The 85,825-nt window shown below is 61.6% G+C and carries 82 protein-coding genes and 1 pseudogene (1 of these 83 only partly in view); 54 read left to right on the forward strand and 29 right to left on the reverse strand.

The annotated features are described in order from the left end of the window. The 4 genes from EGM97_RS18270 to EGM97_RS18285 all read right to left on the reverse strand — a co-directional run. Nucleotides 1-422, reverse strand: the 5' portion of a protein-coding gene (locus EGM97_RS18270) for an RNA polymerase sigma factor (protein ID WP_238962409.1). The gene continues 85 nt to the left of window position 1, outside the view; 422 of the gene's 507 nt are visible here — the first part of the coding sequence; its start codon is at nucleotides 420-422; the stop codon falls past the left edge of the window. A 71-nt stretch (nucleotides 423-493) separates the two neighbouring features. Next, nucleotides 494-2,431 carry a M10 family metallopeptidase C-terminal domain-containing protein gene (locus EGM97_RS18275; protein ID WP_238962408.1) on the reverse strand — a complete coding sequence of 646 codons (1,938 nt, stop codon included), beginning with the start codon at nucleotides 2,429-2,431 and terminating at the stop codon, nucleotides 494-496. Between the two features lie 366 nt (nucleotides 2,432-2,797). Then, on the reverse strand, nucleotides 2,798-3,265 hold the full coding sequence (locus EGM97_RS18280) for a hypothetical protein (RefSeq protein WP_477788832.1): 468 nt from the start codon (nucleotides 3,263-3,265) through the stop codon (nucleotides 2,798-2,800). Between the two features lie 284 nt (nucleotides 3,266-3,549). Beyond that, complete coding sequence (locus tag EGM97_RS18285; protein ID WP_238962406.1) at nucleotides 3,550-4,188, reverse strand: hypothetical protein; 639 nt, start codon at nucleotides 4,186-4,188, stop codon at nucleotides 3,550-3,552. A gap of 159 nt (nucleotides 4,189-4,347) precedes the next feature. Between EGM97_RS18285 and EGM97_RS18290 the strand changes: the two genes are divergently transcribed. The 3 genes from EGM97_RS18290 to EGM97_RS18300 all read left to right on the forward strand — a co-directional run bounded on the left by EGM97_RS18290 (nucleotide 4,348) and on the right by EGM97_RS18300 (nucleotide 7,124). Next, the gene (locus EGM97_RS18290; RefSeq protein WP_238962405.1) at nucleotides 4,348-5,055 is read left to right on the forward strand and encodes a phytanoyl-CoA dioxygenase family protein; all 708 of its coding nucleotides are present in this window, start codon (nucleotides 4,348-4,350) and stop codon (nucleotides 5,053-5,055) included. A gap of 74 nt (nucleotides 5,056-5,129) precedes the next feature. Beyond that, nucleotides 5,130-5,930: a DUF6630 family protein gene (locus tag EGM97_RS18295; RefSeq protein WP_238962404.1), complete on the forward strand. Its 801-nt coding sequence runs from the start codon at nucleotides 5,130-5,132 to the stop codon at nucleotides 5,928-5,930. A 240-nt stretch (nucleotides 5,931-6,170) separates the two neighbouring features. Further along, nucleotides 6,171-7,124, forward strand: a complete 954-nt coding sequence (locus EGM97_RS18300; protein ID WP_238962403.1) for an alpha/beta fold hydrolase — start codon at nucleotides 6,171-6,173, stop codon at nucleotides 7,122-7,124. 125 nt (nucleotides 7,125-7,249) lie between these two features. Here EGM97_RS18300 and EGM97_RS18305 read toward each other — a convergent pair whose 3' ends face one another. Then, nucleotides 7,250-7,642 carry a GFA family protein gene (locus EGM97_RS18305; protein WP_238962402.1) on the reverse strand — a complete coding sequence of 131 codons (393 nt, stop codon included), beginning with the start codon at nucleotides 7,640-7,642 and terminating at the stop codon, nucleotides 7,250-7,252. An 87-nt stretch (nucleotides 7,643-7,729) separates the two neighbouring features. Beyond that, nucleotides 7,730-8,647 carry a LysR family transcriptional regulator gene (locus tag EGM97_RS18310; RefSeq protein WP_238962401.1) on the reverse strand — a complete coding sequence of 306 codons (918 nt, stop codon included), beginning with the start codon at nucleotides 8,645-8,647 and terminating at the stop codon, nucleotides 7,730-7,732. 141 nt (nucleotides 8,648-8,788) lie between these two features. Here EGM97_RS18310 and EGM97_RS18315 point away from each other — a divergent pair, with 141 nt between their 5' ends. Next, nucleotides 8,789-9,193, forward strand: a complete 405-nt coding sequence (locus tag EGM97_RS18315) for a RidA family protein (protein WP_238962400.1) — start codon at nucleotides 8,789-8,791, stop codon at nucleotides 9,191-9,193. 108 nt (nucleotides 9,194-9,301) lie between these two features. On the opposite strand, the gene EGM97_RS18320 is transcribed toward EGM97_RS18315, so the two are convergent. The 4 genes from EGM97_RS18320 to EGM97_RS18335 all read right to left on the reverse strand — a co-directional run bounded on the left by EGM97_RS18320 (nucleotide 9,302) and on the right by EGM97_RS18335 (nucleotide 12,406). Then, the gene (locus EGM97_RS18320) at nucleotides 9,302-9,781 is read right to left on the reverse strand and encodes a VOC family protein (protein WP_238962399.1); all 480 of its coding nucleotides are present in this window, start codon (nucleotides 9,779-9,781) and stop codon (nucleotides 9,302-9,304) included. A 167-nt stretch (nucleotides 9,782-9,948) separates the two neighbouring features. Next, nucleotides 9,949-11,250: an Nramp family divalent metal transporter gene (locus EGM97_RS18325; protein ID WP_238962398.1), complete on the reverse strand. Its 1,302-nt coding sequence runs from the start codon at nucleotides 11,248-11,250 to the stop codon at nucleotides 9,949-9,951. Nucleotides 11,251-11,397: 147 nt separating this feature from the next. Beyond that, a complete protein-coding gene (locus EGM97_RS18330; protein ID WP_238962397.1) occupies nucleotides 11,398-11,634 on the reverse strand; it encodes a hypothetical protein in 237 nt (78 codons plus the stop codon). Further along, nucleotides 11,627-12,406: an MlaA family lipoprotein gene (locus tag EGM97_RS18335; protein WP_238962396.1), complete on the reverse strand. Its 780-nt coding sequence runs from the start codon at nucleotides 12,404-12,406 to the stop codon at nucleotides 11,627-11,629. Before EGM97_RS18335 ends, EGM97_RS18330 begins: the two co-directional genes overlap by 8 nt. A 27-nt stretch (nucleotides 12,407-12,433) precedes the next feature. Here EGM97_RS18335 and EGM97_RS18340 point away from each other — a divergent pair, with 27 nt between their 5' ends. The 5 genes from EGM97_RS18340 (at nucleotide 12,434) to kefC (ending at nucleotide 17,285) form a co-directional block, all read left to right on the forward strand. Beyond that, nucleotides 12,434-12,601, forward strand: a complete 168-nt coding sequence (locus EGM97_RS18340; protein WP_238962395.1) for a hypothetical protein — start codon at nucleotides 12,434-12,436, stop codon at nucleotides 12,599-12,601. 42 nt (nucleotides 12,602-12,643) lie between these two features. Continuing rightward, nucleotides 12,644-13,354, forward strand: a complete 711-nt coding sequence (locus tag EGM97_RS18345; RefSeq protein WP_238962394.1) for a response regulator — start codon at nucleotides 12,644-12,646, stop codon at nucleotides 13,352-13,354. Beyond that, nucleotides 13,351-14,697, forward strand: coding sequence for an ATP-binding protein (locus tag EGM97_RS18350; RefSeq protein WP_238962393.1), 1,347 nt, complete (start codon nucleotides 13,351-13,353; stop codon nucleotides 14,695-14,697). The genes EGM97_RS18345 and EGM97_RS18350 overlap by 4 nt, the downstream gene beginning before the upstream one ends. A 238-nt stretch (nucleotides 14,698-14,935) precedes the next feature. Then, the gene (kefF, locus tag EGM97_RS18355) at nucleotides 14,936-15,457 is read left to right on the forward strand and encodes a glutathione-regulated potassium-efflux system oxidoreductase KefF (protein ID WP_238965015.1); all 522 of its coding nucleotides are present in this window, start codon (nucleotides 14,936-14,938) and stop codon (nucleotides 15,455-15,457) included. Nucleotide 15,458: 1 nt separating this feature from the next. After that, the gene (kefC, locus tag EGM97_RS18360) at nucleotides 15,459-17,285 is read left to right on the forward strand and encodes a glutathione-regulated potassium-efflux system protein KefC (RefSeq protein WP_238965016.1); all 1,827 of its coding nucleotides are present in this window, start codon (nucleotides 15,459-15,461) and stop codon (nucleotides 17,283-17,285) included. A 14-nt stretch (nucleotides 17,286-17,299) separates the two neighbouring features. On the opposite strand, the gene EGM97_RS18365 is transcribed toward kefC, so the two are convergent. Beyond that, nucleotides 17,300-18,268, reverse strand: a complete 969-nt coding sequence (locus tag EGM97_RS18365; protein WP_238965017.1) for a GlxA family transcriptional regulator — start codon at nucleotides 18,266-18,268, stop codon at nucleotides 17,300-17,302. Between the two features lie 93 nt (nucleotides 18,269-18,361). Here EGM97_RS18365 and EGM97_RS18370 point away from each other — a divergent pair, with 93 nt between their 5' ends. Further along, nucleotides 18,362-19,144 carry an MBL fold metallo-hydrolase gene (locus tag EGM97_RS18370; RefSeq protein WP_238965018.1) on the forward strand — a complete coding sequence of 261 codons (783 nt, stop codon included), beginning with the start codon at nucleotides 18,362-18,364 and terminating at the stop codon, nucleotides 19,142-19,144. 31 nt (nucleotides 19,145-19,175) lie between these two features. Here the strand turns inward: EGM97_RS18370 and EGM97_RS18375 are convergent, their stop codons facing one another. Beyond that, nucleotides 19,176-20,039, reverse strand: coding sequence for an aldo/keto reductase family oxidoreductase (locus EGM97_RS18375; RefSeq protein WP_238965019.1), 864 nt, complete (start codon nucleotides 20,037-20,039; stop codon nucleotides 19,176-19,178). A gap of 100 nt (nucleotides 20,040-20,139) precedes the next feature. On the opposite strand from EGM97_RS18375, the gene EGM97_RS18380 reads away from it, so the two are divergent. The 5 genes from EGM97_RS18380 to EGM97_RS18400 all read left to right on the forward strand — a co-directional run bounded on the left by EGM97_RS18380 (nucleotide 20,140) and on the right by EGM97_RS18400 (nucleotide 25,160). After that, a complete protein-coding gene (locus tag EGM97_RS18380; RefSeq protein ID WP_238965020.1) occupies nucleotides 20,140-21,057 on the forward strand; it encodes a LysR family transcriptional regulator in 918 nt (305 codons plus the stop codon). A gap of 174 nt (nucleotides 21,058-21,231) precedes the next feature. Further along, on the forward strand, nucleotides 21,232-21,906 hold the full coding sequence (locus tag EGM97_RS18385; RefSeq protein WP_238965021.1) for an SOS response-associated peptidase family protein: 675 nt from the start codon (nucleotides 21,232-21,234) through the stop codon (nucleotides 21,904-21,906). Nucleotides 21,907-22,009: 103 nt separating this feature from the next. Further along, nucleotides 22,010-22,390 carry a RidA family protein gene (locus tag EGM97_RS18390; RefSeq protein ID WP_238965022.1) on the forward strand — a complete coding sequence of 127 codons (381 nt, stop codon included), beginning with the start codon at nucleotides 22,010-22,012 and terminating at the stop codon, nucleotides 22,388-22,390. Nucleotides 22,391-22,702: 312 nt separating this feature from the next. After that, nucleotides 22,703-23,260: a thioesterase family protein gene (locus tag EGM97_RS18395; protein ID WP_238965023.1), complete on the forward strand. Its 558-nt coding sequence runs from the start codon at nucleotides 22,703-22,705 to the stop codon at nucleotides 23,258-23,260. A 136-nt stretch (nucleotides 23,261-23,396) separates the two neighbouring features. After that, nucleotides 23,397-25,160, forward strand: a complete 1,764-nt coding sequence (locus EGM97_RS18400) for an L-lactate permease (protein ID WP_238965024.1) — start codon at nucleotides 23,397-23,399, stop codon at nucleotides 25,158-25,160. Between the two features lie 44 nt (nucleotides 25,161-25,204). Here EGM97_RS18400 and EGM97_RS18405 read toward each other — a convergent pair whose 3' ends face one another. After that, nucleotides 25,205-25,540 (reverse strand): hypothetical protein, encoded by a 336-nt coding sequence (locus EGM97_RS18405; protein ID WP_238965025.1) that lies wholly within the window; start codon nucleotides 25,538-25,540, stop codon nucleotides 25,205-25,207. Between the two features lie 244 nt (nucleotides 25,541-25,784). On the opposite strand from EGM97_RS18405, the gene EGM97_RS18410 reads away from it, so the two are divergent. After that, nucleotides 25,785-26,441: a polysaccharide lyase family 7 protein gene (locus tag EGM97_RS18410; protein WP_238965026.1), complete on the forward strand. Its 657-nt coding sequence runs from the start codon at nucleotides 25,785-25,787 to the stop codon at nucleotides 26,439-26,441. Nucleotides 26,442-26,452: 11 nt separating this feature from the next. On the opposite strand, the gene EGM97_RS18415 is transcribed toward EGM97_RS18410, so the two are convergent. The 3 genes from EGM97_RS18415 to EGM97_RS18425 form a co-directional block, all read right to left on the reverse strand. Next, nucleotides 26,453-27,685 (reverse strand): nucleoside permease, encoded by a 1,233-nt coding sequence (locus EGM97_RS18415; RefSeq protein WP_238965027.1) that lies wholly within the window; start codon nucleotides 27,683-27,685, stop codon nucleotides 26,453-26,455. Nucleotides 27,686-27,771: 86 nt separating this feature from the next. Continuing rightward, entirely contained in the window at nucleotides 27,772-28,788 is a 1,017-nt protein-coding gene (locus EGM97_RS18420; protein WP_275300775.1) for a sugar phosphate isomerase/epimerase family protein, read from the reverse strand. Nucleotides 28,789-28,847: 59 nt separating this feature from the next. Next, the gene (locus EGM97_RS18425) at nucleotides 28,848-30,023 is read right to left on the reverse strand and encodes a Gfo/Idh/MocA family protein (RefSeq protein WP_238965029.1); all 1,176 of its coding nucleotides are present in this window, start codon (nucleotides 30,021-30,023) and stop codon (nucleotides 28,848-28,850) included. A gap of 179 nt (nucleotides 30,024-30,202) precedes the next feature. Here EGM97_RS18425 and EGM97_RS18430 point away from each other — a divergent pair, with 179 nt between their 5' ends. Beyond that, complete coding sequence (locus EGM97_RS18430; protein ID WP_238965030.1) at nucleotides 30,203-31,225, forward strand: LacI family DNA-binding transcriptional regulator; 1,023 nt, start codon at nucleotides 30,203-30,205, stop codon at nucleotides 31,223-31,225. A 16-nt stretch (nucleotides 31,226-31,241) separates the two neighbouring features. Here EGM97_RS18430 and EGM97_RS18435 read toward each other — a convergent pair whose 3' ends face one another. Beyond that, the gene (locus EGM97_RS18435; RefSeq protein ID WP_238965031.1) at nucleotides 31,242-32,333 is read right to left on the reverse strand and encodes an SMP-30/gluconolactonase/LRE family protein; all 1,092 of its coding nucleotides are present in this window, start codon (nucleotides 32,331-32,333) and stop codon (nucleotides 31,242-31,244) included. A 279-nt stretch (nucleotides 32,334-32,612) separates the two neighbouring features. Here EGM97_RS18435 and EGM97_RS18440 point away from each other — a divergent pair, with 279 nt between their 5' ends. Together EGM97_RS18440 and EGM97_RS18445 are read left to right on the forward strand one after the other, a co-directional pair. Continuing rightward, nucleotides 32,613-33,578 (forward strand): EamA family transporter, encoded by a 966-nt coding sequence (locus tag EGM97_RS18440; protein WP_275300774.1) that lies wholly within the window; start codon nucleotides 32,613-32,615, stop codon nucleotides 33,576-33,578. A 310-nt stretch (nucleotides 33,579-33,888) separates the two neighbouring features. Next, the gene (locus tag EGM97_RS18445; RefSeq protein ID WP_238965032.1) at nucleotides 33,889-34,749 is read left to right on the forward strand and encodes a CAP domain-containing protein; all 861 of its coding nucleotides are present in this window, start codon (nucleotides 33,889-33,891) and stop codon (nucleotides 34,747-34,749) included. Between the two features lie 28 nt (nucleotides 34,750-34,777). On the opposite strand, the gene EGM97_RS18450 is transcribed toward EGM97_RS18445, so the two are convergent. Beyond that, nucleotides 34,778-35,311, reverse strand: a complete 534-nt coding sequence (locus EGM97_RS18450) for a cysteine hydrolase family protein (protein ID WP_238965033.1) — start codon at nucleotides 35,309-35,311, stop codon at nucleotides 34,778-34,780. A 12-nt stretch (nucleotides 35,312-35,323) separates the two neighbouring features. Beyond that, nucleotides 35,324-37,051: a gamma-glutamyltransferase gene (gene ggt / locus EGM97_RS18455; protein ID WP_238965034.1), complete on the reverse strand. Its 1,728-nt coding sequence runs from the start codon at nucleotides 37,049-37,051 to the stop codon at nucleotides 35,324-35,326. Between the two features lie 164 nt (nucleotides 37,052-37,215). Here ggt and EGM97_RS18460 point away from each other — a divergent pair, with 164 nt between their 5' ends. Next, nucleotides 37,216-37,650, forward strand: coding sequence for a GNAT family N-acetyltransferase (locus EGM97_RS18460; RefSeq protein WP_238965035.1), 435 nt, complete (start codon nucleotides 37,216-37,218; stop codon nucleotides 37,648-37,650). A gap of 192 nt (nucleotides 37,651-37,842) precedes the next feature. Here EGM97_RS18460 and EGM97_RS18465 read toward each other — a convergent pair whose 3' ends face one another. Beyond that, nucleotides 37,843-38,193 carry a hypothetical protein gene (locus tag EGM97_RS18465; protein ID WP_238965036.1) on the reverse strand — a complete coding sequence of 117 codons (351 nt, stop codon included), beginning with the start codon at nucleotides 38,191-38,193 and terminating at the stop codon, nucleotides 37,843-37,845. Between the two features lie 110 nt (nucleotides 38,194-38,303). On the opposite strand from EGM97_RS18465, the gene tusD reads away from it, so the two are divergent. From tusD to EGM97_RS18495, 6 genes are all read left to right on the forward strand, one after another. After that, nucleotides 38,304-38,696 carry a sulfurtransferase complex subunit TusD gene (tusD, locus tag EGM97_RS18470; protein ID WP_238965037.1) on the forward strand — a complete coding sequence of 131 codons (393 nt, stop codon included), beginning with the start codon at nucleotides 38,304-38,306 and terminating at the stop codon, nucleotides 38,694-38,696. Continuing rightward, a complete protein-coding gene (gene tusC / locus EGM97_RS18475; RefSeq protein WP_238965038.1) occupies nucleotides 38,696-39,058 on the forward strand; it encodes a sulfurtransferase complex subunit TusC in 363 nt (120 codons plus the stop codon). Before tusD ends, tusC begins: the two co-directional genes overlap by 1 nt. Next, on the forward strand, nucleotides 39,058-39,351 hold the full coding sequence (tusB, locus tag EGM97_RS18480) for a sulfurtransferase complex subunit TusB (RefSeq protein WP_238965039.1): 294 nt from the start codon (nucleotides 39,058-39,060) through the stop codon (nucleotides 39,349-39,351). Before tusC ends, tusB begins: the two co-directional genes overlap by 1 nt. Then, a complete protein-coding gene (locus EGM97_RS18485) occupies nucleotides 39,348-39,683 on the forward strand; it encodes a TusE/DsrC/DsvC family sulfur relay protein (protein ID WP_053157737.1) in 336 nt (111 codons plus the stop codon). The genes tusB and EGM97_RS18485 overlap by 4 nt, the downstream gene beginning before the upstream one ends. Next, complete coding sequence (locus EGM97_RS18490; protein WP_238965040.1) at nucleotides 39,680-40,681, forward strand: glycosyl transferase family protein; 1,002 nt, start codon at nucleotides 39,680-39,682, stop codon at nucleotides 40,679-40,681. Before EGM97_RS18485 ends, EGM97_RS18490 begins: the two co-directional genes overlap by 4 nt. Before the next feature lie 88 nt (nucleotides 40,682-40,769). Continuing rightward, the gene (locus tag EGM97_RS18495) at nucleotides 40,770-41,774 is read left to right on the forward strand and encodes a glutathione S-transferase family protein (RefSeq protein ID WP_238965041.1); all 1,005 of its coding nucleotides are present in this window, start codon (nucleotides 40,770-40,772) and stop codon (nucleotides 41,772-41,774) included. Nucleotides 41,775-41,912: 138 nt separating this feature from the next. Here EGM97_RS18495 and cysG read toward each other — a convergent pair whose 3' ends face one another. From cysG to ftsK, 6 genes are all read right to left on the reverse strand, one after another. After that, a complete protein-coding gene (gene cysG / locus EGM97_RS18500; protein WP_238965042.1) occupies nucleotides 41,913-43,307 on the reverse strand; it encodes a siroheme synthase CysG in 1,395 nt (464 codons plus the stop codon). After that, nucleotides 43,308-44,588 carry a serine--tRNA ligase gene (gene serS, locus EGM97_RS18505; protein ID WP_238965043.1) on the reverse strand — a complete coding sequence of 427 codons (1,281 nt, stop codon included), beginning with the start codon at nucleotides 44,586-44,588 and terminating at the stop codon, nucleotides 43,308-43,310. Between the two features lie 13 nt (nucleotides 44,589-44,601). Beyond that, nucleotides 44,602-44,979: a fluoride efflux transporter CrcB gene (crcB, locus tag EGM97_RS18510; RefSeq protein ID WP_238965044.1), complete on the reverse strand. Its 378-nt coding sequence runs from the start codon at nucleotides 44,977-44,979 to the stop codon at nucleotides 44,602-44,604. Continuing rightward, nucleotides 44,976-46,301: a replication-associated recombination protein A gene (locus EGM97_RS18515; RefSeq protein ID WP_053157754.1), complete on the reverse strand. Its 1,326-nt coding sequence runs from the start codon at nucleotides 46,299-46,301 to the stop codon at nucleotides 44,976-44,978. The genes crcB and EGM97_RS18515 overlap by 4 nt, the downstream gene beginning before the upstream one ends. A 149-nt stretch (nucleotides 46,302-46,450) precedes the next feature. Then, on the reverse strand, nucleotides 46,451-47,074 hold the full coding sequence (lolA, locus tag EGM97_RS18520) for an outer membrane lipoprotein periplasmic chaperone LolA (RefSeq protein ID WP_053157757.1): 624 nt from the start codon (nucleotides 47,072-47,074) through the stop codon (nucleotides 46,451-46,453). Between the two features lie 57 nt (nucleotides 47,075-47,131). Then, the gene (ftsK, locus tag EGM97_RS18525) at nucleotides 47,132-49,537 is read right to left on the reverse strand and encodes a DNA translocase FtsK (RefSeq protein WP_053157760.1); all 2,406 of its coding nucleotides are present in this window, start codon (nucleotides 49,535-49,537) and stop codon (nucleotides 47,132-47,134) included. A gap of 317 nt (nucleotides 49,538-49,854) precedes the next feature. Here ftsK and trxB point away from each other — a divergent pair. The 4 genes and pseudogenes from trxB (at nucleotide 49,855) to infA (ending at nucleotide 52,828) form a co-directional block, all read left to right on the forward strand. Then, nucleotides 49,855-50,813: pseudogene (gene trxB / locus EGM97_RS18530) on the forward strand (thioredoxin-disulfide reductase). Between the two features lie 184 nt (nucleotides 50,814-50,997). After that, nucleotides 50,998-51,678 carry a leucyl/phenylalanyl-tRNA--protein transferase gene (gene aat / locus EGM97_RS18535; RefSeq protein WP_238965045.1) on the forward strand — a complete coding sequence of 227 codons (681 nt, stop codon included), beginning with the start codon at nucleotides 50,998-51,000 and terminating at the stop codon, nucleotides 51,676-51,678. Nucleotides 51,679-51,734: 56 nt separating this feature from the next. Next, the gene (locus EGM97_RS18540; RefSeq protein WP_238965046.1) at nucleotides 51,735-52,442 is read left to right on the forward strand and encodes an arginyltransferase; all 708 of its coding nucleotides are present in this window, start codon (nucleotides 51,735-51,737) and stop codon (nucleotides 52,440-52,442) included. 167 nt (nucleotides 52,443-52,609) lie between these two features. Then, nucleotides 52,610-52,828 carry a translation initiation factor IF-1 gene (gene infA, locus EGM97_RS18545; protein ID WP_002553999.1) on the forward strand — a complete coding sequence of 73 codons (219 nt, stop codon included), beginning with the start codon at nucleotides 52,610-52,612 and terminating at the stop codon, nucleotides 52,826-52,828. A 268-nt stretch (nucleotides 52,829-53,096) separates the two neighbouring features. Here the strand turns inward: infA and clpA are convergent, their stop codons facing one another. Both clpA and clpS read right to left on the reverse strand, forming a co-directional pair. After that, nucleotides 53,097-55,367 carry an ATP-dependent Clp protease ATP-binding subunit ClpA gene (clpA, locus tag EGM97_RS18550; protein ID WP_053157772.1) on the reverse strand — a complete coding sequence of 757 codons (2,271 nt, stop codon included), beginning with the start codon at nucleotides 55,365-55,367 and terminating at the stop codon, nucleotides 53,097-53,099. A gap of 29 nt (nucleotides 55,368-55,396) precedes the next feature. Then, nucleotides 55,397-55,759, reverse strand: a complete 363-nt coding sequence (clpS, locus tag EGM97_RS18555) for an ATP-dependent Clp protease adapter ClpS (protein WP_053157775.1) — start codon at nucleotides 55,757-55,759, stop codon at nucleotides 55,397-55,399. A 240-nt stretch (nucleotides 55,760-55,999) separates the two neighbouring features. Here clpS and cspD point away from each other — a divergent pair, with 240 nt between their 5' ends. Continuing rightward, nucleotides 56,000-56,251, forward strand: coding sequence for a cold shock domain-containing protein CspD (gene cspD, locus EGM97_RS18560; protein ID WP_238965060.1), 252 nt, complete (start codon nucleotides 56,000-56,002; stop codon nucleotides 56,249-56,251). 71 nt (nucleotides 56,252-56,322) lie between these two features. Here the strand turns inward: cspD and icd are convergent, their stop codons facing one another. Beyond that, complete coding sequence (gene icd / locus EGM97_RS18565) at nucleotides 56,323-57,579, reverse strand: NADP-dependent isocitrate dehydrogenase (protein WP_053157781.1); 1,257 nt, start codon at nucleotides 57,577-57,579, stop codon at nucleotides 56,323-56,325. 468 nt (nucleotides 57,580-58,047) lie between these two features. Between icd and EGM97_RS18570 the strand changes: the two genes are divergently transcribed. The 23 genes from EGM97_RS18570 (at nucleotide 58,048) to EGM97_RS18680 (ending at nucleotide 85,592) form a co-directional block, all read left to right on the forward strand. Next, nucleotides 58,048-60,273 carry an NADP-dependent isocitrate dehydrogenase gene (locus EGM97_RS18570; RefSeq protein ID WP_238965047.1) on the forward strand — a complete coding sequence of 742 codons (2,226 nt, stop codon included), beginning with the start codon at nucleotides 58,048-58,050 and terminating at the stop codon, nucleotides 60,271-60,273. Nucleotides 60,274-60,511: 238 nt separating this feature from the next. Then, on the forward strand, nucleotides 60,512-60,958 hold the full coding sequence (locus tag EGM97_RS18575) for an NUDIX hydrolase (RefSeq protein ID WP_238965048.1): 447 nt from the start codon (nucleotides 60,512-60,514) through the stop codon (nucleotides 60,956-60,958). A 59-nt stretch (nucleotides 60,959-61,017) separates the two neighbouring features. Next, complete coding sequence (mnmA, locus tag EGM97_RS18580; RefSeq protein WP_238965049.1) at nucleotides 61,018-62,142, forward strand: tRNA 2-thiouridine(34) synthase MnmA; 1,125 nt, start codon at nucleotides 61,018-61,020, stop codon at nucleotides 62,140-62,142. Next, entirely contained in the window at nucleotides 62,139-62,762 is a 624-nt protein-coding gene (gene hflD, locus EGM97_RS18585; protein WP_053157794.1) for a high frequency lysogenization protein HflD, read from the forward strand. The genes mnmA and hflD overlap by 4 nt, the downstream gene beginning before the upstream one ends. Nucleotides 62,763-62,885: 123 nt before the next feature. After that, nucleotides 62,886-64,256, forward strand: coding sequence for an adenylosuccinate lyase (purB, locus tag EGM97_RS18590; RefSeq protein WP_238965050.1), 1,371 nt, complete (start codon nucleotides 62,886-62,888; stop codon nucleotides 64,254-64,256). An 84-nt stretch (nucleotides 64,257-64,340) separates the two neighbouring features. Next, complete coding sequence (locus EGM97_RS18595) at nucleotides 64,341-65,507, forward strand: ribosomal protein uL16 3-hydroxylase (protein WP_053157801.1); 1,167 nt, start codon at nucleotides 64,341-64,343, stop codon at nucleotides 65,505-65,507. Beyond that, the gene (locus tag EGM97_RS18600; RefSeq protein ID WP_053157811.1) at nucleotides 65,500-65,925 is read left to right on the forward strand and encodes a GNAT family N-acetyltransferase; all 426 of its coding nucleotides are present in this window, start codon (nucleotides 65,500-65,502) and stop codon (nucleotides 65,923-65,925) included. The genes EGM97_RS18595 and EGM97_RS18600 overlap by 8 nt, the downstream gene beginning before the upstream one ends. 143 nt (nucleotides 65,926-66,068) lie before the next feature. Further along, entirely contained in the window at nucleotides 66,069-66,830 is a 762-nt protein-coding gene (locus EGM97_RS18605; RefSeq protein ID WP_238965051.1) for a secretin N-terminal domain-containing protein, read from the forward strand. A gap of 494 nt (nucleotides 66,831-67,324) precedes the next feature. Continuing rightward, the gene (aceA, locus tag EGM97_RS18610) at nucleotides 67,325-68,650 is read left to right on the forward strand and encodes an isocitrate lyase (protein WP_238965052.1); all 1,326 of its coding nucleotides are present in this window, start codon (nucleotides 67,325-67,327) and stop codon (nucleotides 68,648-68,650) included. A gap of 602 nt (nucleotides 68,651-69,252) precedes the next feature. After that, the gene (locus EGM97_RS18615; protein WP_003180067.1) at nucleotides 69,253-69,666 is read left to right on the forward strand and encodes an NADH-quinone oxidoreductase subunit A; all 414 of its coding nucleotides are present in this window, start codon (nucleotides 69,253-69,255) and stop codon (nucleotides 69,664-69,666) included. Between the two features lie 10 nt (nucleotides 69,667-69,676). After that, on the forward strand, nucleotides 69,677-70,351 hold the full coding sequence (locus tag EGM97_RS18620; RefSeq protein WP_053157820.1) for a NuoB/complex I 20 kDa subunit family protein: 675 nt from the start codon (nucleotides 69,677-69,679) through the stop codon (nucleotides 70,349-70,351). Nucleotides 70,352-70,422: 71 nt separating this feature from the next. Further along, nucleotides 70,423-72,207: an NADH-quinone oxidoreductase subunit C/D gene (gene nuoC / locus EGM97_RS18625; protein ID WP_238965053.1), complete on the forward strand. Its 1,785-nt coding sequence runs from the start codon at nucleotides 70,423-70,425 to the stop codon at nucleotides 72,205-72,207. Nucleotides 72,208-72,209: 2 nt separating this feature from the next. Continuing rightward, on the forward strand, nucleotides 72,210-72,707 hold the full coding sequence (nuoE, locus tag EGM97_RS18630; protein ID WP_053157826.1) for an NADH-quinone oxidoreductase subunit NuoE: 498 nt from the start codon (nucleotides 72,210-72,212) through the stop codon (nucleotides 72,705-72,707). Then, nucleotides 72,704-74,062, forward strand: coding sequence for an NADH-quinone oxidoreductase subunit NuoF (nuoF, locus tag EGM97_RS18635; RefSeq protein WP_053157829.1), 1,359 nt, complete (start codon nucleotides 72,704-72,706; stop codon nucleotides 74,060-74,062). The genes nuoE and nuoF overlap by 4 nt, the downstream gene beginning before the upstream one ends. Nucleotides 74,063-74,200: 138 nt before the next feature. After that, entirely contained in the window at nucleotides 74,201-76,915 is a 2,715-nt protein-coding gene (gene nuoG, locus EGM97_RS18640) for an NADH-quinone oxidoreductase subunit NuoG (RefSeq protein WP_238965054.1), read from the forward strand. Further along, entirely contained in the window at nucleotides 76,912-77,919 is a 1,008-nt protein-coding gene (gene nuoH, locus EGM97_RS18645) for an NADH-quinone oxidoreductase subunit NuoH (RefSeq protein ID WP_053157834.1), read from the forward strand. The genes nuoG and nuoH overlap by 4 nt, the downstream gene beginning before the upstream one ends. A gap of 11 nt (nucleotides 77,920-77,930) precedes the next feature. Continuing rightward, nucleotides 77,931-78,479 (forward strand): NADH-quinone oxidoreductase subunit NuoI, encoded by a 549-nt coding sequence (nuoI, locus tag EGM97_RS18650; RefSeq protein ID WP_024779320.1) that lies wholly within the window; start codon nucleotides 77,931-77,933, stop codon nucleotides 78,477-78,479. Nucleotides 78,480-78,488: 9 nt separating this feature from the next. Next, nucleotides 78,489-78,989, forward strand: a complete 501-nt coding sequence (gene nuoJ, locus EGM97_RS18655; RefSeq protein WP_238965055.1) for an NADH-quinone oxidoreductase subunit J — start codon at nucleotides 78,489-78,491, stop codon at nucleotides 78,987-78,989. A gap of 4 nt (nucleotides 78,990-78,993) precedes the next feature. Then, nucleotides 78,994-79,302, forward strand: a complete 309-nt coding sequence (gene nuoK, locus EGM97_RS18660) for an NADH-quinone oxidoreductase subunit NuoK (RefSeq protein WP_003180046.1) — start codon at nucleotides 78,994-78,996, stop codon at nucleotides 79,300-79,302. Then, entirely contained in the window at nucleotides 79,299-81,152 is a 1,854-nt protein-coding gene (gene nuoL, locus EGM97_RS18665; RefSeq protein WP_238965056.1) for an NADH-quinone oxidoreductase subunit L, read from the forward strand. Before nuoK ends, nuoL begins: the two co-directional genes overlap by 4 nt. A 39-nt stretch (nucleotides 81,153-81,191) precedes the next feature. Next, nucleotides 81,192-82,724 carry an NADH-quinone oxidoreductase subunit M gene (nuoM, locus tag EGM97_RS18670; RefSeq protein ID WP_053157843.1) on the forward strand — a complete coding sequence of 511 codons (1,533 nt, stop codon included), beginning with the start codon at nucleotides 81,192-81,194 and terminating at the stop codon, nucleotides 82,722-82,724. Between the two features lie 7 nt (nucleotides 82,725-82,731). Next, complete coding sequence (gene nuoN / locus EGM97_RS18675) at nucleotides 82,732-84,195, forward strand: NADH-quinone oxidoreductase subunit NuoN (RefSeq protein WP_238965057.1); 1,464 nt, start codon at nucleotides 82,732-82,734, stop codon at nucleotides 84,193-84,195. Between the two features lie 290 nt (nucleotides 84,196-84,485). Next, nucleotides 84,486-85,592 carry an NAD(P)/FAD-dependent oxidoreductase gene (locus EGM97_RS18680; RefSeq protein WP_238965058.1) on the forward strand — a complete coding sequence of 369 codons (1,107 nt, stop codon included), beginning with the start codon at nucleotides 84,486-84,488 and terminating at the stop codon, nucleotides 85,590-85,592. Nucleotides 85,593-85,825: the final 233 nt, after the last annotated feature.

Raw genomic sequence — 85,825 nt, forward strand, 5'->3', positions numbered from 1 at the left:
CGTTCGCCAATTTCACGCTGGGTCAGCCCGTCCAGGCGATTCCACAGCAATGCCTGACGCAGATGCGGTGGCAAGCCCTGGACTACGTGCTGCAGTCGCTCCAGGCGCTGGGCGTCGCTTGCTGCTCGCTCCGGGCCCGGCTGGGCACTGACCAATTCGATGGATATCTCTTCCTCGACGGGGCGCGATTTTTGCTGACGGCGGTAGTCAATGATCAGGTTGCGCGCGATGCGATAGAGGAACGCACGAAGATTGCCGATTTCCTCTGCGGACTCGCGCCGGCGAAAGCGCAGCCAAGTCTCCTGGCGCAGGTCGGCCGCCAGCTCTTCGCACTTCACCTGCCGGGTGAGGAAGCGCAGCAGCTCGCTCGAATGGCTCTCGAACTGGCCGTCGGCGGAATGAGGATCGGATGGCCTGGACACACAAGCGACTCAAGCGAGGAAGAAGCGCGAGAGTATATCAAATGATAATGACTTTCAATTAGTGAGATTCCTTACACCCAAAGGTCAGCCACTCCGATCAATTGAAAGACTTCATCTCCCGCAGGCTCGGCGAAGATGATGTCCAGGTTACGGTACCCCGAGTGGTCCCCTGCCAGGCTCAACTCGAACCGCGCCCCATTGGCGTCGGCTTCGTAGCTCTTCAAGTAGGTCAGGTTCTTGGCTTCATTGACCACCACGTCCAACGTGCCGTTGTAGCCATTTCCCAGCCGGGTAAAGCCTAGGGCGGACAAATCGATGGTGTCTTCACCCACCGTATAGTCAAGCAGCCGATCCGTGTGGTTTTCAGTGGCGGTACGGTAGCTATCGCTCAGTGCGTCGAAGCGGAACACATCGTTGTTACCGCCACCCGCCAGCAGGTCCCGGCCCTCTCCGCCAACCAATACATCATTCCCCAGCGCGCCATAGAGGCGGTCATCTCCCGCGAACCCTTCGATGATTTCGCCTCGGGCATTGCCCTGTAAACGGTCGGCCTCTTCGGTGCCCGTCAACCTGGCTTGCTGGAACAGGATGTTGGTTTCGTTCAGCGTTTGGCTCAAGTCACCGTCGAAGACCAATTCGAAGCGTTCCCCCTCCGCGTTGGCATCGAAACTCTTGAGGTAGGTCCGCGTCCCGCTTTCATCGACTCGTATCGCCAGCGTTCCGTCATGTCCATCGCCCAGCCCGAGGAAGCCCAGGGATGAGAGATCGATCGTATCGGTGTTGGGATCGAAGTCGGTGATTCGGTCGCTATGGGCCGCTGTTGCGGTTCGGTAGCTGTCTGCGACTGACTCGTAGCGGAACGTATCGGCCCCGACGCCGCCCGTCAGCAGGTCGCGACCTTGCTGGCCATCTAGCAGGTCGTCACCGGCCCCGCCAACGATGGCATCGTCGAACGAGGCGGTACCCAGCAAGAAGTCGTCATTGCGGCCACCGTCAAGGTGGTAATAGCCATCGTCGGGATTGCCAAAACTGTGGTCCAGGCTGCCGTCGGGGTTTAACTGAACCAGGGCGGCCAGATAACCGTCTGCGCTCGTACCTTGGCTCCCCCCAATCAACAGCCTGCCGTCGGCCAGCACGACCATGTCGGCTACTGCGAAAGGAGCACTTTGCGAGCCCCAACTCACCTGCCCCTGATGACCGAACCCGGTGTCGAGCGAGCCGTCGACGTTGAGTCGCATGACCGTCGCCACACCGCCCGAGGCACCCGCCAGCAGGATTTTGCCGTCATCCTGAATAACGAGGGCGTTTGCGTGAACGTCCAGGGCCAGGCTGCCACCATTGGCAAAACTGCTATCCAGGCTACCGTCCTGGTTGAGGCGGGTCAGGGTTTCTCGCCCGGTGACCAATACCTTCCCGTCTGCCTGCAGCGAAACGTCGATCGTGCCGCTGGGCTGAATGCCGACGGATGCTGGCAGGTGCAGGATCCCGCCCTCTGCGAAAGACGAGACCAAGGTCCCTGTCACGTCGAAGCGGGCGATGTAAATCTCCCCGGTGGGATACGCAGCGCTCGCGAAAAAGCTGCCGTCGCGCTGCACGGAGAACGATGCTTGCTGGCCTAGAGATTCATTCCAGTAGAACGGCACGGTCGCTGCTCCGCCGTTGCCGAAACTCGTATCGAGGCGGCCGTCAGCCAAGGTACGAGTTACGCCCGACACCCAGGCGTCGCCGACTTTCACGTATTGCGCCACCAGGTAGCCCCCTCCCGGCTGCACCGCGGCATTGCCGCCGTCCTCGATATCGAGCGACACGGGCAGGAGGGATTTACCGTCTGCGCTGTAGTTGCGGTCCAGGCTACCGTCGGCATTGAACCGGACCAGGCTGCCGGTGAAGCCTGAATCCTCTTCGCCGCCCAGGCCCAGGCGGCTGTAGGCGCCAAGCCAGATAGCACCGTCCGGATCGACCGTGATACCGCCGATTTTGTCCGAGCCCCATAAGGCCGTGGCTGCCATGCCCGTGTTCCCCACAGCCGAAGCGGCGGGCGAAGTGCTATGACTCATGTCCATGCCTCCGGTCGCAATTTGTCGCTCAAAACAATAGACACGGCTCGGTCTGGTTGCCAGTTACGGAGCGAAGAGAGGCTCTTGGGTGGCGCCCTACTTCGCTATTGACGCAACGGTTTCCGGCAACGGGGCACGGTGGGGCGAGGATGGCTGAAGTTTTAGACGTCTTGATATCACCACGGCGGATTGGTATCGGCTTGAACGGGGACTGGCACGGGCGGTGTCCGTGTGAATGGTCGCGGTCCTTCCATCAAGGACGGCTTTGGGTCGATATCTGCCGATCACAACCGGCGGCTTTCGACCGATTGCTGCGGCTCACGCAGTCGTTTCCCAAAAGAAATGGATGTACTCATCTTCATACTCCGCAAACAGCGAAACTATGAACTCCGTTTTCATTGAGTACATCAATAGAGCTCCAACAAAACCGGTCGACTCATGCAGTGGTTGTTTGAGTGGAGCGATCAAATCAATCGTCTGATTCGCAACCATCTGGTTGAAAGCAGTTTCCGAGATCTCCTCAAATTTAGCGCCGGAAACGTATGGCGCGAAATAACTTTCTCCTCCAGGCCGCCAATCGATCCATTCCGCAAAAAGCCAGAAGTTTAATCCGTTCTCGTCCTGCCGCTTGGGGACCCTGGTTACCCTGATGCACTCCTCAGATGAGCGCGTTCGAAAAGCGCTTTGCGGATAAACAGTGTAGTAGATACCGGGACAATGATTGTGTGCTGTCCAAAAAGTCAGTTGCTCATTGGAGAGCTGATCAAAGTCGCTTCTGTCGAACATGGAAGAACCTAATGCTGGCGTTGTGCCAAATGTAAGAGCGCCCGATAGTAGCAAATGCAGGAAGATTTTTTCGGGGACCGTCCGCTCTTGGCCGAAAACTGCCAAGAGTACCCAACTGCCTCCGCTCCACAGCAGGAGAGCCAAATTCCTAGGCAGCCTCATGCCAGGGAACGATGCAACCCCACTGCATCCCGCCAGTACAACGTCCTCTCATACTGGAAGGTAAGCAGCAAAAAGGATGGGCAACCTGAGCGATAGACTCAGCGGTTTTCTCCAGTCCATGCCTATTGCACAACTCCGTTATAAACCACCACCTCACCGCCCTCCTTCTTCACCAGCAACTTGTTCCCCTGCGCCTCAACCTCCACCAGTTCCGAGCAACCCTTGACCTCTTGCTTGCCATCGACCTGCTCGGCCTCGGTGTCGAAGCTGAAGACATAGGTGGACGCCGGGCAGGCATTGCCGCCCTCGCCGGTGGACACGACCACCACGTACCGGCTCGGACCAAATGTGTAGGCTCTTTCGATGGTCACATAGCCGGTGTATTCGGCCTGTTCGACGACCGATTCCATGACGTTGATCACACCGGCACGGGATCGGTAGTTCAGCGCGGTTCCCGGGCCCTGGGGCTGGGTCGTGAAGGGACCTGCACGGTCCGTATTGATGGGCAGCGGTTGGTAGGCTACGCCGGGCGGTGCCGACGGTGCGGCTTTAGGGGTGGCGGTGGTTTTTGCCACGGGGCTTTGTTGCGGCTGGGGGAGATCGCACAGGCCGTTCTTGCAGATGAAGTCGCCTTGGCAGTCAATGTCTTCCGTGCACTGGTTGGTTTCTTCGAAGGTGCTTTCTTCGACAATGCTTTCTTCGGCGTTGACATAGCCGGCGACAGCCAGTGCAAGGAGGGTGCAGGCAAACAGACGCTTCATCGATGAAGTCCTTTTCCGGATGGGGGCCTGATGATAACTGTCACACCACGCAATTGTCCTCTGATGCATGCGGTGATGTTGGATTTGCCGTGGCGGGTGGCCCGGCTCGGGTTTGAAGGCTAGCCTTGCCGAAACCCTCACACGGAAGTCGAGAAAACCATGACCGGCCGCGAACAGCTCCACCGCGATGGCTACGTACTGCTTCGTCAGGCGATCCCGAGCGGTTGGCTGGATGAGCTGCGGGCCGTGTTCGAGGCTGGGGTGAGGCCGTCGGAGCAGTGGCCGGTGCCGCGCAACATGGATTGGCGTTATTCGATGCTGGACGATGCGGCGACGGTTCAGGCGGTGTGTCGTTTGCCTCAGGTTCTGGCGGCAGCGGGTGAACTGATCGCGGAGCGATTCTTTCTTGCGCAGGTTGAGGGACGCGAGCCGCTGGCCGGTGGCGGTCACCAACCATTGCACCGGGACTTGTCAGCCCAGCGGCCCGGCGACGTCGCGGCTGCCCTGGCTTTTCTCGACGATTATGGCCCTTGGAACGGCGCGACTCGTCTCGTTCCAGGCAGCCATCGTCCGGGATCTGGCGAACCCGATTTCGACTTCACAGACGAGTCACGCTCCGTACAGCTTACGGGCTGCGCCGGTGACATTCTGGTGTTCAATGTGGACTTGGTGCATGCAGGCAGTCTGAACGCCCTTGGCGCACGCCGGCGCTCCCTGTTGATCAGTTATTTTGCCGAGCCGCTGTACGCCTCACATCTGGAGACCGCGGGCCTGCGAAACGTGCGCATGGACACCCGCGAGCGGTTCGAACCGTCGGACTTTGTCTTCGCAAGCCAGGCATTCAGCAACCCTGGCGCCTTGGTGTAGGATCTGCGCAGATCGGATAACGGCGCGCCTGCCCGGCGCACTATTCCCGCCCTCCTCCAGACGATCCTATCTTTATGAACTCAATCGATCTGCTGTCCTTTCAACGCATTACCACCGCTCACGGCGCGCTCGAAGGTGCGGCGTATTTCGACGCTGAAGAAAGTCTTGTCCACGACGTATTTCCGGACCGCATCCTGTTTCAGACCAACTACCTGGATCACACCAGCTACGAAGTCAGCCTCGCCGACGGCGCGGTACAGGTTCGCAAGACGCGGCTGGATAACTATCAGCGGGGCCATAAGGCGCAGGTGATCGATGATGAGATGGATGAAGAAGACTGGAGCGAGCTGGACAGTCTCTGGCAACGCTTGAGCCAGGACCTGAACACTCAGGATCAAGGGCCGCGCCCCGATCTGACCGATACGCTGGCCGACCTGTTCGATGGCCTGTTCGACGAGGAGCAGGCGCAAAGGCTCATTCAAGCCATCCCGGCCCCGACCGCACAATGGGATTGGGCCTGGACGCAAGTCGAGTCCGCGCTCACCCAGGCCAATCAGTTGGCTGAGTTCGAATGGAAGGAATGGGCATCCTGCGGCGTTCATGCGGTGAATGCCCTGGCGCCGCTACGGCAATTGGGCATCGAGATCGCGGTTCCTGATGCGAAAACCATCGCAGCCGTCAACAGCGCCAACGACTGGGAGCGAGCGCTTCTTCAGTACTTCAACACTCAATTGGACGAACATGACTTGAAACTGCTGGCCATCGGCACGCATTTCGATGAGCACCAGGCGTTTGCCTGCCTGCCCATGAACGGCCTGGGCCTGGTGAACGCGTTGGAGATCATGGGCCGGCTGGGCATCGTCCATAAATACTGAGCGTCTTGATGAAAATCTGCGGATAAACATTGTGTGGCGAGGTGATTTATCCCCTCGCCACAAGGCCGTTATCCGCTCCCCCATTCGCACGCAACCGAAGCGAAACGCAGCTATCCGATTTTCCCATAGTAGCTATCGATACCATGCAGTTCTCGGCGTCCGCCGCTCTCTCTAATCTGCCCACCAACGCGATCGATGACGGTCGCAGCAGATCAAACCACCCTTATGGAGAGAGAATCGATGAACACCTTCAACCGCACCCTGGCTATCGCCACACTCGCCCTCGCCACCCTCGGCGCTGAAGCCGCGACACCTGTCCAGGCCGGCGCGGCCGTGTCCGCCGTTGGCAGCGTGGTCCAGTCCGCCAGCTACATCACCACAAAGGATGGCGTGCAGCTGTATTACAAGGACTGGGGCCCACGCGATGGCCAAGTCGTTACCTTCAGCCACGGTTGGCCGCTGGACTCCGACAGCTGGGAAGCGCAGATGATGTTCCTCGCTTCCAAAGGCTACCGGGTCGTGGCCCACGACCGTCGCGGTCATGGTCGCTCCAGCCAGCCGTGGGAAGGCAACGACATGGATCACTACGCCGACGACCTGGCAGCAGTGATTGAAGCGCTGGATCTCAAGGACGTGACGCTGGTGGGCTTCTCGACGGGAGGCGGTGAAGTGGCTCGCTACATCGGTCGTCACGGGACCGCGCGGGTGAAGAAAGCCGTGCTGGTGTCCTCGGTTCCACCGTTGATGCTCAAGACCGACACCAACCCCGGCGGTCTGCCGATCACGGTGTTCGACGGCCTGCGCAAGGCGTCCCTGGAGAACCGTTCGCAGCTGTACCTGGACATCGCCTCGGGCCCGTTCTATGGCTACAACCGCAAGGGCGCCAAGCCATCCCAAGGTTTGATCCAGTCTTTCTGGGCGCAGGGCATGATGGGCGGCAGCAAGAACACCTATGACTCCATCGCGGCGTTTTCGGCCACCGACTTCCGCGGCGACCTGAAGAAGTTCGACGTGCCGACCCTGGTGATCCATGGCGACGATGATCAGATCGTGCCGATCGATGCCGCCGGACGGGCTTCGGCTGCGCTGATCAAGGGCGCTCGGTTGATCGTCTACCCAGGTGCACCTCATGGCTTGACCGAGACGCACAAGGACCGGTTGAATCAGGACCTGCTGAAGTTCCTCCAGGAATAAGGCAAGTCGTTGTTCGCACGAGCCCTTCACAGGAAGGGCTTTGGGGGGATCGGGCGATAAACGAATCGCCCGATCCCCTCACCCGTATCAGCGTGCGCAACGCGCCGACTGGCTCAAGTCCCTCTCTACTCCTCGACTCTCCCTTCGCCCTCACGATCACCCACGTAATGGCGCGCAAACGGAAACGGCGGCAACCAGGCTTCGCGACGCACCGTCCAGCATTCGTAGGTCGGCATCAACTGGTTGGGCGCATCCAGGATCCCCAGGTTCACCTCGACTTCGTCATCGGTACGGGCGAACACGGAGGAGCCGCATTGCGGGCAAAAATGCCGTCCGGCGTAATTCCGCGTCTCGCCCTCGATTTTCACCGCGTCCTGAGGAAACACCGCAGCCGCAAAGAACAGCGCCCCGTGATGCTTGCGACAGTCGAGGCAGTGACAAAGGCCCACCCGGTAAGGGCGGCCCGAAGCTTCGATGCGGACGTTGCCGCACAGGCAACCGCCAATGAATCGGTCCATGTTGGCTCTCCTCTGTAGCACGCATTTGCGATATCTACCTTCGACTGCCTTGTCCTGCTCTTGGTTTAGTTCACGAGTGCCCCAGCGCTATCGACCAGCAACCGGCGCATGCTGCGCCATCAGCTCGGCAACCCACTCGATGAACACCCTCAACCGCGCACTGATGTGCCGGTTGGGAGGATAGGCGATGTAGAGCGGCATCGGCTCGATGTGCCATGTTTCGAAAAGCGGCACCAACTCGCCTGTCGCTTCGTGGGGCCTGGACATGTACTTGGGGAGCCACAGTACACCCAGCCCCGCCAGCCCCGCCGCCAGGTAAGCGTTGCCGTCGTCGACCGCCAGGGCATAGCGCCCGTTGATGTAGAGACGTTCGTTGTCGTTGTACAGCGCATACGGCACGGGCCTGCCGGTGCGTGCCCAGAGGAACGCGACGATGCGATGCAGCGAGCCTTCGAGTTCGCGCGGATGTGCTGGCATGCCAAGGCGCGCCAGGTAGCTCGGCGCTGCGTAGACACCCAGGGCGAGATCGCCGATACGCCGGGCGATCAGCGATTGGTCGGCCAACTCGCCGCCTCGCACCACGCAGTCGACGTTCTCGTCGATGATGTCGACGATGCGATCGCTGACACCCAGGTCGATCTGGATGTCCGGGTATCGCTCGTAGAACGCCGGCAAGGCCGGTATCAGGATCAACGCCGCCAGCGGGCTCGGGACATCGACTCGCAAACGGCCCCGGGGCAATGCCTGGGCGCCGGACAGGCTGGTCTCGGCATCGTCCATGTCGGCCAGTAGACGAAGCACCCGCTCGTAATAGACAGCCCCCTGTGCGGTGACATTGACTTTGCGTGTGGTGCGGTTGAGCAACTTGACCCGCAACCGCGCCTCCAACTGTTGCACCAGTTGGGTTACGGTGGTCTTGCTCATGTGCAGGGTTTCCGCGGCCTTGGTGAAACTGCCCGCTTCCACCACGCGTGCGAACGCGCGCATCGCATCAAAACGGTCCATGCTGCCCCACGTATCGATCGGATTGTCTGGATTTCACAAACAGTGTTCGCCAAGCTTGCCCGTTTATCGTCCGGACACAAGCCCCTAGAGTGCCTTCATCGTTGATTTCGGGTCAGGTCCGACCTTTTGATGGAGGTATCTATGACACAGCGTGACGTTGTTTTCCCACCGGGACGCCAGGCGCTTTACGAGCGCAACCGCTACTCTCCGGCCGTGCGCTCCAATGGTTTTCTGTTCGTGTCGGGGCAAGTGGGCAGCTTGGAAGATGGTTCGCCGGAAGCCGACCTGCAAGCCCAGGTCCGGCGCGCCTTCAACAACCTGAACGCGATCCTGGCGGCCGCCGGTTGCTCCTTTGACGATGTGGTGGACGTGACCGTTTTCATGGTCGATCCACAGTCGACATTCGAGACGATATGGGAAGTGGTGCCTGAGTTCTGGGGCAGCGCGCCGCACCCGACGGTGACGGCGGTTGGCGTGACCTGGTTGTATGGGTTTCAGTTCGAGATCAAGGTGATCGCCAAAGTGCCTGAAGCCGCTCGGGGGTAAGTGGTTCGGCGCAGGCCAGCGTTGGCGCCATCGCGAGCAGGCTCGCTTCCACAAGGAATCGGCGGCGCCGGTGATATCGGTGGTCCCGTGGAGCCTGCTTCGAACGTGTCAGCCTTTGACCGCCGCCTCGATCGTCGCGATATCGATCCTGGTCATCTGCATCATGGCTTCGAACGCACGCTTGGCGGCGGCCCGGTCGGGGCTGGCGATCGCGTTGCTCAAGACTCGCGGCGTGATCTGCCACGACAGCCCCCATTTATCCTTGCACCAGCCGCAGGCACTTTCCTGGCCGCCGTTGTCGACAATGGCGTTCCACAAACGGTCCGTTTCGGCCTGGTCGTCGGTGGCGACCTGGAACGAAAAGGACTCGTTGTGCTTGAACACCGGGCCGCCGTTGAGCCCGAGACAAGGGATGCCCATCACCGTGAATTCAACCGTCAGCACATCGCCCTCCTTGCCCGACGGATAGTCGCCCGGGGCGTGATGCACGGCGTCGACCGTGCTGTCCGGGAACGTCGCGGCGTAAAACCTGGCAGCGTCCAGCGCGGCGTATTCGTACCAGAGGCAGATCCTGTTCTTGTTATTCATCCGGGTTCTCCAAACGGTCGGGTCCGTGCAGTCCAGCTCGATGCAGTCCAGCTCGATGCAGTCTAGCAGCGCTGTTTTCCTGCCCTCGACGATGTGATGAACGGCCCTCTACATCCGATCACCGCGCCGCCAGGCGGTCGCGATGATCGGGTCAGAACGCTCAGACCTCAGGTAAACAGGTCGACGCCCAGCTGGAACGCAACCCACAACGCCAGACCCGTCGCAAAGGCCAAGGCGATGTTTTCGAACAGGTTGTTGCGATACTCCTTGCCCAGCAGGGATTTCTGGTTGGACATGATCAGCAGACCCAGGGAGATGACCGGCAAGCCGATGATATTCAACGCGTTGACGCCGATGGTCAGCGTGACGAAGTCCGGCATGCCGGGCAACGACCACACCAATGGCGTCACCAGGATGAACAGCATGAACCACTTGTGCATCGGGTCGCGGTGGAACTCTTTGCCATAGCGCTCTCGGCGCTCGGGCCGCACGTGCTGGAAGGCGTCGGTGATGAGCATCGGGAACGCCGTGGTCTTGCCTGAGATGCTGGCGAACAACGTGGCGAACACGCCGACGAAGAACACGTACCAGCCGATCGAGCCGAAGAACATTTCCAGCGCCTTGCCCAAATCGCCCAGGGTGTTCACCTCGATGCCGTTGGGGCGCAGGATTTCCGCGCCGACGATCCAGATCGCCAGGTTGATGACGATCCCGACGAACACTGCAAACAGCAGATCGTTGCGCTGGATGCGCTTGTGTTCAGGCCCTGTCCAGCCCTTCTGGCGCATGACATAGGGGTGCACAAAGTTGGCGATGGAGCCGGCGACCGCACCGATGACCGAGACCGCCACCAGCAGCGCGCCGTGCACGCCCTCATCGGGTGGAATACTGAAGCCGATGGTGCCTTTGACGATCCCGGCGACATCCGGGCCGGACATGACAGCCAGCGCCAGGAACGCCAGTGTCATGATCGCCAGGAGCGCCTTCATCACCCCTTCGATCATCGAATAGATATTGCGCCCGACCAACAACCACACCGCCAGCACCACCGCCACCGAGCAGAGCAGCGGACGGTCGATCTTCAGCAACATGGCCAGGGCCTCGCCGGCGCCCTTGATCATGTAGGCATTCATCAAATGCCCCATCAACAGCGCGTACACCAGCAGAAACCAGGCGAAGAACGGGTTGAGCTGGGCATAGCCCTGCAGGATGGTCATACCCTGGTTATTGCACAGCTGGAAGCGCGCGATGATGTTGACGATCAGGTATCGCAACAACAAGGACACCGCCAGTACCCACATCATCGCGTAGCCGTAGTTGGCCCCGGCCACGGAAGAGGTGATCAGGTCACCTGCACCCAGCCAGGACAATACGGCAATAATGCCGGGCCCCAGAAGCTTGAGGATGCGGACGAAGCGGCTCTGCGTGGACGCTGCGGCCTGACCTTCGACGGTAGGAATGCTCGTCATGGATGGAGTCTCCGTTATTTTTTTTGTAAGAAACGGAGACAGTCGAACACACTACATATGACATCGTACAACTGTTATTGACGGGAAAATGTTTGAAAATGTTTCGAGTCGACTCGAGTACTGGCAAGGTCGGCGCATGGGAGCCGGCTAAGCCCCCACCTGCTCCCCATGCTCCGTCATCCAGCGAATCAGACGGGCCAACGACACCCGGTGATGCCGACTGGCGCATCCCTTGTCCTGATCGGGGCGGTAGCGCTCGACGTAACGGCTGAGCAGTACATGGCGGCCATCCTCCGCCAGTCGCAGCTCGACTTCGCGGCATTGCATCGCCCCTTGGCCGAGCCTCTTGAGGCGTCGCCGCAAAATCAATGCATCATTATTCATCGCCGCCCTCTCCTTCCTGGCACTGCGGGGTGACCGCCCCCAACTTGCCCTGCGCGACGAAATCGGCGCGCTGTTGCGCCACCGCATCGCGCAACGCGGCGTAGTAATCCGGTTGGGTGCGCAACTCGTTTGTCAGCGGGAGCGCCTCTGCCCGACCATCGACGATACCGCCCGCGGTATTGATCGTACCCAGGGTGTCGAGGGTATCGCTGTCACCTGAGAACGGATCGACGACAAAGCTCACCACCTTGCCCGTGGCATCCCTCAGGTTGGCGGTGCCCAGCAACGGCAACTCGACGGTCGGCCCGGCGGCGATGTTCCAGACGCCGAAAGTCTGACCGAAATCAGCCTCGTGGCGCTCGATACCCAGTTTGCTCGACACGTCGATCAGCCCGACGATGCCCGCTGTCGAGTTGATGACGAAACGCCCCAGGGTGTTGACCGAACGTTGCGCGTTACCTTGCAGCACGTCGTTGATGAACACCTTGGGCTCGCCGAAGTTCGCCACGAAGTTGTGCATACCGGTCTGCATGAAGGTCGGAAGCTTGCGATAACCACGGGCAACGGGGGCCAGCGCGTAGTCGTCGACAGTGCGGTTGAACGCGAAGATGCCGCGGTTGACGGGCTCTGCTGGGTCAGCAACGGTATAGCTGGCGCTGGCGCAACTGCCTGGTGTCGCGGCGGGCGTGCTGGCACAGCCACTGGCGAGTGCCGCGAGCACAATGACCAGGGAGGATCGAACACGGGGCAAAGCGGGATCGGTGAGCGACATACAGGCTATCTCGACGAGGAATGGGCGATGCCGATCAGTCAGGGGGATGGAAACCTCCGCACAATGGCTGGTGGCTGCTCAACAGACCGGCGGGGGGCAATCCTGCCGCCGCTTTTTTGCCTGCAGATGTCCGGAATATTGCCGAAAGGCAACTTTATTTCCGGATTGAAATATATGACGCAGGCCGTGGATTGAACCTAGTATCGCTTCCTGTATTCATGACCCGACGTACCCACCGTGAGCCACTTACTACTGGTGGACGATGACCTTGAAGTCCTCGCCCTCTTGCGCAAATTTCTCGAACAACACGGCTACAGCGTTGACGTGGCCGCCGATGGTCCCGCCCTGTGGCAGGCAGTGCAACGCCAGGTGCCGGACCTGATCATCCTGGACGTCATGCTCCCCGGCGACAGTGGCCTGGTGTTGTGCCAGAAGCTGCGGGCCACGCATACGGTCGGCATCATCATGCTGACCGCCATGGGCGAGTTGAGCGACCGGGTCGTTGGGCTGGAGTTGGGGGCAGACGATTACCTGACCAAGCCTTTCGACGCGCGAGAACTCCTGGCCCGAGTACGGGCCGTGCTCAGGCGCACCGGCGAAGCACGAGGCGCGCTGAGCGACTCCTCCAGCCCGGTTCTGGAGTTCGAGAATTGGCGACTGGATATCACCCGCCGCGAGCTACGCTCGCCGGAAAACGTCATGATTCCGCTGTCCACCGGCGAGTTCGAACTGCTGCTGGTCTTTGCCCAACACCCGCGCCGGGTGCTCAGCCGCCAGCAACTGCTGGACATGGCCCGCGGCGAAACTTACGACGCGTTTGACCGCAGCATCGATGTCCAGGTCAGTCGATTGCGACGCAAACTGGAAACCGACGTTACGGGCACGTCCATGATCCGCACCGTTCGCAACAGCGGATACCTCTTCAGCCCTCACGTGGTGAAACGATGAAACCGGGACACCCAGCCACTCGCCGCCCCAGGGACACCCTGGCGCGCTGGATCGCCCTGACCACCCTGGTCGCCATGTTGACGTTGCTGGCCCTTAACGCGCTGTTCAGCCAACTGGCCGGCGCCTGGGCCCGCCCTCCTTTGCTGGAAACCGGCCTGATCGAAAAGATCGCCGCCATCACCCGCATCATCGACTCCGTGGCGCCCGAACAAAGGCCTGCCATCGCCAGAGCGGCCAGCGACCCGATTTTCAAGGCGCAGTGGCTACAGCGCCATGAAGACGCTCGGTTGCCGGTGGTCAATGACCCGGAATACAGCGAAGGCGTGGCTCTGATGCGCCAACAGTTGGGCAGGTCCGACGCAAAAATGGAAGGCTATGAACCCAGTGATTGGCCCCCCGACCGACCTGGCGGCCGCTACGCCGCGATGATCGAGCTGGCCGATCATTCGTGGGTGTTGTTTTCCCTGCCCTCGCGCAGTTGGGGGCTGGATGAATGGGAACGCAACCTGATCACCATCGCCCTTATGCTGCTATCGACGTTGATGGTGGCGCTGGTCGCCACGCGATACCTGGCCACGCCACTGGAGCGTTTCGCCGAAGGTGCCAGGCGTTTTGGCATGGATCACAAGGCGCCGCCCATTCCTGTCATCGGCCCCTATGAAATCCGCCAGGCGATTCTCGCCTTCAACGCCATGCAGGCCCAGCTCAAGCACTTCCTGCAGGATCGCACGCAAATGCTCGCCGCCATTTCCCATGACTTGCGTGCGCCCCTGACCCGTATGCGCCTGCGCGGAGAGTTCATCGAGGATCCCGAGCAACAATCCCGATTGTTCAGGGACGTGGATGAGATGCAGGCCATGGTCAATTCGGCCCTGGAGTTCTTCCGTGATGATGCGCGGCTCGAAAACGCCACCGCGTTCGATCTGGCCGAGTTGCTGCACACCATCGTCGACGACCTCAAGGATGCCGGCACCGAGGTGTCCTTCCAGGGTCCCCACCGCCTCGTCTACGTGGGCCGGCCCATTGGCATCAAGCGCGCCTTGGTCAACCTGATCGACAACGCGATCAAATACGGCGGCGAGGCGTCCATCACACTCGAGACGGACGCTCATCGCGTGGAGATTCGCATCCTGGACCGGGGTCCCGGGATTGCCCCCGAATACATCGATCAGGTCTTCACCCCGTTCTTTCGGATCGAAGGCTCACGTAACAAGCACACCGGCGGTGTCGGGCTCGGGCTGTCCGCGGCGCGGGCGACCGTGCTCGAACACGGAGGGATGTTGACGCTGGGCAATCGCCGCGATGGCGGCCTCGAGGCCAGGGTCTCGTTGCCGTTGAGCTGAGCGCTCCGGGCCAGTTGGCCAACAAAGCCTAGGCTCTGTTTGAAAAGTCTTGAGACGAAGGTCAGGCAAGGCGAAAACCGGCGAGGAAGCGCAGTTTACTGGAGTAAATGAGCATTCCGAGCCGGTTTTCAACGCAGCATGAACGAGTATCAAGGCTTTTCAGACAGAGCCTAAACATCCGGCGCCTTCCTCGGTAGGATGTCCGGCCCTCTGGCCCGGACCCGCCCTGGAATTACCGATGATCCTGATCGTTTACGCCCACCCCTACCCCGACCAGTCGCGGGTCAACCAGCAGATGCTCGAGCGGGTGTCCAGTCGCCCGGACGTGGCCGTGCGGTCCCTCTACGACCTGTACCCGAATTTTGACATTGATGTCGACGCTGAGCAGCGCGCCGTCGAGCAGGCAGAACTGGTCGTGCTCCAGCACCCGATGTACTGGTACAGCATGCCGCCCCTGCTGAAACTCTGGATCGACAAAGTCTTCACCCATGGCTGGGCCTATGGCCGGGGCGCCACGGCCCTCAGCGGCAAAGGGCTGCTGTGGGCCGTCACGACGGGCGGGAATCATGATCATTTCCAGATCGGCGCTCATCCGGGGTTCTCCGTATTGGCCCAGCCCCTTCACGCAACGGCTGTCTATTGCCATATGCGCTGGCTGGACCCGGTCGTCGTCCACGGCGCCTACGCCGCCGACGCCGAAACCCAACACGCGCAAATCGAACACTACTGCGCCCGCCTGGCCTGCTGGAAGGAAGATTGATATGCAGACGCACAGCCTGATTGAACTGCTCATCTACCTGGGCTCGGCAGCGCTGATCGTGCCGATTGCCGTGAGGTTGGGGCTGGGCCCGGTGCTGGGTTACCTGCTGGCCGGGTGCGTCATCGGCCCATGGGGGCTCAAGCTCATCACTGACGTGCAGGCCATTTTGGAGTTCGCCGAAATCGGCGTCGTGCTGATGCTGTTCATCATCGGGCTCGAGCTCGATCCCAAACGGCTGTGGGCATTGCGCCGGATGGTGTTCGGTGGCGGGGCCTTGCAGATGCTGGCCTGCGGCGCTGCCATCGCGGTTTTCTGCATGGTCCTGGACCTGAACTGGACGGCCGCTTTGTTGGTCGGCCTGACCCTGAGCCTTTCCTCCACGGCCATCGCCATGCAGGCGATGAGCGAACGCAACCTGACCGCCACCGCCGTCGGACGCAGCAGCTTTGCCGTCCTGCTGTTCCAGGACATTGCGGCCATTCCCCTGGTCGCCATGATTCCGTTGCTATCGGCCCACGGTGAAACGCCGTCAGGCACAGCCCTGATGCTGTCTATCCTCAAGATTGTCGCCGCCATCGGCATCGTCGTGCTGCTGGGGCGCTACGTGACACGACCGCTGCTGCGCTTCGCCGCACGCTCGGGCCTGCGGGAGATATTCAGTGCCGTCGCGCTGTTCCTGGTGTTCGGCTTCGGTTTTCTCCTGGAGGAAGCCGGCCTGTCCATGGCCATGGGCGCCTTCCTCGCCGGGGTGCTGCTGGCCAGTTCCGAATACCGGCATGCTCTGGAAAGCGACATCGAACCGTTCAAAGGTTTGCTGCTCGGTCTGTTCTTTATCGGCGTAGGCATGTCGATCGATTTCGGCACCCTGATCAACGCGCCGCTGAAAGTCATCACACTGACCCTGGGTTTCATCCTGATCAAGCTGTTGGTGATCAAGGCTGTCAGCCGCTTCCTGAACGTACCCGCCGGCCAGCGTTCCTGGCAGGCGGTATTGCTCGGCCAGGGCAGCGAATTCGCCTTTGTTGTCTTCGGTGCCGCGACGCTGGCCGGCATCCTGACCGATCAGTGGGGCAAGAGCCTGACCCTGGCGGTGGCGCTGTCCATGTGCGTGACGCCTTTGCTGATCTTGCTGCTGGACCGGATAGAGTCCGCCACCGGCAAAGACAGCCGGGAGTCCGACCTCGTCGATCAGCAGAACCCACGCATCATCATTGCCGGGTTCGGGCGTTTCGGACAGATCGCCGGACGCCTGCTGATGTCCTGTGGCGTCGAGGTGGTGGTGCTGGACCACGATCCCGACAACATCGAAACCTTGCGCAAATTCGGCGTGAAGGTGTTCTACGGCGACGCCACGCGCCTCGACCTGCTGCACGCCGCCGGCGCGGCCCAGGCTGCTGTGCTGATCAACGCGATTGACGATCAGCAGGACAACCTGACGCTGACCCGGCTGGTCCAGGAGCACTTCCCCACGCTGAAACTGATCGTACGGGCGCGGGATATGGGGCACCTGATCACCCTGCGCCAGATGGGCGTCGAGGTGGCTGAGCGGGAAACCTTCGAGAGCGCATTGTCGTTGGGCCGGCGAGCACTGGTACAGATGGGCGTCGGGGCGTACGAGGCGCGGGAGCGAGCGGATCAGTTCCGTCGCCTGAACCTGCAGATGCTGGAGGAGATCGTCGCCCAGCCGGAAGACGACCTCAAGTTCCGCCACGACGCTTACCGACGCGCCAACGCCCTGCTCACGGAAATGTTCAACGAAGACCGGACTCACCCCGTCGATGCCTGGCCTGAACATCATCGAAACGAGACGGATGAGGCGCGTAGCTAAGCCATCTACCGGGCTCACACACGACCGAACTGGCGCCGATACTCCACCGGCGTCAGCCCCGTCAATGCCTTGAACATCCGTTGCAGATTGGAACTGCTGCTGAAGCCCAGCTCGGCACCAATACTGGCAAGGGGCAACGACGTCAGCGTCAGGCGCTCGCCGACCTGGTTCAACTTGATGCAACGGGCGTAGGCGGCGACGGTCTGGCCCGTTTCGCCGCCGACCTTGCGAGCAAGGGTGCGCTCGGACATGGCGAGCCGATCCGCCAGCGCCTTGACCGTGATCTGCTCCGCCGGCATTTGCTCGACCAGGCCATGCAGCCGGCGCAGCAAGCCGTCGGGCTGCTGGATCAGGGCGATCCCCTGGAATGCCGCGTGAGGAACCGCCGGACGCGGCAACACCATCAACCGGGTGATGTCGCGCAGCGCATCGCGGCTGACACTTTTTTCAATCAGGTTTTCAGCCAGGGGCAGATAGCCGTTCACCCCCGATGCGGTGGCGTTGCGCTCGTTGAACACGCAGTTGTGTTCGCTTTGCCAACGAACCTTGCGATACCGCGCTTGCATCGCCTGCGCCAGCCACCAGGTCACCGTGGCGTACTGCCCGTCCAGACGGCCGCAGGCAGCCAGCAGGCAAACACCGGTGCAGTAAGCCCAGAGCTGGCGATCCCGGGGACCTTTCGACAGAGCCTTCAGCAACAAGGCCTGCCCGGCAACGACCTCATCCACCTGTTCGGCCGATTCGGCCCAGAAGCCGGGAACCAGGACCGCATCCAGATCGGCCTCGCCCAACGCCGCCTGTGCCTGGAGGCTGATGCCGTGGGCACAGGTCACCGGACCCGCCTTTAGTGCGACATAAGTCGTCTGGAACAGCACCCGGCCCCTGCGACGGTTGGCGGCGTGCAGCAGATCGGCAAACCCGAACAGGCCGGCCGGCATGCAACCGGGGAACAGCAGAAGACCGACATGGATTGTCTTGGGCATGGCGTGAAATGAATCAATGATGTCAGATCCGGCCATTATGCCCATCGTCCCGGATCGGCACCATGAAGCGCTCGCCTGAAAGAGGAACCCTTCATGAAAATCCAACAGATCCGCAACGCCACGATCATCCTGGAATCCGGCCCGTATCGTGTGCTCGTCGACCCCATGCTGGCCGACAAGGGCGCCCTGCCGCCGCTTCGCCTGTTCGGTGCCACCCAACGCAATCCTCTGGTTGAACTGCCGGCCTCTGCCAAGGAAGACCTCAAGAACGTCACTCACTGCCTGATCACCCATTGTCAGAAAGGCCATTTCGATCATCTGGACCGCACGGCGAAACGTTGGCTGAGGGAAAAACAGATCCCGGTCATCTGCACGCCCCACGACGCCGGCTACCTCGCCAAGCGAGGCTTGAATGTCCAGCCGCTGGCCGAGGACCACGAGCGGTCCGTGCCCTTCCTGGGCGGCACTCTTCGCTCGGTCAGATGCACCCACGGTCGTGGCCTGGTGGGCAAATTGATGGAGCACGGCGTCGGTTACCTGATCGAGCTGCCCGGCGAACCCAGTGTGTACCTCGCCGGCGACACCCTGCTCACCCCTACCGTGCGCGAGTTCGTCTTGCGCCATCAACCGCAGGTCAGCGTGATTCCGGCTGGCGGGGCTCGGTTCGATCTAGGCGGCGATATCATCATGGGGATCGAGGAAGCGATCGAGTTCACACGGTTGTCTCGCGCAGCCGTGATCGCCAATCACCTCGAAGCGATCAGCCACTGCCCGACCACGCGAAAGGCACTGCGCGACGCCGCCGCGATGGCTGGGCTCGGAGCGCGGTTGCACATCCCGGAAGATGGCCAGACGCTGGAGTTCCAGCCGGTCTAGTGGGCCTGTAGGGCCACAGCCAAACAGACCATCAGGCCAGGGCGTCCAACTCGGCCAGCATCGGTGCCGGAATTTGCAGCTCGCCCGCCGAGAGGTTCTCCCGCAAGTGCGCCACCGACGACGTACCGGGAATCAGCAGGATGTTCGGCGCACGTTGCAGCAGCCAGGCCAGTGCCACGCACAGTGGTGACGCGTCCAGGCGCGCCGCCACGGCCGAAAGGGTTTCCGATTGCAGCGGCGTGAACCCACCCAACGGGAAGAACGGCACGTAGGCGATACCCTGCCGGCCCAGGTCGGCAATGAGTGACTCGTCACCGCGATGGGTCAGGTTGTAGTGGTTCTGCACGCAGACCACCCTGGCAATGCCCTGGGCCTGCTTGACCTGCGCCGCCGTGACATTGCTCAAGCCCAGATGGCGGATCAGACCCTGACGCTGCAATTCGGCCAATGCGGTGAACGATTCTTCGATGGGCGCCTCGGTGGGCGACTGCATGTCGCCCCAGGCCCGCAGGTTGACCACGTCCAATACGTCCACGCCCAGGTTGCGCAAATTGTCGTGGACGGCCTGGGTCAGCTCGGCCGGGCTCGCGGCAGGATTCCAGGAAGCGTCGGCGCCGCGAACGGCCCCCACCTTGGTGACGATCACCAGATCCTCGGCGTAAGGATGCAGGGCTTCACGGATCAGTCGGTTGGTGACGTGGGGCCCATAGAAATCAGCGGTATCGATATGGTTGACGCCTGATGCCAGCGCCTCACGCAGCACGGCGATGGCCGCTGCCGGGTCTTTCGGCGGTCCGAACACGTGAGGCCCCGCCAGTTGCATGGCGCCGTATCCCATGCGGTTGACCGTACGGTCTCCCAGAAGAAAATGACCTGCCTTGTCTGCCTTGCTCATCACATACCCCTTGGATTGATTGTCTGGAGCCGACTATAGGCGTTGACCACTCCACTGATAATCAGGTGCAATCCGCACGGGTTGTACGGCGGAGAGAACAATGGCGACGGATATTCAGGACTTGCTGGCCTTCGTGGCCGTGGTCAATGCAGGGGGTTTTCGGGAGGGCTCGCGGGCCAGCGGCAAGTCCGCCTCCAGCCTCAGCGATGCCGTACGCCGGATGGAAAGCCGACTCGGTGTGCGTCTGCTCAACCGCACCACTCGCAGCGTGGTGCCGACCGAGGCCGGCGCTCGCTTGATGGAGCGCATCGTGCCGGCGTTGGGCGAGGTCGAGTCCGCCCTGGATGTGGTCAACGATTTTCGCGACCGCCCCTCCGGCACCCTCAGGCTGAACGTACCGGTCAGCGCCGCCCGCCTGGTGCTGCCGTCCATCATCACGCCGTTTCTGAAGAGCTATCCTGACATTCGCCTGGAAGTGATCACCGAAGAAAGCTTCGTCGACATGCTGGCGGCCGGATGCGATGCGGGTATTCGCTACGACGAACGCTTGGAGCAGGACATGATCGCCCTGCCCATTGGCCCACGCTTGCAGCGCTGCGCCACCGCCGCCTCGCCGGCTTATCTCGATGCCAGGGGCCGCCCTGAACACCCGAAGGATTTGCTGAAGCACGCCTGCCTGCGGGGCAAGTTCCCCAGCGGCGCCATGCCGTTGTGGGAGTACGAGCGTGACGGCGAAATCGTCAGCGTCGACCCGAGCGGTCCGTTGATCACACGCATTGGCGGTGCGGTGGATCTGTCGGTGCAGGCGGCGGTAGACGGCCTGGGCATCGTCTATCTGTTCGAAGACTGGCTCCGACCGTACCTGGACAGCGGCGCCCTGGAGCCGGTGCTCGAACCTTGGTGGCAACGCTTTACCGGACCGTTTCTCTACTACCCCGGCCGCCGCTACTTGCCTTCGCCGTTGCGGGCGTTCGTGGATTTCATCAAAGAACCTGGGCCGTTAAGTACTCGCGAATAAAGCCGGGGGCCGCCGCTCGTCTCCCCGACCCGAGGATTTTCGAACCAAGCATGGGCTCACAGCTCGGACTTACATGCCACCGCTGCAAGCAATGACGGCGCGCTTGGGCAATCGGGACTCGAACGGCAGGCACATCGAGGGGTCCTTTGCGTTTCACTCCAGGGAGTTATCGCTATGTGTGAAGGTTTTGTTCAGCACGTCTCCTCAAAGGACTCCCTGACGTATTTTGCCCAGCGAGACACTTCTGGAGGACGTATCGATACCCACCTGACACGCATGGACCTGTTCAGGACGACACCCGTCAGACCACCAGAGCGCCACAGCCTGATCAAACCGAACATGCAGGTCAGTGCCATTCGTCGGCGCGGCGGGCATTTGGAATCCATCAAGGTTCGCTGGGGCTGGTCACCCATTTGGTCAGTGGGAACGATGCCGCCCCTGACGCACCTGCCGCTGCATCTGGTCATGCGTTCCAAGGTCTTCGACGTGATCAAGCGTGAAGGCCGCGTCCTGGTTCCCGTGGAAGGCTGGTACGAATCGCAGGTCCTCTCTTCATCCCAGGCACAGCACCTCAGCTATACGACGTCCCGGCATTCGGCCCCCCTCTTCCTCGCGGCCCTCGCCCAGGCCAGCGAAACCCCCTTGGGTTGTGACGGCCTGACCCTGGTGACCTATGGCGATATCGCCAGCCAACAGCAGTGCGTACTGGCCTTGGGCGCCGAAGACGCGCTCGATTGGTTGGACCCCGAGTTTGGCTGGGAACAGGCACAAGCATTGGCCGAGCGCCTGAATAGCGTGGAACCGCACCTTGAACCGGCGTTGACCGCCCAGGTTCAGGGCAGCCTTTGACCCGGGCCGAAACGGTAGCGGTTCTCCAGATAAAGGAATCCGGGAACGACGCAGCATTGGACGGTAAACTGCGGCGTCTTTTCCTGTTCCCATGAGGCCCTGCATGACCCACCAAGACATCACGTTCACTCCCGACCCGGACGCAGATTCCATCTCTTCCGACGTCGCCGGCTTCGGCGGCCTGCTGGTGTCCACCCAGATTCCGACCCGCGCCGACGGCAGCCTGGAACTGGGGGACATCACGCAGCAGAGCGAATGCACGTTGCAGGCCCTCAAGGCCGCGCTGGAGCGCGCCGGCAGCTCCATGGACCGCGTGCTGCACCTGACCATCTACCTCACCGACATGGCCGACCGCGCGGCTTTCAACGAAGTCTACAAACGCTTCTTCGCCAAGCCATGGCCCGTTCGTGCGGCAGTGGGCGTGGCGGCGCTGGCGGTCGAGGGGATGCGGGTCGAAGTGACGGCGATGGCGGCCAAGGGCTGATTGCAGCCGACTGACAGGGATGTCGGCTGTTCGGACCTCATCGCGGGCAAGCCTTGCTCCCACAATGGGATGGTGGGCAGAACCGAATTTCATGGCGCCCCGAAAACCTGTGGGAGCGGGCTTGCTCGCGAAGACGGCGTTCCGGTCAACATCGCTATTAACTGACCGACCGCTATCGCGAGCTAGCTCGCTCCCACAACGTAATATTCCATGTCCCAAATGCGCGACTTCAGGCAAAACAGTCATTTACACACCTAGCCCAGGCCCCACCGGCTGTTTAAAGTGCGCCGTTTCCTGCCTCGTGGAGTGTCCATGAATCTCTGGTTCCGACTGTTGCTGATGCTGTTCCGTCGCCCGTGGCGCAAGCACACGGCTCCCCTGGGCACCACGGTGGTGCGCATGCGCGTATGGCCGCTGGACCTGGACCTCAATCGCCACGTCACCAACGGCCGTTATTTCACCCTGGCCGATGTGGGACGCATGGATTACGTGCTGCGCAGCGGCGCCTACAAAGTGGCGTTACGCAACCGGGCGGTGCCGATCGTAGGAGATGTCTGGGGCAAGTTCAGGCGGGAGTTGAAGCTGTTCGAGGCATTCGAGGTACACACGCGCATGCTCGGCTGGGACGAAAAATGGACCTTCATGGAGCACCGTTTCATCAGCCGGGGACGTGTGGTCGGGGTGGTGATCATGCGCGGCCTGTTCCGCTCGGCCAAGGGCACCCTTGCACCGACAGAATTCGTCCGCGAGCTGGGCCTGGCCGAACAATCGCCGGCCCTGCCCGACTGGCTGGCCGCCTGGTCACAAAGCTGCGATGACTTGAGCCTCGGGCTTCGCCTGGAAGAAGGCACACGCGCTGATCCGCGCTAGCCAGCACACCCCTTGTGGCGAGGGTCTACCCTACTCCTCGCCATTGCGCCAAATCCCCTCGCCAGATCCCCTTCTATACTCTTCTGCCAATCCCCACGGGGCCTGCACTTCCAACAATAAAAAGCAGAGGTGGAACATGGTCTGGCAACAAGTCTACGATCCCTTCGGTAATGCAGTGCTGTCGACGCTTCTGGCGGCGGTTCCGGTGGTGGTGATGCTGGCCTCCCTGGCGTTCTTTCACATCAAGGCGCATCTGGCGGCGTTGTATGCCCTGGCCTCGGCGTTGCTCATCGCGATCTTTGCCTTCGGCATGCCGGCCGACATGGCCGGTTCGGCGGCGTTGTATGGGGCGGCCAACGGCCTGCTGCCCATTGGCTGGATCGTCCTCAACATCATTTTTCTGCATCGCCTGACCACCGAAAACGGTTCGTTCAAGGTCCTGCAGGATTCCCTGGCGCGCATTACCGACGACCGGCGCCTGCAACTGCTGCTGATCGCCTTTTGCTTCGGCGCGTTCTTCGAGGGCGCGGCGGGCTTCGGTACGCCGGTGGCGGTGACCGGGGCGATCCTGATCGGGCTGGGTTTCTCACCGCTGGCCGCGTCGGGTCTGGCGCTGATCGCCAACACCGCGCCGGTGGCCTTCGGTGCCCTGGGTACACCCATCATCACCCTGGCCAAAGTGACCGGTCTGGATGAAATGGAACTGTCGATGATGGTCGGTCGGCAGTTGCCCTTCTTTTCCGTGATCGTGCCGTTCTGGCTGATCTGGGCCTTTGCCGGATGGCGCAAGATGCTGGAGGTCTGGCCGGCCATCCTGGTGACCGGTATCAGCTTCGCGGTCCCGCAGTTCGTGGTGTCCAACTACCACGGGCCGATGCTGGTGGATGTCATCGCCGCGCTGATTTCCATGGCCTGCCTCACCGGTTTCCTGAAAGTCTGGAAGCCGGCGACGGTGCACACCTCCGCTGCGTTATCCGGCCGGGTCGACAACTCGAAAATCGAAGCGAGCGAGGATGAAAAACCGACCACAAGCAAGGTTTTCTCCAGCGATACCCGCCCCGCCGTGCTGCGGGCCTGGATGCCGTGGATCATCCTGACGGTGTTCGTGTTCGCCTGGGGCACCCAGGGCTTCAAGAACCTGTTCGATACGCGCCCGGCGATAGACCCGCAAACCCAGTCGGTCAAGCTCGATCCCCAGGGCAAACCGATGCGCGAAGCGAACCCGATCTTCTCGCCCCTGGTGACCTTCACGACCTTGCACCAGCAGATCGAGAAGGTGCCGCCCGTGGTCCCTCAGCCTAAAACCGAGGAGGCGGTCTACAAGTTCAACTGGTTCACCGCCACCGGCAGCGGCATCTTCCTGGCAGCCGTTCTCGGCGGGTTGCTGATGGGCTACTCGATCCCGCAACTGGTGCACCACTACCTGCGAACGTTGTGGGTGGTGCGGTATTCGCTGATCACCATCGTGGCGATGCTGGCGCTGGGGTTTCTCACGCGTTATTCGGGCCTGGACGCCACCATGGGCCTGGCCTTCGCCGCGACAGGCATCTTCTACCCGATGTTCGGCACGCTGTTGGGCTGGCTCGGCGTCGCGCTGACCGGCTCGGACACGGCATCGAACGTGCTGTTCGGCGGCTTGCAACGGGTCACGTCCGAGCAGTTGGGGTTAAGCCCCGTGCTGATGGCCGCCGCCAACAGTTCCGGAGGGGTCATGGGCAAGATGGTCGACGCGCAGTCGATCGTGGTCGCCTCCACCGCAACCCGCTGGTACGGGCATGAAGGGGAAATCCTGCGTTATGTGTTTTTCCATTCGGTGGTGCTGGCGATTCTGGTGGGCGGGCTGGTGACGTTGCAGGCGTATGTGGCGCCGTTCAGTCATATGGTGGTGGGAGGACATTGAGCATCGGGCAGTGTGGCGAGGATAGCTCCTCGCCACGGCAGCGCTTACTGAACGTTTTTCAGCTTGACCACGTCGCCGGACACCGAAGTGGTGTAGCCGGTCAGGACCCAGGCCCAGAACCAGTTTTCCTGCACTTGGGTGTTGATCATGGCGTCGCCGCCCTTGGCCTTGATCGCCGCATCCTGGGCGCGCACGAAGCGGTTGTTCTGGCGAATCGGGATGAAACCGAACAACAGCAGGCCGGTGGCCTTGGCTTCACTGTGGCCGACAACGGTGTACTGGCTGCTGTCGTACTGCTGGGTCTTCATCGCTGTACCGGTGCAACCCGCCAGGACCAGGCCGAACAATGCGCCGACGACGATTTTGCTGAAATGCTTCATTGACTACTCCATGGATAAACGCCCGGGATCCGTCTCTCGGGCGGCGCGTACTCTACCCCATCGGCTTCAAATTGACATCATTCGCGCCAACCCGCAAAAACGCCGGCAAGGCTCGATGCAGAGCCATCCGTCAGGTGCCACTCCAGCGAAACAGGCCTGGGTCGATAACATGGACACTGTGCCATGGAAGGCAATTTTGCCATTACGGTCGATACCACGGCCGACTCCATGGGAGTATTCGATCATGATTGACCTGACTGTCTGGAACATCACCCTTCCCGTGCAGACCCCGGCGCAAGTAGTGCACACCAAGGCCATGCCGAGCCTGCAAAACAAATATTTCAACCGCACCGGCGAGCGCATCGTGTTCTGGGCGCCTGTGACCGGTTCCCATACCGGCAAGAGCGAATTCCCACGCTCCGAACTGCGGGAAACCAGCAAGGACGGTAAGCTGCGCAACTGGCGCTACAACAGTGGCGTCAACACGCTCAAGGGCACGCTGGCGGTGAACCAGGTGCCTTCCGAAGGTCGCGTGGTGGTGGCGCAGATCCACGCCAAGGATGCCCCTACGCCGCTTTTGAAACTGGTGTACCGCTACGCCAAGGGCACCGGCAATGTCGATGTGGAATACCGGGTCAAACCCAAGGACAAGAAGAGCCCGGTGCTCTTCAGCGTGCCGAACGTGGCCCTGAACAAAGTTTTCAACTACTCCTTGCAAATGGACAAGCAAGGCAAGCTCACCGTGCTGATCAACAATGTCGGCAAGCAGGTGAAGCTGGATTCGTCCTGGCATGCCTATGACTTTTACTTCAAGGCCGGCGTCTACACGCTGGACAACGTCGGCAACTCCAATGAAGGCGGGAAAGTGACCTACACCAAGCTGGACGTCAGCCACAAATGACTGACGACACCTCAGGCCTTTGAGGTCGCTGCCACCGCTTGACGGCCGCTGAAGGTCAGCAGGAAGAACACCAGCACCACCAGCGCAAAACCGGCCGGGAACAGCCAGATGCTGTTCCAATCGTGGCCGGCCTCCACGACGAAGCGATCGGTCACCTGCCCCGCCACCCAGAAGCCGATCAACATCCCCACCCCATAGGTCGCCAGTGTGATCAACCCCTGGGCCGAGCTGCGCAGGTGCTTGGGCGCCCTGGCGTCGGTGTAGATCTGCCCCGAGACGAAAAAGAAGTCGTAGCAGATGCCGTGCAGCGCAATGCCGGTGAACAGCATGAATGCCAGGTCCCCGTTGTTGCCGTAGGCGAACAACACATAGCGCAACGCCCACGCCAGCATCCCCACCAACAGCGCCAGCTTGATGCCGAAACGCTGGATGAACAGCGGCAACAGCAGCATGAACAGCACTTCGGACACCTGCCCGATGGCCATCTTCGCCGTCGGGTTGGACATGCCGGTTTCGGCCAGGAACGGATTGGCGTTCTGGTAGTAGAACGCCAGGGGGATGCAGATCAGGATCGAGGCGATGAAGAACACCAGGTAGCTGCGGTCCTTCAACAACCCCAGCGCGTCCAGCCCCAGCAGTTGCCTGAAGCTGCCACCGCCGGCCTGCTTCTCCAGAGGCGCCGTGGCCGGTAGCGTGAAGCTGTAGAGTCCAAGGGCAAGCGATGCAACGGCCGCCATCAGGAAAGTGTTGCGCAACCCGCCCGCAGCGATGGACTCACGCGAGTCCCAGGCGAACACAAAGCTGATCACCACCCCCGCGACGATCCAGCCCAGGGTGCCCCAGACCCGGATGCGCGAGAATTCCATCGCCGGGTCGCGCATCTGGCGGAACGCCACGGAATTGACCAGGGCCAGCGTCGGCATGTAGACCACCATGTAAGCCAGCACATACGGATAGAACGCGCTGAACTGCGCCGCCGAATACAGCTGGTACAACAGCACCGCCCCGATCAGGTGCAGCACCGCCAGGATCCGCTCGGCATTGAAATACCGGTCGGCGACCAGCCCGATCACCAACGGCGCGATGATCGCTCCCCAGGACTGGGTGGAAAATGCCATGCCAATCTGCCCACCGTTGGCACCCAGGGTGCTGGACAGAAACGTCCCGAGGGTGACGAACCAGCCCCCCCAGATAAAAAACTGCAGGAACATCATCACGCTCAGGCGTGCACTCATCGTGGTCATGACCGTCACCGTTTTATTTATTGTTTTTGTAAAGGACCGCTTCGCGCGGAAGCGGAGATAGATCCCCTCGCCACACAGGTATCGACCTATTTCAACAGGCCCAGCAGCCGCCGATTGAATGCTTCATCCGCCGTCACACCGGCAAAATCATCGAATGCCTTCTGCGTCTTGCTGATCATGTGCCGCTGGATGAACGCCGCGCCCTCTGCCGCCCCCTGTTGTGAATCCTTCAGGCAGCACTCCCATTCCAGCACCGCCCAACCCTTGAAGTCGTATTGCGTCAACTTGCTGAAGATCGACTTGAAATCGATCTGCCCGTCACCCAGCGAACGGAACCGACCAGGGCGATCCACCCAGCCCTGATACCCGCCATACACGCCAGAACGGGCATCGGGGCGGAACTCGGCGTCCTTGACGTGAAACATGCGGATGCGCGCGTGGTAGCGGTCGATGAATCCCAGATAGTCCATTTGTTGCAGCAATAGGTGACTCGGGTCGTAGAGAATGGCCGCCCGGGGATGATGGTCCACCGCCTCCAGGAAACGTTCGAACGAGGCGCCATCGTGCAGGTCTTCGCCGGGATGGATCTCATAGCACAGGTCGACACCGGCCTCGTCGAAGCAGTCGAGAATCGGCAACCAGCGCCGGGCCAGTTCGGCGAAACCTTGTTCCACCAGCCCTGATGGGCGCTGTGGCCACGGATACATATAAGGCCACAGCAGCGCACCGGAAAAGGTCGCATGGGCCTTGAGCCCCAGGCGTTGGCTGGCGCGAGCGGCCAGCTTCAGTTGCTCGATGGCCCACTCGGTGCGCGCCTGGGGTTGGCCGCGCAAGTGAGCCGGGGCGAAGTCGTCGAACAGCATGTCGAAGGCCGGGTGCACCGCCACCAATTGACCTTGCAAGTGCGTCGACAACTCGCTGATCTCGACGCCGGCCCGGGCGCAGATGGCTTTCAATTCGTCACAGTAATCCTGGCTTTCGGCGGCCCGGGCCAGGTCGATATAACGCGTGCCCAGGGTCGGCAATTGAATGGCCCTGTAGCCTTGCGAGGCGGCCCACCCGGCGATGTTTTCCAGCGTATCGAACGGCGCTTCATCGCACATGAACTGGGCCAGGAAAATCGCCGGCCCGCGCAGGCCTTCTGGGGTTTGATCGACGGTACTCACAACAGCGACTCTCCGGTGTTCAGCGCGGTCCACTTCGCCTCGCCACGATGGTTGATGACGGCGGCCTCGATAAACGCCATTGTGCGCAAACCCGTCTCGATACCGGGTACGCCAGGCACGTCGGGCCCTTCGACATGTGCGCGAATGGCACGGGCGAAGTCGCCGTAGAGGTTGGCCATCGCTTCCAGGTAGCCCTCCGGGTGCCCGGCCGGCAGGCGCATGCGACGGGTCGCCGCTTCGCACAACCAGGACTGGCCGACCCCACTGCGCAGGATGCGCAGGGGTTGGTCGATGGCGCGGTGGATCAGGCTTGTCGGCTCCTCCTGACGCCACTCCAGAGCGCCTTTATCCCCATAGACGCGGATCTTCAGCGGGTTCTCTTCACCCGTGCAGACCTGGCTGGCAAGCAGCACCCCGCTGGCACCGTCCTGCATCCGGAACAGCATGGCGACGTCGTCATCCAGTTGCCGGCCCGGGACATGGGTACCCAGCGTGGCGCAAAGCGCTTGGATCGGCTGGTCCGCAACGAACTCCGCCAGGGAAAACGCGTGGGTGCCAATGTCCCCGATGCATCCGCCCAGCCCGGACCGTGCCGGATCGTCACGCCACTGCGCCTGTTTGTTGCCTTGGGCGGCGAGGTCCTGGCTGAGCCAGCCCTGGGGATACTCGACGAACACTTTGCGCACCTTGCCGATCACGCCCGAGCGCACCATCTCACGGGCCTGCCAGACCATGGGATAGCCAAGGTAGGTGTGGGCCAGACCATAGAGGCAGCGGCTGCCTCGCAGATCATCTTTGAGCGCCAGCAACTCCTTGAGGTCCAGCGCGGCGGGTTTTTCGCTGAAGACATGGAAGCCGGACTTCAATGCCTGGCTGGCAATCGGGGCATGGAGGTGATTGGGCGTGACGATCACCAGCAATTCCATGCGTTGATCCAGGGGCAGCATCGCTTCAGCATCAAGCATCTGTTGCCAGTCGTGATAGCAACGGGACCCGGTCAACCCCAGGGACGCGCCGGTCTGCCGGTTGTTGTGGGGATCGCGGCTGAATGCACCACACACCAGCTCGAAGCCGCCATCCAGGCCCGCGGCCTGCCGATGGGCCTGACCAATGAATGCGCCTTCTCCACCGCCTACAAAGCCCATTCTTATTTTCCGTGCCACAGGGTTCATCGCGACGCGCTCATGTTGAAGTTGATGACAATGTAACCGGTTACATCACGACGGAATCTAGGCCCTGTTCTGCGCACTGTCAAACCCGATGCGTGCATGCACAGGCGTTTGTGAGGCAGGCAACCTGCGGTAAGCTCCTCAGCCGTGTGCCCCATTTGCGGCGCAGTATCGAGGTGCGTTTGTCCAATATTCGTGAAGTGGCGAGGCTGGCCGGCGTTTCAGTGGCCACGGTGTCCAGAACGCTGAAATCCCCCGAACGCGTGCTGCCTGAGACCCGGGAAAAGGTCAATGCGGCGGTGGAACAGGCCGGCTATCGACCGAACCTGATGGCCGTGCAGTTCCGCTCCCGGCGAACCGGAAACCTGGTGATCCTGGTGCCGAAGATCGCCAACACCTTTTTCGCCCGAGTGATCAGCGGTGCCCAACAGGCAGCGCAAGCGTCGGGTTATCGATTGCTGTTGTGCGACACCCAGGGTCGGGAAGACATCGAGCAGGAATTCGCCGCGCTGGTCTATGCACACCAGGCCGATGGGGTGATCCAGTTGCGGGCAAGCGACCCGTTCGTCTCGCTCCCTCCCGGCACCGATGCGCTGCCGCTGGTCAACGCCTGCGAAGTGGTCAAGGACGCCCCCTACCCGACCATCAGCCTGGACAATCGGGCCGCTGCCCGAGCCATGACCGAACACTTGCTCAGCCTGGGTCACCACCGTATCGGCATCATCAAGGGCCCGCGCAGCAGTCCCCTGACCCTGGACCGCGTCGCCGGCTATGAAGACGCCTTGCGTCACGCCGGTATCGCCATCGACCCAGGCCTGATCTGCCACGGCGATTTCACCTTGAGTGCCGGTTACGAAGGCGCCGGGGTGATGCTGGGGCTGGCCGAGCGTCCCAGTGCGTTGTTTTGCGAGAACGACGAGATGGCTATCGGCGCCCTCAAGCGCATCAAGCAAATGGGCCTGCGAGTCCCCGAGGATATTTCGCTGGTGGGCTTCGATGACATCCCGTTCGCGGCCTATTGCGACCCGCCGCTGACCACCATCTCCCAACCGGCCGAGGCTTTTGGTCAAACGGCGGTGGAGATGTTGATTGCGCGGATAGAGAACAAGCCTGTTGCACAACAACATGTGTTGTTGCCGTTTGAATTGACGCTGAGGGGCAGCACGGCGCCGGTGGCGAGCGAGCGAACTCCCACGCCACGGTGATCGGCGCAACCTCCAATCAGGCGAACGTCGCCCCCCGGGTATTCACGAACAGCGAATACAGCGAGTGACTGCCGGCCATGAACAACCGATTGCCCTCTCGCCCACCGAAGCAGACGTTGGGGCAGCGCTCGGGGAGTGAGATGTGCCCGATGGCCTTGCCCTCGGGGTTGAACACCCGCACGCCATCGAGCTTTTCCAGGTCGGCCTTGGGGTCGCCGTTGCCGCCCCAGCCACACCAGAGGTTGCCGCTCTCGTCGCACTTGATCCCGTCGATGGCGGCGTAATCCAGGCCCTCGATGTGTTTGCGCCGCTCTCCCAGCGTGCCGTCGTCCTTGACGGTGATCGCCCAGATCAAACGGTTGGGCTTGGCCCGCCCCTCCACCACATAGAGGGTTTTCTCGTCCGGAGAGAAACACAGGCCGTTCGGTCCCGCGAGGTCGTCGATCACCCGGCTGACCTTGCCGGTTTCGCCGTCGATGCGATACACCGCGTGGGGTTGGACAGGCGTGACCTTGTGCCCTTCGTAATTGTTACCGGTCTGGAACGGCGGGTCGGTGAACCAGACCGAGCCATCCCGCTTGCAGACGATGTCGTTGGGCGAGTTGAAGGGCTTGCCCTCGAAACTGTCCGCCAACACGGTGATGCTGCCGTTGTGCTCGGTGCGGGTAACGCGCCGACCCTCGCTCGACGTCGTGGAGCCCTCGCAGACCAACAGCCGCCCCTGGCGATCGCGGCACATGCCGTTGGAGAAATTGGCATGCTCGCGGTAGACCGACAGGCCGCCGGTGACTTCATCCCAACGCACGATGCGGTTGTTGGGAATATCGCTGACCAGGAGATAGCGACCGTCGCCAATCCACACCGGCCCCTCCGCCCAGCGCAAGCCTGTGGCGAGTTTTTCCACGCTGGCGTTGAAAATGCGCAGGTCCATGAAGCTGGGGTCGAGGATGTTGATCAAGGGATCCGGATAACGCTGGCTCAACGGTTCCGCCTGGGCGAGCCCCGGCAGATTGCCCAGGGTGGCGGCCGCCGCCGAAACCACCAGGGATTTTTTCAGGAACACCCGGCGGCCCTGATCGGCAGCGGTTGCAGTTTGCGAAGCATCCATCGTGGGTTTCTCCGTTAGTTATTATTGGACGGGGATGACAGTTTTACTCCGTGATAAGACATCGTACAAGACCATGCTTCCACTGCGCTTGGAATGAGAACACGCCTAGGGTTATCCCGACCTGCTGGTTAAGAGATATCCGCTGGTTGAGCGCTCCGTCTGACTTGTTCCGCTTCACCGGATACGGTACAAACGCAGACAAGTTGTACGACAACACTATAAAAATATCCGACCGAAGCCACTTTTTGCTCCGGCGACTTGCTTTCGGGAACACCTGCCATGACCCGCTCCACCGCCGTACCTGATACCCCCGCTCCGCTTCCACGCCATCTCGCGGTACTTGTCCTGTTGTGCATGGGTTGCGCCTTTGCCGGTAACCATGTCGCGGCACGGGCCGCATTCGACGATGGGGCCGGCGTATTGCTGGCGATCCTGATGCGCTCGGGCGGAACGCTGTTGGTGCTGGCCATGATGGTGCTGTGGCAGCGGCAGAACCTGCGTTTGCCAGCCGGGACCTGGCGCTGGCAATTGACGCTGGGCCTGTTGATCGGCGCCCAGAGCCTGTGTCTTTATTCGGCGGTGGCGAGGGTGCCGGTGGCGCTGGCGCTGCTGGTGGCGAATGTCTTTCCGATCCTGCTGGCGTTGTTGACCTGGGCGCTGGGCGGGCCACGCCCCACTGCGCGCACCGCCGCGTTGATGGGGATGATCCTCGTAGGCCTGGTCTTTGTGCTGGAAGTGCCGAGCCGGCTATCGTCCGAGCAAAGCGTCGGGCCGCAGTGGCTGCTGGGGGTGTGCCTGGCGTTCTGCGCGGCCTGCGTATTCGCCTGCGCGCTGTGGATCACCGACCACAAGTTGTCCCAGGTACGCGGCTCCGTGCGCAGCCTGCTGACGATTGCCATCGTATTCACCAGCGTCAACCTTGCCGGCCTGACCGGCGCCCTTCCCGGTGGTTTCGACCTGCCGGCCACCCGCACCGGTTGGTTCGCCCTGGCGACTCTGGTGGTGCTCTATGGCACCGGCTTCATCGTGCTGTTCATCTCTGTCCCCCGCCTGGACATGCCGCGCAATGCCCCGGTGATGAACATCGAACCGCTGGCGACCCTGCTGATCGGCTGGCTGGTGCTGGACCAGATGCTCAATCCGGGCCAGGTGCTCGGTGGCGTCATCGTGGTGACCGGTATCGTGCTGTTGACCTATCGCAAGGCCAAGCGTGTTGAGCCCGCGGTGGCTGGTGCCTTGGACTGAAGGCTGAAGCTGAATCCGTAGGAGCAAGGCTTGCCCGCGATGAAGACACCTCGGTCTCCCAGGAAATCCCCTCGTCAGCATCGCGGGCAAGCCTTGCTCCCACAGAGCCTTATTCCAGCAGAGCCTTGCGCTTCCAAGACCTGGTTCTCACAGTACTTTCAGCTCAGCAGCCTCTGCCGCTTTGAAACTTGTGTTCAAACCCAAAGTCCTAGCTCAGCCCTGAAACCTCGCCTGTCGACGGCGATGCGTTTTCCGGTGGATCGGCGCCAGTCCTGGCGCCCAGGCATTTTCCTCCTGAGCCGTTCGCACCATGCGCCACACTGTTCGCTCCTGCCGTTTCGCTTCGCTTTGCCTCATCCCCTTTTTCGCATTGTTCACCAACCCGGCCCATGCCCGAGGCGAAGGGCAACTGGTGGAGGCCATCAATGACTACCGCAGCCAATCCCATCGTTGTGAATGGCGCACCGTGCGTGCGTCCCCGCCATTGACGCTACGGTCACGCCTGGCCTTGCCCATCGGCTTTCGCGGCGGCCTGCGCGAAGCTCTCAAGGACGCCGGCTATCAGGCCCAGACTGTGCGCAGCATCCGCCTGACCGATGCGCGGGATGCCGATGAAGCATTCGAGATGCTGGCGGATGAACATTGCTCGACGCTGCTGGACAGCCAGTACGCGGACATCGGCGTCAATCGGGTCGGCGATGAGTGGCGCGTCGTGCTGGCGCAGCCCATGGGTGGCGCTCCGGTAAGCGATGCCTCCTCGACGGGCCAGTCGTTGCTGGCCCAGGTCAATGCGGCGAGGGCCCAGTCCCGCTTGTGCGGGCGCCAACGCTTCGCTGCCGCCCGGCCCCTGAGTTGGAACGCGGCACTGGGGACCGCAGCCCAGGGACACAGCCGGGCAATGGCCCGCGGCAACTATTTCGCCCACCGCGACCCGGACGGCCGCTCCGTCGCCGACCGGGCCAAGAGTGCCGGTTATCGTGGTCGTAAGTTTGGCGAAAACATCGCCGCCGGCCAGGGCTCACCGAACCAGGCCATGCGGGATTGGCTGGCGAGCCCAGGACATTGCGCCAACCTCATGAACCCGATGTTCACCCAGATGGGCGCCGCCTACGCCACCGACTCAGACAGCGACGCAGGGATCTACTGGACGATGGTGTTTGGCGCGCCGTGAAATGATGTCCTTACAATCCCGGTCTGGATCAAAAGTGAATCTCTCCCGCCGGCACCACATCGACCCGTGACACCGCGCCGCTGAGGCGGCCCAGACGGTTGTTGTGGTTGGCGATGATCTGCTCCGCCGCCAGGCTACCGTTGTCCACGGTGGAGTGGGCATCGGCGGCCAGGACCACGTCGTAACCCAAGGCATGGGCCTGGCGCACCGTCGCGTTGACGCAGTAGTCGGTCTGCAGGCCGCAGATCACCAGGCGGTCGATACTCCGGGCTTGCAGCAACGGTTGCAGGTCGGTCTGGTAGAAGGCATCCGGCGTGGTCTTGCGCACCCTCAGGTCATCCGCCGCGGTCTGCAGGCCGTCGGCCAGTTGCCAGGCGGCGGAGCCATACAGCAGCGAGCCTTGCAGCTCCTCGTGCTGGATCAGGATCACCGGCACGCCGATGGCCCTGGCCTTGGCACTGAGGTCGTTGATGGTCCGGATCACGCGCTGGCTTTCGAAGCATTCTTCTTCGCCGGAGCACAGTGCGCTTTGAACGTCGATGATGAGCAACGCGGAATTCATGGTGCCCCCTCCTCAATACCCCAACGATAACCCAGTGTTGCGGCGTGGATCGTTGGCACCGTAGAAACGGTTCTTGCCCACCGGCTTACCGCCCAGCGACGGGGCGCCCACCAGGATCGCGGCAATGTGGTTCGGATCCTGGGGACCGGCAAACTTGTGGCCCCAGCTCTCAAGGATTTTACGAGTGTCGGGGCTCGCCGCGAAGGTTTCCAGATTGGTCTCCTCGGGCATCCACTGTTGATGGAAACGCGGGGCGTCAACCGCTTCCTGCAAGTTCATGCCGTAGTCGATCACGTTGAGGATAGTCAGCAATGTCGCAGTGATGATGCGGCTGCCGCCCGGCGTTCCCACCACCATCACGGTCTTGCCGTCCTTGGTGACGATGGTCGGGCTCATGGAGGACAACGGTGCCTTGCCCGGAGCGATGGCGTTGGCTTCGCCTTGCACAAGGCCATACATGTTCGGCACGCCGACCTTGGCGGTGAAGTCGTCCATTTCGTCGTTGAGGATCACACCGGTCTTGCTCGCCATCACGCCGGCGCCGAACCAGTCGTTGAGGGTGTAGGTGACCGAAACCGCGTTGCCCCACTGGTCGACGATGGAATAGTGCGTGGTATTGCTGCCCTCATGAGGCGCCACGCCGGGTTTGATCTTCTGCGAATCCCCGGCCTTTTGCGGCTCGATGGCGGCGCGCAGTCTGGCGGCGTATTGCTTGTCCAGCAGATGATCGATGGGGTTCTGCACGAAGTCCGGGTCACCCAGGTAGCTGTTGCGATCCACGTAGGCGTGGCGCATGGCTTCGATCTGGTAGTGCATGGCCTGGGCCGAATGGAAGCCCAGGTCCTTCATCGGATAGCCGTCGAGGATATTCATGATCTGGCACAGTACCACCCCGCCGGAACTGGGAGGCGGTGCCGAAACGATGTGGTAGCCACGATAATCGCATTCCACCGGCGCCAGCTCGCGGGTCTTGTATTTGTCCAGGTCGGCCTGGGTGATGATGCCTTTGTTGGCCTGGCTGGAGGTGACCAGCGCATCGGCGACCCAGCCTTTGTAGAAGCCATCGGCGCCCTTGGCCGAGATCTCCCGAAGGGTCCGGGCGAGGTCCTTTTGCACCAGTTTCTGACCGACCTGCATCGGCTCGCCGTTGTGCAGGAAGATCGCGCCGGAGTCGCGCATGTCTTTCTTGAACACATCGGTGGCGGTTTCCAGCAGGTCCACATCGCCCTGCTCCAGGGTGAAGCCTTCCTCGGCCAGGCGGATGGCCGGGGCGATGAGCTCGGCGCGAGGCTTGCTGCCGTACTTCTTCAACGCCAGCTCCATGCCGGAAACGGTGCCGGGCACCCCGACCGCCAAGTGTCCGCGGGTGCTCAGGTCAGGGATGACATTACCATCCTTGTCCAGGTACATGTCGGCCGTGGCCGCCAGCGGTGCTTTTTCGCGGAAATCCAGGAATGTCTTGCGCCCATCGGCCAGTTGCAGGGTCATGAAACCGCCACCGCCCAGGTTGCCCGCCGCCGGATACACCACTGCCAGGGCATACCCCACCGCCACCGCCGCATCCACGGCATTGCCACCGTTCTTGAGCACGTCGACGCCTACGTGGGTGGCCAGATGCTGAGCCGTGACCACCATGCCGTTCTCGGCGGCGACCGGCGCCTGGGAGGCGGCTTGCACGTAGAAACAGCTGAGGGTCAGGGAGGTGGCCAGGAGGGTTCGGGCAAGGCATTCGAACTTCATGAGTCGGTCTCTTCTTGTTTTTAAAAGGTCGCGGATCGCATCAAGAGCATCAGGCAGTATGGCTTGGTTTGCGTAATCCGCCCGTTTGCTGTCGAGCGCATGACGCCACCGTAACCTTTGGGATAGGCTCTGGCGGATCACTTCCCCGTATAAGGACATCACCGATGACGCTGCGAATCGAACGCACGGACGCCCCCACCGACGAGGAGCGCCAGGCCATCCTCGCCCCGCTACGTGCCTACAACACGGCCAAGACCGGCGGAACGTCGCCGGAACTGGTCGCCTGGCTGGTGCGGGACGAACACAGCAACGACATCGTCGGCGGGCTCTACGGTCGGGTGTTTTTCAGTTGGCTGTATATCGAGCTGTTGGTGGTGCCGGAACAGGCACGCGGCCATGGCACGGGCTCGACCTTGATGCGAATGGCCGAGGAACTGGCCAGGGAGAAAGGCTGCGTGGGTATCTGGCTGGACACCTTCGACTTCCAGGCGCCGGAATTCTACAAAAAGCACGGCTTCACCGAGTGCGGCCGGATCGACGATTACCCGCTGGGCCATCAGCACTTCTTCTTCCAGAAGCGCCTGGCCCCGGCTGATTGAAACCGGCCCCCTTGTGGGAGCGGGCTTGCTCGCGATTGCGGTGGCCCTGTAACAGAGGTTTCGGATGATCCATCGCTATCGCGAGCAGGCTCGCTCCCACCTTGATTCCGGGGTGAACGCAGACCTGGGTTTCCCCCTATCCCCTGTGGGAGCGAGCCCTGCTCGCGATAGCGGACACCGCGGTCTATGCACCTAGAGGCAAGTCGCCAACGCCGCCAACCGACGCTTGGCCACGAAATCATCGTGCCGCGCGTAATAGTTCAGCGTCGTGCCCTGCGCCCCGCTCTCCAGGTCGACAAACGATTCGGCGGAGCGGGTATACACCGTCGAGCCGCCTTTCTTGCCCGGTTGCAGGTAAGCCCCGGCATCCACGCCAAACACCGCTTCGTCCTGCCAGGAAAACTGCACGCACTGAGCCACGACCTGTTCCGGTTTATCCGAGGTCATCGTCTTGTAAGGGGCTTGCGTCCGGGCCTGTTCCATCGCCGAACCCGCGCAGCCGGCCAGCAGGGTGGCGGCCAGGGCCACCGTCAACTTTCGCATTGCGTTCACTCATCGAGAAAAAACGGAATGTAGCACTTTGGCCCCCCCTGCAATCGCCCCTGCGACCATAAAGCTTTATCATGGCCGCAGTTTTGCTGATCGGGTCTGTCATGAAGTTCGCCATCGCGCTGTTTTCCGCCGCCCATGCACCCTCCTCGCGCCGTGCCCTTCTGTTCGCCCAGGCCGCGTTGGCCGGCGGGCATGAAATCGTCCGGCTGTTTTTCTATCAGGACGGCGTCCATAACGCCGACAGCGGCGTCGTCACGCCCCAGGACGAGGCAGACCTGCCCCGGCAATGGCGCACCTTTGTCAGCGACAACCAGCTCGACGGCGTAGTCTGCATCGCGGCAGCCTTGCGACGCGGGGTACTCAACGATGAAGAAGCCCAGCGCTACCGGCGTTCAGCGGTCAGCGTCGAGGCGCCCTGGACACTGTCCGGGCTGGGCCAGTTGCACGATGCAATCCAGGACGCTGACCGTTTGATCTGTTTTGGAGGCGCATGATGGCCAAATCTCTATTGCTGATCAGCCGCCAGGCGCCCTGGTCGGGGCCGGGTGCACGGGAAGCTCTCGACATCGTGCTGGCCGGCGGCGCATTTGACCTGCCCATCGGCCTGCTGTTTCTCGACGACGGGGTGTTCCAACTGCTCACGGGCCAGAACGCCAAGGCTGTCCAGCAAAAAGACCTGAGCGCCAACCTGCAGGCGCTGCCGATGTTCGGTGTCGAAGCGCTGTTCGTCTGCGCCGACAGCGCCGCCCAACGGGGCATCGATACCGAGGCCCTGGCACTGGATGACCTCAACGTGCTGACCGCCCAGGACATCGCCGCCCTCATTGACCGTTACGACCAGGTGATCACTCTCTGATGTCGACTTTGCATGTATTGTCCCATTCGCCCTTTGGCGACCAGCGCTTCACCAGTTGCCTGCGGGTCCTGGGGGCGCAGGATGCACTGCTGCTATGCGGTGACGCGACCTATGCGTTGCAAGCTGGTAGCGCACCGTTCGAAAAGCTGCAAAGCAGCAAGTTGAATCTGTTCGTGCTGGCCGAAGACCTCCAGGCCCGAGGCCTGCATCTTCCAGACTGGGCCGAAGCCGTTGATTACCCAGCCTTCGTCGAACTGTCGATCCGGCATGACAAGGTCAACACGTGGTTATGAATGTACTGAACGTGGGCGACCGCGCCATCACGCTGGACAAGGACGGCTACCTGGCCGACCTGAACGACTGGTCGGCCGATGTCGCCAGTGCGCTGGCTACCGCCGAAGGCATCGAGTTGAGTCCCGAACACTGGGAAATCCTCGAACTGTTGCGCGGCTTCTACGACGAATTCCAGCTCTCCCCCGCGACCCGGCCCCTGATCAAGTACACCGCCCTGAAACTGGGAGCGGACAAAGGCAACAGCCTGCACCTGAACCGATTGTTCAAAGGCACCCCCGCCAAACTCGCCGCCAAACTGGCGGGCCTGCCAAAACCGACGAACTGCCTATGACCGACTTCCCATCGCTGACCCTCCAGACCCCGGCCGAACATCCTTTCGCCCAGTTCGTGCGCATCCTTGGCAAAGGCAAACGCGGCGCCCGCAACCTGACCCGTGAAGAAGCCCGCGAGGCCATGGGCATGGTGCTGGACGAGCAGGTCGAGGACACCCAACTGGGCGCCTTCCTGATGCTGTTGCGGCACAAGGAAGAAAGCGCCGAGGAAATGGCCGGCTTCACCGAAGCCCTGCGCGAGCGCCTGGTCGTCCCGGCACTGACGGTGGACCTCGACTGGCCCACCTATGCCGGCAAGAAGCGCCACTTGCCATGGTACCTGCTGGCCGCCAAGTGCCTTGGGCAAAACGGCGTGCGGATCTTCATGCACGGCGGCGGCGCTCATACGGCGGGCCGTCTTTATACAGAACAGCTGTTGGGGCTTCTGCAAATCCCCCTGTGCCGCGACTGGCAACAGGTGAGCGCCGCCCTGGACCACGGCGGCCTGGCCTTCATGCCCCTGGTGGACTGGGCGCCGCCAATGCAGCGCATGATCGACCTGCGCAACACCCTTGGCCTGCGTTCGCCGATCCATTCCCTGGCGCGGATTCTCAACCCGCTGAAGGCTCGTTGCGGGCTGCAAAGTATTTTCCACCCTGGCTACCAGGCGGTGCATCGCGAGGCCAGCGGCTTGCTCGGCGACACCGCCATCGTCATCAAGGGCGACGGCGGCGAGATCGAAATCAACCCGGACGCCGACAGCCATCTGTACGGCACCACCGGCGGCGTGAGTTGGGACGAAGAATGGCCACGGCTTTCGGAGCAGCGCCACGTCAAGCCGGAAAGCCTTGATCCCGACCATTTGAAAGCGGTCTGGCGTGGTGAGGTTGAAGACAGCTACCCGCAACTGGCACTGATCGCCACGATGGCTTTGGCCCTGCGCGGCCTGGGCCTGACCCGCGAAGAAGCCTTCGACCGCGCCCGCCTGTACTGGGATGCACGCGATAGATCGAGTTAATCGATCATCAACGCCCAACCTTTGCGCTTTTTGTTCGAACCTATCGGAATAGACTCGTCTCCAATGTTTACAGGTCGAGGAGATCGAGATGGGTTTGTTAGTCAAAGGTCGCTGGCAGGACCAGTGGTATGAAAGCAAGGATGGCACTTTCCAGCGCGAACAGGCGCAACGTCGCCACTGGATCACCGCCGATGGCAGCGCCGGCCCTACGGGGGACAGCGGGTTTGCCGCCGAATCGGGACGTTACCACCTGTACGTTTCTCTGGCTTGCCCCTGGGCCCACCGCACGCTGATCTATCGCAAGCTCAAGGGCCTGGAAGACCTGATCGATGTCTCGGTGGTCAGCTACCTGATGCTGGAAAACGGCTGGACCTTCGACAAGGCCCACGGCTCCACCGGCGACAAACTGGACGACCTGAATTTCCTGCACCAGCGCTATACCAGCGACACGCCGGACTACACCGGCCGCGTCACCGTGCCCGCCCTGTGGGACACGCAGCGCAAACGCATCGTCAACAACGAATCGGCGGAAATCATCCGCATGTTCAACAGCGCCTTCGACGGCCTGACCGGCAACGACCTGGATTTCTACCCCGAACACCTGCGCAGCGATATCGATGCCCTGAACGAGCGCATCTACCCCGCCGTGAACAACGGTGTCTATCGCGCCGGGTTCGCCACCACCCAGCAAGCCTATGAAGAAGCCTTCGATCAGTTGTTTACCGAACTGGACCGACTGGACGGGTTATTGGGGTCGAAACGCTATCTGACCGGTGAATACCTTACCGAAGCCGATATCCGCCTGTTCACCACGTTGATCCGCTTCGATGCGGTGTACTTCGGCCATTTCAAATGCAACCTGCGACGCATCGCCGATTACCCGAACCTGTCGAACTGGCTACGGGAGATGTATCAGTGGCCGGGGATTGGCGAAACCGTGGATTTTGTCCATATCCAGCGTCATTACTACGGCAGCCACAAGACCATCAATCCCAATGGGATCGTGCCCAAGGGGCCGTTGCAGGACTTCACGGTTGAGCATGATCGGGAGAGGTTGAATGGGAAAGGGATCTGGCGGGGGGTTGAGGACTGATCCTGAAAATCTGTTGCCGTTGAGGGCCCTTTCGCGAGCAAGCCCGCTCCCACATTGGATCGTGCCAAGCCGAAATATCACGGCCGGCTTCAATCCCCTGTGGGAGCGGGCTTGCTCGCGAAGGGCGCGACGCGGTCTTCAGACTTGCCCCTGCGCCCCCTCAAACCACGCCAGCTTCTCACGCAGTTGCACCACTTCCCCAACGATCACCAAGGTCGGTGCATGGACCTCATGCTCGGCCACCAATTTCGGCAAATCCGCCAGGGTGCCGGTGAACACTCGCTGGTTGGAAGTCGTGCCCTGCTGGATCAGCGCCGCCGGCGTATCGGCCGCGCGACCGTGCCGAATCAGCTCGGTGCAAATGCTCGGCAGCCCCACCAACCCCATGTAGAACACCAGGGTCTGGGCCGGGGACACCAGGTCTGCCCACGGCAAGTTGCTGCTACCGTCCTTGAGATGGCCGGTGATGAAACGCACCGACTGGGCGTAGTCACGATGGGTCAATGGAATCCCGGCATACGCCGCGCAGCCACTGGCGGCGGTAATGCCCGGGACGACCTGGAACGCGATGCCGTGGGCCGCCAGTTCCTCGATCTCTTCGCCGCCGCGCCCGAAGATGAACGGATCGCCGCCTTTGAGCCGTACCACGCGCTTACCCTGCCGGGCCAGGTCCACCAGTTGCTGGTTGATCTGGTCCTGGGGCACCGCGTGCTCGGAGCGGCGCTTGCCGACGTAGATCCGCTCGGCATCACGCCGGCACAGCTCCAGAATCGCCGGCGCCACCAGGCGGTCGTAAAGCACCACGTCCGCCTGTTGCATCAAGCGCAGGGCACGGAAGGTCAGCAGATCAGGGTCACCGGGGCCGGCCCCTACCAGATAGACTTCGCCGCGGGCGTCTGGCGCCTGGCCGTCGATTTTTTCGCGTAACAGGCGCTCGGCCTCGGCGCCCTGCCCGGCCAGTTGCCGGTCGGCAATCGGTCCCTGGAACACGTCCTCCCAGAACGCCCGCCGTTGCTGCACGTCGGGGAACAACCGTTTGACCTGGCTGCGAAAACGCGCCGCCAGCCCGGCCAGTTGCCCGTAGGTCGACGGGATCCAGGTTTCCAGCTTGGCCCGGATCAGCCGTGCCAGCACGGGTGCGTCACCGCCGCTGGAGACAGCGATCACCAGCGGCGAGCGATCGACGATGGCCGGGAAGATCACGCTGCACAGGGCCGGCGCATCCACCACGTTGACCGGCACGCAACGCTGATGGGCATCGGCGGACACCCGGGCGTTGAGCGATTCGTCGTCCGTGGCGGCGATGACCAGGCCGCAGCCGTCCAGGTCAGCTTCCACATAGCCACGCAGGCGGCATTCACCACCGCTGCCACTGACCAGTTCCCGCAGTTGCGGCTCGATGTCGGGTGCGACCACCCGCAACAACGCGCCGGCATCGGCCAGCAGGCGGGATTTGCGCAAGGCAATCTCCCCACCGCCAACCACCAGCACGCGGCCGCCGCGAAGGTTATGGAACAGTGGCAGATAGTCCATTCAACCGATGACCTCGATGCCGCCCATGTAAGGCTTCAACACTTCGGGCACACGGATCGAACCGTCGGCCTGCTGGTAGTTTTCCAACACGGCCACCAAGGTACGACCGACCGCCAGGCCCGAGCCATTGAGGGTATGGACCAGCTCAGGCTTGCCGGTTTCCGGGTTACGGAAGCGCGCCTGCATGCGACGGGCCTGGAAATCCCCACAGTTGGAGCACGAGGAAATCTCGCGGTACTTGTCCTGGCTCGGGATCCAGACTTCCAGGTCATAGGTTTTCACTGCGCTGAAGCCCATGTCGCCAGTGCACAGCGCCAGGGTGCGATACGGCAGTTCCAGCAGTTGCAGGACCTTCTCGGCGTTGGCGGTCAGGCTTTCCAGTGCTTCCATGGACTTCGAAGGCTCGACGATCTGCACCATCTCGACCTTGTCGAACTGGTGCTGGCGGATCATGCCACGGGTATCACGACCCGACGCTCCGGCCTCGCTGCGGAAGCACGGCGTATGGGCGACGAACTTGATCGGCAATTGCTTGGCATCGATGATCTCGCCAGCAACGATGTTGGTCAGCGACACTTCGGCGGTCGGGATCAGGTACAGGTCGGCTTCACCATCGCGACCGATCTTGAACAGGTCTTCTTCGAATTTCGGCAACTGACCAGTGCCTTGCAGGGCCGGCGCCTGGACCAGATAGGGCGTGTACGCCTCTTCGTAGCCATGCTCGGTGACGTGCAGGTTGATCATGAACTGGGCCAGGGCACGATGCAGGCGGGCAATCGGTCCGCGCAGCAACGCGAAACGGGCGCCGGACAGCTTGGCGGCGGTTTCGAAGTCCAGCCAGCCGAACTTCTCGCCCAGGGCCACGTGATCCTGCACCGGGAAATCGAAGGTCTTCGGCGTGCCCCAGCGACGCACTTCGACGTTGCCGTCTTCATCCTCGCCAACCGGCACAGACTCGTGAGGCAGGTTCGGAATGCCCAGCAGGATCGCATCCAGCTCGGTCTGGATCCGATCCAGCTCGATCTTGCCATTGTTGAGTTCGGTGCCCATGTTCTCGACGTTCGCCATCAACGGCGCAATGTCTTCGCCGCGTTGCTTGGCCTGGCCGATGCTCTTGGAGATCGCATTACGCTCGGCTTGCAGCCTTTCGGTCAGGGTCTGGACGCTCTTGCGCTGCTCTTCCAGCGCTTCGATGCGCGCGACGTCGAGGGCGAAGCCACGGGATGCCAGGCGGTCCGCTACGTCCTGAAGGTTGCTACGTAACAGTTTGGAATCGAGCATGTCGGTCTCTCGTTTAGATTAGTTTGGTCAGGGACAGGCCAGCCCAGGTCGCGAGCAGCCCGCCGAATACGCTGGCGGCCGCATAGCCCAGGGCCAGCGGCACCTGCCCGCTTTCCAGCAGGCGCACCGTATCCAGTGAAAAGGACGAAAAGGTCGTCAGGCCGCCAAGGAAGCCGACGATAAGCCCCGCGCGCACTTCGACAGGCACTTCGGGACGAATCAGAAACAGACCGTATAGAACGCCGATCAGCAGACAGCCCACGATATTAACGGTCAGCGTCGCGGTATAGAAGTGCCGTGGCCAATTTGCGTTGACCCAATTACCGGCGGCGAAACGTGCCAGTGTGCCGGCAATACCACCAGCGGAAACTGCAAGTATCAGAGGGATCAAGGCTTTCTCCGCTGCCGTGGGCTCAGGCGATCCAATTGCGCCAGGTGGTTGAGTTTTTCACCAATCTTCAACTCAAGGCCACGGGGCACCGGTTGGTAGAACGACTGGGGTTCGAGTTCTTCGGGGAAATAGTCTTCGCCAGCGGCATAAGCATCCGGCTCGTCGTGGGCGTAACGGTATTCTTCGCCATAGCCCAGCTGCTTCATGAGCTTGGTCGGCGCGTTGCGCAGGTGCAGCGGTACCTCAAGGGAACCATGCTCGGTAGCGCTGCGCATCGCCGCCTTGAAGCCCATGTACACCGCGTTGCTTTTTGGCGCGCAGGCCAGGTAGGTGATGGCCTGGGCCACGGCGAGTTCGCCTTCGGGACTGCCAAGGCGCTCCTGCACGTCCCAGGCTGCCAGACAGAGGCTCAGGGCACGCGGGTCGGCATTGCCGATGTCCTCGCTGGCCATGCGCACCACCCGTCGCGCCAGGTACAACGGATCGCAACCGCCGTCGATCATTCGCGCGAACCAGTACAGCGCCGCGTCGGGATTGGAACCGCGTATGGATTTGTGCAGCGCCGAAATCTGATCGTAGAACGCCTCGCCCCCCTTGTCGAAGCGCCGACGGGTATCGCCCAGCAGGCTTTGCAGCAGCTCGATACCGATCTCGCTGTCGTCTTCGGCCAGGTCCGAAGCGTTCTCCAACAAATTGAGCAACCGCCGGCCATCGCCATCGGCGGCGGACAGCAGCATCTGGAACCCTTCATCGCTCAAGCGCAGCTTGCGCTTGCCCAGGCCCCGCTCCTCGGTCAGCGCTCGCTGCACCAGCTTGCGCATCGCCGCCTCGTCGAGGCTCTTGAGGACATAGACCCGTGCTCGGGACAGCAAGGCGTTATTGAGTTCGAAAGAAGGGTTTTCGGTGGTCGCGCCGATGAAGATCAGCGTGCCATCCTCGACGTATGGCAGGAAGGCATCCTGTTGCGACTTGTTGAAACGGTGTACTTCGTCGACGAACAGAATGGTGCGTTTGCCATACTGCCCGGCCTGTTGCTTGGCCACTTCCACCGCCTGGCGGATTTCCTTGACCCCGGCCAGCACCGCCGACACTGTTTCGAAATGAGCGTCCGAGACTTCCGCCAGCAGCCGTGCCAGCGTGGTCTTGCCCACGCCCGGAGGCCCCCAGAAGATCATCGAGTGCAAGGCTCCCTGCTCCAGCGCTTCGCGCAAGGGCTTGCCGCGAGCGAGCACATGCTCCTGGCCGACATACTCATCCAGATTGGTCGCCCGCAAGCGGGCGGCCAATGGCTGAGCAATCGGGGCGCTACGAAACAGGTCCATCACTGCCTATCAAACCTCCGCTGGACTCTCTTGAACAACTCGATCCATTGTGGGAGCGGGCTTGCTCGCGAAGGCGGAGTATCAGTCAACATTGATGTTGAATGCAGTACCGCCTTCGCGAGCAAGCCCGCTCCCACAGGGGTTGAGTCTTATTCCTGGATCACATCCGCACCCTTGGGGATGTCGAACTTGAACTTGGACGCAGGAATACTCTCGTTGGCCTTCACACCCGTAAACAGGATGTTGGTGCGCTGGCCGACACTGTCGATCAACTGCATGTCATTGACCAGGCCATTGCGGAACGACAGGCGCAGGCTGTCGAACAGGCTGTCCTTGGTCTTGGGCTTGAGGGTGAAGTCAATCACGCCGCCCGCTTCCCTGGCACTGATGTCGAAGCTTTGGCTGATCTTGGAAATGTCGCCCGAAAGCAGCAACGCCGGGGTCTGGGTCAGGCGCTGGTCGAGCGTCTTGATGGTGACCTGCTCCAGGTCCGGGTCCCACAAGGAGACTTTCTGGCCGTCGGACACCATCAGTTGCTCGGCCGGTGCATCGGTGTGCCAGTAGAACAGCCCCGGACGCTGCAGGGCCATGTCACCAGCCGTTTCCTGCAACTGAGTACCGCTGCCGTCGAGGGTCAACTGGGAGAAACGCGCGGTCAGGGTCTTGGAACCTTCCAGTAACTGGGTCAGGCGAGCCACATCCTTTTCAGCGGCATGGGCCGACAAGGTGGTCAGAGCCAGTACGGGCAACAGCAGCATGCGAATCAGGCGCATGGGAGTCCTCATGAAGTCGTGGGGGGCGAGTGGTCTGATGCCAGGCCGCTCAGGTCGTTAGTCGCGCATCGGGCCCGGCGCCAGTACTTCGCGCGAGCCGTTGGTGTTCATGGCCGTCACGACCCCGGCCATTTCCATGGCTTCGATCATGCGCGCGGCGCGGTTGTAGCCGATCTTGAGTTTGCGCTGGACGGCAGAAATCGACGCCCGGCGGCTTTCCAGGACGAACTGCACCGCTTCGTCATAGAGCGCATCGGTTTCCGCATCCTCGTCGCCACCGCCACCACCGCCTTCGAAGCCGCTGCCGGCTTCTTCGACGCCGTTGAGGATGTCGTCGTTGTATTCAGGGGCGCCACGCAGTTTCCACGCTTCTACCACCCGGTGAACTTCATCATCGGACACGAACGCCCCGTGCACCCGGATCGGCAGGCTGGTGCCCGGCGGCATGTAGAGCATGTCACCATGACCCAGCAATTGCTCGGCGCCACCCTGGTCGATGATGGTCCGTGAGTCGATCTTGCTCGACACCTGGAACGCCATGCGGGTCGGGATGTTGGCCTTGATCAGGCCGGTAATCACATCCACCGACGGCCGCTGGGTGGCGAGAATCAGGTGAATACCGGCCGCACGTGCCTTCTGGGCAATACGGGCGATCAGTTCTTCGACCTTCTTGCCGACGATCATCATCATGTCGGCGAATTCGTCCACCACCACCACGATGGTCGGCAGCTTGTGCAACAACGGCGCTTCGTCGTGGATACTTTCGCGGTGGTACAGCGGGTCGGTCAGAGGCGTGCCCGCCTCTTCGGCTTCCTTGACCTTGGCATTGAAGCCCGACAGGTTACGCACGCCCAGCTTCGCCATCAGCTTGTAGCGCCGCTCCATCTCGGCGACGCTCCAGCGCAGGGCATTGGCGGCGTCCTTCATGTCGGTGACCACCGGGCACAGCAGGTGCGGGATACCCTCGTAGATCGACAGCTCGAGCATTTTCGGGTCGATCATGATCAGCTTGGCGTCTTCCGGGCCGGACTTGAACAGGATCGACAGGATCATGGCGTTCACGCCCACCGACTTACCGGAACCGGTAGTACCGGCCACCAGCAGGTGGGGCATCTTCGCCAGGTCGGTGATGACCGGCTTGCCGCCGATGTCGTGGCCCAGGGCCAGGGTGACCGGCGACTTGTGGTTGTCATACTCGGGCGTGGACAGCACTTCGGAGAACCGTACGATCTGGCGGTCTTCGTTGGGGATCTCGATACCGACGGTGGTCTTGCCCGGAATCACTTCCACCACCCGCACGCTGGTCACGGCCAGCGAGCGCGCCAGGTCCTTCGCCAGGTTGGCGATGCGGCTGACCTTCACGCCCGCGGCCGGCTGGATTTCGTAACGAGTGATGACCGGACCCGGATGGATCGAATCCACCGACACCTCGACACCGAACTCCTTGAGCTTGATCTCCAGCAGGTGACCGACGGCGGCCAGGGACTCGGGGGAATAGTTGAGCTGCTTCTTCTCGGCGGGGTCCAGGATCGAAATCGGCGGCAAGGTGCCTTCCACCGCGCTGTCGACGAACAGCGGCACCTGTTTTTCCTTCTGCACGCGCTTGCTCGGTTCCGGGGCCTTGGCCGGCGCTGGGGTGATGACAGGCGGCACCTGTTTCTCGCGCTCGGACATGTGCTTGCTCAGGGCTTGCTCGCGCTCGATCAGGCGCTCCTTGACCTTGGCCTGCTCGCGCTTGTCGGGCACCACTGGCGCCACGACGTCATGGACCCGATCATCCACTTCACGCAGTTGCGCCACCAGTTGCTTGCGCTCGGTGCGCGCCGCCCACCAACGGTTCACGGCTCCCTGGATCAGTTCGATCAGGTCGAGGGTGATCTTGCCGGTCACGTCCATGACCTTGAACCAGGAAAGATCGGTAAACACCGTCAGGCCGAACAGGAACAGGGCGATGAACAGCAGCGTGCTGCCCTGGATATTCAGTGCGTTCCTGGCCAGGTCGCCGAGGCTTTCACCCAGCGCACCGCCCGCCCCGGCTGGCAGGCCGGTAGGGGCATGGAAATGGATATGGGCCAGCGCGGCCCCCGACAGCACCAGGAACACCAGGCCGATCAGGCGCCAGGAGAACAGCCAGCCGCTCCACTGCCATGGCTCGTGACGCTGGCGAAAGATCTGGTAGGCCTTGATCGCCAGCAGCAAGGGAAAGATATAGGCGAAATAGCCCAGCACCATGAACAGGATGTCGGCGCTGTAGGAACCGGCCGGCCCGCCAAAGTTCTGCACGTCCTCGATCTTGCTGTTGTGGCTCCAGCCCGGATCGTCCTTGCCATAGGTCAGCAGGGCCATCATCAGGAACAGGCACAAGGCTCCGATGGCGATCAATGCACCTTCCTTGAGCCGGTAGTGCAACTGCTGGCGCCAGAGCGGAACGACTGTCTTGGGTGCTGCGGTGGATTTTTTCAAAACGCTTCTTTTCCTGCGCCAATGGCGCGTCCATCTGTTGAATGACTGCAATAAACTGCTCGAAACGAGCAGGTAAAAAAGTGAATGTGCACAATTGGTACTATTTTTACCACCGAGACGTGCATCCGGAAAACCGCAGGTGTTGCCGAAGATGTGGACCTTTGGCCCAGCCTGCGTTCAAAACATGTGCATTGTACGGTTTTATCGGTTCCGAGGCATCGCATCGCCTCAGGTACAAGCATAGCCAGAATCAGGGTTAACCGGAGCCAATTTGAGCATGCATTCTCTTTTGTGACAAAGGCTTATGAGGTGTTTTTATGAACGAAGCGAAGCATTCACGCCTGATCATTCTCGGCTCCGGCCCCGCCGGTTACAGCGCAGCCGTATACGCCGCCCGTGCCAACCTCAAACCTGTTGTCATCACTGGCCTGCAGGCCGGAGGCCAGCTCACCACCACCGTCGAAGTCGATAACTGGCCCGGCGATGTCGAAGGCCTGACCGGCCCAGTGCTCATGGAACGCATGCAGCGGCACGCCGAGCGCTTCGACACACAGATTGTCTACGACCATATCCACACCGCCAAGTTGCAGCAGCGTCCGTTCGAGCTCATCGGCGACAGCGGCACCTACACTTGCGATGCCTTGATCATCGCCACCGGCGCCTCGGCCCAATACCTGGGCCTGCCCTCGGAGGAAACCTTCGCCGGCAAGGGCGTTTCCGCCTGCGCCACCTGCGACGGGTTCTTTTACCGTAACCAGGTGGTGGCGGTGGTCGGCGGTGGGAACACGGCCGTGGAGGAAGCCTTGTACCTGTCCAACATCGCCAGGGAAGTGCACTTGATTCATCGCCGGGACAAGCTGCGCTCGGAAAAAATACTCCAGGACAAACTCTTCGAAAAAGCCGCCAACGGCAATATTCGCCTGCACTGGAACCAGAATCTGGACGAAGTGCTGGGCGACGCCAGTGGCGTGACCGGCGCCCGCCTGCGCAACAGCCAGAGTGGCGAGACCAGCACATTGCAACTGGCCGGCGTGTTCATCGCCATCGGCCATAAACCCAATCCGAACTGTTCCAGGGCCAGTTGAGCATGCGCGACGGCTATCTGCTGGTGCGCGGCGGCAGCGAAGGCAATGCCACCGCCACCGATATCGAAGGCGTGTTCGCGGCCGGCGACGTGGCCGATCATGTGTATCGCCAGGCCATTACCTCCGCCGGCGCCGGCTGCATGGCCGCGCTCGATGCGGAAAAGTATCTCGATGACATCCCTGCCGTTTGACGGTTATCTTTGGACAAGCGCTCATGTGTGGCGAGGGATTCCCCGCCGGGCTGCCCGGCAGCCCTAAAAACGGCTACTCGGTGGGCCAGGCAGACCGAATTGACTGCCTTGGGGCCGCTGCGCCGCCCAGCGGGGATAAGTCCCCTCGCCACATTACCCTCCCCTTCCGCAATCCCGGACCACCATGCTGACTTGGTTACAACGCAACACCTTCGATTTTCCTCCCCTGGAAAAAGCCATGCGCGACCCCAACGGTTTGCTGGCCGCTGGCGGCGATCTGTCTGCCGACCGATTGATCCAGGCCTACCGCCATGGGTGCTTCCCATGGTTCTCCGAAGGCCAGCCGATCCTGTGGTGGTCACCTGACCCGCGCACCGTTCTGTTTCCCGACGAGCTGCACATCTCCCGCAGCCTGGGCAAGCTTTTGCGCAAGCAGCGTTACCAAGTGACGTTCGACAAGGACTTCGCAGCCGTCATCAAGGCCTGCGCCGAGCCCCGCGCCTACGCCGACGGCACCTGGATCACCGAAGCCATGCAAACCGCCTACCTGCAGTTGCATCGGCGCGGCTTCGCCCATTCGGTGGAGGTCTGGGACGAGGGCCAGTTGGTGGGCGGCCTGTACGGCCTGGCCATGGGGCAGCTGTTTTTCGGCGAATCCATGTTCAGCCGTGCTGACAATGCCTCGAAATTCGGCTTTGCGACGCTGGTCAACCATCTCAAGACCGCCGGTTTCGTGCTGATAGACTGTCAGATGCCCACCGAGCACCTGCACAGCCTGGGCGCCCGCTCGATTCCGCGGGCAATGTTTGCCGGTTATCTCAGGGCACATCTGGACCGCCCCAACCAGGCCACCTGGGTTTGCTGAGCGACATCGGCGCGCGTGGCTTACACTTAACCAAAGCTTATCCCCGAGGGTTGATCATGACCGAGTTGGCGCGTTTGAAGTTCTATGCCACTCAGCCCCACTCTTGCAGCTATCTGCCCGAGGAGCAGGCCACCACGCTGTTCCTCGACCCTAGCCAGCCCATGGACGTGCATGTCTACGCAGACCTGTCGGAGATGGGCTTTCGTCGCAGCGGCGATCACCTCTACCGGCCTCATTGCCAACATTGCAATGCGTGCGTACCGGCGCGCATCCCCGTGACGCAATTTGCCCCCAATCGCCAGCAAAAACGCATCTTCAAGCGCAACGCCGACATCCAGGTCCGGCCGGCCAAGCCACAGTTCACGGAAGAGTATTTCGATCTGTACCAACGCTATATCGAGCAGCGCCATGCCGACGGCGACATGTACCCGCCCAGCCGCGATCAGTTCTCGACTTTTCTTGTACGCGACCTGCCTTTCTCCCGCTTCTATGAATTCCGCCTCGAAGGACAACTGGTGGCTATTGCCGTGACGGACTTGCTGCCCAACGGATTGTCCGCGGTGTACACCTTTTATGAGCCCAACGAAGAACGGCGCAGCCTGGGGCGTTTCGCCATTCTCTGGCAGATTGCCGAAGCCCGGCGCCTGGGCCTTGAAGCGGTGTACTTGGGCTACTGGATCAAGAACTGCAAAAAGATGAACTACAAGACCCAATATCGGCCCATCGAACTGCTGATTAACCAGCGCTGGGTTGTCCTTAACTAGACTTTGTACGAAAAGTCACCGAGCGCGGCGATCAGGCACTTTTCGTGCAAAGTCCAGGAAACCCAAGAACCCCTTGGCGTGCCCCCCCTTTTTCGGGCACAATGCACGCCGCTTTTGCCTGGCGCAGTTGCACCGGGCCATTCACTGGACACCGAGGGCTTTACTGCATGTCGAAAGAAGACAGCTTCGAAATGGAAGGCACTGTCGTCGACACCCTGCCCAACACCATGTTTCGTGTGGAGTTGGAAAATGGGCACGTCGTTACCGCGCATATCTCCGGCAAGATGCGCAAGAACTACATTCGTATTCTTACCGGTGACAAAGTGCGCGTCGAGCTGACGCCCTATGACTTGAGCAAAGGGCGCATCACCTACCGCGCTCGCTAACAGGTCGACACAAGACGCCCGGCTCATGCCGGGCGTTTTTGTTTGCCTGTGACTAAGCCTCACAAGTGCTGGCAATAACACCCAGTATTGAGGCCAACCCCATACCCTGTGGGAGCGGGCTTGCTCGCGAATGCGGTCGATCAGCTTGTATAGATGCCGAATGTGAAATCGCATTCGCGAGCAAGCCCGCTCCCACAGGGTTCGATGCGCTTCTCGAAAAAAGCAAAAAGGCGCCTTTCGGCGCCTTTTGCATTGTTGCGTATAACGATCAAGCCATTTCGGCCGTGGTTTCGAACTCGAAGGTCAGTTCGCCATCCTTGATGTCGATGTGGACCACACCGCCATGCTCGGCCAGTTCGCCAAAGAGAATCTCCTCCGCCAGCGGACGCTTGATCTTGTCCTGGATCAGGCGAGCCATCGGCCGCGCACCCATGGTCACGTCGTAGCCACCCTCCGCCAGCCAGCTGCGGGCCGCATCGGTAACTTCCAGCAACACACGCTTGTCTTCGAGCTGCGCCTGGAGTTCGGTAAGGAACTTGTCCACCACGCTCTTGATGACCTCATGACTGAGGCGACCAAACTGGATGATGGTGTCCAGGCGGTTGCGGAATTCAGGCGTGAAGCTCTTCTTGATCACTTCCATCGCATCGGACGAATGGTCCTGATGGGTGAAACCGATCGAAGCACGAGCCGCTGTCTCGGCACCGGCGTTCGTGGTCATGATGATGATCACGTTGCGGAAATCCGCCTTGCGCCCGTTGTTGTCGGTCAACGTACCGTGATCCATCACCTGCAGCAGCAGGTTGAAGACTTCCGGATGCGCCTTCTCGATTTCATCGAGCAGCAATACGCAATGAGGCTGCTTGGTGATGGCTTCGGTGAGCAGGCCGCCCTGGTCGAAACCGACATAGCCCGGAGGCGCACCGATCAGACGCGAAACGGTATGGCGCTCCATGTACTCGGACATGTCGAAACGAACCAGTTCGATGCCCATCGCCTTGGCCAGTTGCCGCGCCGCTTCGGTCTTGCCCACACCGGTGGGACCTGCGAACAGGAACGAACCGACCGGCTTGTCCGGCGACTTCAGGCCGGCGCGCGACAGCTTGATGGCGGTGGACAGCGAGTCGATGGCCGCATCCTGGCCAAACACCGTCAGCTTCAGGTCGCGCTCCAGGTTACGCAGCAGCTCCTTGTCGGAACTGGTGACGTGCTTGGGCGGAATCCGTGCGATTTTCGCGACGATGTCCTCGACCTGCGGTACGTCGATGCGTTTGACGCGGCTTTCGGCCGGTTGCAGGCGCTGGTAGGCACCCGCTTCGTCGATAACGTCGATGGCCTTGTCCGGCATATGCCGGTCATTGATGTAGCGTGAAGCCAGCTCAGCGGCGGCGCGCAGCGCTTCATCGCTGTACTCGATGCTGTGGTGCAGCTCGAAACGTCCTTTCAGGCCGCGCAGGATGCCAATGGTGTCTTCCACCGACGGCTCCGACACATCGACCTTCTGGAAACGCCGGGCCAAGGCACGGTCCTTCTCGAAGATCCCGCGGAATTCCTGGAAGGTGGTCGAACCAATGCAGCGGATATCACCCGACGAAAGCAGTGGTTTGAGCAGGTTCGAGGCATCCATGACACCACCGGATGCGGCGCCCGCACCAATGATGGTGTGGATCTCGTCAATGAACAGGATCGCCTGGGGACGCTTTTTCAGCTCGCCGAGCAACGCCTTGAAGCGCTTCTCGAAGTCGCCCCGGTACTTGGTACCGGCCAGCAAGGCACCCAGGTCGAGGGAATAGACCACGCTGTTGGCCAGCAAATCCGGCACCTGGCTGTCGACGATGCGCTTGGCCAGGCCCTCGGCGATGGCTGTTTTACCGACACCCGCCTCACCCACCAGCAGCGGGTTGTTCTTGCGACGCCGGGCCAGGATCTGGGCGACGCGCTCGACTTCGGCCTCGCGCCCCACCAACGGATCGATGCGCCCCTGGCGCGCCAGTTCGTTCAGGTTGCTGGCATAGGCATCCAGTGGATTGCCCGAGGAAGAAGACTCACCGCCCTCGTCGTCCTGCATATCCTGCTCACCTTCGGAATGGTCGCCGTGCCCTGGCACCTTGGAAATGCCATGGGCGATGTAGTTGACGACATCGATACGCGCAACGCTCTGTTGCTTGAGCAGGAAAACCGCCTGGCTTTCCTGTTCGCTGAAAATGGCAACCAGCACATTGGCGCCGGTGACTTCGCGCTTGCCCGAGCTCTGTACATGAAAGACAGCACGCTGCAGCACGCGCTGGAAGCCCAGGGTTGGCTGGGTTTCGCGATCCTCGTCGTGAACGGGGATCAATGGCGTGGTGGAGTCGATGAACTCCTGCAGATCGTGCTTGAGTTTATCGAGGTTCGCGCCGCAGGCACGCAAAACGGTGGCGGCAGCCTCGTTATCCAATAGGGCCAGCAGCAGGTGCTCGACCGTCATGAATTCATGACGCTTCGAACGGGCCTCCTTGAAGGCAAGATTGAGGGTGACTTCGAGCTCGCGGTTTAACATGGCTTCACCTCATACCCAAGTGGTCGGCGTTAACCGTCCTTCTCGATTTCACAGAGTAGCGGATGCTGGCTTTCCCGGGCGTACTGGTTGACCTGCATAGCCTTTGTCTCGGCGATGTCGCGGGTAAACACTCCGCACACTGCCCGTCCCTCTGTATGGACGGCCAGCATGACCTTGGTCGCCAGCTCGCGGTTCAGGTTAAAAAACACCTCGAGCACTTCGACGACGAAATCCATCGGTGTGTAGTCATCGTTGAACAAAACCACCTTGTACATCGGTGGCGCCTGTAACGCGGGCTTTGCTTCCTGGACAGCAATGCCGGCGGAATCGTCGTCATGCTGATCCGGGCGATCCTGATTGAATGTTAGTCGAATCTGGCTGATTGCATGCATGGAAAGAAAGGTTCGTTTAGTTGGCATTTACACTAATGGGGGTGCCGGCTGGCGATTTCAACCACGACCGCCGGGTCACCTTGACTATCGGCAAAACGGTGTTACAACCAATAGAGCCCATCGCGGGTTAAAAGGTCCGCGGCATTGATCCTGACAACAAGATTAGACTGCGGATGAACCGGATGATACTCCAGTGATGGAGTGCGTTGCAGAGGGATATGGTTTATGTCGGTCGTCAAGATGAGCGGCAAGGTGAAATGGTTCAACAATGCCAAAGGCTACGGGTTCATCCTGGCGACTGGCAGGGATGAAGACCTTTTCGCCCACTACTCGGCAATCAATATGGAAGGTTATAAAACCCTGAAAGCCGGGCAGCCTGTGAAATTCGATGTCATCCAGGGGCCCAAAGGCCTGCACGCAGTCAACATTACGCCCATCGAAGTTGAAAACACACCTGCCTCCGTGGAAGTCAAGGTCACCGAAACCCATTGACCTGCAATAGCTTGCGGACATGAAAAAGCCCGGCTCGAGTGATCGAGCCGGGCTTTTTCATGTCGATTGCCTTACATATGGGCGATCAGCGCATCGCCAAAGCCCGAAGACGACACCAGCTTCGCGCCCTCCATCAGGCGTTCGAAGTCATAGGTCACGGTCTTGGCCGAAATCGCGCCATTGGTGCCCTTGATGATCAGATCGGCCGCTTCGGTCCAACCCATGTGGCGCAACATCATTTCAGCCGACAGGATCAGCGAACCCGGGTTGACCTGGTCCTTGCCCGCGTACTTGGGCGCGGTGCCGTGGGTGGCTTCGAACATGGCGACGGTATCCGACAGGTTGGCACCCGGCGCAATACCGATACCGCCCACCTCCGCCGCCAAGGCGTCGGAGAGATAGTCACCGTTGAGGTTCAGGGTCGCGATCACGTCATATTCAGCCGGACGCAGCAGGATCTGTTGAAGCATGGCGTCGGCGATGGCGTCCTTGACCACGACATTCTTGCCGGTCTTCGGATTCTTGAACTGCATCCACGGCCCGCCGTCCAGCAGGGTCGCGCCGAATTCCTCGGCCGCCACTTCATAGGCCCATTCCTTGAAGGCACCTTCGGTGAACTTCATGATGTTGCCTTTATGTACGATGGTCAGCGAATCGCGATCGTTATCGACCACATATTGCAATGCCTTGCGGGCCAGGCGCTTGGTGCCCTGCTTGGACACGGGCTTGACGCCGATACCACAGTCCTCGTCGAAACGGATCTTGGTAACGCCCATTTCCTCCTTGAGGAACTTGATCACCTTGGTGGCTTCGGCCGAACCGGCCTTCCACTCGATGCCGGCATAGATGTCTTCGGAGTTCTCGCGGAAAATCGTCATGTCCACGTCGCCAGGCTTCTTGACCGGGCTCGGCACACCTTCGAACCAGCGCACCGGACGCAGGCAGACATACAGGTCCAGCTGTTGGCGCAGGGCCACGTTCAGCGAACGGATACCGCCGCCGACCGGCGTGGTCAGGGGGCCCTTGATGGAAACCACGTAATCCTTGACGGCATCCAGGGTTTCCTGGGGAAGCCAGGTGTCCTGGTCGTAGACCTGGGTGGCTTTTTCACCGGCATAGACCTCCATCCAGGAAATCTTGCGCTTGCCGCCGTAGGCCTTCTGCACGGCAGCGTCCACGACCTTGATCATGACCGGGCTGATGTCGACACCAATGCCATCCCCTTCGATGAAAGGAATGATCGGATTGTCAGGAACATTAAGAGAATGGTCTGCATTGACGGTGATTTTGTCACCGACGGCCGGAACCTGAATCTTTTGATACCCCATGCTGAACTCCATTGCTTGGATTAAACATCTGGCTGCGTTCGAGCGTACCCCAGTTGAATCGGCGCGCAAACCCTACCAAGACCAAAGAGATACAGTTCGCCGCGTACAACCCTGAAAACCCAGGGAAAAGCGCCAAACATGAGCATAGACGCGTTCCGGCCGCTGCGACGTTTAGACCAATGGACGAGCACTAAAGTCTATGAACCATCGGCAGATCGCCAGCTACCTATGTATAATGCCGCCGCTGACCACAGGGTCACGACGGCTGACTGCTCTGCGACAGGACTTTCCGCCCGTTAAAAGCCGGACCGTTACCACGGCCCGACCGCTTGACGCTCGACTGATGCACCCAACATCACCGCGAAGAAACCTCGACATTCGGCTCACGGATGACTTTGAACGAACGCGCTTACCCGGCGCCCTCGAGTTTCTGCGCATGCTTTAGCAAAGAAGAGAGTTAATCCGAATATGCCCACCCGCTCGAAGATCATCTATACCTTCACCGACGAAGCGCCCGCCCTCGCCACCTATTCGCTGCTGCCGATCGTCGAAGCCTTTACCGCTTCGGCCGATATCGCCGTGGAAACCCGCGATATCTCTCTCGCAGGGCGCATCCTGGCCAGCTTCCCCGAGCAACTGGGTGACAAAGCCGTAGCCGACCACCTCGCCGAACTGGGCGAACTGGCCGTGACTCCTGAAGCCAACATCATCAAGCTGCCGAACATCAGTGCCTCGGTGCCGCAACTGCAGGCCGCGATCAAGGAATTGCAGGCCCAGGGCTACGCACTGCCGGACTACCCGGAAACCGTGACCACCGAGGCCGAGAAAGACGCTCGCGCCCGTTACGACAAGGTCAAGGGCAGCGCCGTGAACCCGGTGCTGCGCGAAGGCAACTCCGACCGCCGCGCACCGCTGTCGGTCAAGAACTATGCCCGCAAGCACCCGCACAAGATGGGCGCCTGGGCTGCGGACTCCAAGTCCCATGTAGCCCACATGAGCTCCGGCGATTTCTACGGCAGCGAGAAAGCTGTCCTGATCGACGCCGCTGACGCCGTGAAAATCGAGTTGGTTGCCCAGGACGGCACCACCACCGTCCTGAAAGAAAAAACCAGCGTCCAGGCCGGCGAGATCCTCGACTGCGCCGTGATGAGCAAGAACGCCCTGCGCGCCTTCATTGCCGCTGAAATCGAAAGCGCCAAGCAACAAGGCGTATTGTTGTCGGTCCACCTCAAGGCCACCATGATGAAGGTCTCCGACCCGATCATGTTCGGCCAGATCGTCGCCGAGTTCTACAAGGACGCCCTCGCCAAGCACGCCGACGTGCTGGCGCAGATCGGCTTCAACCTGAACAACGGCATCGGCGACCTGTACGCCCGCATCAAGACCCTGCCGGCCGAGCAGCAAGCAGCCATCGAAGCGGACATCCAGGCGGTCTACGCCGTTCGTCCTGCGCTGGCGATGGTCAACTCCGACAAGGGCATCACCAACCTGCACGTGCCGAGCGATGTCATCGTCGACGCCTCGATGCCAGCCATGATCCGCGATTCCGGCAAGATGTGGGGCACCGATGGCCAACTGCACGACACCAAGGCCGTGATCCCGGACCGCTGCTACGCCACCATCTACCAGGCCGTGATCGAAGATTGCAAAGCCAATGGTGCGTTCGATCCGACCACCATGGGCAGCGTGCCGAACGTCGGCCTGATGGCCAAGAAAGCCGAAGAGTACGGTTCCCACGACAAGACCTTCCAGATCAAGGCCGACGGCGTGGTTCGCGTCACCGACAGCAAGGGCACCCTGCTGATGGAACAGGCTGTCGAAGCCGGTGACATCTTCCGCATGTGCCAGACCAAGGACGCGCCGATCCAGGATTGGGTCAAGCTGGCCGTCAACCGTGCCCGCGCAAGCAGCACCCCGGCCATTTTCTGGCTGGACCCGATGCGCGCCCACGACGGCGTGGTGATCGAGAAAGTCCAGGCTTACCTGAAGGACCACGACACCAGCGGCCTGGACATCCAGATCATGTCGCCAGTCGACGCGATGAAATACACCCTGGCCCGTACCCGCGAAGGCAAGGACACCATCTCGGTGACCGGCAACGTGCTGCGCGACTACCTGACCGACCTGTTCCCGATCATGGAACTGGGCACCAGCGCCAAGATGCTGTCGATCGTGCCGCTGATGAACGGTGGCGGCCTGTTCGAAACCGGCGCTGGCGGTTCGGCACCCAAGCACGTCCAACAACTGCTGGAAGAAAACTTCCTGCGCTGGGATTCCCTGGGCGAATTCCTGGCCCTGGCCGCGTCCCTCGAACACCTGGGCGTGACCTACAACAATCCGAAGGCACTGGTGCTGTCCAAGACCCTCGACCAGGCCACCGGTGAGTTCCTGGACCGCAACAAATCGCCTTCGCGCAAAGTCGGCGGCATCGACAACCGTGGCAGCCACTTCTACCTGACCCTGTTCTGGGCCCAGGCACTGGCCGCCCAGGATGAAGACGCAGCCCTCAAGGCGCAGTTCACTACCCTGGCCAAGACGCTGACCGACAACGAAGAAAAGATCGTTGCCGAGCTCAACGCTGTTCAAGGCAAGCCCGTGGACATCGGCGGCTACTACTTCGCCAACCCTGAGCTGACCAGCAAGGCCATGCGCCCGAGCGCAACCTTCAACGCAGCGATTGCCGCATTGGTCTAAGGTTGTAAGCAAGTACACGAACCCCGGCCTTGTGCCGGGGTTTGTGTTTTCAGACTTATCACATTCCCCTGTGGCTGGGGTTAGCTGCAGCTTATGTATGCACCGCAAACTCCTGTGGGAGCGGGCTTGCTCGCGAAAGCGGTGTATCAGTCATACATGCGCTGGATGACAATCCGCCTTCGCGAGCAAGCCCGCTCCCACAGGGACTGCATTTCAACATTGAGATTGAGGAACCTTCATGGATTGGAAACCCCACATCACCGTCGCCACCATCGTCGAGGACAACGGCCGCTTCCTGATGGTGGAAGAATCCAAGGGCGGACGCGCGGTGCTCAACCAGCCCGCCGGGCACCTGGACCCGAACGAAACCCTGATCGAAGCCGCCGTGCGCGAAACCCTGGAGGAAACCGGCTGGGACGTCGAACCCACCAGCGTGGTCGGCATCTACCTGTACACCGCTCCCAGCAATGGCGTGACCTACCAGCGGGTCTGCTTCGCCGCCAACGCCCTCAAGCACCACCCCGACTATCAACTGGACGACGGCATCCTGGGCGCCCGCTGGCTGACCCGCGACGAACTGCTCGAACAGCGCGATCATTGGCGCAGCGAACTGATCATCCGCTGCATCGACGATTATCTGGCCGGCCATCGCCACAGCCTGGCACTGATACGCCCTTCCCTTTAGCCTTGCGCGCCCGGGCCTGATAGAATCGCGTCCTTTTTCAAGACACTCATTGAATTCCTATGCGTGATCCAGCTCGTTCCGACACCACCAAACAGCGCGTCATTGTCGGCATGTCCGGCGGCGTGGACTCTTCCGTTTCCGCCCTTCTGCTGATGGAGCAGGGCTACGAGGTGGAAGGCCTGTTCATGAAGAACTGGGAAGAAGACGACGGAACCGAATATTGCACCGCCATGGATGACCTGGCGGACGCCCAGGCCGTGTGCGACAAGATCGGCATCAAGCTGCACACCGCCAACTTCGCCGCCGAGTACTGGGACAACGTGTTCGAGCACTTCCTGGCCGAATACAAGGCCGGCCGCACGCCGAACCCGGACATCCTCTGCAACCGCGAGATCAAGTTCAAGGCGTTCCTCGACTACGCCATGATGCTCGGCGCCGACCTGATCGCCACCGGCCACTACGTGCGTCGCCGCGACATCGACGGTCGCACCGAACTGCTCAAAGGCCTGGACCCGAACAAGGACCAGAGCTACTTCCTGCACGCCGTCGGCGGCGAGCAGATTGCCAAGACCCTGTTCCCGGTCGGTGAACTGGAAAAGCCGGAAGTACGGGCGATTGCCGAGAAACACGACCTTGCCACCGCGAAGAAAAAGGATTCCACCGGCATCTGCTTCATCGGCGAACGGCGCTTCAGCGACTTCCTCAAGCAATACCTGCCGGCCCAGCCAGGCGAGATAAAGACCACCGAAGGCGAGGTCATCGGCCGCCACCATGGCTTGATGTACCACACCATCGGCCAGCGCCAGGGCCTGGGCATCGGCGGCCTGAAAGACGCCGGCGAAGAACCGTGGTACGTGTTGGTCAAGGACCTGGAGCACAACGAACTCATTGTCGGCCAGGGCAACGATCACCCATGGTTGTTCTCCGGCGCCCTGCTCGCCTCGGACATCTATTGGGTCAACCCGATCGACCTCAGCGAGCCACGTCGCCTGACAGCCAAGGTTCGCTATCGCCAGAGCGACCAGCCTTGCACCCTGGAAAAAACCGCCAACGGCTACCGCGCCACCTTCGATGATCCGCAACGCGCGGTGACCCCCGGCCAGTCCGTGGTGTTCTATGACGGCGAAATCTGCCTCGGCGGCGGCGTGATCGAAGTCGCAGAGCCATGGAGCAGCAAGGCATGAGCCCGATCCAGGAGCAACTGACGGCTTTGGGCGGTGTGTTTCTGGCCGCCGTGTTGGTGGACCGCATCGCCAAGACCGGCCAGGCCACCGAAGCGGGCCTGGCCTGCATGCTCGGCAGCCTGCTGGTTCGCGACCCCAAGGACACCCTGGAAGTCTATGGCGGCGATGACCTGAACCTGCGTGAAGGCTACCGGGCGCTGATCGGCGCTCTGGAACGCGACCCCAGCGCCTTGCAACGCGAGCCGCTGCGCTATGCCCTGTCGATGCTGGGTCTGGAACGCCAACTGGCCAAGCGCGACGACTTGCTGGACACCATCGGCAAGCGCCTGCCGCAAATCCAGTCCCAGGTCGAGCACTTCGGCCCATCCCATGAAAACGTGATCGCCGCTTGCGGTGCGCTGTACCAGGACACCCTCAGCACCTTGCGCCAGCGCATCCAGGTGCATGGCGACATGCGCAACCTGCAGCAACCCAGCAACGCCTCGAAGATCCGCGCCCTGCTGTTGGCCGGCATCCGTTCGGCCCGGTTGTGGCGGCAGTTGGGGGGGCATCGCTGGCAACTGGTGATCAGCCGACGCAAATTGCTGAAAGAGCTTTACCCATTGATGCGCCACGAATAAATCGCCTCGACCTGTTTTGTACCTCGTTACGCGTAACACGCCGGTCAGTTGGCGACGGACCGGCGCTGGTTTTCATGTATGATACGCGCCCCATTTCGTTGCCCGACTGTCCGAGAACACCCCATGCAGCTCTCTTCGCTCACTGCGGTTTCCCCTGTTGACGGCCGCTACGCCGGCAAAACCCAGGCCCTGCGCCCGATTTTCAGCGAGTACGGCCTGATCCGTGCCCGCGTCCTGGTTGAAGTGCGCTGGCTTCAGCGCCTGGCCGCCCACCCCGCTATCGGCGAAGTCCCGGCGTTCTCCGCCGAAGCCAATGCGGTACTCAATGCCCTGGCCGATAACTTTGCGCTGGAGCACGCCGAGCGCGTCAAGGAAATCGAGCGCACCACCAACCACGACGTCAAGGCCATCGAATACCTGCTCAAGGAGCAGGCGGCCAAACTGCCGGAACTGGCCAAGGTCAGCGAGTTCATTCACTTCGCCTGCACCAGCGAGGACATCAACAACCTGTCCCACGCCCTGATGCTGCGCGAAGGCCGCGACGACGTGATGCTGCCGCTGATGCGCCAGGTCGTCCAGGCCATCCGCGAACTGGCGATCCGCTTCGCCGACGTACCGATGCTGTCGCGCACCCACGGCCAACCGGCCTCGCCGACCACCCTGGGCAAAGAGCTGGCCAACGTGGTGTATCGCCTGGAGCGCCAGATCGCCCAGGTTGCCGCCGTGCCGCTGCTGGGCAAGATCAACGGCGCCGTGGGCAACTACAACGCCCACCTGTCGGCCTACCCTGACATCGACTGGGAAGCCAACGCCCGCGCCTTCATCGAAGACGAGCTGGGCCTGAGCTTCAACCCGTACACCACCCAGATAGAGCCGCACGACTACATCGCCGAACTGTTCGACGCCATTGCGCGCTTCAACACCATCCTGATCGATTTCGACCGCGATATCTGGGGCTACATCTCCCTGGGCTACTTCAAGCAGCGCACCATTGCCGGCGAGATCGGCTCTTCGACCATGCCGCACAAGGTCAACCCGATCGACTTCGAAAACTCCGAAGGCAACCTGGGCATCGCCAACGCGCTGTTCCAGCACCTGGCGAGCAAGCTGCCGATTTCCCGCTGGCAGCGCGACCTGACCGACTCCACCGTACTGCGCAACCTGGGCGTGGGCTTTGCCCATAGCGTCATCGCCTACGAAGCCAGCCTCAAGGGCATCGGCAAGCTGGAGTTGAACGAGCAGAAAATCGCCGCCGACCTGGACGCCTGCTGGGAAGTCCTGGCCGAACCGATCCAGACCGTGATGCGTCGCTACAACATCGAAAACCCGTACGAAAAGCTGAAAGAACTGACCCGTGGCAAGGGCATCAGCCCCGAAGCACTGCAGACTTTCATCGATAGCCTGGACATGCCCGCCGAGGCCCGCACCGAGCTGAAGAAGCTCACGCCGGCCAGCTACATCGGCAATGCGGCGGCACAAGCCAAGCGCATCTGATCAACGCTTTGCCCTGAGACGCCCGGCCGAGCGCCGGGCGTTTTTATTCGCGTCTGAAAAATACTTTTTTTCAATAGGTTACACATGAATCCTGATATTCCTCTGCAACTCCTGGGCGGCATCACGGCACGGGAGTTCATGCGCGACTACTGGCAGAAAAAACCACTGCTGATCCGCCAGGCAATCCCTGACTTCGAAAGCCCGATCGATGCCGACGAACTGGCCGGCCTGGCCCTGGAAGAAGAAGTCGAATCGCGCCTGGTGATCGAGCACGGCGAGCGCCCTTGGGAACTGCGTCGCGGCCCGTTTGCCGAAGACGAGTTCAGCAAGCTGCCGGAGCGCGAGTGGACGCTGCTGGTACAAGCTGTCGATCAGTTCGTACCGGAAGTCAGCGAACTGCTGGAGCACTTCCGCTTCCTGCCGAGCTGGCGTATCGACGACGTGATGATCAGCTTTGCCGCCCCGGGTGGCAGCGTCGGTCCGCACTTCGACAACTACGATGTGTTCCTGCTGCAAGGCCACGGCAAGCGCAACTGGAAGATCGGCCAGATGTGCGACTCCGAGAGCCCACTGCTGCAGCATGCCGACCTGCGCATTCTTGCCGAATTCGAAGCCACCGACGAATGGACCCTGGAACCGGGCGACATGCTTTACCTGCCGCCGCGCCTGGCCCACTGCGGCGTGGCCGTTGACGATTGCATGACCTACTCGGTGGGCTTCCGCGCGCCGAGCGCCGCTGAAGTGCTGACCCACTTCACCGACTTCCTCAGCCAGTTCCTGCCGGACGAAGAGCGCTACACCGACGCCGATGCGCGCCCCGTGAGCGATCCACACCAGATCCAGCACGACGCCCTCGACCGCCTCAAAGGCCTGCTGGCCGAGCACATGAGCGACGAGCGCCTGCTGCTGACCTGGTTCGGCCAGTTCATGACCGAGCCTCGCTACCCGGAACTGGTGGCAGGTCCGGAACTGGAAGAAGAAGACCTGCTGGCCAGCCTGGAACAAGGCGCAGTGATCATCCGCAACCCGAGCGCCCGCCTGGCCTGGTCGGAAGTGGATGATGACTTGCTGCTGTTCGCCAGCGGCCAGAGTCGCTATCTGCCGGGCAAGTTGCGCGAGCTGCTGAAAATGATCTGCGCCGCCGACGCACTGCACATCGAGAACCTCAGCCCGTGGCTGGCGGACGAAGACGGTCGCGGCCTGATCCATGAGTTGGTCAAACAAGGCAGCCTGGGGTTCGCCGATGAATAAAATTCACGTTCGTGTCGCAGACTGGCAAAAGGATAACGCCGAGATCCGGCGCATTCGTGAAAGCGTATTCATTGTCGAGCAGTCGGTCCCGCCCGAGCTGGAATGGGATGCCGACGACCAGGGCGCGGTGCATTTCCTGGCATACGAAGGCGACTTCCCCATCGGCACTGCCCGCCTGCTGACCGACGGCCATATCGGCCGGGTTTCGGTGCTCAAGGACTGGCGCGGCTTGAAAGTGGGCGATGCACTGATGCACGCAGTGATCGCCGAGGCCGAGAAGCGCGAACTCAAGCAGCAAATGCTCAGTGCCCAGGTGCATGCCACGCCGTTCTATGAGCGACTGGGCTTTGCCGTGGTCAGCGAGGAATTCCTGGAAGCCGGGATTCCCCATGTGGACATGGTGCGGCGTTCGGCCTGAGACCTCGCGATGAGGCCCTCCGAGCCACCCCAAAACGCCCCGCCACCCCCGATGCCGGGGCGTTTTGCCGTCTATCATTCAACTTGCCCCACCCTGGGCCGACAAACTGGCAATATCAAGCCTTTGTCTCGCGGAGAAATGGAATGTCCTTACGCACCCTCCTGGCTACCCTGCTGCTTGGTTGCAGCCTGTCGGTGATGGCCGACACGCAGATCGTGCCACTGAACTACCGCACCAGCGCCGACCTGCTGCCCGTGGCGCAGAATTTCATTGGCAAGGACGGCCAGGTCAGTGCCTACGGCAACCAACTGATCGTTAACGCCGACCCGGGCAAGATTGAAGAACTGAGGCAATTCCTCGCCCAGTTGGACACCGCGCCCAAGCGCCTGCTGATTACCGTCGACACCAACGAAAACAACCTGCAGGGCGACCAGGGCTATTCCATCAACGGCGCCGCCCCGAGCCAGACCCGCATCATCAATCGCAGCACGGCCAGTCGTGACGGTGGCGTGCAACAGGTTCAAGCCAGTGAAGGCCAGCCGGCGCTGATCCAGGTCGGCCAGAGCGTGCCGTTCACCAGCAGCCAGACCGACAATTACGGGCGCCTGCAAAGCCAGACCGAATACCGCAACGTCACCCAGGGCTTTTATGTCACCGCCAGCGTCACCGGCGAGACCGTTCATCTCAGTATCAGTACCAACCGTGACCGCATGAGCCAGGAACGTCCCGATGTAGTGAACGTGCAAAGTACCGACACAACCGTCAGCGGACGACTGGGAGAATGGATCACCCTGGCCGGCGTGAATCGCCAGACCCAAGCCGACAAACAGGGCCTGACCCGCAGCTACTCGACCCAGGGCCGCGATGACATGATTCTGCGGGTCAAGGTCGACACCCTGAACTGAAGCATCAAAAACTGACTGATGAGTCGTATTAGACCAAAGATGTAGTGCTTGAAAAATAGCACTACAAAACGTTTGACGAGCCAAAAAACCGAAGGCATGATGGCCTCGCTCCCGCTAATCAGGGGCCCTGGCAAGGGCCTTCGGGTCGACGCTTGCACCTACCCCGCGAGCCGATTCGTGTCTGTACCGCCCACAAGGTGTGTTTGACGAGGTTGCGACTGGAACGAAGTTGTCCCGAGGGACGGAAGCGTAACTAGGTAATCCGGCATCACTCTGAGTTCACATGAAGGCCCACGACGCCCGAATGCGCCCGCAGTTCGCCTGTACCTGCTCACTTTCCCCTCGAGCCCATCGTTCATCCCGTCGCCTCCCCGCCTGAACCGACTTGTGCGCCCGGCCCCCTGGCCAGCGAGCAGCCTTTTTCGCCAATGACTGGCGAAGCGGCAGGAGCAGGAATTTTTCCACCCCAGACCTATGCGACGAGGTTTATCTCCATGGCACTGACACGCGAACAGCAAATTGCAGCCCTTGAAAAAGACTGGGCTGAGAACCCACGCTGGAAAGGCGTGAAGCGCAATTATTCCGCTGCTGACGTCGTCCGTCTGCGTGGCTCGGTTCAACCCGAGCACACCTTTGCGAAGATGGGCGCCGAGAAGCTCTGGAACCTGGTGACCCAGGGCGCCAAGCCATCCTTCCGTCCCGAGAAAGATTTCGTCAACTGCATGGGCGCCCTGACCGGCGGCCAGGCTGTACAGCAAGTCAAGGCCGGCATCCAGGCGATCTACCTGTCGGGCTGGCAAGTGGCCGCGGACAACAACTCCGCCGAGTCGATGTACCCCGACCAGTCGCTGTACCCGGTGGATTCGGTTCCTACCGTGGTCAAGCGCATCAACAACGCGTTCCGTCGCGCCGACCAGATCCAGTGGAAAGCCGGCAAGAACCCGGGCGACGAAGGCTACATCGACTATTTCGCCCCCATCGTGGCTGACGCCGAAGCCGGTTTCGGCGGCGTGCTGAACGCCTACGAGCTGATGAAAAGCATGATCGAAGCAGGCGCCGCCGGCGTTCACTTCGAAGACCAACTGGCTTCGGTGAAAAAATGCGGCCACATGGGCGGCAAAGTATTGGTACCGACCCAGGAAGCCGTGCAAAAACTGACCGCAGCTCGCCTGGCCGCTGACGTCGCTGGCGTTCCGACCATCATCCTGGCCCGCACCGACGCCAACGCGGCCGACCTGCTGACTTCGGACTGCGACCCGTACGACCAGCCGTTCGTGACCGGTACCCGCACCCAGGAAGGCTTCTATAAAGTACGCGCAGGCCTCGACCAGGCCATCGCCCGCGGCCTGGCCTACGCGCCATACGCCGACCTGATCTGGTGCGAAACCGCCAAGCCGGACCTGGAAGAAGCGCGCCGCTTCGCCGAAGCGATCAAGAAGGAATACCCGGACCAGATCCTGTCGTACAACTGCTCGCCTTCCTTCAACTGGAAGAAAAACCTGGACGACGCGACCATCGCCAAGTTCCAGCGCGAACTGTCCGCCATGGGCTACAAGCACCAGTTCATCACCCTGGCCGGTATCCACAACATGTGGCACAGCATGTTCAACCTGGCGCACGACTACGCCCGCAACGACATGACCGCCTACGTGAAGCTGCAAGAGCAGGAATTCGCCGACGCCGCCAAAGGCTACACCTTCGTGGCTCACCAGCAGGAAGTGGGCACCGGCTACTTCGACGACATGACCACCGTGATCCAGGGTGGCGCTTCGTCGGTGACCGCGTTGACCGGCTCTACCGAAGAAGAGCAGTTCCACTGATCCATGGATAAACGGCCCTTGCGGACCGAATGAAAGCTAACTGCAAGGCCGACGATCTGAAGCCCCGACTGGTTCGGGGCTTTTTTTCGCCTACGCTTCAAGCAAACCAACGCAATGGCCCCTCTAGGGGAGCGAGCCTGCTCGCGATGGCGCCCATCGCGAGCAGGCTCGCTCCCACAGTGGAAAAATGTGTGAGCAACAAAAAAATTGATCGAACGCAGTATCGGGTAGTCTGAAAAAGAGTAAAAAGGCCGGCGCTGACAACTGCAGCCCTTGCCATGTAAGGCAAGTTTCCGACTGTCGAAGGAAACAACCGGGAAAACACCCCGCAAACAATAATAATTATCATTTGAAAGGCGTTTTCATTATTACTCGTCGCCCTGGATATACCGATCAACAAATGGCCGGCACCCCACAGGAACAGGCCTTCGAGGCCATCAGAGAGGTGTGATGTCCTTATTCCAATAAATAATTTCGCTATCGAATTTTACTTGCCCGGTGTTTAGCCATAAAATCACCGCGATTGATTGCTGCGACATATCGTCACTGCGTTATTTCTTTTCAAGCTCAGAGACCTTTGCTCTCTGTTAAGGATTTCCAGCATGCCCGAAGCGACAGGACTCATGGCCCACAACTGGGGCTTTGCCATTTTCCTTCTGGGTGTCGTCGGCCTGTGTGCCTTCATGCTCGGCGTCTCCAGCCTCCTCGGGTCACGAGCCTGGGGCCGCAGCAAAAACGAACCGTTCGAGTCCGGCATGCTACCTACCGGTGGCGCCCGCTTGCGGCTCTCAGCCAAATTCTATCTGGTCGCGATGCTCTTCGTGATCTTCGATATCGAAGCCCTCTTTCTCTTTGCCTGGTCTGTGTCCGTCCGCGAAAGCGGCTGGACCGGATTTGTCGAAGCTCTCGTTTTCATAGCAATTCTGTTGGCAGGTCTTGTCTACCTTTACCGGGTGGGGGCACTTGATTGGGCTCCGGAAGCTCGGCGCAAGCGGCAAGCGAAGCTGAAACAATGAGGCTTTGGCAATGCAATACAATCTCACCAGGATCGACCCGGATGCTCCTAACGAGCAGTACCCGATTGGCGAAAGGGAAACCGTCGCCGATCCGTTAGAGGATCAAGTCCACAAGAATATCTTCATGGGCAAGCTCGAAGACGTGCTGAACAGCACGGTCAACTGGGGTCGCAAGAACTCCCTGTGGCCGTACAACTTCGGCCTTTCGTGCTGCTACGTGGAAATGACCACCGCCTTCACGGCGCCCCACGACATCGCGCGCTTCGGCGCCGAAGTGATCCGGGCATCACCACGCCAGGCGGACTTCATGGTTATCGCCGGTACGCCGTTCCTGAAGATGGCCCCCATCATCCAGCGCCTGTATGAGCAGATGCTTGAACCCAAGTGGGTCATTTCCATGGGCGCCTGTGCCAACTCCGGTGGCATGTACGACATCTATTCCGTGGTCCAGGGCGTCGACAAGTTCCTGCCCGTGGATGTATACGTGCCCGGCTGCCCGCCCCGTCCCGAAGCGTTCCTGCAAGGCTTGATGCTGTTGCAGGAATCCATCGGACAGGAACGTCGCCCGCTTTCCTGGGTCGTCGGTGATCAAGGCGTCTATCGCGCCGACATGCCGTCGACCAAGGCCGAGCGCCGCGAACAGCGAATCGCAGTCACCAACCTGCGCAGCCCCGACGAAGTCTGATCCAGCTCTGTTCCGTCAAGAAACGAGAAACTGGCTTCATTCTTTACGTTGACCGAAAGCGATAAATAACCATGACTACAGGCAGTGCTCTGTACATCCCGCCTTACAAGGCAGACGACCAGGATGTGGTCGTCGAACTCAATAACCGTTTTGGCCCCGAGGCGTTCACCGCCCAGGCAACCCGCACCGGCATGCCGGTGCTTTGGGTCGCCCGTGAGAAGCTTGTTGAAGTCCTGACCTTCCTGCGCAACCTGCCCAAGCCCTACGTCATGCTCTATGACCTGCACGGCGTGGACGAGCGTTTGCGCACCAAGCGTCACGGGCTGCCAAGCGGTGTGGATTTCACCGTGTTCTACCACCTGCTGTCGGTAGAACGTAATAGTGACGTAATGATCAAGGTCGCCTTGTCCGAGAACGACCTCAGCGTGCCGTCCGTGACCAGCATCTGGCCAAACGCCAACTGGTACGAGCGTGAAGTCTGGGACATGTTCGGCATCGACTTCCCCGGCCACCCCCACCTGACGCGCATCATGATGCCGCCGACCTGGGAAGGTCACCCACTGCGCAAGGACTTCCCTGCCCGCGCCACCGAATTCGACCCGTTCAGCCTGTCCCTGGCCAAGCAACAGCTCGAAGAGGAAGCCGCGCGCTTCAAGCCCGAAGACTGGGGCATGAAGCGCTCCGGGGCAAACGAGGACTACATGTTCCTCAACCTCGGTCCGAACCACCCTTCGGCCCACGGTGCGTTCCGGATCATCCTGCAACTGGACGGCGAAGAGATCGTCGACTGCGTCCCGGACATCGGCTACCACCACCGTGGCGCCGAGAAGATGGGCGAGCGTCAGTCCTGGCACAGCTACATCCCGTACACCGACCGTATCGACTACCTCGGCGGGGTGATGAACAACCTGCCGTACGTACTCTCGGTCGAGAAGCTGGCCGGTATCACCGTACCGGACCGGGTCAACGTGATTCGCATCATGATGGCCGAGTTCTTCCGGATCACCAGTCACCTGCTGTTCCTGGGTACCTATATCCAGGACGTCGGCGCCATGACCCCGGTGTTCTTCACGTTCACCGACCGCCAGCGGGCCTACACGGTGATCGAAGCCATTACCGGTTTCCGCCTGCACCCGGCCTGGTACCGCATCGGCGGCGTCGCCCACGACCTGCCACGCGGCTGGGAAAAGCTGGTCAAGGACTTCGTCGAGTGGATGCCCAAGCGCCTGGACGAATACACCAAGGCTGCCCTGCAGAACAGCATCCTCAAGGGCCGGACCATCGGCGTGGCTGCCTACAACACCAAGCAAGCCCTGGAATGGGGCGTCACCGGTGCCGGCCTGCGTTCCACCGGCTGCGATTTCGACCTGCGCAAGGCGCGCCCCTACTCCGGCTACGAAAACTTCGAATTCGAAGTACCGCTGGCGGCCAACGGCGATGCCTATGACCGCTGCATGGTTCGCGTCGAGGAAATGCGCCAGAGCGTCAAGATCATCGAGCAGTGCATGCGCAACATGCCGGAAGGCCCGTACAAGGCGGACCATCCGCTGACCACGCCACCGCCCAAGGAACGCACGCTGCAACACATCGAGACCCTGATCACGCACTTCCTGCAGGTTTCGTGGGGCCCGGTCATGCCGGCCAACGAATCCTTCCAGATGATCGAAGCGACCAAGGGCATCAACAGTTATTACCTGACGAGCGACGGCGGCACCATGAGCTACCGCACCCGGATCCGTACTCCAAGCTATCCGCACCTGCAGCAGATCCCTTCGGTGATCAAAGGCAGCATGGTCGCGGACTTGATTGCGTACCTGGGTAGTATCGATTTCGTTATGGCCGACGTGGACCGCTAAGCATGAACAGCACGCTTATCCAGACAGACCGTTTCGCCCTGAGCGAAACCGAGCGCTCGGCCATCGAGCACGAGCTGCATCACTACGAAGACCCGCGCGCGGCGTCGATCGAAGCCTTGAAAATCGTCCAGAAGGAACGTGGCTGGGTGCCGGATGGCGCGCTCTACGCCATCGGCGAGATCCTCGGCATCCCGGCGAGCGACGTCGAAGGCGTCGCGACCTTCTACAGCCAGATTTTCCGCCAACCCGTGGGCCGCCACATCATTCGCGTCTGCGACAGCATGGTCTGCTACATCGGTGGCCACGAGTCGGTGGTCAGCGAGATCCAGAGCAAACTGGGCATCGGCCTCGGCCAGACCACCGCCGACGGCCGCTTCACCCTGCTGCCGGTGTGCTGCCTGGGCAACTGCGACAAGGCCCCGGCGCTGATGATCGACGACGACACCTTTGGTGACGTCAAGCCGGATGGCGTCGCCAAACTGCTGGAGGGCTACGTATGACCCTGACTTCCTTCGGGCCCGCCAACCGCATCCAGCGCTCGGCCGAAACCCATCCGCTGACCTGGCGTCTGCGTGACGACGGCGAACCGGTGTGGCTGGACGAGTACCAGGCCAAGAATGGCTACGCCGCTGCACGCAAGGCATTCACCCAGATGGCCCAGGACGACATCGTCCAGACCGTGAAGGACTCTGGCCTCAAGGGTCGCGGCGGTGCGGGCTTCCCCACTGGCGTGAAGTGGGGCCTGATGCCCAAGGACGAATCCATCAACATCCGCTACCTGCTGTGCAACGCGGACGAAATGGAGCCCAACACCTGGAAAGACCGGATGCTGATGGAGCAACTGCCCCATCTGTTGATCGAAGGCATGCTCATCAGTGCCCGTGCGCTGAAGACCTACCGTGGCTACATCTTCCTGCGCGGCGAATACACCACCGCTGCCAGGCACCTGAACCGTGCCGTGGAAGAAGCCAAGGCCGCCGGCCTTTTGGGCAAGAACATCCTCGGTTCGGGTTTTGATTTCGAACTGTTCGTGCACACCGGCGCCGGGCGTTATATCTGCGGTGAAGAAACCGCACTGATCAACTCCCTGGAAGGCCGTCGCGCCAACCCGCGCTCCAAGCCACCCTTCCCCGCCGCCGTCGGCGTCTGGGGCAAACCGACTTGCGTGAACAACGTCGAGACCCTGTGCAACGTGCCGGCGATCATCGCCGACGGTGTTGACTGGTACAAATCCCTGGCCCGCGACGGCAGTGAAGACATGGGCACCAAGCTCATGGGCTTCTCCGGCAAGGTCAAGAACCCCGGCCTGTGGGAGCTGCCGTTCGGCGTCACCGGCCGCGAGCTGTTCGAGGATTATGCCGGCGGCATGCGCGATGGCTACAAGCTCAAGTGCTGGCAGCCTGGCGGCGCCGGTACCGGCTTCCTGTTGCCCGAACATCTGGACGCGCAGATGTACGCCGGCGGCATCGCCAAGGTCGGCACCCGTATGGGGACCGGCCTGGCGATGGCGGTGGACGACAGCATCAGCATGGTCTCGCTGCTGCGCAACATGGAAGAGTTCTTCGCCCGTGAGTCGTGTGGTTTCTGCACCCCTTGCCGCGATGGCCTGCCCTGGAGCGTCAAGCTGCTGCGGGCCCTCGAGAAAGGCGAAGGCCAGGCCGGCGACATCGAGACCCTGCTGGGTCTGGTGGGTTTCCTCGGCCCAGGCAAGACCTTCTGTGCTCACGCACCGGGTGCCGTGGAGCCGTTGGGCAGCGCAATCAAATACTTCCGCCCTGAATTCGAGGCCGGCATCGCGCCCACCCGCGCGGGCGACCTCAATCAGGTGGTCACGCCGACCATGGTCGGCGCGTAACAACGCTTAAAAAAGGCGAAGGGTCCGTGCCCTTCGCCTTTCGTCCGATGACGCCTCCGAGGCTGTTTGGATTCGGACGAACCACAAGATTCCATTAGCCACGCCCGCTGACACCGGGCCAACGAAGAACTTTGAACCATGGCCACTATCCACGTAGACGGCAAAGCGCTCGAAGTCGATGGGGCAGACAACCTGTTACAGGCATGTCTGTCGCTAGGCCTCGACATCCCTTATTTCTGCTGGCACCCCGCGCTTGGTAGCGTCGGGGCCTGCCGCCAGTGCGCGGTCAAGCAGTACACCGACGAGAACGACACCCGTGGTCGCATCGTCATGTCCTGCATGACCCCCGCCACCGACAACACCTGGATCTCCATCGACGATGAAGAGTCCAAGGCCTTCCGTGCCAGTGTCGTCGAATGGCTGATGACCAACCACCCGCACGACTGCCCGGTCTGCGAGGAAGGCGGTCACTGCCACCTGCAAGACATGACCGTGATGACCGGCCACAACGAGCGCCGTTATCGCTTCAAGAAGCGCACTCACCAGAACCAGCAACTCGGCCCGTTCATTTCCCACGAGATGAACCGCTGCATCGCCTGCTACCGCTGCGTGCGTTTCTACAAGGACTACGCCGGCGGCACCGACCTGGGCGTGTTCGGTGCCCACGACAACGTATACTTCGGTCGCGTTGAAGACGGCACCCTGGAAAGCGAGTTCTCCGGCAACCTCACCGAGGTCTGCCCGACCGGTGTGTTCACCGACAAGACCCACTCCGAACGCTACAACCGCAAATGGGACATGCAGTTTGCACCAAGCATCTGCCATGGCTGCTCCAGCGGTTGCAACATTTCCCCAGGCGAGCGCTACGGTGAACTGCGTCGTATCGAAAACCGCTACAATGGCTCGGTCAACCAGTACTTCCTCTGCGACCGTGGCCGTTTCGGCTATGGCTATGTCAACCGCAAGGATCGCCCTCGCCAGCCACTGCTGGCCAACGGCACCAAACTGAGCCTGGACGAAGCCCTGGACAAGGCCGCCGACCTGCTGCGCGGTCGCAACATCGTCGGCATCGGCTCGCCTCGAGCCAGCCTGGAAAGCAACTACGCACTGCGTGAACTGGTGGGCGCCGAGCACTTCTACAGCGGCATCGAAGCCGGTGAGCTGGAACGCATCCGCCTGGTGCTGGACGTACTCAATAGCAGCCCGCTGCCCGTGCCGACGATGCGTGACATCGAAGACCACGACGCGGTGTTTGTCCTTGGCGAAGACCTGACCCAGACCGCCGCCCGCATGGCCCTGGCCCTGCGCCAGTCGGTCAAGGGCAAGGCCGAAGACATGGCCGACGCGATGCGCGTCCAGCCGTGGCTCGACGCCGCCGTGAAGAACATCGGCCAACATGAGCTGAACCCGCTGTTCATCGCCAGCCTTGCCGAAACCAAGCTCGACGACGTGGCCGAAGAATGCGTCCACGCCGCCCCTGACGACCTGGCCCGCATCGGTTTCGCCGTGGCTCACGCCCTGGACGCCAGCGCGCCGGCCGTCGACGGCCTGGACAGCGAAGCGGCCGCCCTGGTGCAACGCATCGCCGACGCCCTGCTGGCGGCCAAGCGCCCATTGATCATCGCCGGCACCTCGTTGGGCTCCAAGGCGCTGATCGAAGCCGCCGCCAACATCGCCAAGGCCTTGAAGCTGCGCGAGAAGAACGGTTCCATCAGCCTGGTCGTGCTGGAAGCCAACAGCCTTGGCCTGGCCATGCTCGGTGGCGAATCGGTCGATGCCGCGCTGCAAGCGGTGATCGACGGTAGCGCCGACGCCATCGTGGTACTGGAAAACGACCTGTACACCCGCACCGACAAGGCCCGTGTCGACGCGGCCCTGAACGCGGCGAAAACCGTGATCGTCGCCGACCACCAGAAAACCGCCACCACCGACCGCGCCCACCTGGTGCTGCCGGCGGCGAGCTTCGCTGAGGGCGACGGTACCCTGGTCAGCCAGGAAGGTCGCGCCCAGCGCTTCTTCCAGGTTTTCGACCCGCAATACCTGGACGCCAGCATCCTGGTCCACGAAGGTTGGCGCTGGCTGCATGCCCTGCGCGCCACCCTGCTGAACCAGCCGATCGACTGGACGCAACTGGATCAGGTCACCGCTGCCGTGGCTTCGAGCACCGCGCAACTGGCCGGCATCGTCGACGCCGCGCCGTCCGCCGCGTTCCGCATCAAGGGCTTGAAACTGGCCCGTGAACCGCTGCGCTACTCCGGCCGCACCGCGATGCGCGCCAACATCAGCGTCCACGAACCGCGCACCCCGCAAGACAAGGACACCGCGTTCGCCTTCTCCATGGAAGGTTACTCGGGCTCCGCCGAACCGCGTTCGCAAGTGCCGTTCGCCTGGTCGCCGGGCTGGAACTCGCCCCAGGCCTGGAACAAGTTCCAGGACGAAGTCGGTGGTCACCTGCGTGCTGGCGATCCGGGCACCCGCCTGATCGAAAGCCAGGGCGATGGCCTGAGCTGGTTCGCCAGCGTGCCGCGCGCCTTCAACCCGGCACCGGGCACCTGGCAGGTCGTGCCGTTCCATCACCTGTTCGGCAGCGAAGAGAACTCTTCCAAGGCCGCGCCGGTACAGGAACGCATTCCGGCCGCCTACGTGTCGCTGGCCAAATCCGAAGCCGATCGCCTGGGCGTCAACGACGGTGCCCTACTGAGCCTGAACGTGGCCGGCCAGACCCTGCGTCTGCCGCTGCGCATCAATGAGCAGCTGGGCGCTGGCCTGGTGGCCCTGCCTGCCGGCCTGGCGGGTATTCCGCCGGCGGTGTTCGGCAAAACCGTCGACGGTCTGCAGGAGGCAGCGCAATGAGTTGGTTCACCCCTGAAGTGATCGACGTGATCCTGACGGTCCTCAAGGCCATTGTGATCCTGCTGGCCGTGGTGGTCACAGGCGCCTTGCTGAGCTTCGTCGAACGTCGCCTGCTGGGCTGGTGGCAGGACCGCTACGGTCCGAACCGCGTGGGCCCGTACGGCATGTTCCAGATCGCCGCCGACATGGTCAAAATGTTCTTCAAGGAAGACTGGACGCCGCCGTTTGCCGACAAGGTGATCTTCACCCTGGCACCGGTCGTGGCCATGAGCGCCTTGCTGATCGCCTTCGCGATCATCCCGATCACCCCGACCTGGGGCGTGGCGGACCTGAACATCGGCCTGCTGTTCTTCTTCGCCATGGCCGGCCTGTCGGTGTACGCGGTGCTGTTCGCCGGTTGGTCGAGCAACAACAAGTTCGCCCTGCTGGGCAGCCTGCGGGCCTCGGCCCAGACCGTGTCCTACGAAGTTTTCATGGGCCTGGCCCTGATGGGCGTCGTGATCCAGGCCGGTTCGTTCAACATGCGCGACATCGTCGAGTACCAGGCCCAGAACCTGTGGTTCATCATTCCGCAGTTCTTCGGCTTTTGTACCTTCTTCATCGCTGGCGTGGCCGTGACTCACCGTCACCCCTTCGACCAGCCGGAAGCGGAACAGGAACTGGCCGACGGCTACCACATCGAATACGCCGGCATGAAATGGGGCATGTTCTTCGTCGGTGAGTACATCGGTATCGTCCTGATCTCGGCACTGCTGGTCACGCTGTTCTTCGGCGGCTGGCACGGTCCGTTCGACATCCTGCCGCAACTGTCCTTCGTGTGGTTCGCCCTGAAAACCGCGTTCTTCATCATGCTGTTCGTCCTGCTGCGCGCTTCGATCCCGCGCCCACGCTACGACCAGGTGATGGACTTCAGTTGGAAATTCTGCCTGCCGCTGACCCTGATCAACATGCTGGTGACCGCTGCGATCGTGTTGTTGAACACGCCTGCGGCCGCGGTTCAGTGAGGATTTGACCCATGTTCAAATATATTGGCGACATCGTTAAGGGTACCGGTACCCAACTGCGAAGCCTGGTCATGATCTTCGGCCATGGCTTTCGCAAGCGCGACACCCTGCAATACCCGGAAGAGCCGGTCTACCTGGCACCGCGTTACCGCGGCCGCATCGTCCTGACCCGCGACCCCGACGGCGAAGAGCGCTGCGTGGCCTGCAACCTGTGCGCCGTGGCGTGCCCGGTGGGCTGCATCTCGCTGCAGAAAGCTGAAACCGAAGACGGTCGCTGGTACCCGGACTTCTTCCGCATCAACTTCTCGCGCTGCATTTTCTGCGGCCTCTGCGAGGAAGCCTGCCCGACCACCGCGATCCAGCTGACGCCGGATTTCGAAATGGCGGATTTCAAACGTCAGGACCTGGTGTACGAGAAAGAAGACTTGCTGATTTCCGGTCCCGGTAAAAACCCTGATTACAACTTCTATCGTGTTGCAGGTATGGCCATTGCCGGTAAGCCGAAAGGTGCCGCGCAAAACGAAGCCGAGCCGATCAACGTGAAGAGCTTGCTGCCTTAAGGAAGAAAGATGGAATTCGCTTTCTATTTCGCATCGGGTATTGCTGTGGTCTCCACGCTTCGCGTGGTCACCAACACCAACCCCATACATGCCCTGCTCTACCTGATCATTTCGCTCATCGCCGTGGCCATGACCTTTTTCAGCCTCGGCGCACCCTTTGCCGGTGCGCTGGAAGTGATCGCCTACGCTGGCGCCATCATGGTGCTGTTCGTGTTCGTGGTGATGATGCTGAACCTGGGCCCGGCCTCGGTCCAGCAGGAACGCAACTGGCTCAAGCCCGGCATCTGGGCGGGACCGGTGATTCTCGCCGCCCTGCTGCTGGGTGAACTGCTGTATGTGCTGTTCGCTCACCAGAGCGGTCAGGGCATCGGCCAAACCACCGTAGGCGCCAAGGCCGTGGGCATCAGCCTGTTCGGCCCGTACCTGCTGGTGGTCGAACTCGCCTCGATGCTGCTGCTTGCTGCAGCCGTCACGGCGTTCCATTTGGGCCGTAACGAGGCGAAGGAGTAATCACATGCCTGCTATCCCTCTCGAGCATGGTCTGGCGGTTGCCGGCATCCTGTTCTGCCTCGGTCTGGTCGGCCTGATGGTGCGCCGCAACATTCTGTTCGTGCTGATGAGCCTGGAGGTCATGATGAATGCCTCCGCCCTGGCCTTCATCGTTGCGGGCGCTCGCTGGGCTCAACCGGATGGACAGATCATGTTCATCCTGGTGATCAGCCTGGCAGCCGCCGAGGCCAGTATCGGCCTGGCGATCCTGTTGCAGCTGTATCGCCGCTTCCACACTCTGGATATTGACGCTGCCAGTGAGATGCGCGGATGAACCTACTCTTTCTGACTTTCGTATTTCCTCTCATTGGTTTCCTGCTGCTGTCGTTCTCCCGTGGACGCTGGTCGGAAAACCTTTCGGCGCTGGTTGGCGTCGGTTCCATCGGCCTGTCCGCCATCGTCGCGGCCTACGTGATCTGGCAATTCAACGTCGCGCCACCTGAAGGCGGCGCGTACGCTCAGGTGCTGTGGCAGTGGATGGCGGTGGAAGGCTTCAAGCCGAGCTTCACCCTGTACCTGGACGGCCTGTCGGTGACCATGCTGGGCGTGGTGGTCGGCGTGGGTTTCCTGATCCACCTGTTCGCGTCCTGGTACATGCGCGGCGAAGCCGGTTACTCGCGTTTCTTCGCCTACACCAACCTGTTCATCGCCAGCATGCTGTTCCTGGTGCTCGGCGATAACCTGTTGTTCGTGTACTTCGGCTGGGAAGGCGTGGGCCTGTGCTCGTACCTGTTGATCGGTTTCTACTACAGCAACCGCAACAACGGTAACGCGGCACTGAAAGCGTTCATCGTGACTCGGATCGGCGACGTGTTCATGGCCATCGGTCTGTTCATCCTGTTCCAGCAACTGGGCACGCTGAACATCCAGGAACTGCTGGCACGTGCGCCCGAGCACTTCAAGGCCGGTGACTTCTGGATCGTCCTGGCGACCCTGATGCTGCTGGGCGGTGCCGTCGGTAAATCCGCGCAGCTGCCGTTGCAGACCTGGTTGGCGGACGCGATGGCCGGTCCTACTCCGGTCTCGGCACTGATCCACGCGGCAACCATGGTCACCGCCGGTGTCTACCTGATCGCCCGTACCCACGGTCTGTTCGCCCTGGCGCCGGACATCCTGCACCTGGTGGGCATCGTCGGTGGCGTGACCCTGGTACTGGCCGGCTTTGCCGCCCTGGTGCAGACCGACATCAAGCGGATCCTCGCCTACTCGACCATGAGCCAGATCGGCTACATGTTCCTGGCCCTGGGCGTCGGTGCCTGGGAAGGCGCGATCTTCCACCTGATGACCCACGCGTTCTTCAAAGCCCTGCTGTTCCTTGCCTCCGGTGCGGTGATCGTCGCCTGCCACCACGAGCAGAACATCTTCAAGATGGGCGGCCTGTGGAAGAAACTGCCACTGGCCTACGCCAGCTTCATCGTCGGTGGCGCGGCCCTGGCGGCCCTGCCACTGGTGACCGCGGGCTTCTACTCCAAGGATGAAATCCTCTGGGAAGCGTTTGCCAGCGGCAACCAGGGCCTGCTGTATGCCGGCCTCGTGGGTGCCTTCATGACTTCGCTGTACACCTTCCGCCTGATCTTCATCGCGTTCCACGGTGAAGCCAAGACCGAAGCCCACGCCGGCCATGGCATTGCCCACTGGCTGCCGCTGTCGGTGCTGATCGTGCTGTCGACTTTCGTCGGCGCAATGATCACTCCGCCGCTGCACGGCGTACTGCCACAAAGCGTCGGCCATGCCGGCGGCGAAGCCAAGCACAGCCTGGAAATCGCCTCGGGCGCCATCGCCCTGGCCGGTATCCTGCTGTCCGCCCTGCTGTTCCTGGGCAAGCGTCGTTTCGTCACGGCCATCGCCAACAGCGGCCTCGGCCGTGTCCTTTCGGCCTGGTGGTTCGCCGCCTGGGGCTTCGACTGGATCTACGACAAACTGTTCGTCAAGCCATACCTTGCGATCAGCCACATTCTGCGCAAAGACCCGCTCGACCAGACCATTGGCCTGATCCCGCGCATGGCCAAGGGCGGCCACACTGCCCTGAGCCGTACCGAGACCGGTCAATTGCGTTGGTATGCGGCTTCCATGGCGGCTGGCGCCGTGCTGGTTATCGGCGCCATCGTGCTGGTAGCGGTCTGATATGAACCTTGCGAACTTGCGAAAGGAAACGAGCCCGTCATGATTCTGCCCTGGCTAATCCTGATCCCCTTTATCGGCGGCCTGCTGTGCTGGATCGCGGAGCGCTCCAGCTCCACACTCCCGCGCTGGATTGCGCTGCTGACCATGTCCCTGGAACTCGCGCTCGGCCTCTGGCTGTGGGCGACCGGTGACTATTCGTTGGCCCCTGCCCCGGGTGCCAATCCGACCTGGGCGCTTGAATTCAAGCACCTGTGGATCGAGCGCTTCGGCATCAGCGTGCACCTGGCCCTCGACGGCCTGTCGCTGCTGATGATCCTGCTGACCGGTCTGCTGGGTATCCTCTCGGTCCTCTGCTCCTGGAAAGAGATCCAGCGCCACGTCGGCTTCTTCCACCTGAACCTGATGTGGATCCTGGGCGGTGTCGTCGGCGTGTTCCTGGCGCTGGACCTGTTCATGTTCTTCTTCTTCTGGGAAATGATGCTGGTGCCGATGTACTTCCTCATCGCGCTCTGGGGTCACAGCTCGGCGGACGGCAAGAAAACCCGGATCTACGCGGCGACCAAGTTCTTCATCTTCACCCAGGCTTCCGGCCTGATCATGCTGGTGGCGATCCTCGGTCTGGTACTGGTCAACTTCAACAACACCGGCGTGATTACCTTCAACTACGCCGACCTGTTGAAAGTGCAGATGTCGCGCACCACCGAGTACGTGCTGATGCTGGGCTTCTTCATCGCCTTCGCGGTGAAGCTGCCGGTCGTGCCGCTGCACTCCTGGCTGCCGGACGCCCACGCCCAGGCACCGACCGCTGGTTCCGTGGACCTGGCCGGTATCTTGCTCAAGACCGCGGCCTATGGCCTGCTGCGCTTCGCCTTGCCGATGTTCCCCAACGCCTCGGCCGAGTTCGCGCCGATCGCCATGACCCTGGGCCTGATCGGGATCTTCTACGGTGCCTTCCTGGCGTTCGCCCAGACCGACATCAAGCGTCTGATCGCCTTCTCCAGCGTCTCGCACATGGGCTTCGTGCTGATCGGCATCTACTCCGGCAGCCAGTTGGCCCTGCAAGGCGCGGTGATCCAGATGCTGGCCCACGGTCTGTCGGCAGCGGCGCTGTTTATCCTCAGCGGCCAGTTGTACGAACGCCTGCACACCCGCGACATGCGTGAGATGGGTGGCGTGTGGTCGCGCATCGCTTACCTGCCGGCCATCAGCCTGTTCTTCGCAGCTGCTTCCCTGGGCTTGCCAGGTACCGGCAACTTCGTCGGCGAGTTCCTGATCCTGATCGGCACCTTCGTCAGTTCGCCATGGATCATCGCCATCGCCACCTCCGGCCTGGTGTTCGGTTCGGTCTACTCGCTGATCATGATCCACCGCGCCTACTTCGGCCCATCCAAGTCGGACGAAGTACTGCGTGGCATGGACGGTCGCGAACTGATCATGGTGCTCGGCCTTGCGGTGCTGCTGATTTACCTCGGCGTTTACCCGCAACCGTTCCTCGACACCTCTGCCGCCACGATGCATGGCGTGCAGCAGTGGCTCGGCACCGCCTTCTCTCAACTCGCTTCGGCCCGGTAAGAGCGCTATGGAATTCACGATTCAACACTTTATCGCGCTTGCGCCGCTGTTGATCACCAGCGCCACGATCCTCGTGGTGATGCTGGCGATCGCCTGGCGCCGCAATCACTCCCAGACTTTCCTGCTGTCGGTGGCGGGGCTGAACCTGGCCTTGCTGTCGATCCTGCCGGCCTTGAAAGTCGCTCCACTGGCGGTCACCCCGCTGATCCAGATCGACAGCTTCGCCTGCCTGTACATGGCGCTGATCCTGGTCGCCACCCTCGCCTGCGTCACCCTCGCCCACGCCTATCTCGGTGATGGCGGTTCGGGTTACCCGGGCAACCGCGAAGAACTGTACCTGCTGATCCTGATGGCCGCCGCCGGTGGCCTGGTCCTGGTCGGCGCCCAGCACCTGGCGAGCCTGTTCATCGGTCTGGAACTGTTGTCGGTGCCGGTCTACGGCCTGGTAGCCTACGCCTTCTTCAACAAGCGCTCCCTGGAAGCCGGCATCAAGTACATGGTGCTGTCGGCGGCCGGTTCCGCGTTCCTGTTGTTCGGCATGGCGCTGCTGTACGCAGAGGCCGGCACCCTGAACTTCGTCGGCATTGGCCAGGCCCTGGCGGCCACCGGCCTGCCAAGCCCGATCGCGCAACTGGGCCTGGGCATGATGCTGATCGGCCTGGCGTTCAAACTGTCGCTGGTGCCCTTCCACCTCTGGACCCCGGACGTCTACGAAGGCGCCCCGGCGCCGGTGGCGGCGTTCCTCGCCACCGCGTCGAAAGTGGCGGTGTTCGCGGTCATGGTGCGACTGTTCCAGATCTCGCCAGTGGCCAGCAGCGGTGTGTTGAGCAATGTACTGACCATCATCGCCATCGCGTCGATCCTGTTCGGTAACCTGCTGGCACTGACCCAGAGCAACCTCAAGCGTCTGCTGGGTTACTCGTCCATCGCCCACTTCGGTTACCTGCTGATCGCCCTGATCGCCAGCAAGGGCCTGGCCGTGGAAGCCATCGGCGTGTACCTGGTCACCTACGTGATCACCAGCCTCGGTGCCTTCGGCGTGATCACCCTGATGTCCTCGCCGTACAACGGCCGCGACGCCGACGCCCTGTACGAATACCGTGGCCTGTTCTGGCGCCGTCCGTACCTGACCGCCGTGCTGACCGTGATGATGCTGTCCCTGGCCGGCATCCCGCTGACCGCCGGCTTCATCGGCAAGTTCTACATCATCGCCACCGGCGTCGAGGCTCACCAATGGTGGCTGGTCGGCTCCCTGGTGCTGGGCAGTGCCATCGGCGTGTTCTACTACCTGCGCGTCATGGTCACCCTGTACCTGATGGAACCGAACCTGCGTCGCCACGATGCCGAGCTGCACTGGGAACAGAAGGCAGGCGGCGTGATGCTGCTGGCTATCGCCGTACTGGCGTTCTTCCTCGGTGTGTATCCGCAGCCGTTGTTGACGTTGGTGCAACAGGCTGGCCTGATGGGCTGATTGCCTGAACGGTGTAGTTGAAAACCCGTATCGCGAGATGCGGGTTTTTTTATGGCCGGATGCTTGACTGTCCCTGCATGACCGAGACGCTGCGCCATAGGCGACCGTCATCCATAGTCGACTTCACTTTCAGCGTCGCCTGACTCACCGTCATCGCGAGCAGGCTCGCTCCCTCAAGGGACGAGTTCCCAGGCTCACTGAAGTGGTGTTGGACTCTGACATTTTTAACATCGGTATTTTTTTCAAACCCGGCTACCCTGAACCCGCCCCTGTGTCCGAGGAGAATGAAGTTGAGTGTCGATGTGGAATGCGTCGTGGTCGGCGCAGGCGTTGTCGGCCTTGCCGTGGCGCGGGAAATGGCCCTTGCCGGTCATGAGGTGCTGCTGATCGAAGCCGGCGCGGCCATTGGCACAGGGATCAGTTCACGTAACTCCGAGGTGATCCACGCGGGCATCTACTACCCACCGGGCAGCCTCAAGGCGCAGTTGTGCGTCGAGGGTCGACGCAGGCTGTACGCTTATTGTGAAACCCACGGCGTGGAGACCCGCCGGCTTGGCAAGTTGATCGTCGCCCGGGATCAGGCACAGGTGCCAGGCCTGAAGGCATTGTTCGAACGCGGCTTGGCCAATGGCGTGGACGACCTGGGGCTGCTCGACCAGAAACAGGCGCAGGCTCTGGAACCGGCACTGGCCTGCGTCGCCGCCTTGTATTCGCCCTCCACCGGGATCGTGGATTCTCATGCCCTGATGCTGGCCTTGCAGGGCGATGCCGAAGCGGCCGGAGCGAGTGTCGCGTTCCACGCACCGTTGTTACGGGCCCGCATCCACGTCGGGCACTTCATGCTGGAAGTGGGTGGTGCGGCACCGATGAACTTGAGCTGCCGCCAACTGATCAACGCGGCAGGCCTCCAGGCTCCGGCCCTTGCCCGCTGCATGGAAGGGTTGCCGCCCCTATCGGTGCCCGACGACTATTTGTGCAAGGGTCATTATTTCAGCCTTGCCGGACGCGCGCCCTTCCGGCACCTGATCTACCCTGCCCCGGAAGCCGCCGGCCTGGGCATTCACATGACGCTGGACCTGGCGGGCCAGGCTCGCTTCGGCCCTGACGTGGAATGGGTCGAGCGGGAGGATTACCGGGTCGATCCGGCCCGGGCCGCGGCTTTTTACCCGGCGATCCGCGACTACTGGCCCGGCCTGCCGGACCAGAGCCTGCACCCGGCCTACAGTGGGATCCGCCCGAAGATCTCCGCGCCCGGCGATCCCGCCCGCGACTTCCTCATCAGCGCAGAAACCGAGCACCGGGTGCCTGGTCTGATCAACCTGTTCGGCATCGAATCGCCGGGGCTGACATCCTGCCTGGCGATAGCTGGACGGGTGCGGCAGTTGCTCGATAACTGAGCTGCGAATCCTGGGGGCATTTGGGGTGAGCATGATTTTCGGGGCGACGCGAAAACTGTGGGAGCGAGCCTGCTCGCGATGGGGCCAGGCCAGCCGACATTATCCGTGCTTGAACACGCGCTATCGCGAGCAGGCTCGCTTGTATGGTAGGACTTGAAGGGAGGAGGAGGGACAAGGCTCGATTCTGACTGTTAGCCGCAGTACAGACTGTGGGAGATTTCGCCCCTCCTCCT

Origin of the sequence: Pseudomonas sp. AF32 (assembly GCF_022342325.2) — a bacterium.
Taxonomy (GTDB): domain Bacteria; phylum Pseudomonadota; class Gammaproteobacteria; order Pseudomonadales; family Pseudomonadaceae; genus Aquipseudomonas; species Aquipseudomonas uvaldensis.

Coding starts and splice junctions, on each gene's coding strand:
- nuoC (WP_238965053.1), top strand. CDS start 70,423: ATGACTACAGGCAGTGCTCTGTACATCCCGCCTTACAAGGCAGACGAC.
- purB (WP_238965050.1), top strand. CDS start 62,886: ATGCAGCTCTCTTCGCTCACTGCGGTTTCCCCTGTTGACGGCCGCTAC.
- hflD (WP_053157794.1), top strand. CDS start 62,139: ATGAGCCCGATCCAGGAGCAACTGACGGCTTTGGGCGGTGTGTTTCTG.
- EGM97_RS18365 (WP_238965017.1), bottom strand. CDS start 18,268: ATGCCCAAGACAATCCATGTCGGTCTTCTGCTGTTCCCCGGTTGCATG.
- clpA (WP_053157772.1), bottom strand. CDS start 55,367: ATGTTAAACCGCGAGCTCGAAGTCACCCTCAATCTTGCCTTCAAGGAG.
- nuoG (WP_238965054.1), top strand. CDS start 74,201: ATGGCCACTATCCACGTAGACGGCAAAGCGCTCGAAGTCGATGGGGCA.
- lolA (WP_053157757.1), bottom strand. CDS start 47,074: ATGCGCCTGATTCGCATGCTGCTGTTGCCCGTACTGGCTCTGACCACC.
- EGM97_RS18595 (WP_053157801.1), top strand. CDS start 64,341: ATGAATCCTGATATTCCTCTGCAACTCCTGGGCGGCATCACGGCACGG.
- EGM97_RS18600 (WP_053157811.1), top strand. CDS start 65,500: ATGAATAAAATTCACGTTCGTGTCGCAGACTGGCAAAAGGATAACGCC.
- EGM97_RS18275 (WP_238962408.1), bottom strand. CDS start 2,431: ATGGCAGCCACGGCCTTATGGGGCTCGGACAAAATCGGCGGTATCACG.
- nuoH (WP_053157834.1), top strand. CDS start 76,912: ATGAGTTGGTTCACCCCTGAAGTGATCGACGTGATCCTGACGGTCCTC.
- EGM97_RS18445 (WP_238965032.1), top strand. CDS start 33,889: ATGCGCCACACTGTTCGCTCCTGCCGTTTCGCTTCGCTTTGCCTCATC.
- EGM97_RS18295 (WP_238962404.1), top strand. CDS start 5,130: ATGAACTCAATCGATCTGCTGTCCTTTCAACGCATTACCACCGCTCAC.
- EGM97_RS18395 (WP_238965023.1), top strand. CDS start 22,703: ATGAATCTCTGGTTCCGACTGTTGCTGATGCTGTTCCGTCGCCCGTGG.
- tusD (WP_238965037.1), top strand. CDS start 38,304: ATGAAGTTCGCCATCGCGCTGTTTTCCGCCGCCCATGCACCCTCCTCG.
- EGM97_RS18305 (WP_238962402.1), bottom strand. CDS start 7,642: ATGGACCGATTCATTGGCGGTTGCCTGTGCGGCAACGTCCGCATCGAA.
- icd (WP_053157781.1), bottom strand. CDS start 57,579: ATGGGGTATCAAAAGATTCAGGTTCCGGCCGTCGGTGACAAAATCACC.
- EGM97_RS18605 (WP_238965051.1), top strand. CDS start 66,069: ATGTCCTTACGCACCCTCCTGGCTACCCTGCTGCTTGGTTGCAGCCTG.
- infA (WP_002553999.1), top strand. CDS start 52,610: ATGTCGAAAGAAGACAGCTTCGAAATGGAAGGCACTGTCGTCGACACC.
- nuoL (WP_238965056.1), top strand. CDS start 79,299: ATGAACCTACTCTTTCTGACTTTCGTATTTCCTCTCATTGGTTTCCTG.
- EGM97_RS18370 (WP_238965018.1), top strand. CDS start 18,362: ATGAAAATCCAACAGATCCGCAACGCCACGATCATCCTGGAATCCGGC.
- EGM97_RS18435 (WP_238965031.1), bottom strand. CDS start 32,333: ATGGATGCTTCGCAAACTGCAACCGCTGCCGATCAGGGCCGCCGGGTG.
- EGM97_RS18540 (WP_238965046.1), top strand. CDS start 51,735: ATGACCGAGTTGGCGCGTTTGAAGTTCTATGCCACTCAGCCCCACTCT.
- EGM97_RS18570 (WP_238965047.1), top strand. CDS start 58,048: ATGCCCACCCGCTCGAAGATCATCTATACCTTCACCGACGAAGCGCCC.
- EGM97_RS18290 (WP_238962405.1), top strand. CDS start 4,348: ATGACCGGCCGCGAACAGCTCCACCGCGATGGCTACGTACTGCTTCGT.
- EGM97_RS18330 (WP_238962397.1), bottom strand. CDS start 11,634: ATGAATAATGATGCATTGATTTTGCGGCGACGCCTCAAGAGGCTCGGC.
- EGM97_RS18615 (WP_003180067.1), top strand. CDS start 69,253: ATGCCCGAAGCGACAGGACTCATGGCCCACAACTGGGGCTTTGCCATT.
- kefC (WP_238965016.1), top strand. CDS start 15,459: ATGCAGACGCACAGCCTGATTGAACTGCTCATCTACCTGGGCTCGGCA.
- EGM97_RS18350 (WP_238962393.1), top strand. CDS start 13,351: ATGAAACCGGGACACCCAGCCACTCGCCGCCCCAGGGACACCCTGGCG.
- EGM97_RS18315 (WP_238962400.1), top strand. CDS start 8,789: ATGACACAGCGTGACGTTGTTTTCCCACCGGGACGCCAGGCGCTTTAC.
- EGM97_RS18485 (WP_053157737.1), top strand. CDS start 39,348: ATGAATGTACTGAACGTGGGCGACCGCGCCATCACGCTGGACAAGGAC.
- EGM97_RS18490 (WP_238965040.1), top strand. CDS start 39,680: ATGACCGACTTCCCATCGCTGACCCTCCAGACCCCGGCCGAACATCCT.
- clpS (WP_053157775.1), bottom strand. CDS start 55,759: ATGCATGCAATCAGCCAGATTCGACTAACATTCAATCAGGATCGCCCG.
- EGM97_RS18440 (WP_275300774.1), top strand. CDS start 32,613: ATGACCCGCTCCACCGCCGTACCTGATACCCCCGCTCCGCTTCCACGC.
- nuoN (WP_238965057.1), top strand. CDS start 82,732: ATGGAATTCACGATTCAACACTTTATCGCGCTTGCGCCGCTGTTGATC.
- EGM97_RS18400 (WP_238965024.1), top strand. CDS start 23,397: ATGGTCTGGCAACAAGTCTACGATCCCTTCGGTAATGCAGTGCTGTCG.
- EGM97_RS18300 (WP_238962403.1), top strand. CDS start 6,171: ATGAACACCTTCAACCGCACCCTGGCTATCGCCACACTCGCCCTCGCC.
- EGM97_RS18495 (WP_238965041.1), top strand. CDS start 40,770: ATGGGTTTGTTAGTCAAAGGTCGCTGGCAGGACCAGTGGTATGAAAGC.
- mnmA (WP_238965049.1), top strand. CDS start 61,018: ATGCGTGATCCAGCTCGTTCCGACACCACCAAACAGCGCGTCATTGTC.
- EGM97_RS18375 (WP_238965019.1), bottom strand. CDS start 20,039: ATGAGCAAGGCAGACAAGGCAGGTCATTTTCTTCTGGGAGACCGTACG.
- EGM97_RS18410 (WP_238965026.1), top strand. CDS start 25,785: ATGATTGACCTGACTGTCTGGAACATCACCCTTCCCGTGCAGACCCCG.
- EGM97_RS18465 (WP_238965036.1), bottom strand. CDS start 38,193: ATGCGAAAGTTGACGGTGGCCCTGGCCGCCACCCTGCTGGCCGGCTGC.
- ggt (WP_238965034.1), bottom strand. CDS start 37,051: ATGAAGTTCGAATGCCTTGCCCGAACCCTCCTGGCCACCTCCCTGACC.
- nuoK (WP_003180046.1), top strand. CDS start 78,994: ATGCCTGCTATCCCTCTCGAGCATGGTCTGGCGGTTGCCGGCATCCTG.
- EGM97_RS18515 (WP_053157754.1), bottom strand. CDS start 46,301: ATGGACCTGTTTCGTAGCGCCCCGATTGCTCAGCCATTGGCCGCCCGC.
- EGM97_RS18425 (WP_238965029.1), bottom strand. CDS start 30,023: ATGAACCCTGTGGCACGGAAAATAAGAATGGGCTTTGTAGGCGGTGGA.
- aat (WP_238965045.1), top strand. CDS start 50,998: ATGCTGACTTGGTTACAACGCAACACCTTCGATTTTCCTCCCCTGGAA.
- EGM97_RS18280 (WP_477788832.1), bottom strand. CDS start 3,265: ATGTTCGACAGAAGCGACTTTGATCAGCTCTCCAATGAGCAACTGACT.
- EGM97_RS18420 (WP_275300775.1), bottom strand. CDS start 28,788: ATGTGCGATGAAGCGCCGTTCGATACGCTGGAAAACATCGCCGGGTGG.
- nuoM (WP_053157843.1), top strand. CDS start 81,192: ATGATTCTGCCCTGGCTAATCCTGATCCCCTTTATCGGCGGCCTGCTG.
- EGM97_RS18310 (WP_238962401.1), bottom strand. CDS start 8,647: ATGGACCGTTTTGATGCGATGCGCGCGTTCGCACGCGTGGTGGAAGCG.
- EGM97_RS18415 (WP_238965027.1), bottom strand. CDS start 27,685: ATGACCACGATGAGTGCACGCCTGAGCGTGATGATGTTCCTGCAGTTT.
- EGM97_RS18325 (WP_238962398.1), bottom strand. CDS start 11,250: ATGACGAGCATTCCTACCGTCGAAGGTCAGGCCGCAGCGTCCACGCAG.
- EGM97_RS18380 (WP_238965020.1), top strand. CDS start 20,140: ATGGCGACGGATATTCAGGACTTGCTGGCCTTCGTGGCCGTGGTCAAT.
- EGM97_RS18450 (WP_238965033.1), bottom strand. CDS start 35,311: ATGAATTCCGCGTTGCTCATCATCGACGTTCAAAGCGCACTGTGCTCC.
- tusC (WP_238965038.1), top strand. CDS start 38,696: ATGGCCAAATCTCTATTGCTGATCAGCCGCCAGGCGCCCTGGTCGGGG.
- nuoE (WP_053157826.1), top strand. CDS start 72,210: ATGAACAGCACGCTTATCCAGACAGACCGTTTCGCCCTGAGCGAAACC.
- EGM97_RS18405 (WP_238965025.1), bottom strand. CDS start 25,540: ATGAAGCATTTCAGCAAAATCGTCGTCGGCGCATTGTTCGGCCTGGTC.
- tusB (WP_238965039.1), top strand. CDS start 39,058: ATGTCGACTTTGCATGTATTGTCCCATTCGCCCTTTGGCGACCAGCGC.
- serS (WP_238965043.1), bottom strand. CDS start 44,588: ATGCTCGATTCCAAACTGTTACGTAGCAACCTTCAGGACGTAGCGGAC.
- EGM97_RS18320 (WP_238962399.1), bottom strand. CDS start 9,781: ATGAATAACAAGAACAGGATCTGCCTCTGGTACGAATACGCCGCGCTG.
- aceA (WP_238965052.1), top strand. CDS start 67,325: ATGGCACTGACACGCGAACAGCAAATTGCAGCCCTTGAAAAAGACTGG.
- cspD (WP_238965060.1), top strand. CDS start 56,000: ATGAGCGGCAAGGTGAAATGGTTCAACAATGCCAAAGGCTACGGGTTC.
- nuoI (WP_024779320.1), top strand. CDS start 77,931: ATGTTCAAATATATTGGCGACATCGTTAAGGGTACCGGTACCCAACTG.
- EGM97_RS18575 (WP_238965048.1), top strand. CDS start 60,512: ATGGATTGGAAACCCCACATCACCGTCGCCACCATCGTCGAGGACAAC.
- EGM97_RS18390 (WP_238965022.1), top strand. CDS start 22,010: ATGACCCACCAAGACATCACGTTCACTCCCGACCCGGACGCAGATTCC.
- EGM97_RS18460 (WP_238965035.1), top strand. CDS start 37,216: ATGACGCTGCGAATCGAACGCACGGACGCCCCCACCGACGAGGAGCGC.
- cysG (WP_238965042.1), bottom strand. CDS start 43,307: ATGGACTATCTGCCACTGTTCCATAACCTTCGCGGCGGCCGCGTGCTG.
- nuoJ (WP_238965055.1), top strand. CDS start 78,489: ATGGAATTCGCTTTCTATTTCGCATCGGGTATTGCTGTGGTCTCCACG.
- EGM97_RS18340 (WP_238962395.1), top strand. CDS start 12,434: ATGCCGATCAGTCAGGGGGATGGAAACCTCCGCACAATGGCTGGTGGC.
- EGM97_RS18620 (WP_053157820.1), top strand. CDS start 69,677: ATGCAATACAATCTCACCAGGATCGACCCGGATGCTCCTAACGAGCAG.
- EGM97_RS18335 (WP_238962396.1), bottom strand. CDS start 12,406: ATGTCGCTCACCGATCCCGCTTTGCCCCGTGTTCGATCCTCCCTGGTC.
- EGM97_RS18285 (WP_238962406.1), bottom strand. CDS start 4,188: ATGAAGCGTCTGTTTGCCTGCACCCTCCTTGCACTGGCTGTCGCCGGC.
- kefF (WP_238965015.1), top strand. CDS start 14,936: ATGATCCTGATCGTTTACGCCCACCCCTACCCCGACCAGTCGCGGGTC.
- nuoF (WP_053157829.1), top strand. CDS start 72,704: ATGACCCTGACTTCCTTCGGGCCCGCCAACCGCATCCAGCGCTCGGCC.
- EGM97_RS18385 (WP_238965021.1), top strand. CDS start 21,232: ATGTGTGAAGGTTTTGTTCAGCACGTCTCCTCAAAGGACTCCCTGACG.